96 protein-coding genes and 9 pseudogenes (2 of these 105 cut by a window edge) are annotated in these 113,222 nt (G+C 60.0%); 44 read left to right on the top strand and 61 right to left on the bottom strand.

The features are described from left to right. Positions 1-1,544 (top strand): annotated as a pseudogene (locus ACEPAJ_RS17605) (response regulator) (it extends 2,217 nt beyond the left edge of the window). A 71-nt stretch (positions 1,545-1,615) separates the two neighbouring features. Continuing rightward, positions 1,616-3,763 (top strand): putative bifunctional diguanylate cyclase/phosphodiesterase, encoded by a 2,148-nt coding sequence (locus tag ACEPAJ_RS17600; RefSeq protein WP_425916592.1) that lies wholly within the window; start codon positions 1,616-1,618, stop codon positions 3,761-3,763. Positions 3,764-3,792: 29 nt separating this feature from the next. Here the strand turns inward: ACEPAJ_RS17600 and ACEPAJ_RS17595 are convergent, their stop codons facing one another. From ACEPAJ_RS17595 to ACEPAJ_RS17575, 5 genes are all read right to left on the bottom strand, one after another. Continuing rightward, positions 3,793-5,637, bottom strand: coding sequence for a hypothetical protein (locus ACEPAJ_RS17595; RefSeq protein WP_223181899.1), 1,845 nt, complete (start codon positions 5,635-5,637; stop codon positions 3,793-3,795). Positions 5,638-5,757: 120 nt separating this feature from the next. Further along, positions 5,758-6,663: an acyltransferase gene (locus ACEPAJ_RS17590; RefSeq protein WP_425916590.1), complete on the bottom strand. Its 906-nt coding sequence runs from the start codon at positions 6,661-6,663 to the stop codon at positions 5,758-5,760. Positions 6,664-6,829: 166 nt separating this feature from the next. Further along, complete coding sequence (gene pta, locus ACEPAJ_RS17585) at positions 6,830-8,923, bottom strand: phosphate acetyltransferase (protein WP_425916588.1); 2,094 nt, start codon at positions 8,921-8,923, stop codon at positions 6,830-6,832. Between the two features lie 10 nt (positions 8,924-8,933). Continuing rightward, positions 8,934-10,121, bottom strand: coding sequence for an acetate kinase (locus tag ACEPAJ_RS17580; RefSeq protein WP_425916586.1), 1,188 nt, complete (start codon positions 10,119-10,121; stop codon positions 8,934-8,936). Further along, the gene (locus ACEPAJ_RS17575; protein ID WP_425916584.1) at positions 10,122-10,493 is read right to left on the bottom strand and encodes a DUF3565 domain-containing protein; all 372 of its coding nucleotides are present in this window, start codon (positions 10,491-10,493) and stop codon (positions 10,122-10,124) included. It abuts the gene before it with no gap. Between ACEPAJ_RS17575 and ACEPAJ_RS17570 the strand changes: the two genes are divergently transcribed. From ACEPAJ_RS17570 to ACEPAJ_RS17555, 4 genes are all read left to right on the top strand, one after another. Beyond that, positions 10,462-10,947 (top strand): FKBP-type peptidyl-prolyl cis-trans isomerase, encoded by a 486-nt coding sequence (locus ACEPAJ_RS17570; RefSeq protein WP_425916582.1) that lies wholly within the window; start codon positions 10,462-10,464, stop codon positions 10,945-10,947. The genes ACEPAJ_RS17575 and ACEPAJ_RS17570 overlap by 32 nt on opposite strands. Beyond that, positions 10,910-11,107 (top strand): hypothetical protein, encoded by a 198-nt coding sequence (locus tag ACEPAJ_RS17565; RefSeq protein ID WP_425918155.1) that lies wholly within the window; start codon positions 10,910-10,912, stop codon positions 11,105-11,107. Before ACEPAJ_RS17570 ends, ACEPAJ_RS17565 begins: the two co-directional genes overlap by 38 nt. A gap of 57 nt (positions 11,108-11,164) precedes the next feature. Beyond that, positions 11,165-11,647 (top strand): glutathione peroxidase, encoded by a 483-nt coding sequence (locus tag ACEPAJ_RS17560; RefSeq protein ID WP_274089620.1) that lies wholly within the window; start codon positions 11,165-11,167, stop codon positions 11,645-11,647. Between the two features lie 98 nt (positions 11,648-11,745). Beyond that, positions 11,746-12,483 carry a nitroreductase family protein gene (locus ACEPAJ_RS17555; protein ID WP_425916580.1) on the top strand — a complete coding sequence of 246 codons (738 nt, stop codon included), beginning with the start codon at positions 11,746-11,748 and terminating at the stop codon, positions 12,481-12,483. Between the two features lie 153 nt (positions 12,484-12,636). Here the strand turns inward: ACEPAJ_RS17555 and ACEPAJ_RS17550 are convergent, their stop codons facing one another. The 6 genes from ACEPAJ_RS17550 to ACEPAJ_RS17525 are packed head-to-tail and all read right to left on the bottom strand — an operon-like array spanning position 12,637 to position 19,568. Beyond that, positions 12,637-13,968, bottom strand: a complete 1,332-nt coding sequence (locus tag ACEPAJ_RS17550; protein WP_425916578.1) for a DUF58 domain-containing protein — start codon at positions 13,966-13,968, stop codon at positions 12,637-12,639. A 25-nt stretch (positions 13,969-13,993) separates the two neighbouring features. Further along, positions 13,994-15,088, bottom strand: coding sequence for an AAA family ATPase (locus tag ACEPAJ_RS17545; RefSeq protein ID WP_425916576.1), 1,095 nt, complete (start codon positions 15,086-15,088; stop codon positions 13,994-13,996). After that, positions 15,085-16,314, bottom strand: coding sequence for a DUF4350 domain-containing protein (locus ACEPAJ_RS17540; RefSeq protein WP_425916574.1), 1,230 nt, complete (start codon positions 16,312-16,314; stop codon positions 15,085-15,087). Before ACEPAJ_RS17540 ends, ACEPAJ_RS17545 begins: the two co-directional genes overlap by 4 nt. Beyond that, complete coding sequence (locus ACEPAJ_RS17535; RefSeq protein ID WP_425916572.1) at positions 16,311-17,882, bottom strand: DUF4129 domain-containing protein; 1,572 nt, start codon at positions 17,880-17,882, stop codon at positions 16,311-16,313. Before ACEPAJ_RS17535 ends, ACEPAJ_RS17540 begins: the two co-directional genes overlap by 4 nt. Beyond that, the gene (locus ACEPAJ_RS17530; protein WP_425916570.1) at positions 17,869-18,849 is read right to left on the bottom strand and encodes a stage II sporulation protein M; all 981 of its coding nucleotides are present in this window, start codon (positions 18,847-18,849) and stop codon (positions 17,869-17,871) included. Before ACEPAJ_RS17530 ends, ACEPAJ_RS17535 begins: the two co-directional genes overlap by 14 nt. Beyond that, complete coding sequence (locus ACEPAJ_RS17525; protein ID WP_425916568.1) at positions 18,846-19,568, bottom strand: RDD family protein; 723 nt, start codon at positions 19,566-19,568, stop codon at positions 18,846-18,848. Before ACEPAJ_RS17525 ends, ACEPAJ_RS17530 begins: the two co-directional genes overlap by 4 nt. Positions 19,569-19,798: 230 nt before the next feature. Between ACEPAJ_RS17525 and sbcB the strand changes: the two genes are divergently transcribed. After that, positions 19,799-21,229, top strand: a complete 1,431-nt coding sequence (gene sbcB, locus ACEPAJ_RS17520; RefSeq protein WP_425916566.1) for an exodeoxyribonuclease I — start codon at positions 19,799-19,801, stop codon at positions 21,227-21,229. Between the two features lie 86 nt (positions 21,230-21,315). Here the strand turns inward: sbcB and mvaT are convergent, their stop codons facing one another. Beyond that, positions 21,316-21,690: a histone-like nucleoid-structuring protein MvaT gene (mvaT, locus tag ACEPAJ_RS17515; protein WP_274089629.1), complete on the bottom strand. Its 375-nt coding sequence runs from the start codon at positions 21,688-21,690 to the stop codon at positions 21,316-21,318. 301 nt (positions 21,691-21,991) lie between these two features. On the opposite strand from mvaT, the gene purU reads away from it, so the two are divergent. The 3 genes from purU to ACEPAJ_RS17500 are packed head-to-tail and all read left to right on the top strand — an operon-like array spanning position 21,992 to position 23,534. Next, positions 21,992-22,843 carry a formyltetrahydrofolate deformylase gene (gene purU, locus ACEPAJ_RS17510; protein WP_425916563.1) on the top strand — a complete coding sequence of 284 codons (852 nt, stop codon included), beginning with the start codon at positions 21,992-21,994 and terminating at the stop codon, positions 22,841-22,843. A gap of 45 nt (positions 22,844-22,888) precedes the next feature. After that, positions 22,889-23,314, top strand: coding sequence for a CBS domain-containing protein (locus tag ACEPAJ_RS17505; RefSeq protein ID WP_425916561.1), 426 nt, complete (start codon positions 22,889-22,891; stop codon positions 23,312-23,314). 28 nt (positions 23,315-23,342) lie between these two features. Further along, complete coding sequence (locus tag ACEPAJ_RS17500) at positions 23,343-23,534, top strand: hypothetical protein (protein WP_425916559.1); 192 nt, start codon at positions 23,343-23,345, stop codon at positions 23,532-23,534. Positions 23,535-23,609: 75 nt separating this feature from the next. Here the strand turns inward: ACEPAJ_RS17500 and ACEPAJ_RS17495 are convergent, their stop codons facing one another. Further along, entirely contained in the window at positions 23,610-25,487 is a 1,878-nt protein-coding gene (locus ACEPAJ_RS17495; RefSeq protein WP_425916557.1) for a methyl-accepting chemotaxis protein, read from the bottom strand. 129 nt (positions 25,488-25,616) lie between these two features. On the opposite strand from ACEPAJ_RS17495, the gene ACEPAJ_RS17490 reads away from it, so the two are divergent. Next, positions 25,617-27,113 carry a helicase HerA-like domain-containing protein gene (locus ACEPAJ_RS17490; protein WP_425916555.1) on the top strand — a complete coding sequence of 499 codons (1,497 nt, stop codon included), beginning with the start codon at positions 25,617-25,619 and terminating at the stop codon, positions 27,111-27,113. Between the two features lie 55 nt (positions 27,114-27,168). Here the strand turns inward: ACEPAJ_RS17490 and ACEPAJ_RS17485 are convergent, their stop codons facing one another. Then, positions 27,169-27,381: a hypothetical protein gene (locus ACEPAJ_RS17485; RefSeq protein ID WP_090251216.1), complete on the bottom strand. Its 213-nt coding sequence runs from the start codon at positions 27,379-27,381 to the stop codon at positions 27,169-27,171. A 243-nt stretch (positions 27,382-27,624) separates the two neighbouring features. Beyond that, positions 27,625-28,380, bottom strand: a complete 756-nt coding sequence (locus tag ACEPAJ_RS17480) for a substrate-binding periplasmic protein (RefSeq protein ID WP_425916553.1) — start codon at positions 28,378-28,380, stop codon at positions 27,625-27,627. Positions 28,381-28,719: 339 nt separating this feature from the next. Here ACEPAJ_RS17480 and ACEPAJ_RS17475 point away from each other — a divergent pair, with 339 nt between their 5' ends. Continuing rightward, positions 28,720-29,004 carry a hypothetical protein gene (locus ACEPAJ_RS17475; RefSeq protein WP_090248931.1) on the top strand — a complete coding sequence of 95 codons (285 nt, stop codon included), beginning with the start codon at positions 28,720-28,722 and terminating at the stop codon, positions 29,002-29,004. A gap of 10 nt (positions 29,005-29,014) precedes the next feature. On the opposite strand, the gene ACEPAJ_RS17470 is transcribed toward ACEPAJ_RS17475, so the two are convergent. After that, a complete protein-coding gene (locus ACEPAJ_RS17470) occupies positions 29,015-29,560 on the bottom strand; it encodes a tetratricopeptide repeat protein (RefSeq protein ID WP_090248929.1) in 546 nt (181 codons plus the stop codon). Between the two features lie 230 nt (positions 29,561-29,790). Between ACEPAJ_RS17470 and ACEPAJ_RS17465 the strand changes: the two are divergent. Beyond that, a pseudogene (locus ACEPAJ_RS17465) lies at positions 29,791-30,923 on the top strand (M14 family metallopeptidase). Positions 30,924-31,015: 92 nt separating this feature from the next. Here ACEPAJ_RS17465 and gcvT read toward each other — a convergent pair. The 5 genes and pseudogenes from gcvT to gcvH form a co-directional block, all read right to left on the bottom strand. Beyond that, positions 31,016-32,140 (bottom strand): glycine cleavage system aminomethyltransferase GcvT, encoded by a 1,125-nt coding sequence (gene gcvT / locus ACEPAJ_RS17460; protein ID WP_425916551.1) that lies wholly within the window; start codon positions 32,138-32,140, stop codon positions 31,016-31,018. A gap of 72 nt (positions 32,141-32,212) precedes the next feature. Further along, positions 32,213-33,589, bottom strand: a complete 1,377-nt coding sequence (locus ACEPAJ_RS17455) for an L-serine ammonia-lyase (RefSeq protein ID WP_425916549.1) — start codon at positions 33,587-33,589, stop codon at positions 32,213-32,215. Between the two features lie 84 nt (positions 33,590-33,673). Beyond that, positions 33,674-34,927, bottom strand: coding sequence for a serine hydroxymethyltransferase (gene glyA, locus ACEPAJ_RS17450; RefSeq protein WP_425916547.1), 1,254 nt, complete (start codon positions 34,925-34,927; stop codon positions 33,674-33,676). Between the two features lie 231 nt (positions 34,928-35,158). Further along, positions 35,159-38,010: pseudogene (gene gcvP / locus ACEPAJ_RS17445) on the bottom strand (aminomethyl-transferring glycine dehydrogenase). Between the two features lie 9 nt (positions 38,011-38,019). Then, entirely contained in the window at positions 38,020-38,403 is a 384-nt protein-coding gene (gcvH, locus tag ACEPAJ_RS17440) for a glycine cleavage system protein GcvH (protein WP_090380831.1), read from the bottom strand. A 492-nt stretch (positions 38,404-38,895) separates the two neighbouring features. On the opposite strand from gcvH, the gene ACEPAJ_RS17435 reads away from it, so the two are divergent. From ACEPAJ_RS17435 to ACEPAJ_RS17415, 5 genes and pseudogenes are all read left to right on the top strand, one after another. Continuing rightward, positions 38,896-40,668 (top strand): DUF1302 domain-containing protein, encoded by a 1,773-nt coding sequence (locus ACEPAJ_RS17435; protein WP_425916544.1) that lies wholly within the window; start codon positions 38,896-38,898, stop codon positions 40,666-40,668. 29 nt (positions 40,669-40,697) lie between these two features. Then, the gene (locus ACEPAJ_RS17430) at positions 40,698-42,068 is read left to right on the top strand and encodes a DUF1329 domain-containing protein (RefSeq protein WP_425916542.1); all 1,371 of its coding nucleotides are present in this window, start codon (positions 40,698-40,700) and stop codon (positions 42,066-42,068) included. Positions 42,069-42,223: 155 nt separating this feature from the next. Continuing rightward, positions 42,224-43,090: a hypothetical protein gene (locus ACEPAJ_RS17425; protein ID WP_425916540.1), complete on the top strand. Its 867-nt coding sequence runs from the start codon at positions 42,224-42,226 to the stop codon at positions 43,088-43,090. Positions 43,091-43,140: 50 nt separating this feature from the next. After that, a pseudogene (locus tag ACEPAJ_RS17420) lies at positions 43,141-44,451 on the top strand (hypothetical protein); the annotation flags it as partial. A gap of 123 nt (positions 44,452-44,574) precedes the next feature. Then, positions 44,575-44,760: pseudogene (locus ACEPAJ_RS17415) on the top strand (response regulator transcription factor); the annotation flags it as partial. Position 44,761: 1 nt separating this feature from the next. On the opposite strand, the gene ACEPAJ_RS17410 reads toward ACEPAJ_RS17415, so the two are convergent. Next, positions 44,762-45,565 carry a SirB1 family protein gene (locus ACEPAJ_RS17410; protein ID WP_425916538.1) on the bottom strand — a complete coding sequence of 268 codons (804 nt, stop codon included), beginning with the start codon at positions 45,563-45,565 and terminating at the stop codon, positions 44,762-44,764. A gap of 165 nt (positions 45,566-45,730) precedes the next feature. Between ACEPAJ_RS17410 and ACEPAJ_RS17405 the strand changes: the two genes are divergently transcribed. Then, positions 45,731-46,750 (top strand): Leu/Phe/Val dehydrogenase, encoded by a 1,020-nt coding sequence (locus ACEPAJ_RS17405; RefSeq protein ID WP_425916536.1) that lies wholly within the window; start codon positions 45,731-45,733, stop codon positions 46,748-46,750. 108 nt (positions 46,751-46,858) lie between these two features. Here the strand turns inward: ACEPAJ_RS17405 and ACEPAJ_RS17400 are convergent, their stop codons facing one another. Together ACEPAJ_RS17400 and ACEPAJ_RS17395 are read right to left on the bottom strand one after the other, a co-directional pair. Further along, on the bottom strand, positions 46,859-47,119 hold the full coding sequence (locus ACEPAJ_RS17400; RefSeq protein WP_274088169.1) for a YebG family protein: 261 nt from the start codon (positions 47,117-47,119) through the stop codon (positions 46,859-46,861). 193 nt (positions 47,120-47,312) lie between these two features. Then, a complete protein-coding gene (locus ACEPAJ_RS17395) occupies positions 47,313-48,314 on the bottom strand; it encodes an MBL fold metallo-hydrolase (RefSeq protein WP_425916533.1) in 1,002 nt (333 codons plus the stop codon). 276 nt (positions 48,315-48,590) lie between these two features. On the opposite strand from ACEPAJ_RS17395, the gene ACEPAJ_RS17390 reads away from it, so the two are divergent. Next, positions 48,591-49,097 (top strand): phosphate-starvation-inducible protein PsiE, encoded by a 507-nt coding sequence (locus ACEPAJ_RS17390; RefSeq protein ID WP_425916531.1) that lies wholly within the window; start codon positions 48,591-48,593, stop codon positions 49,095-49,097. A gap of 10 nt (positions 49,098-49,107) precedes the next feature. Here the strand turns inward: ACEPAJ_RS17390 and ACEPAJ_RS17385 are convergent, their stop codons facing one another. The 6 genes from ACEPAJ_RS17385 to ACEPAJ_RS17360 all read right to left on the bottom strand — a co-directional run bounded on the left by ACEPAJ_RS17385 (position 49,108) and on the right by ACEPAJ_RS17360 (position 56,352). Then, positions 49,108-51,744 carry a DEAD/DEAH box helicase gene (locus tag ACEPAJ_RS17385; RefSeq protein WP_425916528.1) on the bottom strand — a complete coding sequence of 879 codons (2,637 nt, stop codon included), beginning with the start codon at positions 51,742-51,744 and terminating at the stop codon, positions 49,108-49,110. Positions 51,745-51,896: 152 nt separating this feature from the next. Then, a complete protein-coding gene (locus tag ACEPAJ_RS17380) occupies positions 51,897-52,790 on the bottom strand; it encodes a helix-turn-helix domain-containing protein (RefSeq protein WP_425916526.1) in 894 nt (297 codons plus the stop codon). A gap of 92 nt (positions 52,791-52,882) precedes the next feature. Further along, positions 52,883-53,116 (bottom strand): thioredoxin family protein, encoded by a 234-nt coding sequence (locus ACEPAJ_RS17375; RefSeq protein ID WP_425916524.1) that lies wholly within the window; start codon positions 53,114-53,116, stop codon positions 52,883-52,885. Between the two features lie 15 nt (positions 53,117-53,131). After that, on the bottom strand, positions 53,132-54,136 hold the full coding sequence (locus tag ACEPAJ_RS17370) for a permease (RefSeq protein ID WP_425916522.1): 1,005 nt from the start codon (positions 54,134-54,136) through the stop codon (positions 53,132-53,134). A gap of 23 nt (positions 54,137-54,159) precedes the next feature. Then, positions 54,160-55,227, bottom strand: a complete 1,068-nt coding sequence (gene arsB, locus ACEPAJ_RS17365; protein ID WP_425916520.1) for an ACR3 family arsenite efflux transporter — start codon at positions 55,225-55,227, stop codon at positions 54,160-54,162. A gap of 51 nt (positions 55,228-55,278) precedes the next feature. Next, positions 55,279-56,352 carry an ArsO family NAD(P)H-dependent flavin-containing monooxygenase gene (locus tag ACEPAJ_RS17360; protein WP_425916518.1) on the bottom strand — a complete coding sequence of 358 codons (1,074 nt, stop codon included), beginning with the start codon at positions 56,350-56,352 and terminating at the stop codon, positions 55,279-55,281. 115 nt (positions 56,353-56,467) lie between these two features. Between ACEPAJ_RS17360 and ACEPAJ_RS17355 the strand changes: the two genes are divergently transcribed. From ACEPAJ_RS17355 to ACEPAJ_RS17330, 6 genes and pseudogenes are all read left to right on the top strand, one after another. Further along, a complete protein-coding gene (locus tag ACEPAJ_RS17355; protein ID WP_425916516.1) occupies positions 56,468-57,241 on the top strand; it encodes a metalloregulator ArsR/SmtB family transcription factor in 774 nt (257 codons plus the stop codon). Positions 57,242-57,264: 23 nt separating this feature from the next. Next, positions 57,265-57,974: pseudogene (gene arsH / locus ACEPAJ_RS17350) on the top strand (arsenical resistance protein ArsH). Between the two features lie 68 nt (positions 57,975-58,042). Next, positions 58,043-58,375, top strand: coding sequence for a YnfA family protein (locus tag ACEPAJ_RS17345; protein WP_425916514.1), 333 nt, complete (start codon positions 58,043-58,045; stop codon positions 58,373-58,375). Between the two features lie 22 nt (positions 58,376-58,397). Continuing rightward, positions 58,398-59,402: an ArsJ-associated glyceraldehyde-3-phosphate dehydrogenase gene (locus tag ACEPAJ_RS17340; protein WP_425916512.1), complete on the top strand. Its 1,005-nt coding sequence runs from the start codon at positions 58,398-58,400 to the stop codon at positions 59,400-59,402. Positions 59,403-59,560: 158 nt separating this feature from the next. Beyond that, the gene (arsJ, locus tag ACEPAJ_RS17335; protein WP_425916510.1) at positions 59,561-60,799 is read left to right on the top strand and encodes an organoarsenical effux MFS transporter ArsJ; all 1,239 of its coding nucleotides are present in this window, start codon (positions 59,561-59,563) and stop codon (positions 60,797-60,799) included. Between the two features lie 263 nt (positions 60,800-61,062). Next, positions 61,063-61,962 carry a DMT family transporter gene (locus ACEPAJ_RS17330; protein WP_425916508.1) on the top strand — a complete coding sequence of 300 codons (900 nt, stop codon included), beginning with the start codon at positions 61,063-61,065 and terminating at the stop codon, positions 61,960-61,962. A gap of 115 nt (positions 61,963-62,077) precedes the next feature. Here the strand turns inward: ACEPAJ_RS17330 and ACEPAJ_RS17325 are convergent, their stop codons facing one another. Next, positions 62,078-64,441, bottom strand: a complete 2,364-nt coding sequence (locus ACEPAJ_RS17325; protein ID WP_425916506.1) for a DNA polymerase II — start codon at positions 64,439-64,441, stop codon at positions 62,078-62,080. Positions 64,442-64,595: 154 nt separating this feature from the next. Here ACEPAJ_RS17325 and ACEPAJ_RS17320 point away from each other — a divergent pair. Beyond that, positions 64,596-66,592 (top strand): annotated as a pseudogene (locus ACEPAJ_RS17320) (peptidase U32 family protein). 251 nt (positions 66,593-66,843) lie between these two features. Here ACEPAJ_RS17320 and ACEPAJ_RS17315 read toward each other — a convergent pair. From ACEPAJ_RS17315 to yaaA, 4 genes are read right to left on the bottom strand one after another with little or no spacing between them, the layout of a single operon-like run. Further along, entirely contained in the window at positions 66,844-67,230 is a 387-nt protein-coding gene (locus ACEPAJ_RS17315; protein WP_425916504.1) for a hypothetical protein, read from the bottom strand. 11 nt (positions 67,231-67,241) lie between these two features. Beyond that, complete coding sequence (locus ACEPAJ_RS17310) at positions 67,242-68,072, bottom strand: SDR family oxidoreductase (protein ID WP_425916502.1); 831 nt, start codon at positions 68,070-68,072, stop codon at positions 67,242-67,244. Between the two features lie 41 nt (positions 68,073-68,113). Continuing rightward, positions 68,114-68,578, bottom strand: a complete 465-nt coding sequence (locus tag ACEPAJ_RS17305; RefSeq protein WP_425916500.1) for a multidrug transporter — start codon at positions 68,576-68,578, stop codon at positions 68,114-68,116. 3 nt (positions 68,579-68,581) lie between these two features. Then, the gene (yaaA, locus tag ACEPAJ_RS17300; protein WP_425916498.1) at positions 68,582-69,361 is read right to left on the bottom strand and encodes a peroxide stress protein YaaA; all 780 of its coding nucleotides are present in this window, start codon (positions 69,359-69,361) and stop codon (positions 68,582-68,584) included. Positions 69,362-69,514: 153 nt separating this feature from the next. Between yaaA and dmeF the strand changes: the two genes are divergently transcribed. The 6 genes from dmeF (at position 69,515) to ACEPAJ_RS17270 (ending at position 74,582) form a co-directional block, all read left to right on the top strand. Further along, positions 69,515-70,516: a CDF family Co(II)/Ni(II) efflux transporter DmeF gene (gene dmeF / locus ACEPAJ_RS17295; RefSeq protein WP_425916496.1), complete on the top strand. Its 1,002-nt coding sequence runs from the start codon at positions 69,515-69,517 to the stop codon at positions 70,514-70,516. Positions 70,517-70,811: 295 nt separating this feature from the next. After that, positions 70,812-72,203: a PhoH family protein gene (locus ACEPAJ_RS17290; protein ID WP_425916494.1), complete on the top strand. Its 1,392-nt coding sequence runs from the start codon at positions 70,812-70,814 to the stop codon at positions 72,201-72,203. Between the two features lie 138 nt (positions 72,204-72,341). Further along, on the top strand, positions 72,342-72,830 hold the full coding sequence (gene moaC / locus ACEPAJ_RS17285) for a cyclic pyranopterin monophosphate synthase MoaC (RefSeq protein ID WP_425916493.1): 489 nt from the start codon (positions 72,342-72,344) through the stop codon (positions 72,828-72,830). Then, positions 72,827-73,069 carry a MoaD/ThiS family protein gene (locus ACEPAJ_RS17280; protein ID WP_425916492.1) on the top strand — a complete coding sequence of 81 codons (243 nt, stop codon included), beginning with the start codon at positions 72,827-72,829 and terminating at the stop codon, positions 73,067-73,069. Before moaC ends, ACEPAJ_RS17280 begins: the two co-directional genes overlap by 4 nt. A 2-nt stretch (positions 73,070-73,071) precedes the next feature. Further along, positions 73,072-73,530: a molybdopterin synthase catalytic subunit MoaE gene (gene moaE / locus ACEPAJ_RS17275; protein WP_425916490.1), complete on the top strand. Its 459-nt coding sequence runs from the start codon at positions 73,072-73,074 to the stop codon at positions 73,528-73,530. Positions 73,531-73,805: 275 nt separating this feature from the next. After that, the gene (locus ACEPAJ_RS17270; RefSeq protein WP_425916489.1) at positions 73,806-74,582 is read left to right on the top strand and encodes an ABC transporter substrate-binding protein; all 777 of its coding nucleotides are present in this window, start codon (positions 73,806-73,808) and stop codon (positions 74,580-74,582) included. A gap of 102 nt (positions 74,583-74,684) precedes the next feature. On the opposite strand, the gene ACEPAJ_RS17265 is transcribed toward ACEPAJ_RS17270, so the two are convergent. From ACEPAJ_RS17265 to ACEPAJ_RS17245, 5 genes are all read right to left on the bottom strand, one after another. After that, positions 74,685-75,104: a group II truncated hemoglobin gene (locus ACEPAJ_RS17265; protein ID WP_425916487.1), complete on the bottom strand. Its 420-nt coding sequence runs from the start codon at positions 75,102-75,104 to the stop codon at positions 74,685-74,687. A 125-nt stretch (positions 75,105-75,229) separates the two neighbouring features. Further along, entirely contained in the window at positions 75,230-76,399 is a 1,170-nt protein-coding gene (locus ACEPAJ_RS17260; RefSeq protein ID WP_425916486.1) for a GGDEF domain-containing protein, read from the bottom strand. 217 nt (positions 76,400-76,616) lie between these two features. Further along, positions 76,617-77,540 carry an FAD:protein FMN transferase gene (locus ACEPAJ_RS17255; protein ID WP_425918082.1) on the bottom strand — a complete coding sequence of 308 codons (924 nt, stop codon included), beginning with the start codon at positions 77,538-77,540 and terminating at the stop codon, positions 76,617-76,619. Then, entirely contained in the window at positions 77,530-79,707 is a 2,178-nt protein-coding gene (locus tag ACEPAJ_RS17250) for a PepSY domain-containing protein (protein WP_425916485.1), read from the bottom strand. The genes ACEPAJ_RS17255 and ACEPAJ_RS17250 overlap by 11 nt, the downstream gene beginning before the upstream one ends. Before the next feature lie 15 nt (positions 79,708-79,722). Beyond that, positions 79,723-80,190, bottom strand: coding sequence for a DUF2271 domain-containing protein (locus ACEPAJ_RS17245; RefSeq protein ID WP_425916484.1), 468 nt, complete (start codon positions 80,188-80,190; stop codon positions 79,723-79,725). Positions 80,191-80,694: 504 nt separating this feature from the next. Here ACEPAJ_RS17245 and ACEPAJ_RS17240 point away from each other — a divergent pair. From ACEPAJ_RS17240 to ACEPAJ_RS17230, 3 genes are all read left to right on the top strand, one after another. Further along, positions 80,695-81,633 carry a PDZ domain-containing protein gene (locus ACEPAJ_RS17240; protein ID WP_425916482.1) on the top strand — a complete coding sequence of 313 codons (939 nt, stop codon included), beginning with the start codon at positions 80,695-80,697 and terminating at the stop codon, positions 81,631-81,633. Continuing rightward, complete coding sequence (locus tag ACEPAJ_RS17235; RefSeq protein ID WP_425916480.1) at positions 81,626-83,083, top strand: S1C family serine protease; 1,458 nt, start codon at positions 81,626-81,628, stop codon at positions 83,081-83,083. Before ACEPAJ_RS17240 ends, ACEPAJ_RS17235 begins: the two co-directional genes overlap by 8 nt. Before the next feature lie 130 nt (positions 83,084-83,213). Continuing rightward, positions 83,214-83,711 carry a hypothetical protein gene (locus ACEPAJ_RS17230; protein ID WP_425916478.1) on the top strand — a complete coding sequence of 166 codons (498 nt, stop codon included), beginning with the start codon at positions 83,214-83,216 and terminating at the stop codon, positions 83,709-83,711. Between the two features lie 19 nt (positions 83,712-83,730). On the opposite strand, the gene ACEPAJ_RS17225 is transcribed toward ACEPAJ_RS17230, so the two are convergent. The 5 genes and pseudogenes from ACEPAJ_RS17225 to ACEPAJ_RS17205 form a co-directional block, all read right to left on the bottom strand. Then, complete coding sequence (locus ACEPAJ_RS17225; protein WP_425916476.1) at positions 83,731-84,183, bottom strand: hypothetical protein; 453 nt, start codon at positions 84,181-84,183, stop codon at positions 83,731-83,733. A 29-nt stretch (positions 84,184-84,212) separates the two neighbouring features. Then, positions 84,213-84,845 carry a helix-turn-helix transcriptional regulator gene (locus tag ACEPAJ_RS17220; protein WP_425916474.1) on the bottom strand — a complete coding sequence of 211 codons (633 nt, stop codon included), beginning with the start codon at positions 84,843-84,845 and terminating at the stop codon, positions 84,213-84,215. Positions 84,846-84,926: 81 nt separating this feature from the next. Further along, a complete protein-coding gene (locus tag ACEPAJ_RS17215) occupies positions 84,927-86,054 on the bottom strand; it encodes an NAD(P)/FAD-dependent oxidoreductase (protein ID WP_425918080.1) in 1,128 nt (375 codons plus the stop codon). Next, positions 86,054-87,006, bottom strand: a pseudogene (locus tag ACEPAJ_RS17210) (ornithine cyclodeaminase family protein). The gene ACEPAJ_RS17215 and the pseudogene ACEPAJ_RS17210 overlap by 1 nt, the downstream one beginning before the upstream one ends. Positions 87,007-87,105: 99 nt before the next feature. After that, positions 87,106-88,053 (bottom strand): GlxA family transcriptional regulator, encoded by a 948-nt coding sequence (locus ACEPAJ_RS17205; protein WP_425916472.1) that lies wholly within the window; start codon positions 88,051-88,053, stop codon positions 87,106-87,108. 118 nt (positions 88,054-88,171) lie between these two features. On the opposite strand from ACEPAJ_RS17205, the gene ACEPAJ_RS17200 reads away from it, so the two are divergent. From ACEPAJ_RS17200 to ACEPAJ_RS17190, 3 genes and pseudogenes are all read left to right on the top strand, one after another. Further along, positions 88,172-88,642, top strand: a complete 471-nt coding sequence (locus ACEPAJ_RS17200) for a nuclear transport factor 2 family protein (RefSeq protein ID WP_425916470.1) — start codon at positions 88,172-88,174, stop codon at positions 88,640-88,642. A gap of 37 nt (positions 88,643-88,679) precedes the next feature. Next, positions 88,680-89,000 (top strand): GIY-YIG nuclease family protein, encoded by a 321-nt coding sequence (locus ACEPAJ_RS17195; RefSeq protein ID WP_425916468.1) that lies wholly within the window; start codon positions 88,680-88,682, stop codon positions 88,998-89,000. 66 nt (positions 89,001-89,066) lie between these two features. Beyond that, positions 89,067-90,001, top strand: a pseudogene (locus ACEPAJ_RS17190) (glutathione S-transferase family protein). A gap of 42 nt (positions 90,002-90,043) precedes the next feature. Here the strand turns inward: ACEPAJ_RS17190 and ACEPAJ_RS17185 are convergent. From ACEPAJ_RS17185 to yjeH, 13 genes are all read right to left on the bottom strand, one after another. Continuing rightward, a complete protein-coding gene (locus ACEPAJ_RS17185; protein ID WP_425916466.1) occupies positions 90,044-90,361 on the bottom strand; it encodes a glutaredoxin family protein in 318 nt (105 codons plus the stop codon). A gap of 112 nt (positions 90,362-90,473) precedes the next feature. Beyond that, a complete protein-coding gene (locus ACEPAJ_RS17180; RefSeq protein ID WP_425916464.1) occupies positions 90,474-91,313 on the bottom strand; it encodes a DUF4344 domain-containing metallopeptidase in 840 nt (279 codons plus the stop codon). Continuing rightward, entirely contained in the window at positions 91,310-92,128 is an 819-nt protein-coding gene (locus tag ACEPAJ_RS17175; RefSeq protein ID WP_425916462.1) for a polyphosphate kinase 2 family protein, read from the bottom strand. The genes ACEPAJ_RS17180 and ACEPAJ_RS17175 overlap by 4 nt, the downstream gene beginning before the upstream one ends. 2 nt (positions 92,129-92,130) lie before the next feature. Further along, positions 92,131-93,138 (bottom strand): nucleoid-associated protein YejK, encoded by a 1,008-nt coding sequence (yejK, locus tag ACEPAJ_RS17170; protein WP_274088132.1) that lies wholly within the window; start codon positions 93,136-93,138, stop codon positions 92,131-92,133. Between the two features lie 50 nt (positions 93,139-93,188). Next, positions 93,189-93,884, bottom strand: a complete 696-nt coding sequence (locus ACEPAJ_RS17165) for a hypothetical protein (protein ID WP_425916460.1) — start codon at positions 93,882-93,884, stop codon at positions 93,189-93,191. An 8-nt stretch (positions 93,885-93,892) separates the two neighbouring features. Next, positions 93,893-94,483: a hypothetical protein gene (locus ACEPAJ_RS17160; protein ID WP_425916458.1), complete on the bottom strand. Its 591-nt coding sequence runs from the start codon at positions 94,481-94,483 to the stop codon at positions 93,893-93,895. 10 nt (positions 94,484-94,493) lie between these two features. Then, entirely contained in the window at positions 94,494-94,859 is a 366-nt protein-coding gene (locus tag ACEPAJ_RS17155) for a hypothetical protein (protein WP_425916456.1), read from the bottom strand. After that, positions 94,856-96,169, bottom strand: coding sequence for an AAA family ATPase (locus ACEPAJ_RS17150; RefSeq protein ID WP_425916454.1), 1,314 nt, complete (start codon positions 96,167-96,169; stop codon positions 94,856-94,858). The genes ACEPAJ_RS17155 and ACEPAJ_RS17150 overlap by 4 nt, the downstream gene beginning before the upstream one ends. 3 nt (positions 96,170-96,172) lie before the next feature. Continuing rightward, positions 96,173-97,201, bottom strand: coding sequence for a toll/interleukin-1 receptor domain-containing protein (locus tag ACEPAJ_RS17145; protein WP_425916452.1), 1,029 nt, complete (start codon positions 97,199-97,201; stop codon positions 96,173-96,175). Between the two features lie 11 nt (positions 97,202-97,212). After that, positions 97,213-98,871 (bottom strand): hypothetical protein, encoded by a 1,659-nt coding sequence (locus ACEPAJ_RS17140; protein ID WP_425916450.1) that lies wholly within the window; start codon positions 98,869-98,871, stop codon positions 97,213-97,215. Beyond that, positions 98,868-99,536: a hypothetical protein gene (locus tag ACEPAJ_RS17135; protein ID WP_425916448.1), complete on the bottom strand. Its 669-nt coding sequence runs from the start codon at positions 99,534-99,536 to the stop codon at positions 98,868-98,870. The genes ACEPAJ_RS17140 and ACEPAJ_RS17135 overlap by 4 nt, the downstream gene beginning before the upstream one ends. 73 nt (positions 99,537-99,609) lie before the next feature. Then, the gene (locus tag ACEPAJ_RS17130; RefSeq protein WP_425916446.1) at positions 99,610-100,956 is read right to left on the bottom strand and encodes a TAXI family TRAP transporter solute-binding subunit; all 1,347 of its coding nucleotides are present in this window, start codon (positions 100,954-100,956) and stop codon (positions 99,610-99,612) included. A 75-nt stretch (positions 100,957-101,031) separates the two neighbouring features. Next, positions 101,032-102,300, bottom strand: coding sequence for an L-methionine/branched-chain amino acid transporter (gene yjeH / locus ACEPAJ_RS17125; protein ID WP_425916444.1), 1,269 nt, complete (start codon positions 102,298-102,300; stop codon positions 101,032-101,034). 125 nt (positions 102,301-102,425) lie between these two features. Between yjeH and ACEPAJ_RS17120 the strand changes: the two genes are divergently transcribed. The 4 genes from ACEPAJ_RS17120 to ACEPAJ_RS17105 all read left to right on the top strand — a co-directional run bounded on the left by ACEPAJ_RS17120 (position 102,426) and on the right by ACEPAJ_RS17105 (position 108,926). Next, entirely contained in the window at positions 102,426-102,845 is a 420-nt protein-coding gene (locus tag ACEPAJ_RS17120) for an Lrp/AsnC family transcriptional regulator (protein WP_425916442.1), read from the top strand. A gap of 2 nt (positions 102,846-102,847) precedes the next feature. Then, positions 102,848-104,068: an exonuclease subunit SbcD gene (sbcD, locus tag ACEPAJ_RS17115; RefSeq protein WP_425916440.1), complete on the top strand. Its 1,221-nt coding sequence runs from the start codon at positions 102,848-102,850 to the stop codon at positions 104,066-104,068. Then, a complete protein-coding gene (locus ACEPAJ_RS17110; protein ID WP_425916438.1) occupies positions 104,065-107,499 on the top strand; it encodes an AAA family ATPase in 3,435 nt (1,144 codons plus the stop codon). The genes sbcD and ACEPAJ_RS17110 overlap by 4 nt, the downstream gene beginning before the upstream one ends. A gap of 140 nt (positions 107,500-107,639) precedes the next feature. Beyond that, positions 107,640-108,926 carry an ABC1 kinase family protein gene (locus ACEPAJ_RS17105; protein ID WP_425916436.1) on the top strand — a complete coding sequence of 429 codons (1,287 nt, stop codon included), beginning with the start codon at positions 107,640-107,642 and terminating at the stop codon, positions 108,924-108,926. Here the strand turns inward: ACEPAJ_RS17105 and ACEPAJ_RS17100 are convergent. Both ACEPAJ_RS17100 and ACEPAJ_RS17095 read right to left on the bottom strand, forming a co-directional pair. Further along, positions 108,923-110,065, bottom strand: coding sequence for an ABC transporter substrate-binding protein (locus ACEPAJ_RS17100; protein WP_425916434.1), 1,143 nt, complete (start codon positions 110,063-110,065; stop codon positions 108,923-108,925). The two genes, ACEPAJ_RS17105 and ACEPAJ_RS17100, sit on opposite strands and share 4 nt — an antisense overlap. 131 nt (positions 110,066-110,196) lie before the next feature. Beyond that, positions 110,197-110,997, bottom strand: coding sequence for a substrate-binding periplasmic protein (locus tag ACEPAJ_RS17095; protein WP_425916432.1), 801 nt, complete (start codon positions 110,995-110,997; stop codon positions 110,197-110,199). Between the two features lie 173 nt (positions 110,998-111,170). Here ACEPAJ_RS17095 and ACEPAJ_RS17090 point away from each other — a divergent pair, with 173 nt between their 5' ends. Beyond that, positions 111,171-112,538, top strand: a complete 1,368-nt coding sequence (locus ACEPAJ_RS17090) for a choice-of-anchor I domain-containing protein (RefSeq protein WP_425916430.1) — start codon at positions 111,171-111,173, stop codon at positions 112,536-112,538. 209 nt (positions 112,539-112,747) lie between these two features. Here ACEPAJ_RS17090 and rlmF read toward each other — a convergent pair whose 3' ends face one another. Beyond that, a protein-coding gene (gene rlmF / locus ACEPAJ_RS17085; protein WP_425916428.1) for a 23S rRNA (adenine(1618)-N(6))-methyltransferase RlmF crosses the window boundary here: on the bottom strand, positions 112,748-113,222 show its final stretch. 554 nt of this gene lie beyond the right edge of the window; 475 of the gene's 1,029 nt are visible here — the last part of the coding sequence; its start codon lies off the right edge, out of view; the stop codon is at positions 112,748-112,750.

Here is a 113,222-nt window from a genome sequence, read left to right as displayed (position 1 = left end):
TTACCGAGCACGGTGAAGTCAGCCTGACTGTGTCTTGTGCCGCCGGTGAGCCGGAGGAGGGGTATGAACTGCTGAATTTCAGTGTGCGCGACAGCGGCATGGGTATCGCCCCTGAGCAGCATGAACAGATATTCCAAGCCTTCCAGCAGATCGACGGTTCTACCAGTCGGCGCTTTGGTGGCACCGGGCTGGGGTTGGCGATCACGCGTCAGTTGGTGCTGGCCATGGACGGTGACATCACTCTGCAAAGTGCGCTGGGCGAGGGCTCCTGCTTTACCGTGCGCCTGCCGGTAAGGGTGATGGCGCAGGAGCAGGTGCAAACCGTGGCAGACGCGCCGCTACGCACTGGCGTGGGGCCGGCTGTGCTGATTGTTGAGGACGATGTAGATTTTGCCATGGTGCTGGCAGAGGAAGCGCACGCGCATGGCTTTGCCAGTGTGCATTGCCGCTCCGGCAAGCAGGCACTTGGCCTGCTGCAAGGTGAGCGCTTCAGTGCGGTCATTCTAGATATTCTGTTACCCGATATCAGCGGCTGGCAATTGTTTCGCAATCTACGCAGCCATGCCAGTTACAGGGATACGCCGGTGCATATCATCTCTTGCGTACCGCAACCGGCGGACTGGAGCGATGACAGCACACGCTATCTGGTCAAGCCGATCCAGCTTGCAGACCTGGAGAAGGTTTTTGACGATCTGCAGGTGCTCGGCCAGCAGCCGGCGCAGCACTTGCTGCTGGTGGAGGATGTCGAGGTTGAGCGCGAGCATTACCGTGAGCACCTGCAGCATATGGGCTTTACCGTGCAGGCCTGTGCGCGGGCCGATGAGGCACAGCAGGCTTACGCCACGGGCGCGTTCAGCGCGTTGGTGATTGATCTTGATCTACCCGATCAGGATGGTTTTGAACTGTTGGAAACACTTAATCGGCAACGCCCGCTCAATGATGCGCGGGTGGTGATCAACACCGGTATTGATGTCACCCGTCAGGCCTTGCAGCGCCTGCGCCGTTACAGTGCGGTAGTGGTGCACAAGCATGGCGAGGACATGCAGGCGCTGAGTGAGGCGGTGCAGGGTTTTCTCGGCGATGTGCGTAACCCTGCGCGATTAGGTGTGTCGAGGGTTGAAAACCCGCTAGAAGGTCGGCGGATTCTTTTGGTCGATGATGATGTACGCAATGTTTATGCCCTGACGGCCTTGCTCGACGAGGTGGGGTTGATCATCAGTTCGGCTAAGGACGGCCAGGAAGCGATTGAGTGTTATGAGCGTGAACCGTTCGACTTGATCCTGATGGACATGGCCATGCCGGTCATGGACGGCTATACCGCGACTCGATTGCTGAAAACCGAGCATGCCTGCCGTATTCCAATCATTGCGTTGACGGCCCATGCCATGAAAGGCGACCGGGAGAAGTGCATCACCGCCGGTGCCGACGACTATTTAGCCAAGCCGATAAGTCGTGAGGCCTTGTTGGAATTATTGAGGCGCTGGCTGGCAGCGACCGACACGCCCGGCGGTTCATCCGCTGCAGCGGATGAACCGCCTGAGTAGTTTTTCTGCAGCCTGCTAACCTGAATTGCAACAGGAGCCGAAAGGCACTCGCCAGGGACAAGGGGAACTGTATGGCCCATGCGCAACTCAAGGTCACAGCCGCTGCACAGGTTCTGCTGGTAGTGGATGACCGCCCGGAAAATCTGGAGGCCATGCAGGCCCTGTTGGAAGATGGCGACTGGGAGTTGCGTTGCGTCGACTCAGGCGAAGCCGCTTTGCAGTGCCTGCTTGAAGAGGATGTCGGTCTGGTCCTGCTGGATGTGCAGATGCCATTTATGGATGGCTTCGAAGTCGCCCGGCTGATGCGCGGTAATCCGCGTACTCGCTACACCCCCATCATCTTCGTCTCCGCCATCGCCCAGACTCAGGATTCAGTCCTAAAGGGGTATGCCACCGGTGCGGTGGATTTCATGCTCAAGCCGTTCGACTCCAGTGTCTTGCGCCATAAAATTCACGCCCTGCTCGAACATGAACGCAACCGCAGCGAACTGCTGCAGCTAACCCAGCAGCTGGATACGGCGCGGGCCTTCAATGCCTCAGTGTTGGACAACGCTGCCGAAGGCATCATGGTGGTGCGTGAGGACGGCCGCATCAGTTTTGCCAACCCGGCCATGGCCCGCATGCTTGACGGCACGGTCAGCGATTTGGAGGGCAGTGAAATGCTCTCTTATCTGCTGGCCCCGCAGGTGACGTGCGAGTGGCGCATGTCAGAGTTTTACCGGCGCTGGCGTCGAGGCGAAGTTTATCGCCAGCATGATGCCAATCTGCGCACGCTGAGAGGCGGTGAGGTGCCGGTTGCGTTGTCCTGTTCGCCGTTGCCGCGTTTGCAGCGTGCAATGGTGATCATGGCGTTGGATATGTCGGTGGAGCGTCATTTGCACCAGCAATTGGAGTCCCAGGCGATTACCGACAGTTTGACGGGCCTACTCAACCGGCGGGGTTTCTATCAGGCGCTGGAGTCGGCGTTATCGCGTATCGAGCGGAGCGGCCAGCGTATGGCTGTGCTCTACCTCGACCTTGACGGTTTCAAACGGATCAATGACTCGCTCGGACACGATGTCGGTGACTCGTTGTTGAAGCGGGTTGGCGAGCAGCTCAAGCTAAGCTTGCGCTCCTATGACTGCCTGGCACGGATTGGCGGTGATGAGTTCACAGCCTTACTCGACAGCCTGGACCACCCGGAAGATGCTGCACGCATTGCTGAGAAACTGATTGAGCAAGTCTCGGTACGGCATACGCTTGACGGTGTTGATGTAACCCTGGGCGCGAGCGTAGGCATTGCCTGCTTCCCTGAATGTGGGCAAAGCGTTGAAACCTTGTTACGTGCAGCAGACATGGCCATGTACGAGGCCAAGCGAGCGGGGCGCCAGCAATACCGCTTCTTCTCGCCGGAGATGAATGGCCGCGCGCGCTCAAGGTTGATGCTCGAGGAAAGCTTGCGCACAGCCATCGAGAACGATGATTTCGTACTGGTTTATCAGCCGCAGATCTACCTTGAAAGTGGGCGGCTGCGTGGTTTCGAAGCCTTGCTGCGCTGGCAGCATCGCGTCGCCGGTACAGTGGCCCCTGGGGTGTTTATCCCGCTGCTGGAGGAAACACGGCTGATCAACCGCTTGGGCAGCTGGATATTTAAAGCCGGGGTCGAACAGTGCCGGCAGATGAGTCAGCGCTATGGTTCCGAACTGGTGATCAGCTTGAATGTCAGCCCGGTGCAGTTCGGTATGCCGCAGTTGGTAAATGATTTACGTCGGGTGCTGGATGAGCATCAACTGGCACCGCAGCAGTTGGAGGTGGAGGTCACCGAGAGCGCGCTGATGCAGGACCTGGATACCAGTCGTGAACAACTGCGTCAGCTGCGTCAGCTGGGGGTGAAGATCGCGATTGACGACTTCGGTACCGGCTACTCGTCGCTGGCCTATTTGCGCCATTTCGAGCTGGATACGCTGAAGATCGACCGGCTGTTTATCAGCAGCATGCTCGGCTCGCCCCGTGATGCCGCAGTGGTCAGCACCATCATCGACCTAGGGCGGCATCTTGGGCTTGAGGTAATCGCCGAAGGGGTGGAAACCATGGCTCAGCGCGATTGGCTGGCGCAACACGACTGCGCGATCATGCAGGGCTTTCTGGTTGCACCGGGGCTGAGCGTCGAGCAGGCCAATGCGTTCCCTGCGCAAGTGGATTGGCACAACCTACCGCGCAATGAAAAGCCCGCCGGGTAGGCGAGCCGTTCGCTTAATCTGTTGAAAACCTAAGGCCCGGTGAAGTACAGGATATCCTCGTATTTCACTGGGCCTTTGGCTAATCCAAGGCGCATAGCCGGTGTTTTCTTGTCCTTACCGCCCTTCAGCACGTAGTTCTGTACCACTCGCAGGATATCGAGCAGCTTTTGAACCTGATTTGGGCTGTACGGCGCGTAACCACTCCAGACCCGTCCAGTATTCGATTGGGATGAAATGCCCCGTTCCAGGAGCGACTGACGCCGCCTAACTCGGTTGAAGTACGAATCGACACCGTGCAGGCTGGCTCTGTTGTAAAGCCAAGCTGCGTGATCAGGCTCAAGGTCACCTAGGTCGGTCAGATGGCATAAGGCCTTTTCAGGCTCGTTCATCGTTGCCAGCGGGTGAAACACCCAGCGATCCTTCCATTTTCCGATGAGCTTTGCCTCCTCGATACGCTGCTTGAGCAGCATCAAGACGGCCTCTCGCTTGTTCAAGCCGAGATTCTCTTTCATCACCTTGGCGATAGCCTTATTCGACTCATTGATCAGCCTGCGCTTCTGATCCACGGTCATCATCTTGTTGATCCTCACGTAAAAGGCATCGACTCGACGGGATTTGATTCCTTCTTGGAACGCTGCCAAGCATGCCGCCCGCATCCCCGAGTCCTGGTCGAGAAAGAACCTGAGCTTTTCGACACTGGCCAGCAGGTGACGCAAATACAGGAAGTGGCCGTACAGGGTGTACTCGGAATGAGTTTGCATGCCCCGATCCGGCAGCTTTTCGTCTTTGGTAGGCTCATCCGAGATTTCGACATCCTCTCGCTTCTCAGAGCTGGAGTAGGTCGCAGCGATATCACCTTCCAGGCTGCCAGATGCCTTGGATTTCTTCGATGCAGCCATGGAAGCTAAATAGTCAGAGGCCATCCAGAGCCTTGCATACTTACGGTGAGGAGTCGGCAGGTTGATGTCGGCGATCTGCTTGGCATCCTCCTCAATGGCCTCTGGATCAAGTCGAGGGTCGAAATTGAGATGCATGGCGAAAATGTACTGACTGGTGTTATCGGCTGACGCAACAGCCGAAACCACCGTGTTACGCCGATCATCACGCCGAGACCAGTTGATCACGTAATCCTGGCGATCCACGCTGATGTACAGGCGACGAATGGGCATATCAGGAAGTTTCGACTCCCGCTCACTGGCGAAGGCCAAACACTGCCGATGGATAAAGTCGATCTTGTCGTAGACCGTTTGCAGGGCGATTTCTTCAATTTCGGCAATCCTGCGCACTGGCACCTTGTTGACGATTAGCTTGAAGATGCTCTTGTTCTTGTGAGTCAGGCGCTGGCGGCTGGTTGATTTACTGGCAACGGAAAAGGTTTTGCCGCATGGCTTGCCATCTACCGTGCCTTTGCAGAGGTAACGTTGGCTGCCCGTACTGGTCACCCCAAATGCAGAGTAGAAGGCCTTACCGCTGGAGACTGGCATTGCATGATTGGAACAACCGTCAACCGGGCAGCAAGATTGCACCGTGGCTTCAACCAAGAAAGCCAACATCCGCTCTAGCTCTTCATGGATACCTTTGTTACTTTTCAGGGGAAAGCTTTCGTTGCAGCTATAGCAATAACCAACCGGCAAGCCTTTTCCTGAGGCTGCGATTCGGTATGGATTTTGGGAACGAGAAAGCTTGTCGCCTACTGGCGAACCAAAATTCGCGCAAATTGGATTTTTGCAGAAATTGACCTGAATGCCCTGATGGGCTGCGGGTGAGCGCTGCTTGCGAGCAGCTTGTGCACCATCTGCGTCAGCGAGGGGATTTTTCGCCTTGGCCGTATCCGCTGATTCGACTGCTTGGCCTTGGGAAGATTTCTTCCCCATGGCTGTCTCCTGAAAAGATGAGGTGCATAGCCTCATACAAGACCATGCACCTCAAAATTTCAACAGATTAAGCGAACGGCTCGCCGGGTAGGCGGGCTTTCGTTAACCTTACTTCACACTTCATTTAGCAGGAAAACGCTGCTTAAGCTCATCCAGTTGCGCGTCTTTGTCCAGCCAAAGCTGATTGACCCACTGCTGAAATTGCAGGCGATAAGCGTCGTCCTGGTCGTAGTTGCCGCCAATAAACGCCTTGGGTATTTGCACCTCTTCGAAGCGCACCACCACCTGATTAATCCTTCCACACAACAGGTCCCAGAACCCCGGCGCGCCTTGCGGGTAGTGGATGGTGACGTTGACCAGGCTATGCAGTTGCTCGCCCATAGCGTCCAGGACAAAGGCAATGCCGCCGGCCTTGGGTTTGAGCAGGTGCTTAAAAGGCGATTGCTGCTGGGCGTGCTTGGTTGGCGACAGGCGCGTGCCTTCAAGGAAGTTGAACACTGACACTGGGTTGGTCTTGTAGCGCTCGCAGGCCTTTCGGGTAGTGGCCAGGTCCTGACCGCGCTTCTCCGGATGTTTGGCCAGGTATTCCTTACTAAAACGCTTCATAAAGGGGAACTCCAGCGCCCACCAGCACAGGCCGATCACCGGCACCCAGATCAGCTCCTGTTTGAGGAAGAACTTCAGGAATGGGATACGACGGTTGAGCTGGTATTGCAGCACCAGGATATCGACCCAGCTCTGGTGGTTGCTGGTCACCAGGTAGGAGTGCTGCTTGTCGAAGCCCTTGAGCCCTTCGACATTCCACTCGATATTGCCAACCAGGTGCATCCAGAACTTGTTGGTGGAGATCCAGAACTCGGCAGTTGCATGCATGGCCGCACGCAGCACGCGATGGACCTGCGCGAAGGGCAGCAGAAACTTGAGCAGGGCCCCGATAAACAGCGGCCAGCAGCAAATCAGGGTGTTCAGGGCAAGCAGTAGGCCCGCAAGCAGGCCGCGCAGTGGCGCCGGGAGAAAATGCAGCATGGGGGCCGGTGTCTCCGAAAATAGGGCGTACGCCCGTGGTGTGTAAGTCGGTGGTTTTGCACCACCGATCGTTCGGCGCACAGGTTAACGTTTGTGCACCGAACTGCAAACCATGCGAAGAGCCGTTTATCCCCGCAGTTCGTGGCTTTTCAGGCCTATTAACCGGTCAGTGCGGCAAGTTGGCGGCCTGAATCACGGTCAGGGCAATGGTGTAGACGATGTCGTCAACCAGTGCGCCGCGCGATAGGTCGTTCACCGGTTTGCGCAGGCCCTGCAGCATGGGGCCGACACTGACGCAGTCGGCGCTGCGCTGGACTGCCTTATAGGTGGTGTTGCCGGTATTCAGGTCGGGGAAGATAAATACCGTGGCGCGCCCGGCCACCGGGCTGTTGGGGGCTTTTTGTCGGCCGACACTCTCGATCGCCGCCGCGTCATATTGCAACGGGCCGTCGAGTAGCAGGTCTGGGTTGATGGCACGTGCCAGGCGTGTGGCTTGGCGAACTTTCTCGACTTCTTCGCCGCTGCCAGAGTCGCCGGTGGAGTAGCTGAGCATCGCCACGCGCGGGGTGATGCCGAACGCGCTGGCCGAGGCGGCGCTTTGCAAGGCGATTTCTGCCAGTTCAGCGGCTGTCGGGTCGGGGTTTACCGCGCAGTCGCCGTACACCAGCACTTGGTCAGGCAACAACATAAAGAATACCGACGACACCAGCTGGTAACCCGGCGCGGTCTTGATCAGCTGCAGGGCCGGGCGAATGGTGTTGGCGGTGGTGTTGATCGCGCCAGAAACTAGGCCGTCGACCTCATCCAGGGCCAGCATCATGGTGCCCAGCACCACGGTGTCTTCCAGTTGCGCGGCGGCCATCGGCGCGTTCAGCCCCTTACCCTTGCGCAGCTCGACCATGGGCTCGACATAGCTTTCACGGATCAGGTCCGGGTCGAGAATTTCCAGCCCCTCAGGCAGTGCGATGCCATGGGCGCGGGCCACTGCGTGCACGTCTTCTGGCTTGGCCAGCAGCACGCAGCGTGCGATACCGCGCGCCTGGCAAATCGCGGCGGCTTGCACGGTGCGTGGCTCGCTACCTTCCGGCAGAACAATGCGTTTGTTCGCCGCTTTGGCGCGCTGCACCAACTGATAGCGGAACGCGGGCGGCGACAGGTGCAGCTCGCGCGGTGTGCCACAGCGGGTAAATAGCCATTCGTGGTCGATGTGGCTGGCGACGAAGTCGGCGACCGTATCGGCGCGCTCTTTGTCGTCGACTGGGATTTCCTTATTCAGGCGGTTGAGGTTGGTCGCGGTGTCGTAAGAGCCAGTGCTCACCGTCATTACCGGTAAGCCGCTCTGCAATGCACCGCGGCACAGTTCCATGATGCGTGGGTCAGGGGCAAAGTCGCTGCACAGCAACAAGCCGGCCAGGGGCGTGCCGTTCATCGCCGCGAGGCTGGCGGCGAGAATGATGTCGTCGCGATCACCCGGCGTCACCACCAGCGTGCCGGGCTTGAGCAGTTGCACGGTGTTGGCCACCGCGCGGGCGCAGAGCACGATCTTGAGCATGCGCCGCTGTTCGTAATCGCCGGCATTGAGCACCCGCGCGCCGAGCAGGTCGGCGATGTCACGGGTGCGCGGGGCGTTTAGCTCGTCCTGCCAGGGAATGCAGCCGAGCAGGCGGAAGTCATCACTCTTGAACAGCGGCGAGAGTTCTTTCAGGCGGCTGGTGAACGCCTCGATGCCATCCTCGTTGCGCACCTTGTTAAGGATTACCCCGAGTACTTTGGCGTCTTTCGGTCCGCCAAACAGCTGGGCTTGGATTTCCACGCGATCAATTAATTCACTGAGGTTTTCCTGCTCCGGGGCGGAGACCAAAATCACCTCGGCATCCACGCTCTTGGCCAGGTGGAAGTTGACGCGCGCGGCATAGCTGGCCTGGCGAGTCGGCACCATGCCTTCGACGATGACGACGTCCTTACCCTCAGCCGCTTGTTGGTAGAGGCTGATGATTTCTTCCAGCAGTTCATCCAGCTGGCCATCACCGAGCATGCGTTCAACATGCGCCAGGGCCAACGGTTTGGGTGAGTGCAGGCCGTGGGTGCGGGCGATCAACTCGCTGGAGCGTTCAGGGCCCATGTCGCCCTGATGTGGCTGGGCGATGGGTTTGAAGAAACCAACCTTGAGGCCGGCGCGTTCCAGAGCGCCCACTAGGCCGAGGCTGATTGAGGTCAGGCCGACACCGAAACCGGTGGGGGCAATAAAAAAGGTGTGCATAGGGGCTCCGTTAGGCGTCGAGTAGCGCCAGTGTATCGAGGGCAATCTGTCGTTCTTCATTGGTCGGCACGACCAGCACGCGTGGGTGGCTGTGAGCCTGGATCGGGCCGGCCGCGCCGCGCACGGTGCGGGCGTTGGCCTGGTCGTCGAGGGCCAAGTTGAGCAATTTCAGGTGGGCGACGGTCTTGCTGCGAATAAGCGCCGAGTTCTCACCAATGCCGCCGGTAAAAATCAGCCCGTCGAGTTGTGGCAGGGCGCAGCTCATGGCCGCCAGGGATTTGGCCAGGCGATAGCAGAACACCTCAATGGCCAGCGTCGCGCCGGTATGGCCTTGTTCGCGGGCTTGCTCCAGGGTGCGCATGTCGTTGGACAGGCCGGACAAACCCAGTAGCCCGCTCTCTTTATTAAGCAGGGTTTCGATCTGCTCCAGGCTCCAGCCCAGCGTTCGTGCCAGATGGCTGTGCAGGTTAGGGTCGACATCGCCGCTGCGCGTGCCCATTACCACGCCTTCCAATGGCGTCAGGCCCATGCTGGTGTCGCGGCTTTGGCCGTCGACAATGGCGCAGGTTGAACAACCGTTGCCCAGGTGTGCGACCAGCCAGCTGCTGGCATGGATCGGTAGCCCACTCATCTGCGCGGCGTGTTGACTGACAAAGCGGTGGCTGGTGCCGTGAAAGCCATACCGGCGCACACCGTGCTCACGGTACAGCGGCTCCGGTAGGGCATAGCGATAGGCGTGTTCGGGCAGGGTTTGGTGGAATGCAGTATCAAACACCGCCACTTGAGGCAGGTGTGGGAACAGCTTGATGGCCGCATCGATACCGAGCAGGTTGGCCGGGTTGTGCAGCGGCGCCAAGGCGGCGGTGGCGCGGATCGCGGCGATACTTGAGTCATCCAGCTTGCTGGCGGCGGTGAAGTGCTCACCGCCATGCACCACACGATGGCCAATCCCCTGCAGCTGGGCGCCCGCGGCCGCCTGGATCAGCGGTAACACTTCGACGAGGGCTGCGCGATGGTCCGCGTGCGGCAACAGCAAGCTCTGCTTGTTGCCATCCTGTTGCCAATGCACCTGCGCATCGGCGCTGCCCAGCCGTTCGGCGATACCGCTCAGGGCGAATGGCGCGTGCTCTTCGTGGACTAAAGCGAACTTGATCGACGAACTGCCGCAGTTAATCACCAGAATGTTGCGTGCGGGCATTTACCGCTCCTTGTTTAAATCATCCTGCGAGCGTTCGGTGCTCGCCTCGTTGGCGTCATGTTCGGTCGCACACCAGCCGCAGCGAAAGGGTTTACCCCGTTGCGCGTTGCGCTGTGTGGCATCCAGCACCCAGGCACGGTTTTGCCAGGGCGGCTGATGGCGCACGTGTTGGGTATGGCCGCAGGACAATACTGCCAGCCAATCGCCGTGCTCATCCTGACGAAAATCAAGCGCGCGCACTAATGCCATGCATGGCCGTCCGTCTGTGTCCGGTTCGCTTTCAGGCGCGCCCTTCGGTAAACTCGCCCGCTCTTTATTTTCAAGCAAAAGGTCCTGCCCCATGCTGATCGCCGCCAATAAGGCCGTCTCCATCGACTATACCCTGACTAACGATGCCGGTGAGGTGATCGACAGTTCCGCAGGCGGCGCGCCGCTGGTTTATCTGCACGGTGCTGGCAACATCATCGGCGGCCTGGAAAAAGCCCTGCTGGGTAAGCAGGTTGGTGATGAGCTGGACGTTATCGTCGAGCCGCAAGACGCCTATGGCGAATACAGCGCTGAGCTGGTTGCGACCCTCAACCGTTCGATGTTCGAAGGTGTGGATGAGCTGGAAGTCGGCATGCAGTTCCACGCTTCCGGCCCGGACGGCGGCATGCAGATCGTCACTATCCGTGACCTCGACGGCGATGACGTAATCGTTGACGGCAATCACCCACTGGCCGGTCAGCGCCTGCACTTCAAGGTCAAGATTGTTGAAGTGCGTGATGCCAGCGAAGAAGAAGTTGCCCATGGCCATGTCCATGGCGAAGGTGGTCACCAGCACTAAGTTTCAGCCTTATGTCGGCGCTGTAATTCGACTTATGGTCGTATCAATTACCGGCTCGACTGCTAAGCTGAAATACAACAAAGGCACCTTTGATAGGTGCCTTTTTTATGGCCTGCCATTCATGGCCGGCACCCTGCGGGCTTTTGCTGGGCGACGTTAAGATGGCTTCAGCGCATTTCGTCTCTCGCCCTAAACCTGTGTTTTTAAGGAGTTAACCATGAGTGCCTTTCACGACCTCAACCTGCGCGCGCTAGATGGCCAAGCGTTGCCGCTGGCACCCTTCAAGGGGCAGGTAGTGTTGGTGGTCAATGTGGCCTCCAAATGCGGCCTAACACCGCAATACGCAGGGCTAGAAAAGCTTTATCAGCAGTTCAAGGAGCAAGGCTTTAGCGTGCTGGGTTTGCCGTGCAACCAGTTTGCTGAGCAGGAGCCGGATGACGAAGAGGCGATCCGTGAGTTCTGCAGTCTCAACTACGGCGTCAGCTTTCCCATGGCCAGCAAGTTGGAGGTGAACGGCGCGGATCGCCATCCGTTGTATCGCCTGTTGGCGGGCGAGGGGGCCGAGTTTCCTGGCGATATCACCTGGAACTTCGAGAAGTTTCTGGTGGGGCATGACGGCCGCGTACTGGCACGCTTCTCCCCACGCACCACGCCGGATGATCCGAGCATCATTCAGGCGATCGAAAAGGCCTTGGGCTAACAGGCCATTTGCGCCAAGGCTGCGGACTAAGCCCGCACATGGGTTGTCCGTAGCCAATCAGCACGGCTTAATTGGTTTATCTGCTAAGGATGACCACGATGAGCCTGTTCCCCGTTGACCCTGCCACTGTCCCCGCCAGCCCTGCTGCGCTGCGCGAGCTGATCGAACGTCGCCGCGCGGTGCGCCGCTTTACCGCTGAGCCTGTGCCCGATGATGTCGTGCGCGACTGCTTGGAGCTGGCGGTGCTGGCGCCCAACTCCTGCAACCTGCAGCCCTGGAGTTTTCAGGTGATTCGCGATCCGGCGCTTTTGGCTCGCCTGCACCCTGTTTGCATGAGTCAGAATGCGGCCAAGGCGCCGCTGATCATCGCCGTGCTGGCGCGTCCAGACACCTGGAAGCAGGCCTGCCAACACATCATCGACTATTGGCCTGAGCCGCAGGTGCCAGCGCGGATTCGCAGCTTCTATAACAAGACCGCGCCCTTTCAGTACAACCAAGGGCCGTTTGGGCTGCTGGGCTTTTTCAAGCGCCAGCTACTGCGTATAGCCGCTTGGCGTAAGCCACTGATGCGTGCGCCCAACAGCCGTGCGCAGATGCGTATCTGGGCCGTTAAGTCCACGGCATTGGCGGCGCAGAACCTGATGCTGGCCTTCCAGAGTCATGGCTATGCCACTTGCCCTATGGAAGGCTTTGATGAAGTGCGCCTGCGCAAAACTCTGAGCATCCCGCGTGAGGCCATGCCGATTATGCTGCTGGCAGTGGGCAAGCAGGGTGAGAAGGGTGTGTACAACCCACGTCTGCGCTTTCCGCTGGAGCAGCACGTGACGTGGCTATAGGGTTAGCGCGCGCCAAACAGTTTCGGATCTCGCGAGCTAGAGCGAGACAAGGCAGAAATGGCCGAGGGCGCGGAGTTTACTGGTTGTAAATGAGCAACCCGAGGCCATTTCTAACGCCGTATCGCCGATGCGCAGCAGATCCTGGCCGGACTCTTACAGCACGCCGGCTTTTTTCCAGGCCAGATAGCTGCTTACCAGTTGCGGCCCCAGTTCACTCGGGCGCGCATCCAGCACGGGCACCTTATTGGCCAGCAAGCGTTCGTGCAGGCCGGCGCGGGCGTTCAGGTAGTCCAGGGTGCCGCAGTAGTCCAGGGCGCTGGACAGGTCCTCTACTGGGGTGTGGCGCAAGGTATCCAGCACTTCTTCGCGCAGGCTGGCGACCAGCACACGGTGTTGGCGGCTTAGGCGCTTAACCGCGCCGAGCAGCGCCTGATCATCCTCATCGCGCAGATTGGTCACCAGTACCACCAGAGCGCGACGGCGTTGGCGGCTGAGCAGGTTTTCCACTGCGGCGTTGAAGTCTGCTGGTTGCTGGGTGCTGCGCAGGTCGTACAGGGCGTTGAGCAGCACATTTAGCTGCGCCTGGCCTTTGACCGGCGCAAGGAAGCGGTTTTGTTCGCCGGCAAAGGTCGACAGGCCCACTGCATCGCCCTGGCGCAGCGCGACATAGCTGAGCAGCAGGCAGGCGTTGAGGGCGTGATCGAAGTGCGACAGTTCGCCGTCCTGGCTGCGCATGCGCCGCCCGCAGTCGAGCAGGAAGACGATCTGCTGGTCGCGCTCATCCTGGTATTCGCGGGCAATTGGCGTGCGTTTGCGCGCGGTGGCTTTCCAGTCGATCTGCCTCAGGGTGTCACCGTCGCGAAATTCGCGCAGTTGGTGAAACTCTTGACCGAGGCCGCGGCGCTGTTGCTGGCGCACGCCAAGTTGGCTGATCCAGTCATCCACTGCCATCAATTGCGCGCCGTACAGGCGGGCGAAATCTGGGTAGACGCGGGTCTCACCGACTACTGGTAGATAACGGCGGGCGCACCACAGGCCCATGGGGCTGGGCAGGCTGATTTCGCACTGCGGAAAATGAAAATGCCCACGCAGTAGCGGACGCACGCGGTAGCTGACCTGGGTCTGTTCGCCGGGGTGCAGTTCAACTTTGAGTGGCAGGTGCTCGAAGGCCATGTCGCCGGGCAGATGATCAAATACCTCCACCTGCAGCACACGGTTATAGCTGTGGTGCAGATTTAGCCGCACGTCGCTCCAGCGCCCGAGCGGTAGATTACCGGGTAGCTGGCGCTCGATGCGCGGCGAGAGCACTTGGCGCAGCAGCAGGGCGTCGGTCAGCGTCAGGCCGAGCAGTACCAGCAGCAAGCCCCAGTAAATCGGGCTAACGCTGCGCGGCACGGCAACGCCCAGGGCGCTGCAGATACCCAGCGCAATGCCGAGGACAAACAGGCCGGCCAGCAGCGTCAGTAGCGTGCGTGAGGGTTTCATGCCGTTGCGCCTTGCACTGCAGATTTCATAGGCGCGGTGCCGCAACCTGGTCGAGCAGTTGTTGCAGCACCTGATCCACCGACAGCCCTTCGATATCCAGCTCGGGCGAGAGGCGCACGCGGTGACGCAGCACAGCCAGGGCGCAGCCCTTGATATCATCCGGCAAAACGAAGTCGCCGCCGCGCAGCAGTGCGCGGGCCCGCCCGCACCGTACCAGGGCAATCGAAGCGCGTGGTCCGGCGCCGATCGCCAGGCCTGGCCAGCTGCGCGTTGCACGGGCGATGCGCACGGCGTAGTCGAGTACCTGCTCGTCAATTGGCAGGTCGCTGGCAATCTTCTGCAGCGCCTGCACATCGCGGGCTTGCAGCAAAGTGCGCAGCGGCGTGACTTCGAGCATGTCGGCTTTGCTTGAGCGCGCCACCTGACGAACCATGTTCAGCTCTTCGCTCTGCTCGGGGTAGTCCATGCGCAGCTTGAGCATAAAGCGGTCGAGCTCGGCTTCTGGCAGCGGGTAGGTGCCCTCCTGCTCGATCGGGTTTTGCGTGGCCAGCACCATAAAGGGCAGCGGTACGTTCAGGGCGCGACCTTCCAGGGTGACTTGGCGCTCCTGCATGACTTCCAGCAGCGCCGCCTGGGTTTTAGCCGGCGCACGGTTGATCTCATCCGCCAGCAGCAGGTTGGTGAACACCGGGCCTTTGCGCAGCTTGAATTGCTCGCTCTGCAGGTCGTACACGGCGTGGCCGGTGACGTCGCTGGGCATCAGGTCAGGGGTGAACTGGATGCGTGCAAACTCGCCGCCAAAGCAGCGCGCCAGGGCGCGAACCAATAGGGTTTTGCCGAGGCCAGGAACGCCCTCAATCAGCACATGGCCGCCGGCGATCAGCGCGCTGAGCACGTCGTCAATCACCGCCGTCTGACCGATCAGGGCTTTCTGTAGCTCAGCGTGCAGCGCCTGAGCCAACTGGCTGGCGCGTTGACGCTGAGCATTCGGATTGGCCGCAGTGGCTGCCGGGGCAGCTGGCGCGGGTGCCGCAGCCGGTATCTCGCTGACGGGCTCGGTGGCTACGGCCGCCGGTTCGATTGCGCTGTCCGGCAGTTCGGGTGTGTGTTCGCTCGTCATAGGGCATTCCTGAGGGTTTGCAGGTTGGCGACCTGGCGGGTGAAATCGGCGGCGGCCAGGCGTTGCTTGGGCGGCGGCCGCATGGCTTGGCTGATAACGCTAGAAGGCTGGCGTGTCAGGCGGCTGAGGGTTTGCCATTGCTCGGCCACTGCGAGGCGTTCGAAGCCGGGATGACGCTGCCGGGCGCGGCGCTGGATGTCTTGCTGCAAACCGTGCAGCAGGCTGTGCTGGCCGTTGTGGCGCAGCAGGAAATCGGCGCTGCCGCGCAGGTGTTCCTGCAGCTGTCGGCGATGTCTGCTGGCGGGTAGCTGCAGCGGACCCTGGCGCATGCCCAGGTGCCATAGGCCGAATGCCAGCAGCAGCGCCAGGGCGACCAGGGCGTGTGGAAAGTGCTCAAGCAGCAGGCTGATCAGGTCATCGCGGTCGGCGCGGTAGAGCAGAGTCACCTGGCTGTCTTGGGTCATGTACCACAGCAGCCAGGCGTTGTCGTATTCGCCGATGCTTTGGTTTTGCCAGATCCAACTGTCGCTGACCACGCTGATCAAACCATCGCCACGGTAGAGCTGCAGCAGGTGCGTGGCCGCATCGCTGTTGGCCCAGGCGTGGGCGCGGTTTTCGGCGTCGTAGAGGTGGAAGTCAGTGTCGAAGTTGAAATAAGCCGGTGCGTCTTCGTTTTCCAGGTAGAGCTGGGTCAGTTCCGGGTAGGCGTTGTCGTCGTCAGCGGCTGATTGGGCCTTTGCTTCGGCGTCATACGTATCTTCTGCACGGCCCTGCTCAGCTGTGGCGGCGCTATCCTGGTCGTCGAGGTCTTCACTCTGATACTGCTGAATGCCTAGGCTGTCGAGCAGCAGGTCGCCGCTTTTACCTTCGTCTTCATCCCACAAACGTTCGGCGACAAATAACAGGTGGCCACCTTTGGCGGCCCAGGCCAGCAGACGTTCGGCCTGCTTGGGCGTCATTCGGCTGCGGTCACCGAGCAGTAACAGGGTTTGCCCGGCGCTCGGCAGGTCTTTGAGGGCTTCCAGACCGTCGGCGCGTTGGACCTGCAGGCCCTGCTTGCGCAGGAACTGCTCGGCCGCCAGGTAAGGGTTGGCCTGCGCCTCGGGCGAGGGGCCGTGGTCGAGGGTTTCCTGATACGGCGTGAGCATGCCCAGCAGGTAGATGCCCAGCAAACCGAGGGCCAGCAGCAGGCCTGCGCCGATGAAAAATGGGATGCGCCGCTTCATGCCTGCGCCTCTTGCTCGAACAGTCGTCGCCAGGTGCTACACAGTTCTTGTTTGAGTGCTGCGGGCGGCAGTCGATGGCCATAGGCGAGGTTCTGCCAGTGAAGGGTTAGCGTCTGGCTGAAGTGGCTGAGTTCTTGTTGCCGCAGTGTTTGCACGCGTTGCAGTACTTCGGCTTCGGTGTGCGCGCTTTTCAGCGGCAGGCGCTGTTCATGCAGCATGCGGCTGAGTAGGGCGCGGTAGAGCAGACCAAGGGCTGCGCGTGGCTGTTTATCCCAGAGCCGTTCAACTTCGCCGGGAATATCGGCTGGCAGGCTCTGCGGCGACACTTCCAGGCCAAACAGTTGTTCCGGCGGCTGGTATTTGGGCGCGCGTGGCACGCGCAGGCGTCCGGCAAAGGCGTTCAGCCAGTCGCGGTAACGCCACAACAGCCAGGCGATCAGGCCAAATAGAGCGGCCCACAACAGCACCTCGAAGAACAGCGCTACAGCCTCGACGCTTTTCCATAATTGGGTGAGCGTGAGGAACCCTTTCAGCAGTTCGCCCAGCGCCTTAGCGTCTGTTTTGCTGGGCGCCTCAGGCTCTTCGCCGAAGCGCCAGCGGGTGACGGTTTCACGGTGTTCGAAGGGCGGTTTCTCGAGCAGTTGGCTGATGCTCTGCTGGGCCTCCAGGCTGGTCAGGGGTTGCTTGAGCAGGCGTTCGGCCGTTGGCCCCATGGGGTCTTCAATCGGCAATGGGCAGTTGCTGGCGGCCGCCATGGCACTGTTCGGCACCTGCAGCAACAGCAAGCTAAAACCCAGTAACAGGGCATAGGCCACGCCAGTCAGGCGTTGGCGTAACTGGCGGAACACCAGCTCAATGTCCCAGGCTTCAAGAGCGGTACGCCGGTTCAGGTAGAGGGTAAAACCGCAGGCGACGTAAATGGGCTCCCATAGAATCAGCAGCAGGACGTAGATCAGATTGGACAGGTGCTCCAGCCACAGCCATTCGCCGGCGGCAGCATTGATCAAGCTTTCCCAGCTCCAGTTCAGCTCAATCTGTGCCGGCAGAAGCATGTAGAACAGGCTGATCATGCCGAACCACAGCGCCATCTCCAGGTGCATGCCGACAATCGTCAGCCAGCTCGCGCCACCCGCATCACGCTGGCCAAGGGCAATTAAGCGTTGACTGCGTTCTTTGCCCGCCAGGCCCTCAAGCTGCATAACGGGCATGTCGAAGCTACGTGTGGGGCTTAACCTGCGCCATGTCAGGCTCGCCAGCAACTGCGGTTTGAGCAGGCCGGGTAGGGCTTTCAAGGCTTGCGTGAGGCTCGGTGTTGCACCAAACAGCGCATGCGAAAGGATATACAGCGGCAAGCGCTCATAGGCGGGTTTGAGCCACCAGAAAATCAACAGGGCAATGCTAGGGTAATCCCAGAGCAATACGCACAGCAGGGCGAAAATTGGCAGGGTGACCAAAGCCCAGCTGAGCATCAGCAGGCCAGCATGTTGCTTGGCCAGCAGTACGCCGAGGTCGATGGCTTCCCAGGCGCTGCGCGGACGAATCACCACGCTGGCATCAGTCAGGCGCATGCACACCTCGGCCAGCCAGCAGTAGGTAAGCCAGAACCAGCAGCCAGAGCGCGCCGCCGACTGTGTATTTAACGCTGTGGCTGGCCAGGCTCATGGATGACCAGTAGGCCTCGATAAAAGCAGCCAGCAGTAGAAACACAATCACTCCGCCGACCAGCCGTACGCTGCTGCCGGCGGCCACCCGCAAGGCTTCGCCGCGGGGCAGGCGGCCGGGTACCAGCAGCGCCCAGCCGAGTTTCAGGCCGGCGGCACCGGCCAGGGCAATGGCAGTCAGCTCGAAGGCGCCATGGCCGACGACGAAGGACCAGAAGGTTTCGCCATAGCCGATCTGCGTCAGGTGGCCGGCCACTGCGCCAATCATCAGGCCGTTGAACAGCAGGAAGAACAGGCTACCCAGGCCAAACAGCAGGCCGCTGGCAAAGGTCTGAAAGGCGATGCCAATGTTGTTCATGATGTAGTAGCCGAACATCATCCAGTCATCGCTGGAGTCGCGCTCACTAAAGCGGCCGATGCGCCGGGCATCGGGGTCGTACATCTTTTCCATCTCGGCGACTTGGTCGGGTGGCATCACGCCGTAAACCAGATCGGGGAAGTGGTACACCAGCGTGCCCATCAGCAGCAGGCTACCGAAGAACAGCAGGCTGGCGGCGACGACAAAGCGCCATTCAGCCCTGACCAAGCGTGGAAAGCCTGCGAGGATAAAGCCGAGCAACTGGCCACCCAGTGGGCTGCGGTGGCGATAGAACTGCTGGTGACCGCGCATGGCCAAACGCTGTAATTGCTCGATCAGGTGGCTGCTGTAACCCCGGCTCTGCGCCAGAGCGAGGTGTTGGCACAGGCGCCGATAAGCCGCGGCAAAGCCTTTGCACTGCTGGCTGTCCGCTTTGCCGCGTTCAAGCGCTGTGAGCAGTGCGTTAAATGCCTGCCACTCGGCCTGGTGCTGGTTTTCAAACAGGCTCTGCTTCATGTCGGGCCTAAAAGTCCACGGGCAATGCCGTGGATCTGTTGTTCAGCCTGCTCGGCGGGCACTTGCAATGGCTCGGCAAGCAGGCCCGCGAGTTCTTGGCGGCGCGCGCTGGAGAGGCCCTGTGCACGTTCTGTAAAGCTGAGCAGGGCGCGTTGTTCAGCCAGGCTCATGCTGAATGGCGCACGCAGCGGTTCGGCTTGCGGTCGTTGCGGGGTAGTAGGCGGCTCATCGCGATAAACCACCAGTGTGCCGGCAGCGATATCGCCCAAGCGTTTAAAGGCCGGATGATTGAGGCAGCTCAGAATGCCCAAGGTGTAGCCGAAGGGCAGAATGTCGACGAAGCGCAGTAGGTTACGGGTCAGCGAAGCGGCCCAGCCAACGGGCGTGCCATCATCATGAATCACCCGCAGGCCCATCAGTTGTTTGCCGGGTGAGCGGCCCTGGTTGAGCACTTCAAACAGCACCATGTACCACCAGGTCACGAGAAACAGCAGGATGGTACCCAGGCCCATACCGAATTGGCCGAGCAGCGCCAGGGCTGCAAATAACACGCCGAGCAGTGCGCCGCGAATCAGCAGGTCGATGCTGAACGCCAGCGCACGCGGTACCAAGCCCGCCGGCCGCAAAATCAGGTCGATGCCTTCCGGCGTTTCCACTTTATAGCGGGTATCCAGCAGCGGGCGGTCGGTAACTGAATCAGGGGTTGGCGTGAGCGACATCGGCAGACTGCATCGAGTAAAGCCCGATGCTAGCCAGCAGCAAGCAGCGGCGCAACCGGCGCGGTCACAAGAGTTGGCGGAGAAGGGCTATTTATTAGCAATAGCGGGGTTTTGCGCGACTTAAATGCAGCCCGTGCGCCTGCCACAGGTGGCTGGCGCAGGGGCTGCGCTTGTCTGCGCGTTAGCAGCAGGGTGCTAGACTGCCTGTGCCTCAGCATTAGGACGTTACTGTGACTTCTAGCCTCTTTTGGTACGACTACGAAACCACGGGCATTGACCCGCGCCGCGACCGGCCATTGCAGGTGGCGGGGATTCGTACCGATGAAAACCTGAATGAAATTGATCAGCCGCTGAATATCTACTGCCAGCCCAGTGACGACATTCTGCCGCACCCAGCCGCCTGCCTGGTCACCGGGATTACTCCGGGCAAGTTAGCCGAGCATGGCCTGGATGAAGCCGAGTTTATGAGCCGTGTGCATGCTGAGCTGTCGCAGCCCGGCACGTGCGGCGTGGGCTACAACAGCCTGCGCTTTGACGACGAGGTCACGCGCTACAGCCTGTATCGCAACTTCTATGACCCCTATGCCCGTGAATGGCAGGGTGGTAATAGCCGTTGGGACCTGATTGACCTGGTGCGTACCGCCTATGCATTGCGTCCGGAGGGTATCGTTTGGCCGCAAGAGGAGGGGCGGGTGACCCTCAAACTCGAGCGTCTGACGGCCGCAAACGGCATTGCGCATGGCCAGGCTCATGACGCGTTATCCGATGTGCGGGCGACTATCGCCCTGGCGCGGTTGCTGCGTAGCAAACAGCCGAAGTTGTATGACTATCTCTATCAATTGCGCATTAAACAACGGGTGCAGGATCAGATACGCCTATTGCAGCCGTTGGTACATATATCCGGCCGTTATGCCGGCGCGCGGCATTATCTGGCAGTGGTGCTGCCTTTGGCCTGGCATCCACGTAATCGCAATGCGCTGATCGTCTGTGATTTGCAGGCGGACATTGCGCCGCTACTCAATGAGAACGCTGAGACATTACGCACGCGTCTTTACACCCGCCGTGATCAATTGGCTGAGGGTGAGTTGCCGGTGCCGCTTAAGTTGCTGCATATCAACCGTTGCCCGGTTGTTGCGCCGATGAACGTATTACGTGCGCAGGATATTCAACGCCTGCAACTCGACATTCCGGCCTATCAGGCACAGGCCGAACAATTACAGGCTAAGTCTGCTCTTTGGCATGAAAAACTGCTGCAGGTGTATGCCGAAGAGCAATTCGCACCTAATCAAGACCCGGAACAACAGTTGTACGATGGTTTTATCGGTGACCGTGACCGGCGTTTGTGCGAGCAGGTACGCCGTGCTGATCCGCAACGTTTGGGGGAGGCTGTTTGGCCCTTTGATGATGCGCGGTTAACTGAGTTGCTGTTTCGTTACCGGGCGCGCAACTTTGCCGCGACCCTGAGCACTGAGGAGCAGCAGCGCTGGCGAACCTTCTGCCAGCAACGCCTGAGCCACCCTGAATACGGTGCGCCGAATACCCTTGAGCAGTTCGAGCAGGCCCTGGTGCAGGTGTTTGCAGGTGCTAATGCTGAGCAACAAGCGGTGTTACTGGAATGGCGCGCGTATGCCGAGCGGCTGCGCCAGCAATATGCCTTGTAATACGTTTGGCTGTTAAACATAGCGGCCACAAAAAACGCCAGCATTGCTGGCGTTTTTATTTAGCGCGGGGCTATTTGTGCGGTGGCTCAGTCCAGCAGGGTTACCCAGCTCTCAACAACGTCGCTGCCCCACTTAGCTTTCCACTCTTTCAGCGTTTTGTGGTTGCCACCTTTGGTTTCAATCACATCGCCAGTGTTCGGATTTTTATACTGCTTAACTTTGCGCGCGCGCTTGGTCGCAGTAGTTTTGGCTGGACGCAGGCTTTTGCTGCTTCTGGCTTCCGGGTCAAGCATGGCAATGATGTCACGCAGCGACTTTTGGTATTCACCCATCAGTGCGCGCAGTTTGCCTTCGAATTCCAATTCTTTTTGCAGCTTGTCGTCTTGCGACATGTTCTTCAGGCGGTCTTGCAGTTCTTTGATGGCTTCTTCGGTAGCGCGGTATTCGTTGATGAGCGACATGTGGGGCGTGCCTGTATAAGAAATTGACGATTAAGTGAAAGCAATAGTAGTCAGGCACTTTTCACAAGTAAACCGCTTTATGGGTATTTTTTATGAATTGTATTGCTAAGTAACTTATTGGCCATTTTCTTAATGGTCGCGTGGGCATATTCAGCAGGTAGTGCTTTTTGTTTTTTCCCTAATTGAGTTGCAGAGACAGTCTGCTTTGCCCCGACAGCAGCTCTCCAAGGCTGTTTGAGTACTGCAGTTTTCTCTTGCTGTGTCTAGAATGGCCGACTTTATTTGCGTGCTGGAGCCGTTAATGCGTACTTTTCGATTGGTTATTGCCTGCCCAGACCGGGTTGGAATCGTGGCCAAGGTCAGTAACTTTTTGGCCACCTATAACGGTTGGATTACCGAAGCGAGTCATCACTCGGATAACCAGAGCGGTTGGTTCTTTATGCGTCACGAGATCCGTGCCGACTCACTGCCGTTTGACCTGGACGGTTTCCGCCAGGCATTTGCGCCGATTGGCCGCGAGTTTTCTATGGAGTGGCGGGTCACCGATTCGGCGCAGAAGAAGCGTGTGGTGTTGATGGCCAGCCGTGAATCCCATTGCCTGGCTGATTTGTTGCACCGCTGGCACAGTAATGAACTGGATTGCGACATTCCTTGTGTGATTTCCAACCACAATGACTTGCGCAGCATGGTCGAGTGGCATGGCATTCCGTTCTTCCACGTACCGGTTAACCCTGAAGACAAACAACCCGCCTTTGATGAAGTCGAGCGTTTGGTAAAAGCCCATGACGCTGACGTGATTGTGCTGGCGCGCTATATGCAAATTCTCCCGGCAAAGCTGTGTGCGGAGTTCTCGCAGCGGGTAATCAATATCCATCACAGCTTCCTGCCGTCGTTTGTCGGGGCCAAGCCCTATCATCAGGCGTCGTTGCGTGGGGTTAAGTTGATTGGTGCGACCTCGCACTATGTCACCGAAGAGTTGGACGCCGGCCCGATCATCGAGCAGGACGTGGTGCGCGTCAGCCACCGTGACAGCATCGAAGAGATGGTGCGTCTGGGTAAAGATGTCGAGAAGATGGTGCTGTCGCGTGGTCTACGCTATCACTTAGAAGACCGAGTGCTGGTGCATGACAATAAGACGGTGGTATTCGACTGACGTGTAAGCAGTCCTTCGGTTCAGCGCAGGCAGAGGAGATTACTGATGCTCAAGTCAATCAAAGTACGTGATTACATGACCCGCAATCTGGTGACTTTTCGCCCTGAAATGAACCTGTTTACCGCTATCAATCGTTTGCTCGAACACCGCATATCCGGTGCGCCGGTGGTTGACGGGCAAGGTCACCTGGTGGGGTTGCTGTCGGAGGGTGACTGCTTGCGCGGTATTCTTTCCGGGGCTTATTACGAAGCCACGGGGGGAAATGTCAGCGCCTATATGACCACCGAGGTTGAAGTGATTTCGCCTGAGGCGGATATCATCGAAATCTCCGAGCGCTTCCTGCGCGGCCGACGTCGGCGCCTACCGGTTATCGAAGACGGGCGTCTGGTTGGTCAGGTTAGCCGCAGTGATGTGCTGCGTGCGGTCAAGGAGTTTGCCCAGCATGACGAAGGTCGTCTGGCGCTTAACTAGCGCCCAAGGCTGCGTGTAAGGAGGGGTTATGAACGATCCGCTCGCGCGTGCAACATCCAGCGCGCCTCCCGTGTTGGGAGAGGGCTGTACGCAACGTTATGACCCGCAGGCACTGACCCCTGAGAACGGCACTGAGTTTGCCGATGCAGCTGAGTTGTGGCGACAGTTGCAGCAAGACGAACAGTCGAAGTCGCCAACGGACAGCGATAAGCAGAAATAAAAACGGGGCGCTCATTGAGCGCCCCGTTTGTTTTAACGCCGCAGGGCCGGCGCTCAGCTGATCGCGTTAAGCCTGTTAAATGCGGAAACTGTCGACCAAGTGCTTGAGGCGGCTGGCCTGTTGCTCCAAGTCTCCGCAGGCGCGCAGGGTGGCGTTGAGGTTTTCTACGCCTTCCTGGTTAAGGGTGTTGATTTCGGTGATGTCGACGTTGAGCGATTCGATCACCGAGGTCTGCTCCTCGGTTGCGGTGGCCACCGACTGGTTCATGCCATCAATTTCACCGATACGTTCGGTGACGCTGCTTAGGCGGGCGCCGGCTTGGTTAGCGATCTCCACGCTTTCTTCGCTGTAGCGCTGGCTTTCAGTCATGGTGGTGACCGACTCGCGGGAGCCGACTTGCAGCTCTTCGATCATTTTCTCGATTTCCTGCGCCGACTCCTGAGTGCGATGGGCCAGGTTACGGACTTCATCGGCGACCACCGCAAAGCCACGCCCGGCTTCGCCTGCACGTGCAGCTTCAATGGCCGCGTTGAGGGCGAGCAAGTTGGTTTGCTGGGAGATACTTTTGATAACTTCAAGAATCTGCCCGATGTTCACTGTTTTGCTGTTGAGTGTTTCGATATTGCTGCAAGAGGCGCTGATCTTGCCCGACAGTTCATTCATCGCCTGGATGGTCTTCTCTACGACCTGGCGACCGTCTTCTGCCAGATGACGCGCGTCGGAGGCTTGGTTGGAGGCATCGGCCGCATTGCGCGCGATCTCCTGGGCGGCTGCGCCCAGTTCGTTGATTGCCGCGGCGACGCTGTTGGTGCGGCTGGCCTGTTCATCCGAGTTGATCATCGACGAGTTGGAGGCTCCGACCACCAGTTTGGCCACTTCATTGACCTGGCTGGTGGCGGATGACACTTCGCGGATCGAGCTGTGGATACGTTCGACGAAGCGGTTGAAGGCTGTGGCTAGGCGGCCGAACTCATCGTTGGACTGAATGCTCAGGCGCTTGGTCAGGTCGCCCTCGCCTTGGGCGATGTCCTCCATGGCTTTGCCCATGACATTCAGCGGCTGCATCAGCACGCTGATCAGCATACTCAGCAGCAGCATGATCAGCACCACAGCGATGATGGTGGCTACGATTGCCGAGGCGCGGAACTCGCTGAGCATCGAATAGGCTGCATCCTTGTCGATGGACAGGCCGACATGCCAGTTCACCGAGGGCAGCCCCTTGACCGGGGCAAAGGTGAGGATGCGTTCTTCGCCATTGAGCTCTGTCTCGCTGAAATCACTACTGATCCGTGGCGTGTTCTGCGGGTAGACCTCGCTGAGGTTCTTCATCACCAAGGACTTGTCCGGGTGCACCAGGATCTTGCCGTCAGCGCTGATCAGAAATGCATAGCCGATGCCATCGAGATCCAGCAAGTTGATGATCTCTACCAGAGTATTGAGGCTCAGATCGCCGGCGGCGACGCCTGCTGCTTTGGCGGGTGAGGCGATGGTGATAATCAACTCGCCGCTGGCAGCGTCAATATAGGGTTCGGTCAGGGTGCTACCGCCGGCGGCCATGGCATCCTTATACCAGGGACGCGTGCGCGGGTCGAAATCGGCTGGCATTTCGTCGTCCGGGCGCATGGTGAATTCGCCGTCGGCACTGCCGAGGTAGGTAAAGTCGAAGGTCGACGTCAGTACTTTCTGCTCCAGCAAGCCGGTCAGCACCTCACTGGAGGCGTCACGGGCAACCGACTGCGCGACGTTTTCCACCAGCAAGATACGTCCGGACAACCAGTTTGAGATGTTACTGGCGGTCACCTCACCCATTTCATGCAGATAACTTTCCAGATCCGCGCGAATGGCATTGCGTTGCAGATAATCGTTGTACAGGGTGAACAGCGAGAATGCAGCGATCACCACCAGTGAGGCGGCGAGCAGAATCTTGTGGCTGAACTTCAGGTTGTTGGTCATGGCTTCTTGCGTCCGTTAAGTTCTGGCATCAGTCTTGAGCTGATGTAAGGCAGTGGCTGTCGCAGGGTATGCGGCATGCTGACTATGTCGGCTTAGTTGCAGTAAAGCTTTAACCATGGAGATAACAAGATGGCGCAAACCGAGCAGTTTGTTGTAGGGGCCGATCTTCAAGGGATGCCGGTGGGGCAGGCGTTGCGTTTGGCCAATCGACACGGGCTGATTGCCGGCGCGACGGGCACTGGCAAAACGGTGACCCTGCAGCGCTTGATTGAAACCTTCAGCGATGCTGGCGTGGCGGTGTTTGCCGCTGATGTTAAAGGCGACCTCTGCGGTCTGGGCGCTGCCGGCACGCCGCAAGGCAAGGTGGCTGAGCGCATCGCCAGCATGCCCTGGCTCAATCACCAGCCGATGGCTTACCCGGTAACGCTATGGGATGTGCAGGGCAAGAGCGGCCATCCGCTGCGCACCACATTGAGTGAGATGGGGCCTTTGCTGCTCGGTGCGTTGTTGGAGCTGACAGACAGCCAGCAAGCCGCACTCTATGCCGCATTCAAGGTGGCGGACCGCGAAGGTTTGCTGCTGCTCGATCTGAAAGACCTCAAGGCGCTGTTGGCGCATCTGAAGAACCACCCCGAGGTGCTGGGCGAAGACAGCGCGTTGTTTACCAACACGTCATCGCAAGCCCTGCTGCGCAAATTGGCGGGCCTGGAACAGCAAGGTGCCGATGCGCTGTTTGGCGAGCCGGCGCTGCAACTGGAAGACATCCTGCATCCGGACCGCGATGGTCGCGGGCGCATTCATCTGCTCGACGCCAGCCGTCTGGTGCATGAGGCACCGAAGGTCTACGCGACCTTCCTGCTCTGGCTGTTGGCTGAACTGTTCGAGCAGCTGCCGGAGCGCGGAGATGCCGACAAGCCGCTGCTGGCGCTGTTCTTTGATGAGGCGCACCTGTTGTTTGCCGATACTCCCAAGGCCTTGCAGGAGCGTCTTGAGCAGGTGGTGCGACTGATTCGCTCAAAAGGTGTGGGGGTGTATTTCGTCACCCAGTCGCCAGGCGACTTGCCGGACGATGTGCTGGCGCAGCTTGGCCTGCGTATTCAACACGGCCTGCGCGCCTTTACCGCTAAAGAGCAGAAGTCACTGCGCGCGGTGGCCGATGGCTTCCGGCCGAATCCGGCTATCGACACGTTGACGGTACTCACCGAGCTGGGGATCGGTGAAGCCTTGGTTGGCACGCTGGAGGCCAAAGGCACGCCGGCCATGGTTCAGCGTGTTGCTGTGGCGCCGCCGCAGTCGCGTATTGGTCCGTTGAGTGAAAGCGAGCGAGCAGCGTTGATCCAGCAGTCCGCGTTGCGGGGACGTTATGACAAGCCAATCGATCGTGAGTCCGCCTATGAGTTGCTGACGGCGCGTGCAGAGCAAGCTGCGCAGCAGGCAGAGTCCAATAACCCGAGTTCAGCGAGCAAGAGCGAGGTCGGAGGCGGTATGGCCGGTGCTGCGGGCGAGCTGCTGGGCGGTTTGGCCAGCCAGGTGATGAAAACCGCTATGCGCCAGGCGGCTAATCAGATTGGTCGGCAGTTGGTACGTGGTTTGTTGGGGTCGCTGATGGGCGGTAAGCGGCGCTGAAGGCGTGGCCATCCAGTTAGGGATGGCCACGCTATCTGACTGATGCGGCGGGGCGTCAGCCAGCTGCTTCGTCGGCCTTGGATTGGAGCTCTTTTTCGATTTTTACCAGTTCTTTTTCAAACGCTTGGTCGAGAAGGTTAGCCTTCTTGCGCCACGGCTTGCGCTCGGGGTCCGGTTGAGCGGCGTAGGTAATCACTTCTCCGCCGTATACATCCTTGTAACGCTGCGCCTGGCGCTCGAGTTCGGCGCGCAGTTCGTCTTTCGTCACGTAGTTACCCATGGTCTTGAACAGAATAGTGGCTGGATGCCAGGCATAGGGCCTGGGCACTTGAGGCCGCCAAACAGGTTTAGTTCGCGCATTTAATAAGCGTGGCCAATAGTGTTGATGACTATTGCCGCGTCTGTTTGCCCTTTTATTGTGGATTACCTGAACGAGTTGTCAGGTTTGTTAAAGGGCTAATTAGGCTGCGCCCGGCAATTATGGCGAAGCCAAGTTAAATGTCCAGCGTGCTTAATTGGCAGGTTGTAGACCGTAACGCTGCACGATGGTTGCAAGCTGGCCGTTATTACGCAGTGTATTCAGCCCGCGATTAAATGCCTGGAACTTTACTGGGCTGACTCGCTTGCGGGAAAAACCAATGCCGTATGAAATTGACGTCAAATGTCCGGCGTTACGCAGCGCGTAGAGATATTCATGCTCGATCAAGTGACGAGCAACATCGCGATTAAGTAATACCAAACCCTTTTCACCAAAGCGCCCAGCATTAAGCATCAGGAGCAGACGATGGTTGTTGGTCACCAATTTAATGTCGACATCCGGGGTGTTTTTCAGGCTTTCCTGCAGGACGAATGAAGTTCCGGACGGTCCGTATACGCCGATCTGGCGCCCGCGCAAATCATCGGGTTGAGTGAATTGAAAGTGATTTGAACGCAGGGTGTAAAAGTCGTAGCCGGAGGTCACCACCATGGGGGTGATAAGAAATTCCTTACGTCGTGCAGGCGACTGAATCACAGTGAAAATACCATCAACTTCACCGTCTTCGGCTTGTTGCAGGGCGCGCCGCCAAGGCAATACTTCAATTTCGCAATGCCACTGCAAGAGGCCACAGGTTGCATTAACTATCTCGGGCAGCGCGCCGCTGGCAATACCGCCGCGCGAAAAACTGAGCGGTGGGAATTCCTCGGTTACAAAGTGCACCGTTTCGGCTGCAGCCGGGACGGCAGTTATCAAGGCCGTGACGAAGAAAAATGCATGGCGTAACAGCACGACTTAATCCTTTAGTTGCGATGAACGCTCGCGGGTCTGCATGACCTGGTGTTTCTGGTGTGTACAGGGAACATTATTAACCACGTCTGCGCGTAATTGCCTAGTGTCCTTTTGTGCCAGCGAAATGAACGATGCATTACGCCTAGCACCCTGCATTGCCAGTGCGCGCCTAGCGGACTGGTAACACCTTGCAAACTCTATGCAATTGAGTAAATCCGTGTGCCTCCCTACATTTGCGCCCGCACCAGTGAGTCCCTGTTTGTGCTAGATCAATCCGGGTCATGGTCACTGGATCGCGGTCGTCAATCAGACCGCTCACGGCTGCTTCTGGAGAACGTTATGCGTAAGTCGATGCAAATGGGTGTGCTGGGGTTGGTACTGATCGGCCTGGTCGGTTGTGAGGCGGCTGAGCAGTCTGCGCAAAAGCTGGCTGAAAAGGCCGAACAAGCCGTGGTGGATGTCGCCCGCGAAGCGGTTGATGAGACGGTGAAAGAGCTCAATAAGCAGGTGGACGAGGTGCAGCAGTCAACCAATGAGTGGTTGGGCGAGCCGGTTGATGAGGCTGAGCCGCAACAGCCTGAGCAGCCGGCAAGCGAGCTGGCGGAGCCCGCTACCGAGGCTTGATGCGAGGTTGTTAAGGGGCCTTGTTGAGGGCTTCACAGCTGGCGGCATAGCGTTGCTGGCAGGCGCTCTGGAACAACGCTTTGGCCTGGATCGGGTCGCGCGGCACGCCTTGTGCGCCCTTGAGGTAAAGGTTGCCAAGGATGTGTTGAGCCATCGGGTTGCCACCAGCGGCTGATTGGTTGAGGTACTTGAGCATCAGTTGGGGGTTGTTGAAGTCTGGATTGTCGCGGCCGGTGTACAGGTAGGCCAGGCTCACGGCAGCCATGGCGTGGCCTTTGTCGGCGGCGAGTTTCCACCAGTACTCAGCCTGTTTGAGGTCTTTGTGCGGTTTGCCGACGAAGTACAGGCTGGCGAGCTGGAACTGACTGTCTAGGTCACCCCGGTTGGCCTGGCTGCGCAGGTTGGCCTCGTCGACGCTATTTTCGCTGGCCGCAGCGGTTTTCTGTGGCGGCGGAGCGTTACGATTTTGCTCTGACTGGTTGGCGCAGCCGACCAGCAGCATTCCTGCGCAGAGCAGGATTACCAGTGAACGATGGCTTGGCAGCGGTTTGATCATGCGTATGGCTGCTCCCTTAAAGGTGGCGTTGGGGGTTAAGTAGAACCTGAGGCGGTTAAACACCAGACTGCAGGCTTACTGGTAAGTTGCGCGTTGTCCGAGGGTTGTTGCAGGCGCGAGTGTCGGTCGCAGTTGCAGAATCCATATCAGTTTGTCGCCTGCAGCGTTTCGCTGCTGCGCCAGAGCTGCGATTCTTGTTCACTCTTGCGCCCCAAGCCATCGAGGTCCCCATGCAGATCAGCTCCAACTTCGACAGCGGCAATATCGAGGTCATCGACGCCAGCAACCCACTGCAGGTGCAGCTGGCGATTCGTCCGGATCTCAACAGTGAACATTTCCAGTGGTTCCACTTCAAGGTCGAGGGCTTGCAGCCTGGTCAGCCTTACGGCTTTAGCCTGGGCAATGCCGGGCAGTCGTCTTACAAGAATGCCTGGAGCGGTTACCACGCTGTTGCCTCTTACGATCAGCGCGACTGGTTTCGGGTGCCCAGCCGCTTTGAAGAGGGCGCGCTGAAGTTCGACATCGAGCCGCAGCATGGACAGATCTGGTTCGCCTATTTCGAGCCCTACAGCCGCGAGCGCCATAGCCAGTTGATCGAGGATGCGCAGCGGTTGGCGGGCGCCGAGCTGTTTGCCACGGGTAAGAGCATCGAGGGGCGGCCAATCGAGTTGCTGCGCATCAGCCGCAATCCGCAGGCGCTGCGCAAGATCTGGCTGATTGCCCAGCAGCATCCGGGCGAGCATATGGCTGAGTGGTTTATGGAAGGGCTGCTGGAGCGTCTGCAACTGCGTGATGACGCCGAGATGAATGCCTTGCTGCAGCAGGCCGACCTTTACCTGGTGCCGAACATGAACCCGGATGGTGCCTTTCGTGGCCATTTGCGGACCAACGTCGCTGGTCGCGACCTCAACCGTGCCTGGCAATCAGCCACTGAGGCGGACAGCCCAGAGGTGTGCTTCGTCCAGCAGCAGATGCGCGCCGTGGGCGTTGATCTGTTCCTGGATATTCATGGTGATGAGGAAATACCGCATGTGTTTACCGCCGGCTGTGAAGGCAATCCGGGCTACAGCCCGCGCCTTGCACATTTGGAGCAGCAGTTTCGGCAGTTGTTGATTGATAACGGCGCCGAGTTTCAGACCACTTTCGGTTATACCCTGACCAGTTCGGTCAGGCCAATACCACCCTGGCCTGCAATGCGGTGGGGCTGGAGTTTGATTGCCTGGCGTTCACCATCGAAATGCCGTTCAAGGATCACGATGACCGGCCTAACCCGCAAACGGGCTGGAACGGCGAACGTTCCAAACAGTTGGGTAAGGATGTGTTGAGCGTTGCCGCGGCGATGGTCGGGCAGTTGCGCGAGTAGCGCTGCGGTTGATGGCCAGGGCTGCTGGCCCTGTCCGCCAGCGGCGGGTAGCGAGTAGCCCGGATGCAATCCGGGCTACGTTGGGGCAGGGGTTAGCCGCGGTAGTAGCGTTGAGGCACGAACGGCGTTTTGGCGACTTTCATCGCTACGCGCTTGCCACGCACGATGGCCCACAGCTCAGTGTCCAGGGCGATATGGCTGCTCTGCACATAACCCATGGCCACTGGCGCGCCCAGTGTCGGTCCGAAACCACCGCTGGTCACGGTACCAATTACCTTGCCGTCGGCATCGACGATTTCCGCGCCTTCACGCACCGGCACGCGCTCCTGCGGCAGCAGGCCAACACGCTTGCTGGCAACGCCAGCTTGTTGCTGGGCGAAAATGCGCTCGGCACCTGGGAAGCCGCCCGCGCGGGCACCGTCGGCGCGGCGCGGTTTGGAGATTGCCCACAGCAGGCTGGCTTCGATCGGCGTAACGCTTGTGCTCATGTCGTGGCCATACAGGCACAGGCCGGCTTCCAGGCGCAACGAGTCGCGCGCGCCGAGACCGATGGCCTCGACTTCTGTTTCGGCCAGCAGGCTGCGCGCCAGGGTTTCGGCGTGTTCGGCCGGCACCGAGATCTCGTAGCCGTCTTCACCGGTGTAGCCGGAGCGGCTGACGTAGCAGTCCACACCGAGTAAACGCACGGGGGCGAATTGCATAAAGGTCATCTGCGCCACTTCTGGGGCCAGGCGCGCCAGGACGTCGACAGCTTTCGGACCTTGCAACGCCAATAGTGCACGCGCTTCGAACAGGCTTTCGATCTCACACTGGCTGCCAATATGCTTCTGCAGGTGGGCCAGGTCTTGGTCTTTGCAACCCGCGTTGACCACCAGAAACAGGGTGTCATCGCCTAGGTTGGCAACCATCAGGTCATCGAGGATGCCGCCGTTTTCATCGGTGAACATGGCGTAGCGCTGCATGCCGACTGGCAGGTCGATGATGTCCACCGGCACCAGCGTTTCCAGTGCCTTGGTAGCATTCGCACCGCGCAGGACGATCTGACCCATGTGCGATACGTCGAACAGGCCTGCCTGATCGCGAGTATGTAGGTGCTCTTTCATCACGCCCAGCGGGTATTGCACTGGCATGTCATAACCGGCGAACGGCACCATGCGTGCGCCGAGTTCGAGATGCAGGGCGTGTAGTGGGGTTTTCGCCAGAGTTTCAGTGGTCATGCGCTTCTCCAGTTCTGTAAGCGTTACGTGTGTAGGCGCGTGGCGCCAACAGGGTTGTATGGGTTGCCGTGATCAGCACTCGACGATGTTCACGGCCAAGCCGCCACGGGCGGTTTCCTTGTATTTGTTGTTCATGTCAGCGCCGGTCTGGCGCATGGTGCGGATCACTTTATCCAGCGAGACAAAGTGCTGGCCGTCACCGCGCAAGGCCATGCGCGCCGCATTAATGGCTTTCACCGAGCCCATGGCATTGCGTTCGATGCAGGGTACCTGCACCAGACCGCCGATGGGGTCACAGGTCAGGCCGAGGTTGTGTTCCATGCCGATTTCGGCGGCGTTTTCCACCTGATTGACGTTGCCGCCGAGCACTTCGCAGAGCGCCCCAGCGGCCATCGAACAGGCCACGCCGACCTCGCCCTGGCAGCCGACTTCAGCACCGGAGATCGAGGCGTTTTCTTTATAGAGAATGCCGATAGCGGCGGCGGTCAGCAGAAAGCGCACGATGCCGTCATCGTTGGCGCTTGGAATAAAGCGGCTGTAGTAATGCAGCACCGCCGGCACGATCCCGGCCGCGCCATTGGTTGGCGCGGTGACCACGCGGCCGCCGCTGGCGTTTTCTTCGTTGACAGCCAAGGCGTAGAGGTTGACCCAGTCGAGCACGCTCAGCGCATCGCGCAGGCTGGCTTCCGGGTGCTTGCACAGTTGCCGGTGCAGGGCGGCGGCGCGGCGTTTGACCTTGAGGCCGCCGGGCATGATGCCTTCATTGCGGCACCCGGCTTCGACGCAATCCTGCATCACCTGCCAGATCTGCAGCAGGCGCTTACGCGTTTCCGCTTCCGGGCGCCAGGCTGCTTCATTGGCGAGCATTATCTGGCTGATCGACAGGTTGTGCTCAGCGCAATGCGCCATCAGCTGTTTTCCGGTGGTAAAGGGGTATTGCAGCGGCGTGGTGTCTTCGACGATGCGGTCGGCACCGGCGGCCTGTTCATCGACCACGAAACCGCCGCCTACCGAGTAGTACTCGCGTGAACGGATCTGTAAACCGGCGGCATCGAAGGCGCGAAAGATCATGCCGTTGGGGTGAAAGGGCAGCGGCTTGCGGATCATTGCCAGGTGCTGCTTCTCGACAAAATGGATGGTTTTTTCGCCGAGCAGCTTGAGTTCGCCACTGTCGCGAATGGCCGCCAGGCGAGCGTCGACGCTGTTGGTATCGACGGTGTCTGGTTGTTCGCCGGCTAGGCCGAGCAGCACCGCTTTGTCACTGCCGTGGCCTTTGCCGGTCGCGCCGAGGGAACCGTATAGCTCGACCTTGAGGCTCTCGGTGCTGCTCAGTAAATCATCGCGGCGCAGGCCTTCGGCAAAGCGCAGGGCGGCGCGCATCGGCCCGACCGTGTGTGAGCTGGATGGACCGATGCCGATCTTGAATAGGTCAAAAACGCTGAGTGACATGTTTTCTCCGGCGTTGAGCCAACCTCGTGGGTGGCGTGGATGCAGCGCGGCGGGTAACCGCGGCTGCATAGTTCAACGGCTTATTTAGTCAGCGTAGACCGGGAAGCTGGCGCATAGGTTCGCCACCTGATCACGGACGCGTTCGATCAGCGCCGGGTTTTCCAGGTCATCAAGAATGTCGCAGATCCAGCCGGCCAGTTCGCGGCATTCGGTTTGTTTGAAACCGCGCGTGGTCACGGCCGGGGTGCCAATGCGAATGCCGGAGGTGACGAACGGCGATTGCGGGTCATTCGGTACGGCGTTTTTATTCACCGTGATATGCGCCGCACCCAGGGCGGCATCGGCGGCTTTGCCGGTCAGGCCTTGCTTGACCAGGCTGATCAGCATCAGGTGGTTATCGGTACCGCCGGAGACCACGTCATAGCCACGGCCGACGAACACCTCGGCCATGGCCTGGGCGTTGTTGATGACCTGCTGCTGGTAAGCCTTGAAACTCGGCTCCAGCGCTTCCTTGAAGCAGACCGCTTTGGCGGCGATCACGTGCATCAGCGGCCCGCCCTGGCTGCCGGGGAATACCGCAGAGTTGAGTTTCTTCTCGATCTCGGCATTGGCGCGGGCCAGGATCAAACCACCACGCGGGCCGCGCAGGGTTTTGTGCGTGGTGGTGGTGACCACATCGGCAAACGCAATCGGGTTGGGGTACAGGCCAGCGGCGACCAAGCCCGCGACGTGGGCCATGTCGACAAACAGCAGCGCGCCGACCTTGTCGGCGATTTCGCGGAAACGGGCGAAATCCAGGGTGCGCGAATACGCAGAGAAACCGGCGACGATCATCTTCGGCTGGTGCTCGACGGCCAGGCGCTCGACCTCGGTGTAATCGATCAGGCCTTGCTCGTCGATGCCATATTGCACGGCGTTGTACAGCTTGCCGGAGGACGACACCTTGGCGCCGTGGGTCAGGTGACCGCCGTGGGCCAGGCTCATGCCGAGGATGGTATCGCCGGCATTGATCAGCGCCAGGTACACCGCGCTGTTGGCGGAGGAGCCGGAGTGCGGCTGCACGTTGGCATAGTCCGCACCGAACAGCTGCTTGGCACGCTCGATAGCGAGGGCTTCGACCTTGTCGACATGTTCGCAACCACCGTAGTAACGCTTGCCCGGATAGCCTTCGGCGTACTTGTTGGTCAGGCCGCTGCCTTGCGCCTGCATCACGCGCTGGCTGCAGTAGTTTTCCGAGGCAATCAGCTCAATGTGATCTTCCTGGCGCTGTTCTTCGGCGTTGATCGCGGCGAGCAGGGCGTCGTCATAACCTTGCAGTTGGTCGTGCTTGCTGAACATGGTGAGATCCCTCGCTTGTTGTTGTTTTGGGTGCAACTGACCCGCCCCGGGTAGGGGTGAGTCGAAATTCTTGGATAAACAAAACCGTAGGATGGGTTAGCGGCGCATTGCCCTGAACAGGCTGGCAACGCCGCTATTGAACGCCGCGTAACCCATCGTTGATGGGTGTGGCGTGATGGGTATCGCTGCGCTCAACCTGCGCGGCCCGCCCCATCCTACGTTTACATCGTCTTAAGCGTCCTGGTAGGCCTCGATGGACGGGCAGGCGCAGATCAGGTTGCGGTCGCCGAACACGTTGTCGACGCGGCCGACCGGTGGCCAGTACTTGCCTTCGATCAGCGTGGCGGTCGGGTACACCGCTTGCTCGCGGCTATAGCCGTGAGTCCACTCACCGACCAGTTCCAGTGCGGTGTGCGGGGCGTTTTTCAGCGGGTTGTCGTTGGCATCCAGTTCACCACGCTCCACCGCACGAATCTCTTCGCGGATGGCGATCATGGCGTCGCAGAAGCGGTCCAGTTCTTCCTTGGATTCGCTTTCGGTCGGTTCGATCATCAGCGTGCCGGCCACCGGGAAGGACATAGTCGGGGCGTGGAAGCCGAAGTCGATCAGGCGCTTGGCCACATCGTCAACGCTGATGCCGCTGCTGTCCTTGATCGGGCGGATGTCCAGAATGCACTCGTGCGCCACCAGGCCATTGCTGCCCGAATACAGCACGGGGTAGTGCTCCTCCAGGCGGCGGGCGATGTAGTTGGCGTTTAAAATGGCCATCTGCGAGGCTAGCTTGAGGCCTTCGCCGCCCATCATGCTGATGTACATCCAGGTGATCGGCAGGATGCTGGCGCTGCCGAACGGCGCGGCGCTGACGGCACCTTCCTTGCGGGCCATATGGCCGTGGCCAGGCAGGAACGGAATCAGGTGCGCTTTGACGCCAATCGGGCCAACACCTGGGCCGCCACCGCCGTGCGGTATGCAGAAGGTCTTGTGCAGGTTCAGGTGCGAGACGTCGCCGCCGAACTTGCCCGGGGCGCAGAGGCCGACCATGGCATTCATGTTGGCGCCGTCGATGTACACCTGGCCACCGTTGTCGTGAATGATCTGGCAGATTTCGCGGATGCCTTCCTCGAACACACCGTGGGTCGAGGGGTAGGTGATCATCAGTGCGGCGAGACGATCCTTGTGCTCTTCGGCCTTGGCCTTGAGGTCGGCGATATCGACGTTACCGCTGCTGTCGCACGCCGTTACCACCACGCGCATACCGGCCATGCTGGCGGTCGCCGGGTTGGTGCCGTGGGCCGATTGCGGGATCAGGCAGATGTCGCGCTGATCATCGCCGCGGCTCAGGTGGTAAGCACGGATGGCCAGCAGACCGGCGTACTCGCCCTGGGAGCCGGCGTTCGGCTGCAGGGAGATGCCGTCGTAGCCGGTGGCCGCGCAGAGCATGGCTTCCAGCTCAGTGGTCAGCTGAGCGTAACCCTGGCTCTGTTCGGCTGGAGCGAAAGGGTGCAGGTTGCCGAACTCGGCCCAGGTCACCGGGATCATTTCGCTGGCGGCGTTGAGCTTCATGGTGCAGGAACCCAGCGGGATCATGCTGCGGTCCAGTGCCAGGTCCTTGTCGGCCAGCTTGCGCAGGTAGCGCATCAGCTCGGTTTCGCTGTGGTAGCGATTGAATACTGGATGGCTGAGGATTTCCGATTCGCGCAGCAGGCCTTGCGGCAGTTGCGCTGCCACACCCGCAGCCAGTTCAGCGAAGGCTGGTACAGCTTTACCGCCGGCGAATACTGCCAACAGCGCTTCGACGGCTGCTTGGTCGCTGGTCTCATCCAGGGACAGGCCCAGGCGCTCACCATCGATTTCACGTAGGTTGATGCTGGCAGCACGCGCCGCTGCATGCAGAGCAGCGGTGTTGCTGCCGGTGGCCAGGCTCAGGGTGTCGAAGAAGAACGCCTGCTCAACGCTGTAACCCAGGGCGCGCAGGCCCTTGGCCAGGATTGCGGTGAACTGGTGAGTGCGCTGGGCGATCTGGGTCAGGCCTTTCGGGCCGTGGTACACGGCGTACATGCTGGCGATGTTGGCCAGCAGGACCTGGGCGGTACAGATGTTACTGGTGGCCTTCTCGCGGCGAATATGTTGCTCGCGCGTTTGCATGGCCAGGCGCAGGGCCGGCTTGCCGAAGCGGTCGATCGACATGCCGACCAGGCGGCCTGGCATATCGCGCTTAAATGCATCGCGGGTGGCGAAGTAGGCCGCGTGTGGGCCACCGAAGCCCAGCGGCACACCGAAACGCTGGGCGCTGCCCAAAGCGACGTCGGCACCGAACTCGCCCGGCGGGTGAGCAGGGTCAGGGCTAGCAGGTCAGCGGCGACAGCAACCAGCGCGTTGGCTGCGTGGAAGCGCTCAACCAGTTCGCGGTAGTCGAAGATATCGCCATTGCTCGCCGGGTACTGCAGCAGCGCGCCGAAGTAGGCGCTGGTATCAGTAATCGCGGCTTCGTCACCGATCACGACTTCAATGCCCAGCGGCTCGGCACGGGTGCGCAGCACGTCGAGGGTTTGCGGGTGGCAATGCTGGGAGGCGAAGAAGGCGTTGCTGGCCTTGTTCTTCGACAGGCGTTTGCAGAAGGTCATGGCTTCGGCAGCGGCGGTGGCTTCATCCAACAGCGAGGCGTTGGCGATCTGCATACCGGTGAGGTCGCTGATCAGCGTCTGAAAGTTCAGCAAAGACTCCAGGCGGCCCTGGGAAATCTCTGGCTGGTACGGGGTGTAAGCGGTATACCACGCTGGGTTTTCCAGCAGGTTGCGCAGGATTGGGCTTGGCGTGTGGGTGCCGTGGTAGCCCTGACCGATGTAGGTTTTGAATTGCTGGTTCTTGCCCGCGATGGCCTTGATCTTGGCCAGGGCGTCGGCTTCCGACAGGCCTGGCAGGGAACCCAGGACGCTGGAGCCCTTGATGCTCTCGGGGATGACGTTATCAGTCAGCGCGTCGATGCTGGTGTAGCCGAGCAGTTCGAGCATGGCAGCGGTATCGGCCTCACGTGGGCCGATATGCCGGGCGATAAATTCGTTCTGGGTGGTCAGCTTGGTCATTGCAATCTCTCAGGCGTCAGCATTGGCGTTGAGCAGGCGCTCGTAGGCGGCCTGATCGAGCAGGTCGGCTACCGCGCTGGCATTGGCCGGACGGAAACGGAAGAACCAACCTTTACCCAGGGGATCTTCGTTGACCAGCTCAGGGCTGGATTCTAGCTCGCCATTCACTTCAACCACCTCACCGTCCAGCGGCATGGCGATGTTGCTTGCAGCTTTTACCGATTCCAGCACAGCCACTTCTGCGCCTTCAGCGTAGCTCTGAGCTTCAGGCAGCTGGACGAATACCACATCACCCAAGGCTTCCTGGGCATAGGCGGTGATGCCCACGGTAACCAGGCCATCGGCATCCTGACGCAGCCATTCGTGCTCAACGGTAAAACGCAATTCGCTCATGTGAACTCCTCAAGGGTTGTGACTCGCCCTTTCTGTTGGGGGCGATGTGCTGGACGCGCGTGCTTAGCAACGGGCGGAAAGTGCAAAGACCCTAGCAAGGTAGGTGCCATTCTATTTTTTATCAATAAAAACAATGACTTGCGTTATTTTTCAGGGGCCGCTTTTATTGCGTGTGTAGTGATTTCAATACGGCTGGTTTGGGCGTGTAGGCAAAGTGCTCAGCAAGCGCCCTAGCGCCGTGGGGGGAGCGGTTTGTGTCGCTTTCATTACGCTGTACTTGTTTCGATACGGGTTCTGGGTGCGGCGGGGTATTCATCCAGGCTATGCAGCCCAATCGAAATGGTTCATGGCGGCTCTGTAAGTCGGCTTTTTAGAGCGTCATTCACTCTTTTGGCTGACAGGGCAAATACCTCTTTCGGGCGCTTATCCGGCTTCAGGCGGCTGGGTAGCGTGGGGGCCTCAACACGAAACCCCGCTTTCCAGGAGAGCCGCATGAGAACAACAACAAGACATGCCATCTTCCAGCCCAGCGTATTGGCTGTTGCCATCGCTATTGGCTGTGTCGCGCCTGTCCAGGCCGTAACGTTCAATATTGGTGAGGTCGAAGGGCAGTTCGACTCATCCCTTTCTGTGGGGGCCAGTTGGAGCGTACGCGGTGCCGACCCGGACTTTATCGGTACGCGTAATGGCGGCAAGGCATCCTCTCAAACGAACGATGATGGGCGTCTGAACTTCAAGAAGGGCGAAACCTTCTCGAAGATTTTCAAGGGTATTCACGACCTTGAACTCAAGTACGGCGATACCGGTGTGTTTATCCGCGGCAAGTATTGGTACGACTTCGAAACCAAGGATGAAAGCCGTCTGCTCTACGACATTGACGACAGCAACCGCAAGACAGCGGCGCAGGCCTCTGGCGCGGAAATTCTGGATGCCTTCATCTACCACAACTACAGCCTGGGCAGCATGCCGGGCAGTGTGCGGGTGGGTAAGCAAGTGGTCAGCTGGGGTGAAAGTACCTTTATTCAGAACTCGATCAACTCGATCAACCCGGTGGACGCGGCGGCTTTTCGCCGACCAGGGGCTGAGATCAAGGAGGGTTTGATTCCGGTCAACATGCTCTACGTGTCACAGAGCCTGACTGACAGCTTGAGCATGGAGGCGTTTTACCAACTGGAGTGGGATCAGACGGTTATCGATAACTGCGGCACGTTCTTCGCGCCCAGCGATACCGCGGCGGATGGCTGTAACGACCGCCTTGCGGTGTTTGGTGCTGATGCAGCGCCTGGCGTTTCAAACAATACCGGAGCCCCGGGTAACCCTATTTTTGTTCCACGCGGTGGCGACCGTGATGCGCGCGACAGTGGCCAGTTCGGCGTAGCTCTGCGCTGGTTCGCTGAGTCGCTGAATGACACCGAGTTCGGTCTGTATGCCATGAACTATCACAGCCGTACCCCGAGCGGCAGTTTTGTGCGCACCACCACGCCGTCGGCGGCCCTCATCCCCGGCGCGCCGAATGCCCGTTACTTTCTTGAATACCCCGAGGATATTCGCCTCTATGGCGTGAGCTTCCAGACCAACGTCAATGGAACTGCATTGTCCGGTGAACTGAGCTACCGGCCCAATATGCCGATCTCGATTAACTCCACTGACCTGACATTCGGCTCGCTCGGGCTGCCCAATTCGCCTGTATTCACCAGCGGCCATGCGCGCAATGTCGCCGGCGAAGAAATTCCCGGTTATGTCCGTAAGCCTGTAACCCAGGCACAGGTGACAGCTGTGCAATTCTTTGACCGAGTGCTCGGCGCGAGCCGCCTGACGGTGCTTGGCGAGGTGGGTTACAACCATGTCAGCGGCATCAGTGATGATGTGGGTGAGCTGCGCTTCGGCCGTGATCCGGTCTATGGCCTCGGTGAGCTAGCCGCGAATGCAACCTGTACTGGGGGGCTCAATACCGCCAATCCTGATCAGTGTAATGACGATGGCTTTTTCACCAGCAGTTCCTGGGGCTACCGCCTGCGCGCCAGCGCCGATTACAGCAACGTCTTCGCCGGGATCAACCTGACGCCGAGTATCGCCTGGTCGCATGACGTCGATGGTTACGGGCCGAACTTCAGTGAAGGCACTAAGGCGGTGAGCCTCGGCCTGAACGCCGACTACCAGAACACCTATAACGCCAGCCTCAGCTACACCGACTTCTTTGGTGGTGATTACAACACCAACGTCGACCGTGACTTTGTCGCCCTGAGTTTTGGTGTGAACTTCTGATCAACGCAGTGCAAAAGGATCCGTACACAATGAAAAACACAAGAATCCTGCAAGCTGGAGCGCTGGCGCTGACTTTGTTAGCCAGCAGTGTGATGGCCGCAGTCTCCGAGCAAGAAGCCGCCCAACTGGGCGCCAGCCTGACGCCACTGGGTGGGGAAATGGCCGGTAATGCCGATGGCAGTATTCCGGTCTGGGATGGCGGCCTTTCCACCAGCGCCGCCGCGGTCGATGGCAAAGGGTTTCTCGCGGACCCGTTTGCCAGCGAGCAACCCTTGTTCACCATTACCGCCGCCAATGCCGCGCAATACAAAGACAAACTGTCAGCCGGCCAACTGGCCATGCTTGAGCGCTACGCAGACAGCTACAAAATCCCGGTTTACCCCACGCATCGCACCACGGCGGTACCCGCCGCCATTGGTGCGGCAGCCAAAACCAGTGCGCTGAATACCACGCCGGTCGATGGGGGTAACGGTCTGCAGAACTTTAATGCCAGTCGTTATTACGCCTTCCCGATTCCCAAGACTGGCGTTGAGGTGGTCTGGAACCACATCACCCGTTACCGGGGCGGTAACACCCGCCGAGTGGTTACCCAGGCCACACCCCAGACCAATGGCTCTTACAGTTTGGTGAAGTTCGAGGATGAGGTGGCCTTTCCGGCAGACATGCCTGACCTTGATCCGGCCAAGGGCAGCAACGTGCTGCTGTATTTCAAGCAGCGGGTGACCGCGCCATCACGCCTGGCCGGTAACGTGTTGCTGGTTCACGAGACCATCGACCAAGTTAAAGAACCGCGCCTGGCGTGGATCTACAACGCAGGTCAGCGTCGCGTGCGCCGCGCGCCGCAGGTGGCCTACGACGGCCCGGGTACCGCCGCTGACGGTATGCGTACGGCAGACAACTTCGACCTATTCTCCGGGGCGCCGGATCGTTACGACTGGCAGCTGGTCGGCAAAAAGGAAATGTACATTCCCTACAACAGCTACAAGCTTGATTCGCCGGCGCTGAAATACGATGACGTTATCAAGGCCGGGCACATCAATCAGGACCTGACCCGTTATGAGCTGCACCGGGTTTGGGAAGTGGTGGCGACGCTGAAGAGCGGCGAGCGGCACATCTATGCCAAGCGCCATATGTATGTCGACGAAGACAGCTGGCAGATCGCCCTGGTTGATCATTACGACGGCCGTGGCCAGCTCTGGCGTGTTGCCGAAGGCCATGCGCAGCAGTACTTCAACCATCAGGTGCCGGGCTACACCCTTGAAGCGCTGTATGACTTGGTGGCCGGTCGTTATTTGGCCCTGGGCATGAAAAACGAAGAAAAGTCGTCTTATAACTTCGGCTTCAAAGCCTCGGCGGCTGACTACACACCGGCTGCCCTGCGCAGCTCCGGCGTGCGCTAAACCGTCAGGCAACAACAGCTACTCCGTGATTGAGCGGCCTGCGGGCCGCTTTTTTTATCGCCTGCTATCACGTGCTGTTATAGCGCTTTAAGCCTCGCAGCTTGAGGTTTAGCCTGCGATGACCCGGTTACGCTAGAACAATAAAACGAGCCGCCATGAACGCATTAGCGCCTTTCTCGCTGAGCGTCGCTGCGTCTTCCTGCGGCAGCGTCAAGCGCCCACCCCCAGGCCATATTCGCCGATTCGCCCTGCAGCAACGCTTACTCGCGCAAGACTGCCGGCTGCGATTGCTGATCGCCCCAGCAGGCTTCGGCAAGACCGTATTGCTCGCCGACTGCGCCCGCGAATGCCCGCAGGGCTTTCAGCTGATTTGGCTCAACTGCGGCGCTGATGGCATGCCGGTCGATCACCTCACTCAGCAACTGGGCAAGCTGCTTGATTACCCCGCGCCTCTGACCGCTGATGACATGCTTGCGGCGCTCGCGCAGGAGTCGCGGCCGCTGTGGATCATGCTCAATGATTACCCCGCACGGCCTGACAGCGCCCTGGATGACTTTCTCAATCAATTACTCACGGTGACGCCCGCTGGCGTCTGCTGGTGGCTGGGCAGTCGTCGTCGCCCGGCCTGTAACCTGTCGCGCTTGTTGTTGGAGGGCGAGCTGCTTGAACTGGGCGCGACGGATCTGTCGTTTACCGACGCCGAGGTAGCAGGTTGGCTGCAGCAACTAGACCCGGCCCGCAGCGCCTGGGTGCATGAACTGCACGGGCTGACCCAGGGCTGGCCGGCGGCCTTGCGTCTGCGTCTGTTGGCCGCTCAAGCCGAGCATGCCGAGGTGGATGCACCGCTGGATGCGGAGCATGATCACCTGCTGGCCGAGTACGTCGAGCGCGAGGTCCTGCATGATTTACCGCATGAGCTGCTGCAGATGCTCTACCAACTGGCCCAGCTGCCCTGTTTCAACCTAGCGCTGTGTGATCACCTCTTCGGTGTGGGCGAGGGGCGGACTGGCTGCGTCAGCTGATTGAGCGTGGCCTGTTTATTCAGGAGCTTGAGGCGGCCAAGGGGTGGTTTGTGCTGTTCACGCCCTTGGCCACGCTGTTGCAGCGGCAGACAGCGGGCGTGCCCTATGGCGCGCTACATGTGTATGCGAGTCAGTGGTTTGCCAGCCAGGGGGATATTCGTGCAGCGGTAGAGCATGCGCTGCTGGCCGGTCAGCCGGAGGTGGCCAGTAGTTTTCTTGAGCGTTTTACCGAAGAGCAGGTGCTGCAAGGTCAGGATTTGGCGCTGATTTTGCGCTGGCGCAGCGAGTTGCCGGAGAGTCTGTTGAGCAGCACGCCGCGACTTATTCTGCTGAATGCCTGGGTCTTGCTGCTGGTCGGGCGCCTGGATGAGGCGCAGGTCTGTATTGATCAACTGGCCAAGTTTCAGCCACGCAGCGACGGCCCGCGTACCCGTGAGTTGTTTGCCCACTGGCAGGCAATCCAGGGAATCATCGCCTACGGTCGGGTGTGTGCGGTGACTGCCCGCAGTCATCTGCTTGAGGCCTTGCAGGGGTTGCCGGAAAGCGCCTGGTCACAGTCGTTGCTGTGCCGCTCGGCATTGACCCTGGTGGCGATTGGCCGGGGCGATCTGGAGCTGGCGCAAAAGCTTAGTTTCGAGGCGTTGAAGCAGGCACGCTTGCACGACAATGCCGTGTTTGAGGCTTTGCTGGAGCTGGACCATGCCTTGTTGTTGGAAGCCCGCGGCGAGTTTGCCCGTGCGGAGACGCTGCTCCAGCGGGTGCTGACGGCAACCCAGCCAGCGGCACTGCAAAAGACTCCCGTACTGGCGCGGTTGCAGTTGCGTTTGGCTCGTGTGCAGTTACGCCAGGGGCGGCTGCGTGAGGCCGCTGCAGGGTTTGCCAGTGGCCTGGAGCAGGCGCTCAATTGCGGTGATCCAGGCGCGTTTCACGGTTATCTCGGCCTGGCTGAGTTAGCCATGGGGCAGGGTGATTTTGCCGGCGCTTTTGCGCATTTAGGCGAGGCTGAGCGCCTGATGCAACGCCAACATGTCAGTGAAACCCTCTACCGCGGCACCCTGCTGCTGGCCAGCAGCCATTTGTGGGTTGCTCAAGGTCACTATGAGCGGGCGCGTATGGCGGTGGGCAGGGTTCTGGCTTATGAGCAGAAGGTTAAGGCGATTCTGCCAACGCCCAACTTCCCTGAACTGATTCCGCGGTTGCAGCTGTTATTGCTGCATTTGGATCTGCAGCAGGGCAAGGATGTACGTGATGCGCTGCAACAGCTGTTGGCGCAAAGCCTGGGGCAGGGGCGGCAGGCACTCGCCAGTGAAGTTTGGCTGGGCTATGCCCAGGCCTGTGCACTTTTTGATGATAAAGCGGCGGCCGAGCAGGCGCGTGAAAGTGCACAGGCACTGCGCCGGCGCTTGGATTATCACTGCCTGTGGTTCACGGTCGCCCCGTCGCCAGGTGACACGCCTAACGCGCCGTCATCAGCGGCCAATGCTCTGAGCCAGCGTGAGTTGGCCGTGCTGCGCTTGATCGCGCAGGGCTGTTCGAATCAAGAGGTGGCCGAGCAACTGTTTATCTCACTGCACACGGTTAAGACCCATGCGCGGCGGATCAACGGCAAATTGGGCGTGTCGCGGCGCACGCAGGCGGTGGCCAAAGCCAAGGCGCTGGGTTACTTCTGATTCAGTGCAGCGCCGGGCTGGCGCTAAGCAAGCGTAAACGCTGGCTGAGCTGCAGGCGCTGTGCCGGTTCATCACAGAGCAGCAGCGCGTACTGCAGGTCGAAGCGCTCACCCTGCGGGCAATCCAACTGTTGATAAATATCCGCGCGGGCCAGGTGGTCATGCAGGTTGGCTGTACCCAGAAGCAGCACGCGCTCGGCATCGCGCAATGCAGCCAGCGGCTCATCGGCCTGTTGATGCAGGCGGCGTAGATTGCGCGACAGGCGCTGCAACATGCTGCGGGCGTCACAAGGCAGCAGGTGGCTGGCGCTCAACTCGGTGTGCGGGCCGTACTGGCGTTGCAGCAACTCGCGGCAATCGCGGGTATACAGGCGGCGACCGCTGCACGGGTCCAGCAGGTGATCGGCGCCCGGTACGCGCAGCAGAAAGTGCCCAGGGAAGTTCACCCCTTGCAGGGGAATCTCCAAACGTCTGGCCAGCTCCAGTGCGAGCAAGGCGAGGGTGAGCGGTTGGCCACGGCGACGCTGCAGTAGCAGATTAACCAAGGCTGCTTGTGGCCGAAGCGGCTGCTCGTCATCTTCGTGGAAGTTCAGCTCAGTCAGCCGGCGCAACAACGATTGCGCCAGCTCCTTGGCCGGCAGATTGGGCAAGCCTTGAGCGATGTGCTGTTGCAGGCTGTCGACCTGGCGCAGCAGGTCAGCCGGGTACAGGTGGGGCTGATGCTCCACGGCGATCCACAATGCCGCCTCGAACAGCGCAGGCGGTTGTTGCTCCAAGCAGGCAAGGCAGGCAGTGCGTGGGTCCATGACAATCTCCCGGTGTCTCTGGGTTTGTAGTCAAGTGCTGGCGCTTCGTCCAGCGGATTGTTGCAACCACAGGTGTAGCGAGCGTTCTGCGGCAACTGACCGCCGGGAGGGTGCCGGCAGCGCCGGTGCCTATACTGATTTGCAAATCAGTACGGGAGCACCAGCATGTTCGCCCTGATGGAAACCGCCCGGCTGGAGTCGTTGCACTTCGCCGTGGACCCGCTGACCGGTCTGCAGGCCATTATTGCCATTCACAACAGCCGCCTGGGCCCCGCGCTCGGTGGCTGCCGTTATCTACCCTACGCAGACACGCACAGTGCGATTGAAGATGTGCTGCGTCTGGCCAAGGGCATGAGCTACAAGGCGGCATTAGCCGGCCTGCAGCAGGGCGGCGGCAAGGCGGTGATCATTCGCCCTGCGCATGTCGAGAATCGCGGGGCACTGTTTGAAGCCTTCGGCCGGTTTATCGAAACCCTCAACGGCCGCTACATCACCGCCATGGACAGCGGTACCTCTAGTGTCGATATGGACTGCATTGCGCAACACACCCAGCACGTCACCAGCACCACGGCCGAGGGCGACCCTTCGCCGCACACCGCCATGGGCGTGTTTGCCGGTATTCGCGCCACTGCGTTGGCGCGCCTCGGCAGTGACAACTTGGAAGGTTTACGCGTGGCCATTCAGGGTTTGGGCAATGTGGGTTATGCCTTGGCTGAGCAACTGCACGCCGCCGGTGCCGAGTTGCTGGTCAGTGATCTCGACCCTGGGCGCGTGCTACTGGCGGTTGAGCAGCTGGGCGCGCGGCCGGTGGCCAGCGAAGCCTTGCTCGCAACCCCGTGCGACATCCTCGCGCCCTGTGGGCTTGGCGGTGTGCTGAACCACACAACAGTCAGCCAACTGCGCTGCTCGGCGGTGGCGGGGGCGGCGAACAACCAGCTGGCCAGTGCTGATATCTCCGACAGCTTGCAGGCACGGGGGATTCTCTATGCGCCGGATTATGTGATCAATGCAGGTGGCCTGATCTACGTGGCGCTGAAGCACCAAGGTGAAAGCCTGGTGGCGATCACCGCACACCTGACGCAAATCAGCCGGCGCCTGACGGAAATCTTCGGCCATGCCCAGGCCGATAAACGCTCACCGGCAAGAGTCGCCGATGCCATTGCCGAGCGGTTGCTGTACGGCTAAACCGGCGATTAAATCTCGCCACTAAAACGCCTTCCGCGCTGCAGTTAGTATTGGCTAGAAACACAAAACCCCAGTCATTGACTGGGGTTTTGCTGACCACCTTGCGCGCTACTCGGCAGCGGGCGCGTTCAGTTCACTCAAGGCGTCAGGCTGGTTTTTGAAAGCCTTGGCGAACACATCGCGGTTCTTCGCCATGTAAATTCCCAGCTCTTCGCCCTGGGCTTCATTCAGCGACGGCACGGCTTTTTGCAGCACCTCGGTGAGCAGCTCAGCCAGTTCGAGCATTTTGTCATGACGGTCGGCTTCGGCTTTATCCATGAATAAACGCTCCAAATCCCGGCTGCTGCGGTACACCACTTCGACGGCCATTCATCACCTCTACGCCTTCACGCTGATAAGTTGCAATAGACTGTTTATCTGTACAGTGGTTGCGAGCATAAAGAACTCGCTGGCATTTGAACAGCAGCAATTTCCTTGCCGATACCGGCTCACCCATGCGCCGCTGCTTGCTGACTCCCAGCTAGCCTGTCGAGTGGGCAGGCCGCTGGCTGGATGCGTTAGCTTAGCGATCGCTGCGAATTGGGCCAAACTCGACCGGTACCCAGGCATAAGCACTGCCTTCGCTGCGAACATGGCCAATCCCTGGGAAGGGCATGTGTGCTCCGGCTACCCAGAGCTTGTCGCGTGCGGCCTCAGCAAAGAGCTTCTTGCGGGTTTCCACGGCTTTGGCCTGGTCTGAGTCGAATTCGATAACCACTTCTGGTTTGGCGAACTGCACGGCATGGCTGTGCACAATATCGCCCCACACCAGCAGGCTCTGGTTCTTTGAACTGAGCAGGTAGGAACTGTGCCCCGGGGTGTGGCCATTGCTCGGTACCACGCTAAGCCCGTCGAACAGTTGGCTATCGGGGCTGTAGCGTTTCAGGCGCTGTTGGGCGGCGTAGGGGGCGACCGACTGCTGCGACATGGTGAACATCCCGCGTGAGGCTTCGGGCGCTTGGCTGGCGGTTTCAGCACTGAGCCAGTAGTCGGCTTCGGTTTGCGGTACATACACCGTGGCGTTGGGGTACGCCGCCTTACCGTCAGTGGTGAGCAGGCCGCACGCATGGTCAGGGTGCAGGTGCGTGAGCAGCACACTGTCGACCTGCTCCGGGCTGTAACCCGAAGCTTTTAGGTTGCTCTGCACCACGCCGAGTGTGGGGCCGAAGCATTGGGCGGCGCCTGTATCGATCAGCAGCAGCTGAGTGCCGGTGTTGATCAAATAGGCATTGACCGCGGTTTGTACGCCATTGCTGGAGTCGATAAACATTTTTGTCAGTAGGCTTTGTACGTCTTCTGCACTGGCGCCCTTGAGAAGTTTGTTATCGAGGTCGATGTAGCCGTCATAGAGTGCAGTGACTTCAAAGTCACCCAGGGCCATGCGGTAGTAACCCGGTACCTGAGTCTGCTGCTTGGCTACCGGAGCGGCACTGGCGCTTAGGGGGATCAGCGCGGTGAGGGCCGTGCAGCTGATGACGGCAGCGGCGCGCAGTGTCTGGCGAACGAGCGATAGCGGTAGAGCCATGGGTGATCTCCTGTAATGATCAGCGCGCGAGCGATTGAGTCGCCGGCGCGGGTTAAGCAGTGCTTATGGCCTGTCTGGCTCAGCTTGTCCAATAGCCAGATCGTGTCATGCCAGTATGCAAAAACTATTAATTCGGCATGCTGCGGCGGGCCGGCATAGCTGTTGCGCGTGCTTTTTAACCGGCATAAAGCTTCTTCTACTGCAGTTCCATGCGCGCGCGTCAGAGGCGGTGCGCATGGCTGGCCATTTATCGTTTGTTGGATTCAAGGGGGTTGTATGGGCAAGTCAAACTGGGCCGAGCAGATGCGCGAGCGCCTGCATGGGCAGGCGGAATCGCTGGGTAATCTGTTGATGGAGGCGTTCCATTACCTGGCGCTGTTTGCCATTGGTGCAGTGACTGCCTGGGCCGCGGTGATGGCCTTTCTCGGCATGCTGGACAAGGGCCACATCACCGTCGATGACATCCTGCTGCTGTTTATCTACCTGGAATTGGCGGCGATGGTGGGGATCTACTTCAAGACCAACCACATGCCGATTCGCTTCATGATCTACGTGGCGATTACCGCGCTGACCCGTCTGATGATTTCCGACATCTCGCACAACCACAAACCCGATATAGGCGTGGTCATGGTGTCCGGGGCGATTCTATTGCTGGCGCTGGCGATTTTTGTGGTGCGTTACGCCTCCTCACGCTTCCCTGCGGTGCAGGCTGGCGGGTCGCGCAAGCAATCCAACCCGGCCGATGATGCGGCGGAAAAGGACGACACCCAGAGTGACGACTGAGTGGTTTTACTCAGGGGCTTAGCGGGGCAAACAGCGCCTGCAGGTCATCTTCGCTGAGCTGCAGCTGAGTCTGGCTGCCGCCTGCCAGCACGCCGCGGGCCAGGTTTGCCTTGGCCTGTTGCAGGTGTTGGATCTTTTCTTCGACGCTGCCGCGGGCGATCAGCTTGTAAACGAACACCGGTTTGTCCTGGCCAATGCGGTAGGCGCGGTCACTGGCCTGGGCTTCGGCGGCCGGGTTCCACCAAGGGTCGAAGTGGATCACGGTGTCGGCGGCGGTCAGGTTCAGGCCCGCGCCGCCGGCTTTCAGGCTGATCAGGAAGATCGGCAGTTCGCCGGCCTGGAACTGTTGCACCGGGGTGCGCCGGTCCTGGGTGCTGCCAGTGAGCTTGGCGTAGGGGATGTTGCGGGTCTTTAGTTCGGCTTCGATCAGCGCCAGCATCGAGGTGAACTGCGAGAACAGCAGCACTCGCCGGCCCTCGGCGAACAGCTCGTCGAGCATTTCGAGCAGGCCGCTGAGTTTGCCTGAGTCGGCACTGGTCAGGTTGCTGTCACCTTCGTCACCGAGCAGGCGCAGGTCACAGCAGGCCTGGCGCAGGCGCAGCAGCGCTTCGAGAATTACGATCTGGCTACGTGCTAAGCCCTGACGGGCGATTTCGTCGCGCACCTTTTTATCCATGGCCAGGCGCAGGGTTTCGTAGCGGTCGCGCTGCGCCGCGCTGAGTTCGACCCACTGGGTGATCTCGGTTTTCGGCGGCAGCTCGCTGGCCACCTGCTCCTTGGTACGCCGCAGGATAAAGGGTTTGATACGCCCATTGAGGTGCGCCAGGCGCTGTTCGTTGGCGTTCTTCTCAATCGGCGTACGGTAGTCGCGGGTAAAACTTTTACTGTCGCCGAGCCAGCCGGGCATGAGGAAGTTGAACAGCGACCACAGTTCGCCGAGGTGATTTTCCAGCGGCGTACCGGTCAGACACAGGCGCTGCCCGGCTTGCAGTTGCCCGGCGGCAATGGCGGCTTTGCTACGCGGATTTTTGATGTTCTGCGCTTCATCGAGAATCAGCAGGCGATAGCTGTGTGCGCTCAGCGCCTTGAGGTCGCGCGGCAGCAGGGCGTAAGTGGTGAGAATGATGTGATGTTCGGCGATCTGCTTGAACAGCGCACGGCGCTTTGGCCCGTGCAATGCCAGCACCTTGAGCTGCGGGGTGAAGCGCGCGGCTTCATCCTGCCAGTTGGGGATCAGGCTGGTGGGCATGACGATCAGCGCCGGTTGCTGCATGCGCCCGGCGTTGTACTCGCAGAGGATATGCCCGAGGGTCTGCAGGGTTTTGCCTAGGCCCATGTCATCGGCCAGCAGGCCGCCCACACTCAGCTCGGCCAGCCCCTGCATCCAGGCCAGGCCTTGTAATTGGTAAGGCCGTAGCTCCGCCTGCAAACCTGCGGGTGGCTGCAGGGTGGCGCTGTCCAGCTGTTGCAGGCGTTGGGCGAAGTCGCGCACCTGGTCACCGCCTTGCCAGCTTAAAGCGGGGCCTTCTGTTAGGTGATTCAGCCGTGCGGCATCCAGGCGTGACAGGCGCAGGCGTTGGCTGGATTCACCGGGCTCGCGCACGAACAATTCGCCAAGGGTGGCCAGCAACGGCTTTAGCCGGGCCAGCGGCAAGGCCACGCGTTTGTGGTTATGCGGCAGGCTGACCAGCAGCATTTCATCGTCATCGCGCTTGTTCAGGGCTTCGCCATTGAGCAGCCAGGGCTTATGGCGGATGGCCTGCAGCAGAATCGGCAACAGGCTGATGCGCTGACCTTCGACCTCAATGCCCAGCTCCAGGTCAAACCAGGTTTGCTCGGGGTCTTCTTCGACCTCGGCGTACCAGTCATCGACCTGCGCCAGGTTGTATTGAAAGTCCGGCTGCATGCGGATCAGCCAGCCTTCCTCGCGCAGCAGCGGCAGTTGCTCACGGACAAACAGCAGCCAGGCGGCTTCATTGGCTTGCTCATAGGCTTCGCCGGCGCTTTCCGGCAGGGCTTCGCTTTGCCTGAGTGACACCTGCATGCCGGTCTGTTGCAGGCGTTTGCGCAGCTGCGCTTCAGCGTCGAGGTCACGCACGATGCGCAGGCTGTGGGTGGGACTTTGTTTGATCAACAGGTCTTTGCCGCTTTTGCCCGAGGCCAGGTAACCCTGGTAATCGAAGGCCAACGCGGCGCGGTGCTGGGTTTGTTCCTGCATGCGGCCCTTGCGCGCATCGAAATGCACGCGCACCAGGCTGCCAAGGCTCAGCACGGGGCTGGGTTGCAGGTGCTCCAGGCGCTCTTCGCGGGCCTCTGGGCTGCTGACGATCAGCGGCGAGAGGTCGACGCCTTGCTCCTGCTGGCTTTGCAGGGTGAGTAGGGCGCTGGCGACATGCTTGCAGTTGAAGCCCACCGGGCAGCTGCACTTGCCGCTGACAGCCCAGCCCTGACCGTAGTGATTTAGGGTGATGCGTTGCTGATAGGTTTGTGCGCCAGAGCCCCGGCAGCTCGCGAGCAGGGTACTGTCTTTGAGGCTGAGCAGACGGCTGCGGCCTTGCGCGGCATAGCCCTGGCCGCGCTGCAGGTCGCCCACGCCGAATTCCGCGCGCCAGTCTTCCAAGCGCAGATGCAGGATGTCGAGGGCCATCAGTGGCACTCAGTGTGCGAAAAGGTGAGGCGTGGCATGGGTAGCTTTCTCAGGGGCAGCCGATGATTCTTGCACAGCCAGCAAGGGATTAGCAGACGGTGTGCAGTTTCAGCGGGTGATCCATCGAGCGATCTGCTGGGCGCAGCGCTGCATTAACGTGTGTTGCCCGAGGGCTGTTGCAGGGCTGTGCGGTATTGCCCCGGTGTGGCGCTAAAGGCCTGGCGGAAGCGGTTGTTGAAGTGGCTGGGGCTGGCAAAGCCGCAGGCCAGAGCGACCTCAGCCAGTGGCAAGTGGCCGTGTTGCAACAATTGCTGAGCATGGCGCAAACGCTGCGCCAGCACATAACGATGGGGCGGTACGCCAAAGCTGAGCTGGAACATTCTGGCGAAGTGGTACTCGGAGAGGGCGCATAAGCTGGCCAGGGTCCCCAGGCTCAGTGGCTCACTGAGATTGGCCTGGATAAATTCGCGCACCCGCCGGCGCTGGCTGGGCGCTAGGCCACCTTTCAGGCGCAACCCTTCGCGACGACCGACCTGGGACAGCAGGGCATGGCTGATCAGGCCATGGGCCAGGCTGCTACTGAGCATGCGTTCGCCGGGTTCACTCCAATCCAGCTGGCTGAGCTGGCGAAAGCGCTGGGCCTGCTGCGCATCATCGAGAAAGGTGCCTTCGCGCAGTTGCAGTTCCCGTGGCTCACGATCCAGCAGATGGACGGCGGCGAGGGCGAACTGCTCCTGGCTGATATACAGATGCGCCAGTTGAATTTCACCGTTGATCACCCAGGCCGACTGGTGGCCGGCCGGTAGAACGCACAGCTTGTTCGGTGCGCCCTTGCTGTGCGGGCTTTCGCGGCGGAAGGTGCCAGTGCCGCCGGCCAGGTAGCAAGACAGCGTGTGGTGGCTGGGCGCCTCATAGTCGCGGGCATCGTGGCGGTTGCTCCACACAGCCGCCGCCAGCCCATCGCCCAACTCGGCGCTGCGATGCAGGCGAGTGTGCGGTGAGCTGTGCATGCTCTGGAAAACCTGTAAGTGCTCAAGTTGCGACATAACGCCTCCGTCGCAGCATGCTACGCCGAGCGTTTCGCGGTGCCAGCCCCTGAGCGCAGAAAAGCGCAAGATTGTGCAAGGCGGCGCACGACTCAGGCGCTCAGCAGTTTCTCCACATCGCTGGTGCTGAGCACTTTGCCGACGGACACCACTTTGTCGTCAATCACCAGCGCGGGTGTCGACATCACGCCGTGGGCGGCAATTTCGGCGATATCGGTCACCTTGAGTATCTGTGCCTCGCGGCCCAGGTTAGCCAGGGCAGCCTGGGTGTTCTCGCCCAGGGTGATGCATTTCTTGCAGCCGGAACCGAGGATTTTAATGATCATGCTGTGCTCCATTAGTCAGATAAATAGGTAGGCGAACGCGTTAAACAGGTAGCCAATCAACACAATGCCGACCGCCACGATGCCGAAGAACAACGCCAGCAGCGGTGCTTTGACCACTTTCTTGAGCATGATCAGCGAGGGCAGCGACAGCGCGGTGACGGCCATCATAAAAGCCAGCGCCGTACCCAGGCCGACGCCTTGGCCAACCAGCGCTTCGGCAATCGGCAGGGTGCCAAAAATATCGGCGTACATCGGGATGCCGAGCACAGTCGCCAACGGCACCGACCACCAGTTTTCCTGGCCTAGCAGCGCTTCGATCCAGCCGGCGGGAATCCAGTTGTGGATGGCCGCGCCAATGCCGACGCCGATCAAGACGTACAGCCACACGCGGGTGAAAATATCGCTGACCTGCGCCCAAGCGAATTGCGCGCGATCGCGGCGCGTCAGCTGTTCTTGCGGGATGTCGAGCACTGGGTTGTGCATGACAAAGGCTTCGACATAGCGCTCCATCTTCGCCCGGCCGATCAGCGTACCGCCGAGCACCGCCAACACCAGGCCGATCAGCACGTAGGCGATGGCAATCGACCAATTAAAAATGCTCGCCAGCAAAATCACCGAGGCCAGGTCCACCAGCGGCGAGGAGATCAGAAAGGCAAAAGTCACCCCCAGCGGTAAGCCGGAACTGGTAAAGCCAATAAACAGCGGGATCGACGAGCAGGAGCAAAAGGGCGTGATGGTGCCCAGCAGTGCGCCGGTGAGTTTGGCCTTGAAGCCGCTCATGCTGCCGAGAATGCGCCGGGTGCGCTCTGGCGGGAAATAACTCTGCACCCAGGAGATGCTGAAAATCAGAACGGCGAGCAGGATAAAAATCTTGATCACGTCGTAGATAAAGAAGTGCAGGCTGGCGCCGATGCGGCTGCTCATGTCCAGGCCGAAGCCGTCCTCCAGCAGCACACGCACCAGCCAGGCCAGCCAGTCCATGCGTAGCACTTGATCATTCAGCCATGTGAACCATTCCATCTGTTGTGTCCTTGGGTGTTCGGTTAAGTGCGTTCGTACCAGCCCTTGCTGTTATTAGCCATGCGCACCAGCCAGAGCATGACCGGCACCTCAATCAGCACGCCAACCACCGTGGCCAGCGCCGCGCCGGAGTTGAAGCCATACAGCGCGATGGCCACCGCCACCGCCAGTTCGAAGAAGTTCGACGCGCCGATCATCGCTGCTGGCCCGGCGATGTCGTGGCGCACCTTGAGCTGGCGGCACAGCCCGTAACCGAGGGCGGCGATAATTAGCGTTTGCAACAGTATTGGCACCGCCAGCAGGGCGATGATCAGCGGCTGCGCGACTATGGTTTGGCCCTGGAAGGAGAACAGCAGCACCAGCGTGGCCAGCAGCGCGAGGATGGAGAACGGGCTGATCTGCGCCAGCGCCGCTTGCAAGGCTGCATCGCCCCTGCGCAGCAAGCGTGCGCGGATAAACTGGGCGATGGCCAGGGGGATGACGATATACATCACCACCGACAGCAGCAGGGTGTCCCAGGGCACCGGGATCGATGACACGCCGAGCAGCAACGCGACGATAGGGGCGAAGGCGAACACCATCACCAGATCGTTGATCGCCACCTGAGTCAGGGTGAAGTTGGCGTTGCCCCGGCACAGGTTGCTCCAGACGAACACCATCGCGGTGCAGGGCGCGGCGCCCAGCAGAATCAGCCCGGCCACATAGCTGTCGATCTGCTCGGCCGGCAGCCAGTCGGCGAACACATGTCGCAGAAACAGCCAGGCCATAAAGGCCATGGTGAAGGGCTTGATCAGCCAGTTGACGGTCAGTGTGACGCCCAGGCCGGCGCGCTGCTGGTAGATCTCGCCAATGGCGCCAAAATCGATCTTGATCAGCATGGGGATGACCATCACCCAGATCAGTATGCCCACTGGGATATTCACCTGAGCGATTTCCAGTGCGCCCACTGCCTGCGAAGCGTTGGGGGCGAACAGGCCGAGCAAGGTGCCGCCGATAATGCAGAGAAACACCCAGAGCGTCAGGTAGCGCTCGAACACCCCTAGTGGGGCACCTGCGGCGTGCTTGCCGACCACTTCACACGGGCTGGACATTAGGATTTCCTTGTTACCGAGCACTGAGTCTAACGACGCTCGACGGGGCTTCTATTGATCTGTATCGCCCTGCAGGGCTGCGGCTATTTCACTGACCGTGCTGCGCGCGGTGCGGGTGACGCCGATCAGGGTGGCCGAGGCTGCACCGGTCCATTCGCCATAGCCGACCAGCCAGAGGCCGGGTTGTTTGCTGGAACGGGTGCCGTCGACGGCGATCTTGCCATCGGCTTCCAGCACGCCCAGGCTTTGCAGATGGTCCAGCGCCGGGCGAAAGCCGGTGCACCAGATCACTGCATCTACTGCTTCGTGGCGGCCATCGGCCCACTCCACGCCGTTCGCGGTAAAGCGCTGAAATGGCCGCTCGGCCACCAGCACGCCACGTGAGCGGGCTTCACGTACCGGCTCGACCATCACGATATCGCCGAGGCCACCGACGGGTTGGTCAATCACGCGGCCTTCCTGCTGGGCCTTCCAGCGTTCGGTGGCGCGCTCGAACAGCACCCGGCCATCGACCTCGTCGGGCAGAAAGGCCGGCGGTTCCGGAGTGATCCATAACGTGTCGGCGACTTTCGACACCTCGGCGAGAATTTGCGCCCCAGAGTTGCCGCCGCCCACCACCAGCACGCGTTTGCCGGCAAAGGTCTGCGGGTTGCGGTAATGCGCCGAGTGCAGTTGCTGGCCGGCAAAGGCTGCGCTGCCGGGGTAGGCCGGGATAAACGGCTTGCTCCAGGTGCCGGTGGCACTAACCAAGGCGCGGCAACGCCATTGCTGGCTACCGGCCTGCACCACAAGCAGCTCGCCGTCGCGGGTCACTGAATCGACATGCACGGGCCGCACAATCGGTAGTTGATAGCGCGCTTCGTACTGCGCGAGGTAGTCGATTACTGCATCGCGGTGCGGGTAGCCAGGCTCAGGGTTGGGCATCTGCCAGCCGGCGATGGAACTCCAGGTGGCCGGGGAGAACAGGCGCAGCGAATCCCAGCCATGCTGCCAAGCGCCGCCGGGCTGCGGCTGATCATCCAGCAGCAGAAACGACAGTTGGGTACGCCGCAGAAAGTAGGCGGTGGCCAACGCGGCCTGACCGCCGCCGATAATCAGAACATCCGCTGAGGCTTGCGGGGGCATGCTGTCGCTCCTGGGGTGCTCGCGTGAGGTGAGTGCCGGGTGGTGAAGATATGCGGTTTACAACATATATGGTTTTCAATATATTCGCCAAACCGAATTTGCAGGCACTGTTGTGATGACATTGAAAACCCGCGTGTTGTTCCTCTGCGTGGCCAACGCCGCTCGTTCGCAGATGGCCGAGGCGCTGTTGCGTCATACCGACCCCGATGGCTACGAGGTGTGCAGTGCCGGCATCCAGCCCAGTGAGGTTGACCCGCGTGCGCGCCTGGCGCTGGAGCAGTTAGGCGTCAGCACTGCAGGGTTGCACAGCAAAGCGCTGGAGCAGTTCAACGCTCAGCAGTTCGACTACGTGATCACCCTGTGCGACAAGTCCGCCTTCGAGTGCAGCACCTTGCCCGGTGCCGGTGAATACATCGCCTGGGATTTCGAGGACCCGGCCAGCAGCCCGCAGAAAAATGCCTACAAGCACTGCCTGCAGCAGATCCACGAGCGCATCAAAATGTTCGTGCTGGTCAAAAGCAAAGCCAGCGCTCCGGTGCAGGTGTTGGCCCCCGTCACCCTGTTCAAATGCCTGGCCGACGACACCCGCGCGCGCATGACCCAACTCATCGTGCAGGAGGGCGAACTGTGCGTTTGCGAGTTGACCGCCGCCCTGCAGGAAAGCCAGCCGAAAATCTCCCGCCACCTGGCGCAACTGCGCAGCAGCGGCTTGTTGCAGGATCGCCGCGCCGGGCAATGGGTTTACTACCGCCTGCATCCGCACCTGCCGGCTTGGGTTAAGCATACCCTGGCGCAGGTGCTCACCGCGGATGACCCGCAACTGGCCGAAGACCGTCTGCGCCTGCACAGCATGCGCGACCGCCCGGACCGCGCCGCCCTCTGCGGCTAAGCCATCCTTTTTAGAGAAAGACCATGACATCCGAACTGCCGAATATCGACCCCGAGCTGCTGGACATTCCCGCTCCAGACAAACTGGTACAGCCCGCTGTTAGCCATAAACCGCGCATCCTGCTGCTGTATGGCTCCAACCGCGCGCGCTCTTACAGTCGCCTGCTGACCGAGGAGGCCGCGCGGCTGCTTGAGATGTTCGGCGCGGACACACGGATCTTCAATCCCAGCGGCCTGCCGCTGCCGGACGACGCCTCTGAGGATCACCCCAAGGTGCAGGAGCTGCGCGAACTGGTGCTATGGAGTGAAGGCATGGTCTGGTGCTCGCCGGAACGCCACGGCGCGATGACCGGGTATTCAAATCGCAGATCGACTGGATCCCCCTGAGCATGGGCGCGGTGCGGCCGACCCAGGGTAAAACCTTGGCCTTGATGCAGGTCAGCGGCGGCTCGCAATCGTTCAATGCGCTGAACCAAATGCGCGTGCTCGGGCGTTGGATGCGCATGTTCACCATCCCCAACCAATCGTCGGTGGCTAAGGCCTTTCTTGAATTTGACGACGCCGGGCGGATGAAGCCCTCGGCTTATTACGACCGCGTAGTCGACGTGATGGAGGAGCTGGTCAAATTCACCCTGCTGTTGCGCGAGCAGACGGACTATCTGGTGGATCGCTACTCCGAGCGCAAAGAGTCGGCTGAGCAGCTGTCCAAGCGGGTCAACCAGGCCTCCATCTAGCAGGTAACCGCTATGTCGCAACCCTTCGATACTCTCAGCATTCCCACTAATTCAGCTTGGATATTGAGATGAGTATGCTCAACACCCTCGGGTTGTTCGCGCTCACGGCTGTGGCTGAAATCGTGGGCTGTTATCTGCCTTACCTGTGGCTGAAACAGGGTAAGAGTATCTGGTTGCTGCTGCCGGCAGCCGCTTCGCTGGCGCTGTTTGTTTGGCTGCTGAGCCTGCACCCGACGGCGACTGGGCGGGTGTATGCGGCGTATGGCGGCCTCTATGTGGCGACGGCGATTGTCTGGTTGTGGCTGGTGGAGGGTATTCGTCCGAGCCATTGGGATCTGCTAGGGGCTGCCGTGGCCCTGCTCGGCATGGCGATCATCATGTTTGCTCCGCGTTCGGTTTAATCATTTAGCGAGTACAACCTTCATGGCTATCAAAGTAGGTATCAACGGTTTTGGTCGTATCGGTCGTCTGGCGCTACGCGCCGCCTGGGGCTGGCCGGAATTCGAGTTTGTGCAGATCAACGATCCGGCCGGCGATGCGGCGACCCATGCGCATTTGCTGAATTTCGACTCGGTGCATGGCCGCTGGCAGCACGAGGCCGGTAGCGACGGCGATGCGGTGGTGATCGACGGCAAGCGCATTCAGGTCACGGCTAACAAATCCATCAACGAGACCGACTGGAACGGTTGCGATCTGGTGATCGAGGCCAGCGGCAAAATGAAAACTGTCGCGGTGCTGCAGGCCTATCTCGACCAAGGCGTAAAGCGCGTAGTGGTCTGTGCGCCGGTCAAAGAGCCGGGCGCGCTGAATATCGTCATGGGTGTTAACCAGCAGCTGTTCGACCCGGCGCAGCACCGCATCGTCACCGCAGCGTCGTGCACCACCAACTGCCTGGCCCCGGTGGTCAAGGTGATCCACGAAAACCTCGTCATCCGCCATGGCTCGATCACCACTATCCACGACCTGACTAACACCCAAAGCATCCTCGACCAGCCGCACAAGGATCTGCGCCGTGCGCGGGCTTCGGGCATGAGCTTGATCCCCACCAGCACCGGTTCAGCCACGGCGATTGCTGAGATCTTCCCCGAACTGCGCGGCAAGCTGAACGGCCATGCCGTGCGCGTACCGCTGGCCAATGCCTCGCTGACCGATTGTGTATTTGAAGTAGAACGGGCGACCACAGCGCAGGAGGTTAACGCGCTGTTTAAAGCCGCCGCTGCTGGCCCGCTGGCTGGCATTCTTGGCTATGAGGAGCGGCCGCTGGTGTCCATCGATTACCGCACCGATCCGCGTTCCTCGATTATCGATGCCTTGTCGACCATGGTGGTTAATGGCACTCAGGTGAAGCTCTACGCCTGGTACGACAACGAATGGGGCTACGCCAACCGCACTGTGGAGTTGGCACGGATGGTCGGGCTGGCCGATTGATTCGTAGGGTGGATGACGCCTTTTTCATCCACCGTCGCTGTCTGGTGGATGGGTAAAGCGCCATCCACCCTGCGGTCTGGTTTGTAGGATAGGTCGGGCCGCGCAGGTTGAGCGTAGCGATACCCATCAAATAACTCGCGTAACAACAGGACGCCTCGATGCACGCCTTATCCCGCCTCACGCCCGAGGTGCGCCAATACCTGCTGGTCACCGGCAATTACTGGGCTTTTACCCTGACTGACGGCGCGCTGCGCATGTTGGTGGTGCTGCATTTCCACAGCCTCGGTTACACACCGCTGCAGATCGCCGCGCTGTTTCTGTTCTATGAGGTTTTTGGCGTAGTCACCAACTTGCTCGGTGGTTATCTGGGGGCGCGGTTGGGGCTTAATCGCACCATGAATATCGGCTTGGGTCTGCAGGTGGCGGCCTTGCTGATGCTCACCGTGCCAGCCACTTGGCTGACCATCCCTTGGGTGATGGGTGCCCAGGCGTTATCCGGCATCGCCAAAGACCTGAACAAGATGAGCGCGAAAAGCTCGATCAAACTGCTGGTGCCGAACAGTCAGCAAGGCACGCTGTATAAGTGGGTGGCGATACTCACTGGCTCGAAGAATGCGCTGAAAGGCGTTGGCTTCTTTATGGGCGGTGCATTGTTGGCGCTGCTCGGCTTTGGTGGCGCGGTACTGGCCATGGCTGCCGTGCTGGCGCTGGTCTGGTTGGCCAGTTTACTGCTGTTAAAAAAGGATCTGGGCAAAGCGAAGGCCAAGCCGAAGTTTCGCGACATGCTGTCCAAGAGTCGGCCGATCAATATTCTCTCGGCCGCGCGGCTGTTTCTCTTCGGCGCCCGTGATGTGTGGTTTGTCGTTGCGCTGCCGGTGTATCTGTCCAGCGTGTTGGGTTGGGACTTTTGGCTGGTCGGCAGCTTTCTAGCCGTTTGGGTGATTGGCTATGGGCTTGTGCAGTCCTTCGCGCCGGCGCTTACCAGTAAGTTCAGCGGCAAAGCCAGCGGCCAGTTGCCGGATGGTCGCGCTGCCTTTGCTTGGGCGGCAGTGCTGGCCGGAGTACCAGCCGCTATCGCCCTGGGCCTGAGCAGCGGGTTGTCAGGGCAGTGGGTCTTGCTCGGCGGGCTGCTGGTATTCGGCGCGCTGTTTGCGGTGAACTCTTCGCTGCACAGCTACCTCATCGTCAGCTATGCCAAAGAGGACGGTGTGTCGCTGGATGTCGGCTTCTATTACATGTCCAACGCCCTCGGCCGGCTGATTGGCACGCTGCTCTCGGGCTGGGTGTATCAGGCCTATGGCCTGGAAGCATGCCTCTGGATTTCCTCAGCCTTTGTTCTGCTGGCGGCGCTGATTTCTATTGGCTTGCCACGGCATCGAATGGCTCAGCCCTTGTAGGAGCGGTGGGGACGCCTAGTCCTTACCCGCGAATCGACGGCAACCCAAAAACATCGCGGACAAGTCCGCTCCTACAGGTATGTGGGCAAGACTTTAACGGTTGTGGTCAGGCGCATGGGCGCGGGCAATGTGTTGATGCGTTGCTAATTGCGCCACTTATCCAACCTACAAAAGCGAGCTGGGTAGTTTAAAAGCGCAAGTTTGTGCAAGAGTTCCAGGGCTGATCAGGCGCAGACTCTTAAGCATCTATCGGGAGTCTGTTGATGAACCTGTCGCTCTATCTGTTGACCGTACTGATCTGGGGCACCACCTGGATCGCCCTCAAACTGCAACTGGGCGAAGTGGCGATTGCTGCGTCCATTGCCTATCGCTTTGCCTTGGCCTCGCTGGTGCTGTTTGTTGTCCTTTTGCTCAGCGGTCGTCTGCAGACGGTCGATAAACGCGGTCAGCTGATCTGTCTGGTGCAGGGGCTGTGTCTTTTCTGTCTGAATTTCATGTGTTTCTACACCGCCAGCCAGTGGATACCCAGCGGCTTGGTGGCGGTGATTTTCTCCACGGCCACGCTGTGGAATGCGATCAACGCGCGGCTGTTCTTCAAGCAAAAGATCGCCGCGAATGTGCTGGCCGGCGGCGCGTTGGGCTTGGGCGGTTTGGCTTTGCTGTTCTGGCCGGAGTTGGCCGGGCATGAGGCCAGTCATGAGACTCTGCTGGGCATTGGCCTGGCGGTCGTGGGTACGTTGCTGTTCTCCGCCGGCAATATGCTCTCTAGTCTGCAACAGAAGTCCGGCCTCAAACCGCTGACCACCAATGCCTGGGGCATGTTGTATGGCGCCTTGATGCTGGTGGCGATCTGTCTGGTCAGCGGTACGCCGTTCAGCTTCGAGTGGAACAGCCGCTATATAGGCAGCCTGCTGTACCTAGCGATTCCCGGCTCGGTGATTGGCTTTACCGCCTACCTAACCCTGGTTGGGCGCATGGGGCCGGAGCGCGCCGCCTACTGCACCGTGCTGTTCCCGGTGGTGGCGCTGAATATCTCGGTGTTTGTTGAAGGCTACCAGTGGACTGCGCCAGCGTTGTTCGGCTTGGTGCTGGTGATGCTCGGCAACGTGTTGGTGTTTCGTAAGCCCAAACTTATACCGCAGGCGGTGGTGCGTGAGGCCTAGGATTGCTATAGCGCATAACGCGTAGGGTGGATGACGCTCTTTTCATCCACCATGGAGGCAGCAGTTGGCGGATGGGTGAAGCGTCATCCACCCTACGAAAGCCGTGCGGTGATGGTTAGAACAACCCCAACTGCCCACCAATCAAGGTGGCGAAGTCGTCATCGACAAACGGCAGGATGGCATCGGCCACCGGCTGTAATTGCCGAGTCAGGTAGTGTTCGTAATCGATGGCGGCGCTTCGCGCTTCCAGCGGTTGTGGGCCGGCGGTGGTGATCACGTAGCTGATCCAGCCGCCGCGTTGGTATTGCAACGGTCGGCCGTGGGCAGCGTTGTATTCGTCGGCCAGGCGCGCGGCGCGCACATGCGGCGGTACGTTGCGCTCGTAGTCGGTGAGTGTGCGACGCAAGCGCTTGCGGTAGACCAGCAGCTCATCCAGCTCGCCATTCAGGGTGCGTTCGACATAGTCGCGGATATAACCCTGGTAGGGCTGGTTGAGGAAAATGCGCTCATACAGTTCGCGCTGAAACTGTTGAGCCAGCGGCGACCAGTCGCTGCGTACGGTTTCCAGGCCTTTGTAGACCATCTCGTGGCTGCAGTCGGCGCGGCTGATCATCCCGGCATAGCGTTTTTTGCTGCCTTCTTCGGCGCCGCGAATAGTCGGCATCAGAAAGCGGCTGTAGTGGGTTTCGTATTGCAGTTCCAGGGCGCTGCTCAGGCCGTATTCGCTGCGCAGATGTTCGCGCCACCAGGCATTCACTTTGGCCACCAAGGCGCGACCAATCTGCGCCGCTTCAGTATCGTCATGCAGGCGTTGCAGCCAGACGAAGGTGGAGTCGGTATCGCCGTAGATCACCGCGTAGCCTTCGGCCTCGATCAGCGCGCGGGTGCGGGCCATGATTTCGTGGCCGCGCAGGGTGATGGAGGAGGCCAGGCGCGTGTCGAAAAAGCGGCAGCCGCTGGAACCGAGCACGCCGTAGAAGGCGTTCATGATGATCTTCAACGCTTGTGACAGCGGCGCGTTGTGCTCGCGTTTGGCGGCTTCGCGGCCCTGCCATACGCGCTCGACAATCGCCGGCAGGCAATGCTCGCTGCGCGAGAAGCGCGCACCACGAAAGCCCGGTACAGAATGGACGTCATCCGGCTGGCGCAGGCCTTCGATCAGCCCTACTGGGTCGATCAGAAAGCTGCGGATAATCGACGGGTACAGGCTCTTGTAATCGAGCACCAGCACCGATTCGTAAAGCCCCGGCTGTGACTCCATGACAAAACCGCCGGGGCTGGCTTGCGGCGGGTTGTCACCGAGGTTTGGCGCAACAAAACCACGGCGGTGCATCAGCGGCATATACAGGTGCTCGAAGGCCGCCACCGAACCGCCGTTACGGTCGGCGGGCAGGCCGGTGACCGTGGCGCGTTCTAGCAGGAAGTCGAGGATCGCTGTTTTGCCGAATATACGCGTCACCAGCTCGCAGTCGCGCAGGTTGTAGCGCGCCAGGGCGGGTTTGTCCTCGCGGAACATACGGTCGATTTCGTCCATGCGCTGGTACGGCGTGGAGATGTCCTTGCCTTCGCCGAGCAGAGTTTGCGCGACGTTTTCCAGGCTGAACGAGGGGAAGCTCCAAGTTGCCGAACGCAGTGTTTCGATGCCATCAATAATCAGCCGGCCCGCTGCATCGGCGAAGAAGTGGCCGTTGCCGCTGCCATGCTCGCGCCACTGCATCTCACTGCCATCGCGACCGAGACGCAGCGGGATGGCCATACGGCGGGCGTGTTCGTGCAGCACGCGCAGGTCGAACTGCACCAGGTTCCAGCCGATGATCGCGTCCGGATCATGCTGCGCCATCCAGTGGTTGAGGCGTTCGAGCAACTGCTCGCGGCTGACGCAGTACTCCAGCTGAAAATCTACTTCTGGCGGCTGTTCGGGCGCGCGGCCGAGCATATACACGTTGCGCTGGCCGCAGCCTTCGATGGCGATGGAATACAGCTCGCCGAAGGCATTGGTTTCGATATCCAGCGAGGCCAGCTTGAGGGTGGGGCGATAGTCGCTACAGGGTTTGATTTGCGCGTCCAGCAGCAGGCCGTTCGCATCAGCCGTGCCGGCGAACAGCACCGGCGCGGTGATAAAGCGCTCCATCAGGTAGCGCTCTGGCGGGCGCACATCGGCCTCGTACACTGTTACGCCAGCGCGGCGCAGGCGTTTGTCGAGCTCGATCAACTGACGATGCTGCTGGCAATACAGGCCCAGCACCGGGCGCTGCTGAAAGTCCTTGAGCGCCAGCGGGCGCAGCTCAGCGCCGTTTTCATTGGCCAGTAGCGCCTCGGCCTGGGCGCGTTGCTCGGCCGGGATAAACGCCACCGAGGGTTGCAGCGGCAAGCGGATATGTCGCGGGCCGTGGTCGGTGGCCAGCCAGAACTCCACCTGCGTCCCGGCCGGCGTATCACGCCAGTGTCGGGTCAGCAGAAAGCCCTGTTGTAAGTCCACTGCGCCATTCTCGACTGAATTTGATCGGGCAATTCTACGCGGGCTTTTGTCTGTATGCCCATACAGTATGTGAGCGACTGCCAAGCGGGCAGTTACAAACCCGCCTTTAAGGGTAAAATGTCCGGCTTAATTGACTGCCCCCGATGCCCACGCCATGTCCTTGCCCAAGCACCACCTCGAACTGCTCAGCCCCGCGCGCGATACCACTATTGCCAAGGAGGCCATCCTGCATGGCGCCGACGCGGTGTATATCGGTGGCCCCGGCTTTGGCGCGCGGCACAACGCCAGCAACAGCGTGGCGGACATTGCCGAGCTGGTGCAGTTTGCCCATTTGTTCCATGCGCGGGTGTTTGTCACCCTCAACACCATCCTGCATGAGGATGAACTGGAGCCGGCGCGGCAGATGATCTGGCAGCTCTACGAGGCCGGCATCGATGCGCTGATCGTGCAGGACATGGGCGTGATGGAGATGGACCTGCCGCCGATCGAGATCCACGCCAGCACCCAGTGCGACATCCGCACCCTGGAGAAAGCGCGCTTCCTCGATGGCGCTGGTTTCTCCCAGCTGGTGCTGGCCCGCGAGCTGAACCTGGAAGAAATCAGCACCATCTGCAAGAACGTCGATTCGGCGGTCGAGTTCTTTATCCACGGCGCGCTGTGTGTGGCGTTCTCCGGGCAGTGCAACATCTCCCATGCGCAGAACGGGCGCAGCGCCAACCGTGGCGACTGCTCGCAGGCCTGCCGCCTGCCGTACACCTTGAAAGATGATCAGGGCCGCGTGGTGGCCTTCGATAAGCACCTGCTGTCTATGAAGGACAACAACCAGACCGACAACCTAATCTACCTGGTGGATGCCGGCGTGCGCTCGTTCAAGATTGAAGGGCGCTACAAAGACATGAGCTACGTGAAGAACATCACCGCGCACTACCGCCAGGAGCTCGACGCGATTCTTGAGCAGCGCCCGCATCTTGCCCGCGCCGCCAGCGGTCGTACCGAGCACTTCTTCACCCCGGACACCGACAAAACCTTCCACCGTGGCAGCACCGACTACTTCGTGACGGATCGCAAGGTAGACATCGGCGCGTTCGATTCGCCTACCTTCACCGGGCTTTCTGTGGGTTATGTCGAGAAGGTCGGCAAGCGTGACCTGATTGCCGTCACCGACACGCCGCTGTCCAACGGCGATGGCCTCAACGTGCTGATCAAGCGCGAAGTGGTAGGTTTTCGCAGCAACATCTGCGAGCTGAAGGGCGAGTTCGACGAAGACGGTGAGAAGCGCTATCGCTACCGCGTCGAGCCCAACGAAATGCCCGAGGCCATGCAGCGAGTGCGTCCACAGCACCCGCTCAATCGTAACCTCGACCATAACTGGCAACAGGCCCTGCTCAAGACATCCGCCGAGCGCCGCGTTGCGGTCAGCTGGCAGGTAGCGTTGCTGGGGGATCAGTTACAGCTGAGTGTGACTAGCGAAGAGGGCGTAGTCGCCAGCGTCAGCCTGAATGGGCCGTTCGCCACCGCCAAGGATGCCGAGCAGTCCCGCGAGCAACTGGCCGACACCCTGAGCAAGCTGGGCACCACGATGTACTACAGCACCGCTGTGCAGATCGACTGTGAAGCCGTGCCGTTTATCCCAGGCTCGCAACTCAAAGCCCTGCGCCGCGAGGCCATTGAAGCGCTGACTCAAGCCCGCGTCGCGGTTCATCCACGTGGCGGGCGCAAGCCGGTTAGCGTGCCTGCGCCGGTGTACCAGAGTCGCACCTGACCTTTCTGGCCAACGTCTACAACGACAAGGCCCGCACCTTCTACAAGCGCTACGGCGTGCAGCTGATCGACGCCGCCTACGAGGCCCATGAAGAAGCCGGCGACGTGCCTGTGATGATCACCAAACACTGCCTGCGCTTCTCCTTCAACCTCTGCCCCAAACAGGCCAAAGGCGTCACCGGCGTGCGCACCAAAGTCTCGGACATGCAGCTGATCCATCAGGACGAAGTGCTGACCCTCAAGTTCGACTGCAAGCCCTGCGAGATGCACATCATCGGCAAGATGAAGGGCCACATCCTCCATCAGCCGCAGCCGGGTAGTGCGGCTAGCAATGCCGGAATGGTCGGCTATATCTCGCCGGAAGATTTGCTGAAAACCATCAAGCGCTAAAGCTGATCAGTCACATGTAGGATGGGTTGAGCGCAGCGATACCCATCAAGTTCCTCAGCAGGACAGCTCACGTTGTTGAAGGCGCAATTGCCGATGGGTATCGCGTTGCTCAACCCATCCTACGGGCTACTAGGCGCTTTTCACTGACAGGTAGCCCGGATGTAATCCGGGGCGCTTTATCGATGCCTGCGCTGTTTCCCGGGTTTCATTGGGGCTACGGAGCACATGGACGGTGTTGGGGCGGTCGGTGCTTAAGGGGGGCTGCGGTAGAGCTTGGTGAGTGCAAGCCACGCCATCAGCGGATAACAAAAGTAATGCAGGCCAAAGATCATCAGCCCCATCGGGCCGGGTTCGTCTTTTAGCCACATCATGCCCAATAGGCCCAGGTAGAGCAGGGCGAGGATGCCGCCGTACAGGGCGACTAAGCGGCGACGTTCGCTGGGCTGGGGGCGGCGTTGGTGTTGCCAGTGGAACCACAGGGCCATGCCACCGGCGACCACAGCGGCCACCAGCAGGGTATTCACCACTCCGGGGAGTTTGGCGAAGGTGCGCACGAGTAGGTTGAGCACGATGACTGCCGCGACCCCGCCGAGGGCCAGGTGAGTGATCGGCGCGCGGTGAGAGCTGGCTTCGTGCATGGGTAGGCTTCCTATAGGCTGCGATTAAGTCCGAAGCGTTTTTTCAGTACGCTTTCCAACAGGCGTTTCGGTACTAGGGCCGCGAGCAGCGGCAGGGCGCGGCTGCCGTTGCCCAGGCGAATCAGATTCGACCGGGATTTACTTTGCACGGCGGCCAGCAGGTTGCGGGCGAAGTGGCTGGTGGGTGTGGGGTTGTCTTGCGAGGCGTTGGCGCGGGCGCGGATGCCCTCGCGGATTGGCCACCAGGGTGAGGCTTGGTCGATGAGCTGTTCGGCCTGCTGGCTTGCATTAGCGCCGAAGCTCGAGGCAATCGCGCCGGGCTGCACTTCCATCACCTCAATGGCGAAAGGTGCCAGCTCCAGGCGCAGGGCGTCGCTCAAGGCATGTACGGCGGCTTTGGAGGCGCAGTAAGCACCGGCGAATGGGGTGACCAGTACGCCGGAGACGCTGCCGATATTCACTACCAGGCCCTTGTTCTGCCGCAGCAGCGGGAACAGCGCGCGGGTGACGCCGACAAGTGAGAACACGTTGGTTTCGAACTGTTTGCGCATGGCCTCCACGCCGCCATCGAGCAGTGGTCCCATGGCGCCGTAGCCGGCGTTGTTGATCAGCACGTCGAGGCCGCCGATTTCACTTTTCAGGCGTTCGGCCAGCTGGCCCAGCGCCTGGCCATCGTTAACGTCCAGCGCCACGGCGTGAAAGCCGGCGTCGCTCAGTGCCTCGAGGTCTTGGGTTTTGCGCGCGGTGGCCCAGACCTGATAACCGGCTTGTTGAAACACCTCGGCCAGGGCCCGGCCAATACCGCTGGAGCATCCGGTGATCAGTACGCTGGGTTGGCTCATGCACAGCTCCTTATTGTTTTTATGCAGTCTTATAAGCGGTCTTAATAGACAAAGCTGCCTTGCAAGCGCTCGGCGCGAAACGCCAGGGTGCTGGCACGATAGCCGCTGCGCAGGGGCGGCAGCGGTAAGCAGGTTTGCCACTCGGCGCCCGGCTGCAAATCGCCAGGGCCGCTGTAGCGCGGCGTTTCAAAAAGACGTTCGGCCAGGTTGGTGCTGTCGCCCGGGCGGTAGGCGGCGATCTGCCATTGCAGTTCCACCAACACCGCTTCACTGGCATTTTTCAGGTTGAGGGCCAACGGTTGATCCGCCGGACAGCTGTCCGGTGCGTAGTCGAGGCGTAATTCGAGGTGCGCCAGGTGGCGGTTCTCACGGCTTTCTTCCCAGAGTACCCAGCTCGACACCAGGCCCAGGCCGATCAGCGCGGCGAGGGAAATCGGCAGCGCCTTGCTCGGGTAACGGATCAACAGGATCAGCCAGCTCAGTACGAGGATTGCGCCGAATAGCATTAATCAGGCCTCAGGGTGCTCACGTAGGAACACCAGACTATCAGGCTTGGAGTGCTCCGCCGAATAACGATAGCCCTCGTAGGTGAAGTCCTTGAGGCCGTCCGGGTGGGTGATGCGCTCTTTGATCACGTAGCGCGCCATCAGACCGCGGGCTTTCTTGGCGTAGAAGCTGATGATCTTGTACTGGCCGTTTTTCAGGTCCTTGAACTCGGTATCGATGATCCGTGCGTTCAATGCCTTGCGTTTCACCGCGCTGAAGTATTCATTGGAGGCCAGGTTGAGCAGCACCTCATCACCTTGGGCGGCCAGCGCGTCATTGAGCCAGCCACTGATGCGCTCGCCCCAGAAGTCGTAGAGGTTGTTGCCGCGCGGGTTGGCCAGTTTGGTGCCCATTTCCAGGCGATAGGGTTGCATCAGGTCGAGTGGGCGCAGCACGCCATATAGGCCGGAGAGCATGCGCAGGTGGCTTTGCGCGAAGTCGAAATCGGCTTCGTTGAAGTCCTCGGCATTCAGCCCGGTGTAAACATCACCTTTGAACGCCAGCAGCGCCTGTTTGGCGTTGGACGGCGTGAAGGGTTGCTCCCAACTGCCGAAGCGTGCGGCATTGAGGCCGGCGAGTTTGTCCGAGAGGTGCATTAATTCGGCGATTTGCGCCGGGCTGAATTCACGCAGCTGCTCGATCAATTCCTGGGCGTGATCGAGGTGTTCAGGCTGGGTAACGCGCGGGGTCGCTGGTGGCGTCTCGTAATCGAGGGTCTTGGCCGGGGAAATCACCATTAACATAGAAGCTGCTCCTGAAAGTCTGCGGCGATTCTAGAAGCTGACGGCGGCTGAGACTACCTATAAGGTCGATTAGCATTGTGGCTTGACCCCGGGGCCGCCACGGGGTTGTAGTTTGTTCAGGCTTGTTACCGCTTAATCCTTAAAGGAGTTGCCATGACCGCCTGCAACCATTCGCGCTGGGAGCCGTCCCACGACTATCGCCCGCTGGAGACCACCGCCGAACGCCAAGCTTGGCGCGTGGCGGCGCTGACCGGGGTGACCATGCTGGTGGAGATTGTCGCTGGCTATGCCTTCAACTCCATGGCGTTGCTGGCGGACGGCTGGCACATGGCTTCGCATATGCTGGCCATCGGCTTGGCGGCGCTGGCGTATCTGTTAGCGCGGCGTTACGCCAATGACCCACGGTTTGCCTTCGGCACCTGGAAGATTGAGGTGTTGGCGGGTTTTGCCAGTGCCTTGCTGCTGGTCGTGGTGGTGGCGATGCTGGCATTTGAGTCGCTATGGCGCCTATGGCAGCCGCAAACCATTAAGTTCGACATGGCTTTATGGGTGGCGGTGATTGGTTTGTTGGTCAATCTGGCCTCCGCCTGGTTGCTGCGCGACAACCATGATCACGCCCACGCCCACGCCCACGGGCATGCTCATAGCGATCACGATCACGATCACGATCACGATCACGATCACGATCACAATCAGGTCGCAGCGCCTGCGGGCAAAGACCTTAATCGCCACGCCGCGTTTGTCCATGTGCTGGCGGATGCCCTGACCTCAGTGGCCGCCATCCTCGCTCTGGCAGGCGGCATGTGGCTGGGGTGGGACTGGCTCGACCCGCTGATGGGGGTGATTGGTGCGGTGATTATTGCGGTGTGGGCCAAGGGGCTGTTGATTGAAACCGCCAAGGCGCTGCTCGACCGTGAAATGGACAACCCGGTTGTCGAGCGCGTGCGTAGTGCTTTGGCCCAAGAGGCCGATACCGAGTTGGCGGATTTGCACGTGTGGCGCGTTGGCCGGGCGCAGTTCGCTTGCCTGGCCAGCGTGGTGACCCATGGCGATCGCTCAGCGGATCGTTACAAAGCTCGTCTGGCGGGGATTGCAGAACTGGTGCATGTGACCGTGGAGGTCAATCGTTGCGCGGTTGCGCAGGGCGCCGATTAGAAAAATCGGCAGGTGTTAAGGCCTGTTGAACCAACGACTTTAACGGTGCATGCGCGGTGCGCCAAGCGCTATTTGCCACACGGAAAAATAAACCACTGAAGACGTAAATAAACGTTTTTCTGTCATCCAAATAGGAGTAATTAAAAGGCAAGACCGCCGAACCCTGCAGACAGGTGGCGGCCATTGGCCCTCACCTTTTTGCAGCCTGTTCAGCCTCGCCACTGAGCAGCCGGCGGCCCCTCTGCAGCGCAGTTTCACTGCTGCGTTGCTTGGCTACTACAGAAGGTGACCGAGTATGGATGACCACGGACGCGCCAAATCCAACGCCCCAACCCTGTACGCCCTCGACACTAATGTGCTGATCCATGATCCCAATGCGCTGCTGAATTTTCAGGAGCACCACGTCGCCATTCCGATGACCGTACTGGAGGAGTTGGACAAGCTTAAAACCGGCAAGCAGGGCGTCGCTGCCGAATGTCGCCAGGCCATTCGCCTGATCGACAAAATCCTCGGCAGTGCCAACCCCGAGGAGGTGGAGCACGGTGTCGCAATCCAGCGCGATAAGAGCGGGCCGCGCGGCTTTCTGTCGATCCTGATGAGCAAAAGCGCGGCACCCATCACCTGGCTGCCCGAAGACCTTAACGACAACAAAATCATCAACCAGCTGGTGGAGCTGAAGGCGCGTCGGCCGGGCCTCGACGTGGTGCTGGTGACCAAAGACATCAACATGCGCCTTAAAGCGCGGGCCTGCGGCATCGATTCAGAGGATTACCACACCGACCAACTGGTCGACGATATATCGCTGTTGCCCAAGGGTTACCACAACGTCAGTGGCTCCTTTTGGGACCGCGTGGAGAAAGTCGAGACGCGTCAGGGCCATGGCCGCACTTGGCACCAAGTGCAGCTGACCGAAGACCTGCCGGCGATGCACCTCAACGAGTTCATCATCGACGAGCAAGGCTTTGTCGGCTGGATCAAAGGCATCAAACCAGGTGAGTTGCTGATCCTCGACATGCACCAAGAACCGCTGATGCACCAGGAAGCGTGGGGCCTGCGGCCGCGCGATGTCTACCAGTCACTGGCGCTGTATGCGCTGCTTGATCCGGACATTCATCTGGTCAACCTGACGGGCGCTGCCGGCTCCGGTAAAACCATCCTGGCCCTGGCGGCGGCCATCGAACAAACCATGGTCAGCAAGCGCTATCGGCGCATTATTGCCACCCGCAGCGTGCAGGGGCTGGATCAGGAAATCGGCTTTCTACCCGGTACCGAGGCGGAGAAGATGGAGCCCTGGCTCGGCGCGATCACCGACAACCTTGAAGCCCTGCATATGGAGGATGAGAACACCCACGGCAGCGTCGACTACATCCTGCAAAAGGTGCCGCTGCAGTTTAAATCCCTCAACTACATCCGCGGGCGCAGCTTTCAGCAGAGCCTGATCCTCATCGACGAATGCCAGAACCTCACCCCGCACCAGATGAAAACCATCATCACCCGTGCCGGCAGCGGTTCAAAAGTGGTGTGTCTGGGCAACCTGGCGCAGATCGATACGCCCTACCTGTCGGCGCCCAGTTCGGGGCTGACTTACCTGACGGAGCGCTTCAAAGACTTCGAGCATGGCGTGCACATCACCCTGCAAGGGGTGCCGCGCTCGATCCTCGCCGAGTACGCCGAAAGCCATCTGTAGCTCACGTGCCGCGCTCGCCCTGTAGGCCATATGGCTGCAGGGCGAGTTGTCGTTTGATGCTGAATCCCGCGGCATTCATAGGTGCCGTAACCTGACCCCTGGGTTTACAATCGCCGGACACTTGTCTGGAGTCTGCCCGTGTTAACCCATCTCGATTCCCAAGGCCGCGCCAATATGGTCGATGTCAGTGATAAAGCCCTGACCGTCCGTGAAGCCGTGGCCGAAGCCTTGGTGCGCATGCGCCCCGAAACGCTGCAGATGATTAGCCAGGGCGAACACCCCAAGGGTGATGTATTCGCCGTGGCGCGGATTGCCGGCATTCAAGCGGCGAAGAAAACCAGCGATCTGATCCCGCTGTGCCACCCGCTGATGCTCACCAGCGTCAAGGTCGAGCTGTTGGCTGAGGGTGCGGATGCCGTGCGCATTACCGCGCGCTGCAAGCTAACCGGGCAAACCGGTGTGGAGATGGAGGCGCTCACCGCCGCCAGCGTCGCCGCGTTGACGATCTATGACATGTGTAAAGCTGTCGACCGCGGCATGGTCATCGAAGGCGTGCGCCTGCTGGAGAAGGTCGGCGGCAAGAGCGGCGCCTTCAAGGCAGAGCGTGTAGCGGGAGCAGACGCATGATTCGCGTGCAGTATTTCGCCCGTTACCGCGAGGCGCTGGGGCTGGATGGTGAGCAGCTGAGCGGCGAATTCGCCAGCCTTGATCAGTTACGCCAACACCTGCTGAGTCGCGGTGGGGTGTGGGAGGTGCTGGCCGAGCAGAACCTGATGTGCGCGCGCAATCAGGAACTCTGCAGCCTGGACGAGCCGCTGCAGGCCGGCGATGAAGTGGCGTTTTTCCCAACGGTCACCGGAGGCTGAGCATGGCTATCCGCGTCCAGCCGCAACCCTTCGACCCCGGCCATGAGCTAAACGCCTTGCATGCCGCCAATCTGGGCATTGGCGCGGTGGTCAGCTTTGTCGGCTATGTGCGCGACTTCAATGAGGGGCGCGAAGTCGGCGGCATGTTTCTCGAACACTTCCCCGGCATGACCGAAAAAGCTTTGGGCAAAATTGCCGAGGAAGCACTGCAGCGCTGGCCGCTGCTGGGGATTGAGATCATCCACCGCGTGGGTCGCCTGGAGCCGGGCGAGCCGATTGTGTTTGTCGGCACCAGCAGTGCCCATCGCCAGGCCGCGTTCGATGCTTGTAACTTTGTCATGGACTACCTGAAAACCCGCGCCCCGTTCTGGAAGAAGGAAGACACCGCCGAAGGCCCGCGCTGGGTCGAGGGGCGTTGCTCCGACCAGGCTGCTGCAGAGCGCTGGAAACAGCAGCCCTAAGCCAATTGCCATCATTATGTGCACGGCTTTATGCCGCTCAGCAGGCTGTTTTGCCCTGTTGACGATTTGTACCTATAAGTCCAGTATGGAATTTAAAGTATAAATCGAGACTGGCAAATGACCCGTCCACGCGTGCGCAACCGCTATCGCTTCCCGCTCAGGTGCGAACCTGATGCGCCTTTCTTCTGTCTTGCAGCAACCGTCGTTGCCCTGCCGACCTGTGCAGCAATGCCAGGTGGCGTGGGCCTGTCACTCTCCCAGCAGGAATCCGCACCATGAAGAAAATCGTCCTGGCGGGCGGCATCGCCCTGAGCCTGATCGCCTCTAGCCTATTCGCCGCAGACAAACCGCTGCGCCTGGGTATTGAGGCGGCGTATCCACCGTTTGCTTACAAGGAAGCCAGCGGCCAGATCGCCGGCTTTGACGTGGATATCGGCAACGCCCTGTGCGCCGAAATGAAGACCGAATGCCAATGGGTTGAACAGGAGTTCGATGGCCTGATCCCCTCGCTCAAGGTGAAGAAGGTCGATGCCATTCTGTCGTCTATGACCATTACCGATGATCGGCGTAAATCGGTGGATTTCACCGGTAAGTACTACTACAGCCCCGCACGCTTGGTTATGAAGACTGGCAGCGAAGTCGCCGCCGATTTCAGCGACCTCAAGGGCAAGCGCATTGGCGTGCAGCGCTCAACTACCACCGACCGTTTCGCCAGTGCAGTGTTGGCCGCGCAAGGGGTTGAAGTGGTGCGCTACAGCTCGCAGAACGAAATCTATCTGGACCTGATGTCCGCGCGCCTGGACGGCACCCTCGCCGATGCCATCCCGGTGGAGGAGGGCTTTCTGAAAACCGATAACGGCAAGGGCTTTGCCTTCGTTGGCCCTGCTTTTACCGACCCCCAGTATTTTGGTGAAGGCGCCGGTATTGCCGTGCGCAAGGGCGACAGTGAGCTGCTCGGTAAACTGAACGCGGCCATTCAGGCGATTCGCGCCAGCGGCGAATACCAGAAGATTCAGGATAAGTACTTCACCTTCGATATCTACGGCGACTGAGTGCTCGGCTGAATAGCCCGGACGGCATCCGGGCTATGGCTTGCGAGGCTGCTTGGCTGCAAGGGCCGCTCATTGCGCTTAGCCCTGCGTGGATTCGCCGGGCTAAGCCTGCCGATTACGGCTGGCCTGGACGATGCGCTGCGCCGGTACCCGCAGCTGGGTTAGCAGGTACTCGGCAAACGCTGGCGCGTAAGGCTGCAAAGCTATGGCCTGGGCCATGCAATTGAGCCAGCTCTGGCTGAGTTGCTCGTTGATCGGCCACTGAGCGTGAAAGGCCGGCAGGGCGATGGAGCCGTATTTTTCACTGAATAACCTGGGGCCGCCGAGCCAGCCGCTGAGAAAACAGGCCAGCTTGTCACTCGCCAGGTGTAGGCTTTCGCCGTGCAGGCTGCGCAGTTCTGCGGCCTCGGGCTGCTCATCCATCAATCGATAGAAATCTGCGCCCAGCTGGCGTAAGCCGTCAATGCCGCCCGCGGCCTGATAGGACGCATCACCTACACCATAAACCGCTGGCTGCTGCATCGACTGAACTCCTCGCTAAAGCGCGCATTGTACGGTTCTGCATGGGTGTTTGGGCCGCTGCTCTGTGCGGCGGGCATCAGCAGGGCGCCGCACGGGCGTTAATGGTCGGCAGCACAGCAGGATTTTTAGCTAGGTGCAGCCATTTTTACGCGGTTACGACCTTCTTGTTTGGCGCTGTAGAGCGCCCTGTCACTGGCCACGTAGAGGCTCTCATAGCTGCTCAACTGACCGGCATCCAGGTAGCTCATGCCAATGCTGACGGTTACCGCCACTGCTTTGCCGTCAACCACCTGCAATTGGCTTTCTATCAGTTGGCGCAATTTTTCGGCGATTTGCAGCCCTTGCTCGCGGTCGCAATCAGACAGCAGCAACATAAACTCTTCGCCGCCCAGGCGCGCCAGGCTATCGAGGCCACGTACCTGGCTGGAGAGCAGAGTTGCCATGCGCTTGATGACCGCATCGCCTAGGGGATGGCCGAAGCGGTCGTTGATCGCCTTAAAGTGGTCGAGATCAAGCAGCAGTAAACACAAGGGTTGTTGAGTGCGCTGGCAACGCAGCAATTCGCGTTCGACGATATGGTTGAACGCCCGACGATTGAGCAGGCCGCTCAGCGGGTCGTGTTCGGCCAGGTAGCTGAGCGTGTAGTTTTGTTCCTCCAGCAGCTTTGCCTGGGCTTGCAGCCGTTGTTTCTGGGTGTTGATCTGGATGAAGTTGCGCCATTGCAGCCATGCCAGTAACAGGCCGATGGCGCAGCTGGACAGGCCATTGACCTGATTGCTCAACAGCACATCCGGGACGCTCTGGGTCTGTTGTATGCCAAACAGAAACAGCGCCAGGGTCAGGCTAAATAGCCATAGCGCGGAGAGGGGGCGGTGTAAGAAAACCAGTGCCACCAGGGTGCAACCGATCAAGAGTGGGGTGATATTGCTGGTGACCAACTGATCGATAGCGCTGAGTAAGGCGGCGAAACCTAACGTGCCGATCACCGCCACACTGACGCTGAGCTGGCGCAGCCGAACTAACTCGGGGCGGCGCGCTAAATACCAGGCGACCAACGCCAGCACGGCGTAGAACACCAGCATCCCCGCGTGCGCGGCCAGCACGCCCTGACGCCACAGGGCTTCATTCACCGACTCGGGTTGGCGCAGCCAGAACAACCAGAGGTGCATCAGGTTGAGTGGCGGGATCCAGGGGGCGGCAAGCCGCAGGCGCCGGATGTTCTGTTCAAGCAACTGCGGTGCAAAGGCTCGGTTCTTTTCAATAAGGGCTCGCCAGTCAATACGCCAAGCAGGCAATGCTTGTAACTCCTTGGAGGCTATTAATGCGGGCCGAGTGGGCTCGATTTAGACGACAGACGTTACACACATTCAGCCGGCTGGGCGACAGGCTTATCCCTGGGCCAAGATTTGTCGCGTTGGTTGACGCGCGTTGGCAGTGGCTTGTGAGCATGCGTGAGGGCTTAGGTCGGTGGGCTGCTGCCTCAGTTGTAGCCATTAGGCGATGACGCCTGGCTTAGAGGCCAACCGTCACTTCGCGCAACTCATCGCTGTCGCGCAGGACAAAGATGGCGCTCAACCCTTTGGCTTTGGCCAACTGCGCGCCGCGTTCCACGCCGAGCACCATCAGTGCGGTTGCCCAGGCGTCGGCGTACATGCAACTGGTGCACAGCACCGACACCGAGGCGAGGTCGGAGAGCAGCGGGGCGCCGGTGTGCGGGTTCATGGTGTGGGAAAACACCTGGCCGTTATGCTCACGCCAGTGGCGGTAGTCGCCAGAGGTGGCGATGGCGGTGTTGCTCAGAGCCAGCGAGCCAAGCACTTCGCGTTGGCCTTTACTGGGTTTTTCCAGGGCGACCGACCATTCGCTGCCGTCGGCCTTTACGCCGCTGACGCGCATCTCGCCATCGATGCTCACCAGGTAGGACGTGATGCCGTGGCGCGCCAGGCAGCGCGCCATCTGGTCCACGGCAAAGCCTTTGGCGATGCCATTGAGATCTAGGGTCACGGGCGCATGTTTGCGTACCCGAGCGTTGTCCGGGTCGAGTTCCAGTACCTCGCGCGCGCTGGGTTGCTTGTCCGGCCAGGTGTTGAGCGGCGCGTGTGGGCCAAAGCCACACGCGCTGACCAGCGCGCCGACGCCAATCTCGAACGCGCCCTCAGACTCGGCACTGATGCGCAGTGCGCTGCTCAGCACCCACAGCAGCTCATCGGGCACGCTCAGCCATTGGCCGCAGTTGGCCGCGTTGAGTTGCATCAGGTCGGAGTCGGGCTTCCAGGTCGACATTTGCTGGTCAACCTGATCGACCGCCTGTTGCAGCTCGCTGCTGATCACGCTCAGGTCGAGTCCGGCCGGTGCATACAGCACCGCGCTCCAGCGGGTGCCCATGGTGGCACCACTCAAATTGTGGCGCTGCGCTGCGCTGGTCTCAGTAGACATCTTCACGGTAGCGTCCTTGTTGGCGGAGTTGTTCGATGTTCAAACCCAGTTGTTGCAGCAAGGGTTCCAGCACGTTGCGCACACCGGCTGCCATGTCGCGGGAGCCGCACACCAACACCTGCGCGCCCTGTTGCAACAGCGCCACCAGTTTGTGGGCGTCCTGCAGGAGGCGGTCCTGCACATACATCGGCTTAACCGCCTGGGAGAACGCCAGGCCCAGTTGGCTCAGGCGTCCGTCAGCCAGGTATTCATTCAGTTGCGTTTCATAGAGGAAGTCCGACTGCGCGCTGCGGCCACCCCAGTAAAGGTGAAGTGGACGCTGATGGGCATTCTTGCGGACAAAGCCAATCAACGGCGCCAGCCCAGTGCCGGCACCCACCAGAATCAGCGGGTGCTGGCCGGCAGTCGGGCGAAACTCGGGGTGCGCTTGGATAACCCCTTCAATACATTCACCCACCTGCAGCCTATGCAGCAGGCTTGAGCACAGGCCTTCAGGCTGTTTACGCACGCAGATTTCCAGCAGGCCATCTTCATCACCGCTGGCAATTGAGTAGAAGCGTGGCGGTAGATCAATACCCGGACGGACGGCCAGCAGGTCGCCGGGTGCAAAGCGGCTGTTGCTGGTGGGCGATACGGCAAAGCGCAAAACGGCGGCCGGTGACTCGCTGCCCTCGCCGTAAAGCTCGCGGCTCAGTAGCTGCAACTGTTGTGGGGTTTCGCGGCTGGCGTGCGCAGTGAAGTGCAGGGCAACGTCCAGTTCTTGGCCAAGCCGCTGTGCCCACTGGTTGAGCTCGCCCAAGGCGTTGCGGTCGATGCGGTGCAACGGCAGCAATGCCGCTAAACCTTGTTGCTTTAGGCATTGCTCAACGTGCTCGGCATAGCCGCAGAAGTGCTGAAACTGCGAATCACCAAAGCCCAGCACCGCGACTTGCAGCGCAGGGTTCAGCTCACTGCGCTGCAAACGCCCGAGAAACGCCTTGGCCGAGTCGGGAGCCTGGCCATCACCGTAGGTCGAGGTGAGTAGCAACAGTTGGCTGGCTTGGCGGTAGTGCGGTTGCAGTTGATTCATGCTGGCGCAGTGCACGCGCAGGCCCTGGCTCTGCAATTGTTCCTGCAGCTGCCGGGCATAGCCCCAAGTAGTGCCGCCCTGACTGCCAACCAGCAGAATGATCTGCGCCTGATCGGCCGGCGTGTTATCGGGCCGTGCGCCAGCCAGACGTTTGCGCCGCGCCCAAGAGAGCAGGCCGAAACCGCTGAGAAACAACACGGCCAGGCTGGAGCCGCTGAGGATCAGCGTCCACAGTGGCGAATGCGCGCCGGTGTGCAGTTCGTAGATGTTTTCGTACAGGCGCGTGGCAAAACCGTGCTGTTGATAGCTGATCCATTGGCCTGTACTGGCATTGACGAAGCCTTCACCCGCCGCCGTGCGTACGGTGTAGAAATTGGCGTCCGGGTCGCTGGGGAACTCCAGCTCGCGCAAGTCTTGCAGGTCTAGGTTGCGTAGAGCAGTAAGACTGCTCAATTCGGCAGCCGGGGCCGAGTAACTGGCTTCTGGGTAGGCCGGTGAGGCGTCTTGACCATCGTTGATCCAGCCCTGGCTGATGGCCGCCAGATACAGCCCACTCAGGGCGAGAGTCGCCAGGGCTGGCAGCGTCCAGCGGGCCACGACCATATGCCAGTGAATTAGCCCGCTGCTGGCCGGAATAGGCCGCATGAGGCGGCTCCAACCACCGAGTCGGCGTGCCAGCAGCCAAGCGCCCGTCACCACCAAGATCAGCAAGGCCAGCGCCGCCAGGCCACTGAGCCAGCGGCCCAGATCGCCGAGCAGCAACTCGCGGTGCAGGTTACGCGTCCAGGCCAGCAGGGCGGACGGCTGGTAGGGCGAGATAACCGAGCCGCTGAGCGGATCCGCCACCACGATAGCGCTGTCGTTCGCATTGCTAAACGCGACGCGTAACTCGCCGCTGGGTGCGCGCTCGATGCGTTCGATGCCGTGCACCTGGCTGGCAATACGCGCGGCCACGTCGGCGACATTCTGCCCGGCGGCGGGGGTCGCTTGCAGATGATCAACCAGGGTGCTGCTGGACAACACCAGGCCCGTGGCCGCCGAAACCATCAGCAAGACGCCAAGGACCAAGCTGAGTACCACATGGGTGCGTTGCAGCATGAGCGGGCTCCTGGATTAGAACTGGTAGCTGAAGGTGTTGACGTAGCCTGTTGTGCTACCGCTGGCCGACGAGGGCTGCTGTGTGAGCGGCACTTTGATCTCGGCGCGGTTGTCACGTTTGTCTTCGACGGCGCTGTCGATGCGGATTTCATAGCCGGCATCAATCAGCGCATCCTCGAGCTCGACGGCGACCTCCAGTGTTTGACCGCTGCCCACGCTGGCACCGGTGAGACCGTCATATTCGGCAGGCTTGTTACCGTCACGCACCCAGTCACGCAGGTGCTTGTAGTACTTGGCCTTCTTGCCGGAGACCCACAGCGTGCGTTGGTAATTACCCTGTGCATCGGTCACGTAGAACGCCAGGTAGGCCTCGTTGCCGCGGTACTCTTTCAAGGTGGTTTGCAGGGTGATTTCGCGGGCCTGGCCCAGCGCTGGCAGTGCCGCCAAACCGGCTAAAGCGAGGGTTAGGGTGGTCTTGTTCATCTGAACCTCCGTAGGGAATGGCGCAACCTTAGCCCCCAATTCTGAAGCCAAGCTGAAGGACAGAAACCTTGCACTTAATGAGGGCTTAAGACTGTTCTGGAACAGCGTTTTTGCCGGTATCAGCTTGTGCTTTTCTTAGTCAGGCATTAGCAATGCTGCGCCGGCCGCTAGCTAACGACTAAGCGCTGATGCGTGCCTCCGGAAGCCCCATCATTACTCGCCTTCGATATGTTTCGTTGGGCTGATATACAAGATCAGGGCAAATTGCCATGATGCCGAAATCTATAGCGAGCACCCATGCGTGCGTTGGAGTTTTCAATGGTTGGGTACCCTACAAAATCGGCCCGTTATCTGGTTCTCGTCCTCTCCATGCTGGGGATCAGTGGCTGCGCTTCCGATGGCGGGGTAGGCGACCTGGCCACGCTAGCTACAATTGGGGCGTCGATGGCACCAGGCGTGGATGCAAATACCGTGATGGCTTTAGGGACTGTTGCAGCCGGCTCTATGGTCGTTGCGCCACTTCTTTCTGCCGATACGCAAACGGGTGCTTCGCCATCCTCGTCGTCCGCCGCCATACCTACAGCAGCAGGCCAGCCATCTATTGCCTTACAGGCACTAGTAACCCGCGAAACGCCCGAGCGCTATCGCCCGCGCTCATGCGAGTACATCGAAATGGCGCTGGTTGAGGTGCCAGGCTATCTGGCTGCTACTGAGCCGGCGCTACAGCAGGCAGGTGAAGCACGTAAGGTCGCTGCCAACCAGGTCTGGTACGAGAAAGGCTGCACCCAGGCGAACCTGCCGCGCGGCGTTATTGGCGTGTACATGGAGACTGTTAATGCCGTCAGTGCTGCACGTATTTCGGCACCGACCTCTGGCGTGGTGATTGGGCGCACGGGACCAGGCAGTGGTGCACAAAATGCCGGAATTCTGAGTGGCGACATTATCGTGGCGGTCAACGATCAGCCGATTGCAGACTCCATCGACTTCCGCGTAGCTGTTGCCAAAGTGCCGCTCGGTACTAGCGCCCAGTTCAAATACTGGCGTGCACAAAACTTCTACAGCGTTCCCGTGCTCGTGGCCGCGTCGGGCAATCCGCCACCTTTGCTACCACTGGCAGCACGCGGCAGTGCTACGACGCTGAAAGCCCCTTCTGCCGCGTTGCAGGGTATGAGTTTGGACGTAGTGACGCCGTCTTACGCCAAAGCGGTGGGGCTCGCCTCGGCGCAAGGTGCCTGGGTGACAGACACCGTCAAGGGCAGTGCGGCGGATCAGGCAGGCATCAAACCGCTTGATGTGATTCTCGAAGTCAGCGGTCAGGAAGTGGCTACCGCTCAGGATGTTGCGGATATTTCCTCGCGCATGCGTGTCGGCTACAAGGCCACCGTCAGCGTCTGGCGCAACCAGGCTAAACGTGACGTACAGATGGTGTTGCGCAATGAATAAACCTACGCGGATTTTTTTACGTGTCTCGGCGCTCGCACTTGCCTCGGCGTGGCTTTCCGGCTGTGCCACGGTGCTTGCGCCAGCTTTGCATACGGCAATGGAGGCCTCGCTGACGCCAGAGGCGGTTGGCATAACCACGTCCACCTGGCGCGGTAAAAGCTGCAGCAGTCTGGAGGAGAGCCACGCCTATATGCTCGACGCGCAGCAGAAAGCCGCTGCCATGGGTGACACGACCATGGTCAAGACCCATGGCTGGCAATTAGACGCGATCAACCAGGTGCGCCGCGAGCAGGGCTGCTTTGGCGGCCCGGCCACGGTGCCTGCCTCTGGGCAGGTCACGGCCTATGGCTACTGCTTTTCAAGTACGGATACAGTCAACTACCTGACCCCGGTGTTTACCTATCGCGATTTTTACTCCGACGGCGGCGCGGCTGAGACTGCTGCGTTTAACGCGATGCTGCGCTCGACCTACGGGGTTACGGACGGCCGGGGTGGTTGCCTGATGGAAGACAGCCCAGCCAATGCCTCTGCCGCAATCGAGCGCTTTGCAAACATCACCAGACTACAGCTGAACTGGGACACAGTGCGCGTGCCCTGGACCCCTCCGTCGATTGAAAAGGCCGCCAAGGTGGCCGCGCCCGTGTCAGCAGCGCCAGTAGTGGCACCGACCAGCGCGTCGCCTGCTGCGGCTAACATCGCCAGCAGCAGTGTCGAGGTTATGGACCTCGGCTTGACCCTGGAAAGCCCGAGCCCGGAATTGGTCAGTGCCCTTGGCCTGAAAAGCCCCACTGGTGCCTGGGTGGTCAGCGTCACCCCTGACAGCCCCGCAGCAAAAGCCGGCCTCAAGTCGATGGACGTAATCCTCGATGTGTCTTGCCAGGAAGTGCGTGGGCCGGATGATGTGCAGTCAATCACCAGCCGCCTGCGCAGTGGCTACCGCTCGCCACTGGCGGTATGGCGCAATCGAGCGCAGCAGGAACTCGCCCTTACCATTCCGATGCGCGCTACGCCGGCTGCGGTTGCTGCCGTTGTTCAGCCGCCGTTAGTGGCAGTGGCGACTCCGGTAATTGCAGCGCCTGCTTCTGCGCCGCAGGGCAACACCTTCTGCCATGCCTATATCTATGTGGTGAAGAAGCCCGGCGGTTGGCAATCAGCGATCTTCCAGAGTGCCAGCCCGCAGATAACCTCGGCTGGAATGATGGCTACGCTGTCTGCGTTTGTTAGCACCGTCAGGCAGCAGCAACCTCAGGCTTGGCGGCCGTTCAGTTTCCCTGACGTACAGTGCAGCCCCCCATCCGGATACTGCTTCGCCAATGCGCAAAAGGCGTTGTTCAAGCCTGATCAGATGGCGGGCCAGTTCTGCTTCGCTACTCGGGCCGAGGCGCAGAAGCATTACGAGGAGTTCAATTCGGTGAAGCCGGTTTATGAAACTGTGGAGTGGACGCCTTAGGCGCTTTCCTTTAGCCACTGCGCCAGGCGCATCAGCATCTGACCGGCGAACCTAGCCAAGAGTGAATACACTATGCGCCCGATAATCCCGGGCCATTACTATGGCTGCCACGAACAAGGAACGCGCCTTTATGGCTTCCCCAGATAAACAGCAAAAACGTGCCCAGCGGTCCAAAGCCAAGGCCAAGCAAAACCGTTCGGGCAAGGCCAAAGCCACTGTCGTACATCCGCTGCTGGCCAATCCGCTGATCAACGAGCCGTTCGATGATGTCGAAATCGACCTGAGCACCTTCGACTTCAAGGATATCGAAGAGAACGGTTTCGACCCGGCGCACTTCGATGATCTGTTCCAGACGATGAAAATCGGCGAAGGCATCAGCCTGCTGGCGATGTGTCTGGTGTTCCTGCAATACCCGGTGTTGGAGCTGGTGGTCGCGGAGGAAGCGGAAGACGCGGCCACCGACTTTATGATGGGGCTGCTGATCGTCTATCGCGGGATCTTTCACAATGAAGATGAAGACACGGCCGTGGAGTGGATAGGCAGCGAGGCCTTCCAGCATGCCTACAACGAAGCCTCGATGATCCTGCAGAAGAAAAACGCGCGCGGCATTCCTGGCGCCCGCACTTAGTTGCAAAGGCGTGATCTGCTCAAGCCTGCGGCAGGCGTCCGCGTATGAACGTGCCGAGTAAATCAATAAACCACCACAGCAGCAGACCGGGTAGCAGAGCGATTGCAAGTAGGTGCCGGTGCGCGAGAAACAGCTCGAAGAAAATCTCTGACGGCGCCCAGGTATTACCAAAGGCCTGGGCAAAGACCTCGCAGCTGAAGTAGGCCGCAAGCACAGCGAGCAGAACAAAGCTGGCAGCTCGCCGTATGGGCTTTTTCAGCACTCTAACTGAGGCTGCATAGAGCAACATACTGGGTATCGAGAGCAGCAGGGTTTCCAGCAGCGGGGAATTGACATCAATTAAAAATGGCCATTCCAGCGTGAGACGCTGGTTGTTCAACTCACCTGTGACAGCGCAGATAAACAGCCCTGCCACCAGGGGAATGCCCAGCGTCTGAATAGTTACGAGGATAAAACTGATAAAGCGTTGCATGCCTGGCACTCCTTGCCGGATAAGCGCGCTCAAGCCTCGCCCTTGATCTCTTTCAAATGCTTGTACACCGTCGCGCGGCCCATATTTAACACGTTGGCAATGTAGTTGGCGGCGCTTTTGCCTTTGAAGGCGCCCTCGGCGTGCAGAGCTTCGACCAGCTCGCGTTTGTGCTCGCGGGTCAGCAGGTTGAGGCCGAGTTGGCGCTGACGCAGCCAGCTGTGCAGGAAGGTGTTGATGCGCTCCTGCCAGTCGTCGCGGAACAGTGCGTCGGGCTGCGGCACCAGTTTGCTGGAAGAGAGAAACAGATCCAGCGCCTGCTTGGCGGTTTCAAACATCGAGATATTCAGGTTGATGCACAGCACGGCGATGGGCGTGCCGCTGGCGTCACGCAATACGCTGCTGACCGAGCGGATCTTCTGGCCGTCCCAGTTGAGCTTTTCGTAGGGGCCGATGTTGCGTTCATCCACTTCGCCGCTGAGCATGTCTTCCAGCGCAGCGTCATCACCGATCACGCGTTTGGAAATGTTGTTGGCGATGTAGTCGACCTTCTGCGTGCGCAGGTTGTGCAGCACCACTTCGGCGTGGGGGAAGAACAGCGTGGCGATGGCGTCGGCGATGGTGCGGTAGTTGTCCAGCTCGGGGGCAGGGCGGGGCGGCGTCATGCGGCTAACTCTTCGGGCTTGGGAGGCGTTGCGAGTGTGCCGCAAAGCGCCCGAGGCGTCATCCTCGGGCGCTGCGAGCGGCTATCGGCTCAGACGAGCCGGCGAAAGCATGGCCTCGGTTAAACCAAACTGGCGCAGGTGCTCGGGCAGTGGCTCACCACGGGCCAGGGCGGCGCAGGCCATGCCCATGGCGGCGGAGGTCTGGATGCCGTAACCGCCTTGCGCGGCGACCCAGAAGAAACCTGCCACCTGCGGGTCGAAACCACCGACCAGATCGCCATCCGCGACAAAGGAGCGTAGGCCGGCCCAGGTGTGCGTCGGGCGGCGAATGCTCAGGCTGGTGTGTTCTTCGATCTGGTAGATGCCCAGGGCGATATCCAATTCTTCCGGCTGTACGTCGTGGGGCTCGACCGGGTCAGCATTGGCCGGTGAGCCGAGCAGCAGGCCGGCGTCGGGTTTGAAGTAGAAGGATTCGTCCAGGCTGACCACGCAGGGCCAGGCATGGCAGTCGATCCCTTCTGGCCCGTCAAAGGTAAACGCCGCGCGGCGTTTGGGCGTCAGGCCAATAGGCGCGACACCCGCCAGCGCGGCGATCTGGTCGCACCAGCCGCCAGCCGCGTTGATCAACACGTTGGCGCGGTATTGCGCGGTGCCACACTCAACTAGCCAGGCGTCGCCGTCGCGCTGGATGCTCAGCACCTCACGGTGGGTGTGGATTTCGCCACCCTGCTGGCGAATGCCGCGCAGGTAGCCCTGGTGCAAGGCGTCGGTGTCGATATCGGCGGCGCTGGGGTCGAGCATGGCGGCCTGCACCTTGTCGCGGCGCAGCACCGGCACCAGCGCGCAGGCTTCATCGGCAGTCAGCATACACATCTGCGGCACGCTGGCGCGGCCACTGTCGAACTGGCGCTGCAGTTCTTCGGCGTCACCTGTGAAGTCCACCACCAGTTCGCCGCGCGGCGTCAGTAGCGGGTGCTCGGCAAAACCGGCGGGCGGTGCGTCATAAAAAGCGCGGCTGGCCGCTGTCAGGGCGCGCACCTGAGGTGTGCCGTAGGCCACGGTGTAGAGCGCAGCGGAGCGGCCGGTGGAGTGATAGCCGGGCAGTTGCTCGCGCTCCAGCACAATGGTTTTGCCATGCGCCGCAAGAAAGTAACCGGTGGAAGCGCCAGCGATCCCCGCGCCGATGATCAGGTAGTCCGCCTGCTGCATCAGCATGCCTCCTGCTTGAGTTGGTACAAGGCGTGGGCCAGGGCGACATCTTCCAGGCCCAGGCCGATGGAGCGGAAGAATACCGAGCGTCTGTAGTCCGGGCGAGGGCTTTGGTGCTGACCAGTTCGGCCAGGTCGCCTTGGATGTCGGCGCTGCTCCAGCCGAGCGGACCTGCCAGCAGCATTTCTCCCGCGCTGCTTGGCGTGGTGGCGCGGTAGTCACAGTAAACATCCATGGTCAGCAAACTGGCCGGCGTCACCTCATGGGCGCGCGGTGCGTTGGTGCTGATCGAGGTGATCAGTGCCGGCTTATCGAGATCGGCAGGGTCCAGCAACGGCTTGGCTGACGAGGTGCAGAGCATGACCACGTCGGCGTCGCGCAGGGCATCTGCCTGGCTGGCACAGAGTTCAATACGTGGGTCGAGCTGTTGCAATTGCAGCCGTTGTGCGGCGGTTTTGCTGGCCAGGCCAGGGGAATGCACGCGAATGCTCTGCCATGGGCGCAGTTGCTTGGCGTAATGCACATGAGCCTGGGCCACGTTGCCGCTGCCGATCACCGCCAGGCGGCTGGCTTGAGGCGCAGCCAGCGCATCCACGGCGACGGCGGTGGTCGCGGCGGTACGCGCAGTGGTCAGGCTACCCGCGTCACACAGCAGTAACGGCTGGCCGGTCTGCATGGACATCAGCAAGGTCCAGGCAGTGACCAGCGGGCCTTGCTCGCGGACGATATAGGGCGAGGTTTTCACCCCGTAAACGCCGGCCCCGGCCAGCACGCCGAGGTAGTTGATAAAGTCGCCGCCACCATTGGGGAACTCTACCAACTGCTGCGCGGGTTGCAGCGCATTGCCGGCGGCCAGCTCGCGGAACATGGCGACCATGGCCTGGTGCACATCGACCTGGGCAAGCAGCTGCTCTGCTGCGGTTTTATCCAGCACATAGGGGGTGGTCGACATGGGTGGCTCCGTTATGGATTAAACAATTAAATCCATTTTGGACTTTTAGGTATTGATCGACAAGCGCTGACGCGGCAAGTTGATACGCCGCCGCGACGTTCAGCGGGCTTGCCGCAGGCGCTTACGAAACGCCCCTGGGCTCTCGCCGCAGAGTTGCTTGAACAGCTTGGCGAAGGTGGCGCGGTCGGTATAACCGACGCGTTCGGCGACCTGTTCGAGTGACGCGCAGCTGTGCAGTGCGCGCTGTGCGGCGCTGATGCGCACACGTTGCAGGTAGTCGTTGGGCGTCAGCCCGGTGCGGGTCTTGAAGCGCCGTAGCAGGGTGCGCGATGAGCAGTTGGCCTGGGCGGCCAGGCGCTTGAGGTCGATGCGCTCAGCATGATGCTGATGCATCCATTGCAGCAGTGGAGCGAGCGGACAATCGCTGTTGGCGGGCGGCAACAGCGGGGCGAAGCGCGACTGCTGACCGCGCTGAGTATCGAAGACCAGCGCATTGGCCACCTGTTGCGTCAACCAATCGCCGCCATGCTGGGCGATCAGGTGTAGGCACAGATCGAGCCCGGCATGTGCGCCACCGGAGCTGAGCAGGTGACCGTCCTCGCAGACCAGTTGCTCTATCTGCAGATTGACCTGCGGATAACGCTGCCGAAACTGGCCGGCCAGCGCCCAATGGGTGGTGGCGCGGCGACCCTCGAGTACACCGGCGGCGGCCAGCAGGAAGGCGCTGCTGCACAGGCTGGCCAGTTGTTGATTGGGCGTTCGTTGTGCCAGCCAGGGCAACAGGGCAGCGTTGTCAGCCAGTGTGGTGTCGATGGCGCTGCCGGTGGCGGGCAGCAGAATCAGGTCGGCGCTTTCGGCCAGACGTAAATCACCATCGACTTGGATCTGCGCAAAACCGAGGTCGACCGCTTGCCCGTCTAGGCTAACGCGCTGCAACTGGAACAGCCGCTGCTCGGCCAAGCGGTTGGCCAGGGTGAAGGCATCCATCGCCATACTCAAACTGGAGCAGACGGTTTGCGGGCAAACGTAGAGGGCTATTTTCAGCATGACGGGCTCATGGCTGACAAGGTTGGCGATTATTGACACAAGACTGTCTTCTGCGCCAATCGCGACTCCGAGTTTTTAGGGCAATACTGCCTGCAGTCGCCTTACGGAGTTCTGCCCAATGAGTCATGCCAACGCCGAACTGATCGGCCGCTTCTACCAGGCCTTTCAGCAGCTGGATGCCGAGACCATGGCCAGCTGTTATACCGAGGACGTGCGGTTTAGCGACCCCGTGTTTACCGACCTGCGTGGTGCGGATGCTGGCGATATGTGGCGCATGCTGTGCGCCAAAGCGCAGGGTTTTACCCTGACGTTCGAGGGCGTGACGGCGGATGATCACAGCGGTCGAGCGCGCTGGGTGGCGACTTACACCTTTAGCCAGACGGGCCGCACCGTGGTCAACCTTATCGAGGCCAGTTTCAGCTTTCGCGACGGCAAGATCTGCGAGCACCGCGATCATTTCGACCTGTGGCGCTGGGCCCGTCAGGCGTTGGGGAGTAAAGGCTTGTTGCTGGGCTGGACGCCTTTTGTACAGCACGCCATTCGCCAGCAGGCGGGTAAAGGGTTGGCGGCGTTCCAGAGGAATCGCTAAGCTCGGCGACCGTGTTAATTGCCTGCCGATCCGACTGATGCCCGACTCCTCTACTGCGCCTGAGACATCTGCCGCCAAGCCCTGGTTTGTCTACCTGGTGCGGGCCGCCAACGGCGCGCTGTATTGTGGCATCAGTGACGATCCCCACAAGCGTTTTGCCAAGCATCAGAGCGGTAAGGGCGCGCGCTTCTTCCATTCCAGCCCGGCGCAGGCCCTGGTGTATATCGAGGCCTGCGTAGCCAAAGGCGACGCACTGCGCCGCGAGCGAGCGATCAAGGGGCTGGCCAAAGCCGCCAAGGAAACCTTGGTATTGGCCTACGCCGCTATCGGTGCGGCTGATAACCCAACATCAGGCTAAGCGGGTAGGCCGCTCACGCTTGCACGGGTAAGCTGCTGCTCTACCTGAATCCTTGCGGAGCCTGCCATGCACGAGTTGATCCTGCACCATTACCCGACCTCGCCCTTCGCCGAAAAGGCGCGGTTGATGCTCGGCTTCAAGCAGTTGTCATGGCGTTCGGTGATGATCCCGCCGGTGATGCCCAAGCCGGATCTGACCGCGCTGACCGGCGGTTATCGCAAGACCCCCGTGCTGCAGGTGGGGGCCGATATTTATTGCGACACGGCGTTGATCGCCCGTCGCCTAGAAGCGGAAAAGAACACCCCGCGCTGTTTCCCGAAGGCCAGGAATTTAACGTCGCCTGCTTCGCCCAATGGGCCGATACCCAGGTGTTTCTGCATGCCGTGAGCCTGGTGTTTCAGCCGGAATCCATCGCTGCGCGGTTTGGCAAATTGCCGCCGGAGTTTCTCAAGAGCTTTATTGCTGACCGCTCGGCGCTGTTCACTGGCGGCCTGGCGACGCGGGTGCCGCTGGAAGTCGCCAAACACCAATGGCCGACGCTGATGGCGCGCTTGCAGCAGCAGTTGGAGCGCGAGTCGGGTGACTTCCTGTTCGGTGAGGCCTCGCTGGCGGATATCGCCATGGCCCACCCGCTGTGGTTCCTGCGCGGTACGCCAGTGACTGCGCCGCTGGTCGACGCTTATCCAGCAGTGGCCACGTGGCTGGCGCGGGTACTGGATTTCGGGCATGGCTCATTCAGCGACATGACTGCAGAAGAAGCCGTTGGCATCGCCCGCGAGGCAACCCCAGCCGCGCTGCCGGATGACGCCCTGGCTGACCCGAATGGCTTTGCCATTGGCCAGCAGGTGGCTATTTCTGCAGTCGATTATGGTGTGGACGCGGTAGAAGGTGAGCTGGTCTTCAGTGGCACGGAAGCGCTGATTCTGCGCCGCGAAGACCCGCGCGCTGGCACTGTGCATGTGCACTTCCCACGCATCGGTTTTGCCATCAAGGCGCTCTAGCGCCTTAAAGCTCGGCGCGCTAAGGGATGTGGGTGCCGGCGCTTAGTACGCGGCCCGCATCGCGCGTGGGTTATAGCCGTGAATCAGGGTGCCGTTGATGTCTATCAGCGGTACGCCGCGCCCGCCTAACGCCTTGAAGGTGGCATTGCCATTGGCATCCTTCTCGATATCCACTTCCCGATACGCCACGCCGTCGTTCGCCAGTTGTTCGCGGGTTTTGGCGCAATATCCGCACCATTGCGTGGCGTATAACACCACTTCACTTGGCCGCGCCGCCTGCTCGGGCTGCAGCCAGACGTTGATGTTGTCCCAGTATTGATAGAGCGCCAGTGCGCTTAAGAGCAGGATGATTTTCTTCATGGGGCGTTCCTTTGCCTCGTTAATGGGGAGGGCTGGGTCACGTTATCAGCATATTTGCAGCGCACCCATATGGTCCTTGTCAGCAGCGCCTGCCTGGCGTGCTGTGTGATCACTACTTGGAGCGGCTGTCTTGCAAGAAGGGTTGCCGCAGCCTGGGCAGTTCACGCGCCAATTCGCGAAAGTACAAAATGCGTTCGTAACACAGCGTCAGTTCACCGCTGATGCGGTTGTACCAAGCGTCGGCTTCGCCGCAGGCGGCAACGATCAGTTTCAGGTCACGTGGCAGGGCAAACGTGCTGCTGGTGCGTGCGGCGATGGCTTCAAGCTCGCCGGAGGCGCGAACTTTTTCCAGTAATTCGCTGGCGCCCGGTAAATGCTGTGGCGGCGGCTGGTACTCCACCCGCAGGTGGTGAAGGATCGGCTGATCGGGGCTGCGGGCGAAGTGCTGGCGAATCCAGTTCACTGCGTATTCAGCCTGTTGGTATTCCTCGGGGCAGTAAAAAGCCCGCTCATCCGGCAGCCCAGTCATCTGGATCACCCACTCCAGCTGACGTGGGTCGCTGCCATACGCCAGGCAGGCCAGGTTGAAAAAGCGCTGTGCGTCCAGAGCGTGGCTGTCCCACTCGTGAATTTCTGGGGCGTCGGGGCGCTGGCGCTGCCACTCCAGCCGCCAGTAATCAGCAACGTCCAGCAGCTTGGCGTAAAAGTCGGCGTCGCGGTGACGCCCGTGCAGGAGAAAAAGGCCCATAAAACCAAGTTGGTCGGCGGCATCTTCTTCACGGCCCAGCACCGGCAATTGCAGTTCGCTGATCAGCAGATGGCCCATCTCATGCAGCAGGGTGAACTCTGCATTGGCCGTGACAAAGCGCACTTCGTTCGGGTGCAGCACCTGCTCGGGCACCGCCTGGGCGAAGCTGTTGAAGCTCAGTAGCAGGAGCACAAGCCGCTTCATGCGTGCTCCAGATCGTCCACGCTGAACGGGGCGGGTGCGCTTGGCCAGTCCAGCTGCAACTGTTCCAGCGCGCGGGCCAGCAGGCTGGCCACGAACCAGTCCCGTAACCAGCGGTGATCGGCTGGGATTACATACCAGGGTGCTGCGTCGGTATGGCTGGCGCTCAGTTGCTCGGCCCAGCGCTGCTGGCGCAGGTCGAATTCGCGGTAGGACTGCAGATCGCTGCTGTGTAGCTTCCAGCGCTTATGGGGTTGCTCCAGGCGCTCCTGCAAACGTTGCTTTTGTTCGTCTTTGGAAATCTGCAGAAAGCACTTGAGTGGCTGAATCGACTGGCTGAGCAATTGCGCTTCGAAGGCCTCAATCGCCTGCTGGCGTGCCGGCAGTTCGGCGGTGCTGCACAGGCCGTCCAGCGGGTCGCTGATCAGCCCTTCGTAGTAACTGCGGTTGAACACCCCGAGCAGGCCCGGCGCCGGCAGGCGGCGTTGGTAGCGCCAGAGAAAGTCGTGGCGCTGTTCGCAGGCATCGGGCTTTTGAAAGCCTTGAATACTTAGCCCTTGCGGGTCGAAGCTGCTGATCACCCGGCGAATCACGCCGTCTTTGCCGGAGCAGTCAGTACCCTGCAGGATCAGCAGCAAGGCATTGCGGCGATTGGCCCAGAGCATGCGCTGCTGTTGGTTGAGCCAGGGGCGCAGCTCTGCCATGGCTTGGTGCGCCGTGTGTTTATCCAGGCCGAATGTACGCGCCGGGTCCTGGCCAAAGGGGGCGGCGGGGTCACACCGACAGCTATCCAATAGGTGGTCAGGCAGGCGCGTCATGGCTAGTTTTTACGGCGCTTGAGTTGATCGGTCAGCTGCGTTGGCAGGTTACGGATCACCAGGGTATCGCTGCTTTCATCGTACTCAACCTTCGAACCGAGCAGGTGCGCTTCGAAACTGATCGATAGGCCTTCGGCACGCCCGGTAAATCGCTGGAACTGGCTGATCGTGCGCTTATCGGCCGGGATTTCCGGCGACAGACCGTAATCCTTGTTACGGATATGGTCGTAAAAGGCCTTGGGATGTTCTTCGTCGATCAACCCTGAGAGCTCAGTCAGGGTCATGGGCTCGCCCATCTTGGCTTGGCTGCTGGCGTAGCTAACCAGGGTCTTGGTTTTTTCACGGGCTTGCTCTTCGGGCAGGTCTTCGCTTTCGACGAAGTCGCTAAACGCTTTCAGCAGGGTGCGGGTTTCCCCGGGGCCGTCGACGCCCTCCTGGCAACCGATAAAGTCGCGGAAGTATTCCGAGACCTTCTTGCCGTTCTTGCCTTTGATAAACGAGATGTACTGCTTGGAGTTGGCGTTGTTACGCCACTCGGAGATGTTGATTCGCGCCGCCAGGTGCAACTGGCTGAGGTCCAGGTGTTTGGCGGCGGTCACGTCTAGCGTGTCGGTAACGGCCACGCCATCACTGTGGTGCAGCAAGGCAATGGCCAGGTAGTCGGTCATACCTTGTTGGTAATGGGCGAACAGCACATGGCCGCCGGTGGACAGATTGGACTCTTCCATCAGCTTCTGCAGCTGTTCCACGGCCTGACGGCTGAACGCGGCAAAGTCCTGACCTTCGTCCAGGTAATGCTTGAGCCAGCCGCTGAACGGGTAGGCACCGGACTCCTCATGGAAAAAGCCCCAGGCCTTGCCCTGTTTGGCGTTATAGCTCTCGTTCAGGTCCGCGAGCATATTCTCGATGGCCTGCGAGGCCGCCAATTCAGTGTCCCGGGCGTGCAATACGGCGGGTGTGCCATCAGGCTTCTTGTCGATCAGGTGGACGATGCAGTGGCGGATCGGCATGAGACTTCTCGGGGCAAGTAAACAGGCTGACAGTTTACCTGAGCAGGAGCTCAGTTTGGCTCCAGTTGCGTGGCGTAATGGCTGTAGATAAGACGGCTATAAAGCCAGTAGGCTGCTGCGCCAGCGCAAGTGGCGACAATACTGGCTAGCGCCATTGCGCCATAAACCGGCAGTGAAACGCTCGGCAGGTAGCCCTGTAACCAGTCGAGGGTCAGGCCATGCATATAAATTACCGAGGCGGGCTTGAACAGCAAGGCGTAAGCGCTGCAGCTGATATAGATTGCCACTGCCCAGCGCAAAGCAAGCAAGCGGCTCAGTGGTGCGGCCCAATCACTTAGGCGCTCGCCAGGGAGTGTCTGTAGCTCATGGCAAATCGCTTGACTATCGCTCAAGTCGTGCAGTAGCTGGCTGATTTCCGCGTTGAGTTTCGAACCCTGAGCGCTCCCCGCGTGGAACAGGCCATCTTTGCGGCGCCGCAGGTCACTGCCTTCGTTTTCAATCTGAGTCAGACGCGCTTCTATCTGCTGTATATGCGTTTCGGTTTGCGTGAGTTCATGGGTCTCGTCTTCTTGCAGAAGAATATCGGCTTCATTTGGGCTTCTGGGATAGCGAGCATATAACTGCTCACAGATGATCCAGCCAACCCATATGAGTAGGGTGGCGAGAACTGTAAAAATGATCAGCAGTAGGCCCATGAGCCAGATGATCAATAAGCCAGCGGGGTTTTGCTTCTTATTTCTGCTCATGGCGACCGTCAATAAGGGAAGGCGATATTTGGATCGCGGGAGGGCGCGCGCCCGTTGATGCGTTGCATTGTTTGGTTGATCAGAGTGCGGCACTCGTCGCGTTTTTGTTTGTGGCTAAACATCAGCTGGTAGGAGCCAAAGTCGCCTGACAGATTAAGGGCGAAGCGACGCCTGCGTAGCTGGCCTCGACCAGTGCTGGAGGTGTCGTTATCCAAGCGCTCAATGTCATGCAAGGCAATGCTGATGCGCCTGGCGTGGTCGAATAAGCGGCGCAGGCTGAGTACGTCATGCAGGCTGTTTTCCAGGTCGTCGGCGCTGAAGGACAGGGTGGCCTGCTGCGGGTCTATCTGGATGCCTGGTGACTGGGCATGCCATACCTTGAGCGCAAAGGGAGTGGCCGACAGCAAGCTGGCGAGCAGCAAAAAAACTGGCCAGGATGAAGGCATGCGCTCACCCGCCAGTAGCAGCAAAACCATTCCTGCTGATATGGCGACAGCTGCGGCAAGGCTCAACCAGCATTTGCCGGTGGTCATTATGGCGTGCCAGATATCAACTACCTGAAAGGCCTTGCCGTGAAATGAACGGCGGCTTTTGTTCATGGAAGCCTCTTTAGCGAGCCAGAATAAACAGCAGAGCAGTTGTGGACATAGCGGCGATAAGGGGCATCTGGTAATGCCAGGCCGGAAGCTCAAACAACTCTACAGTTGCGGGTGCTGCCGCATTGGTGGTCTTGGTCGGTTTGGCTGTATGCATCGGCTGAGGCGTCGGCTGCGGTTCTGGTGGTGGCGCTGGTACTGCCTGCTCCTTTGCCGTGGCATTCTCGCCTTCGCCTTCGCCTTCGCCTTCGCCTTCGTCGTTGCAGTTGCTCAAAGCCTCTTTAAACGACGCCTCTATTGCGCGTAGTAACTCAACGTCATAAGCCTCTATGTAGACCAGGGTTTGCCTGATGCTGGCTTTCAGAACGTGATCGCTCATTGCGGTATGTCCTCGATAGTCAGCATCGAAAGCGCTGCTCGGTCGGGGTTCTCGACCTGGGACAAACGATTCGCATGCAGTTGCATTACGCGCTCGAAGAGCGTGCGCACTTCGCGAGCGTTACCAAAGTTTTCGCCGCGCTGCTGCCATAGTTGTTCGATGGCTTGCTGGCTGGTTGCTTGGGCTTCAGTAGACAGATTGAACTCATGCTTTTCGCAGAGACGCTGAAAAATCTGTTGCAGGTCTGCGGCGTTGTAATCGTCAAAATGGATGTAGCGGGTGAAGCGTGATTTCAGGCCGGGGTTGGCCTGGATAAACTGCTGCATCTCGTCAGTGTAACCAGCCACTATCACCACTAGATCGTCACGGTGATCCTCCATCAGTTTGAGCAAGGTATCCACCGCCTCGAAGCCGTAGTCTTCCGAGTCGCGATTGACCACCAACGAGTAAGCCTCGTCGATAAACAGCACACCACCGAGCGCGCTTTCAACCACTTCGGCCACCTGAATGGGTGTTTGCCCGAGGTACTGAGCGACCAGCTTCGAACGGTCTGCTTCCACCAGATGGCCTTTGCGCAGCAGGCCGATATCCCGGTAAATATCGGCGATCAGTCGCGCCACAGTGGTTTTGCCCGTACCGGGGTTACCGGTAAACACCATATGCAGGGAGGTGGCGGCGACGGGCAGGTCATTGTTACGACGGTTAAGCAGGTAGCGGGCGAGGTTAACGCCGTTGCGCACCTCCTCCTTGACGCTGTGCAGACCGATCAGACTTTCCAACTCTTGCAAGCCATTGCCGCTCACCACAGTTTTAGCTGCAGGCGGCGCAGGTGCTACCTCGGGCAAGCGGAAGTGCTTACGAATCGGGCGCAGCACCTCTTCTGCGCGAGCGATATCGTTCGGGGTTCTCTCGCCGTCCCAGGCAATCGCTGCCTCGATCAGGCTATCCAGGCAGCGATAGATGCTCAGGCAGAAACCCGGTTGCAAGCGTTCGGCAATCAGCAGAAAAGCCGGTGGCAGCTTGGGGTCAAACGCAGCTCCGCTGGCGCGCAAGGCTTTATCTGCATCATTCAGCTCGCGCACCGTCAGGCCGTTGGCCAGTACCTCATTGAGGAACTTTTTATGCACTCGACCCACTCGCTCGTCCCCGGTCATTACATAGTCGAGCATGGGGAACAACCAGCCCAGAGTCAGCAGGGTCAGCGAGTGGGGGAACTTGGGGTTGCCTTTGGCGAAGCGTGCATCCAGGCCGTTGCTGAGCAGCTGGTCGAGCAGATGCATTAGGGCGATTTTGGCGTTGTCGAGATGCATTTATCAGCTATCCATATCATTGCGTCCGCGTTCATAAGCAGCAGTCAGTAACTCGATGAGTTCTTTCTTTTTGCAGCCCTGGACTTTATCGGTACCTAAGGCTTCACAAGCGATGTCTTTCAGGGCGTCAATGGAAAGATCGGAAAAGTCCAGTTCAAGATCGAGTCTATGGTACAGGGCGCTGCGCATTTTATGAGGTGAGCGCTTGTCAACTCTCAGGTCGAGCTGGCTGCACAGAGTTGTCATTCGCCACGGTACGTTGTGGATATAGCGTTCCAGAATATTCTTGCTGATCGCTCTGTCAGGAGCCTCGTGCTGATCGCCCATTAACCAGTTTTCTATTCGGGTCAATAGTGTCTCGTGACCACCATCTTGGTTGAGATTCAAACGCTTGCTTAACTGTCTGAGAAACGACTCGGTGTAGTTACCTAGCAGATCCCCTATTTCCCCCTTCCAGTGCATTTTTATACTGCTTTTCAGGGAGTTCATCTGCTCTTCTGGGGAGAGGCACCCCTTGAATGCCTGATGCAAGATTTCCAAGTCTTCGGAGTCATCATCTGCGTGTTCATCGAGAAAATAGTTTGCCAATAGATCGCGTTTTTCATGATGGATTCTTTCTAGTAAACGCGAGAAGTTGGCTTCGAAGTCTTTATGGTTGAGCTCCACGGCGTTTTGCTCGGCAATGGCGCAAATATCGTCTGGTAAATCCGCGTGAAAGCCGGTTACGCCATTGGTAAAGACTGGGATGATTCTCTTTATTTGCCCTGATTTGTAGAGGTTTAGGGCCAGAGCAATTTCCTGGCGAACCCAGTCATCCGGTGAGTGACAGCGATCAAGAGCGCCGGGAGTGAGAATGAGTATGAAATTTCGGCAATTGTTCAGGTTGTCTTTGATACTGTCCGCGAAGCTACCGAAGCTCAGAGACTCGCTATCAAAGAAACATCTGAAGTTCTCGTCTTCCAACGCTTTGCAAATTAGTCTTGCAGTAGTTGCTCCGCCTTCGCGGCGATAGCTGATAAAAATATCATTCATTTAGCCATTCCTTAAGCTGGTATTTCAAACTTACGCTGGCGATGCAGCAGCAACCACTCGCCATTCTCTGCGAGTGCTTCTTTGCCTATCGCAAGCAATATATTTCTAGAAGATGCGGTGTCGGTGTTTAGCTGGTGTTGCTCCAGCACCTGAATAGCGCGCTCAAACAGACTGCCCATTTTCTGGTAGCGGTTGGCATCTTCTTCGTAGGCCATCAAATTCGCATGGTTGCGGCAGACGGCTGCCAGTACGAACAGGATGGCGGCTACAAGCGAGAGCCAGGGGAGAGCGGCGGCGGTCAAATTGATAAATGGCCCAAGCAACAAGGCTGCCGTAGTCATAGCGCCTGCGCCAAAAAGGCTGCGGCTGATGAGCTTCAAGCTACGCAGCTTCTGCTGTTTTTTTGCGACGCTGCTACCGCCGCTTAGGAAGAACTTGCGCTGATCAGTTAGCCAGCGTTGCTTGACCCAGTCGATGTTGGCTTCGTTAGTTGAGGCTGCAGTATTAACCGTGATGTTACGAATGGCATGGCGAATCCAGTCCAGCTCGTCGCGTTGGTTGTTCAGGTAGTAGTTACTGGCGCACTCGTCTATTCCAGCTGCCTGCCAGAAGGTCTGAACGCGTAACCCCTCGGCCAATGCACGCCAGTCCATATATTGCGCTTCGCTGTTGTGGGCACCACTGAAAAAGAAGCGGTAGGCAAAAAAGGCTGTAAAACCTAGGCCGATATGCGAGGCCAGCCAGTACCATTGCATATCCGGGCCCAAGTGCAGTTGCTGGAAGAGCACGGACAGGAAAACCAGCAGACTAAGTAGCCAGAGTATGGTTTGACGTTGTTCCTGCCTTGCGCGGGCCAATGCGTCGGCAATGGCAAAGGTCTGGACGCTGGACTCAATGTTAGGTGGATAGTTGGCCTCGCCAACCAGCCACTGGCGGCTCTTGGCTACTTCGCCAGCGGGGTCGTTATCAATTTTACTGGCGGCTTGGTTGAAGTCGTTTATCGAGTGAAATATCTCTTCCCAATACTTGTATGTCGCACCGACCTTGTCGCCAGCCTCCGGGCTCCATTGGTTAACTTCCTGAGCAGTGTAGGCCTGTGGGTTCTTCTTTCTGTTGCAGCGCAGATGCTGCACTTGACAGGTTTCCGGTTGTGCCAGTGGATTGTCTTCGCTGGGAATACCCTCGCGGCAGAGCCGCACTACATCAGCTGTTCCGCCCGGAAGTGGTTTCTCGGCGTTACCGTCCCATAGCGCATATAGGCGTTGGGCGTGCTGCGCGAGATAAATTCCCAGTGCCTGGTAGCTGGAGTCACGAGATGCGCTGTCTGCAAGCGCATCGTTTAAGGGGGCGATCCGTACTTGCGAGGCTTTGCTCAGCAGCAAGTGAAAGTGTGCAAGGGTTTCTGGTGTCGCGAAATCCAGTTCATAGTCTGCTTGGCGCATGGGTAGTACGGCGATCAACTCCAGTCCGCACTCCAGCGCTACCTCGGCGGCGAGCCAGTCTGCGCCCTCAGCTAGGCCATTGAGAAGTTGCAGTCGGCTATGTGGATAGCGTTTGCGCAATGCTGCGAGCTCTGTGTGCAGTGTTTGGCGAATAGCGGGGATATCTGTTGCCAATAGGTCGCGGTGGCCGCTGATAGCCAAGACTATGGGGATGGGGCCGAATGTCATTGTTCGCTCCAGGCTCGTGTAATCAATGCAGTGGTCAGGTTTTCCGGGTTGCGTTTGTACTTGGCGCGTTGCATCAGGTAGATACAGTCCATCAGCGGCTCTCCGTCGCTGCCTAGAGGCAGTAGAGGATTGAATTTAGCGAGTGCGTTGGCGAAAGTTTGCAGTAAGGCGTCGCGATCATCGGCGTAGCCTTCTTCCGCGAGCGCGAGGGCTTCCAGCAACGCTAGCTCGATCAGCAGTGAGTCGAGCCAGTTGACTGAGTGGCGGTAGGCGAAAACCCAGCGAGTTTTGTTGATCAAGACGGGTGACCACAGATTGGATTCACGTGCACCTACCAGGCAGCTGCTGACTATTACTCCTTCGATCTTGCTGCCATGCAGAGCAACCTTTTCCAGAATAGTGCTGGCCCGGCCATTGGCTATCCGGCTTTCTGTGCCGTGGGCACCGATATAAAGAATTTGGCGTTTTTCGTGGGTATGGATCAGGTCTTGTGCCAGAGCGCTTTCAAAACCCTGGGTGTCGTAAAAGGTCGAGTAGTAGATATTGAAGTGGTCATGCAATCGTTCCAAACCCTGGAAAAACGGCAGGGACGAAGCGCGGGTTGGGTTACTCCTAGGCGTCCACCAGGGAGACTCCAACAGCAGAAGGGCGAAATCTTCAGACATGGCAATCCTAGCCTTACGTCATTTATGGCGGATTGATATCACATTGTCTTTTTGACGTCATGTATTTGTTGGTTTAGTTCTTGGGCACTGCAGCATCGCCAGTTGCTAACTGGCGATGCTGCAGTGCAAGCAGGCGTTCGATCATATAGCGCAGGTGCATGTGCAGCTCATACAGCTCGTTGGAGTAGGACAGCGGCACCTCCACACGCGCCAGTTCGTCCTCGAGTTTTTCTAAGCGCTCAATCTCGGCCCCGATGTCGCTGTTCAGATTGCCCTTGTACAGCTGCTGGTCGATCTCGCGCAGGTGCTTGTACCAGCGGTAAATGCGTGCACGGATGCGCCATTGGTAGATCGGGCCGATGGCCTTGAACAGCGGGAACAGCAAGATCACCAACGGAATGGCGAGGATGATGTAGCGGTCGGCCAGTGAGGCAATGCGGAACGGCAGGTAGCGCTGCAGGATGGGCAGGCCCTTGGCGTAGTAATACTCGGCCTGATCGAGAATCGGCAGCGACAGCGGCGGCCGAGCCGGGTAGCTGCCGGCCGGGTCGAGCAGGCTGCCGTTTTTCAGTACGGTCTTGGCGGCTTCGAGGATCAGTGGGGTGATTGAGGGGTGAAAGTTTTCGCCGGCGGCCAGGGTGGCGACCGGGCCGAGGGTGGCAATATCCTGATTTGGTGTGTTGTGCGCCAGGTCGAGCATGCCTTCTCCGACCTCTAGGCGACTCAGGTACGGCAGACGCGCGAGGTAGGCGTCGATGCGGTGCAGGCCAACCAGACGGATTTTTTCTTCTGCGGCCAGGCGCTGGATCAGCGCGTTTTCCGCCGGCCCAACGAAGAAGGCCGCGTCTAGCTGGTCGGCGATCAGGGCGTCGGCGGCGCGACGGCCGCCCAGTTCCTGCCATTGCGGCGGATAGTTCTCGGCTTCTATGCGGTTGGCACTTAGAAGCGCGGCGGTCACTACTTGCGTGCCGCTGCCTGCTGAGCCAATCGCCAGCCGCAGTTTCATCAGGTCGGCCAAACGCTCGAACTTGACCTTGTTGCCAACGAACAGCCATAGCGGTTCGCGGTACATCACGCCCAGGCCTGAAATCTTGGCGCGCTGTTCATCGTCCAGGGTCAGCTCTTGGCCGCTCTGCACCAGGGCCAGCTCCACTTCGCCAGCGGCGAGTTTGCTCAGGTTGTCTTGCGAGCCTGCACTGGGCACCAGTTCCAGGCTAAAACCCTGCAGCGCCAGCTCGCTTTGCAGGCGCTCGCCAAACGCGTGGTAGCCACCGCCCTCGGCCCCCGTGGCCATGCGCGCATGCATGGGCGGTGGTGGTGCAGCGAAATAAAACAGCGCGCCCACCAACCCGGCCAGTACAGGGACGAGCCAGAGATTGGTGAGAATGAGGATTTTCAGGTCACGGAGAATGCGGCGCATGGTCGGTCCTTGTCATTACCTAGCTGGGGTGAGGGTAGCTGGAATGACTGACCAAGTTAAAGGTTAGCGCCAGGTTCAGTGTGGCCCGGTTACCAGTCGGATGCTGCGCTGCTCGTTCCAACGATCCAGCAGGCCGAGCACTGCCAATAAAGCCAGGGCATAGCCTGCATCCACGCCGAGCATCAGCAGCACCAGCCCGCACAGGAGTGCGCTGAATGCCGCCAACCAGCGCCAGATGCCGCGCAGCAACAGCGTGCCGGCGGCCATACTGAGCAGGTAGACCAGCACAAAGTTACCGTTGGCGTAGCGGATCAAATCATCGACTGTCAGCTCAAGCACGTTCGCCAGGATGGCGCACAGGGCGCAGCTCAGGATCACTAGTAGCAGGGCGCGGGCTGGCACTCCATGATGGTTGCGCTGGGCCAGGCTGACCGGCAGCTTGCCTTCGTCAGCCAGGCTCCAGATCAACCGGGCAAAGCCCTGCATATAAACATTCATCGAGGCAAAGCAGGCCAGGTAGCCGACCGTGGCGGCCAGCCAGCGGGCTTTCTCGCCCAGCAGCACATCGAGCAGGCGCGGCAGCGAGGCGGCATCGGTGGTCACATCGCCATAGGCATGGAAGCTCAATACGGCCACCGAGCAAGCCCAGTACACCAAGCCGGCGAGTAGCACGCCAAACAGCAACGCGAGGGGGAAGTCGCGTTCGGGGTTCTTGAATTCTTCGCCCATATGGGTGAACGCCTCGATGCCGACAAAACACCAGAACATCACCCCCAGTGCCGCGGGCAGCAGGTGCCAGGAACCGCTGATTGGCGGTAGCAATGGCTGGCTGCTGATGGGCAGGTCGCCGACCCACCAGATCAGTGCGATGGTGCTGATAATGGCCACGGCAATCGCGCCCTGAATCAGCCCGGACGCTTTCGCCGGTCGCTGCCCAAGCCAGAGCATGGCCGCCAGGGTGGCCAGTTGGATGATCAGTGCCTGGTTACGGTTGAGGTCAAACAGCGCCTGCCAGAAACCGCTGGCGATGTTTAGCGCGGCCGGCAAACCCACCGGCAGCACGGCGAGAAATAGCCAGGCGCTGAGGCGCTCCATGCGCGGGCCAAAGGCGCGGCCAATCAGGTGGGGTGCACCGCCGGCATGGGGGAAGCGGCGGCCCAGTTGGGCAAAGGTAAAGGCCACTGGCAACACCAGGGCGATGAGGATCATCCAGGCCCATAACGACGCCTCACCGGCGGCCGTGGCCGCCAGGGCAGGAATCACGAAAATCCCGGTGCCAAGCAGCGAGGTGCTCAGCAGGCCAATCCCTTGTAGCAGGCCCAATTCCTGATTCAGACGACTCATGTTGTATGCTCTGCGGTTTCGTTCGCCATGTTAAATCGCCCGCCTGATTCAGGCAGCTGGCGAAACGTCGGCTTTGCCCGACGAATCGGCGGCATTCTCCAGCAAATTGCTTTTGAGAGCACCCCGTGGACAAGTTCGATCAGCAGATACTCGCCCTGTTGCGCGCCGATGCGCGCTTACCCGTCAGCCAGATCGCCCGCGAGGTCAACCTGTCGCGTTCGGCGGTGAGTGAGCGGATACGTCAGTTGGAGCACAGTGGCGTCATCAGCGGTTACCACGCTCACGTGGTGGTGCCGGGCGAGGCGGCAATCAAGGTCTATCTGGAGCTGTTCTACAGCGGTGGCCGTTGTGAGCACTATGTCGAGCTGATGCGCGTGTTTCCCGAAGTGCGCCGCTGCAGCGGCATCAGTGGCGAGACCGATATGTTGGTGTACATCGAAGCACCGTCGATGCTGCGTTTCAGTGAGGTGCGCGGCGAGATCGAAAACTTCCCCGGTATGCAGAAAGTGAAGACTCATATGATGGTTAAGGATTGGGTGTTTTAAACATGCGCATCCTGCACACCTCCGACTGGCACCTCGGCCAGCACTTTATGGGCAAGACCCGCCAAGCTGAGCATCAGGCCTTCTGTGCCTGGCTGATTGAGCAGGTGCGCGAGCAGGCGGTGGATGCCGTGCTGATTGCCGGCGATATCTTCGACACCGGCGCGCCACCCAGTTATGCCCGCGAACAGTACAACCGCTTTATCGTCGAGCTGCGTGCAACCGGTTGCGAGTTGGTGGTGTTGGGCGGTAACCATGATTCGGTGGCCATGCTCGGTGAGAGTAAAACCCTGCTGGCGCAGCTCGGCACGCGGGTGATTCCCGGTGTATGTGAGCCGATTGAAGAGCAGCTGCTGGTGCTGCATCGGCGTGACGGCTCGCCTGGCGCGTTGCTCTGCGGCATTCCCTTTATTCGCCCGCGCGATGTGTTGCTCAGCCAGGTCGGGCAGAGCGCCCAGGATAAACAGCAGTCCTTGCAGCAGGCGATCCAGCAGCACTATCAGGACTTGTATGCCTTGGCCGAAAGCAAACGCGCCGAGCTGGGCGGCAACCTGCCGATTATTGCCAGCGGCCACCTGACCACTGTCGGCGCCAGTGCCAGCGATTCGGTGCGTGAAATTTATGTCGGCAGTTTGGAGGCTTTTCCCACCAGCGCCTTCCCGCCTGCCGCCTATATCGCCCTGGGGCATATCCACCGGCCGCAGAAGGTCGGCGGCCTGGAGCATATCCGCTACTGCGGCTCGCCGATTGCCCTGAGCTTCGATGAAGCCAAGCAGCAGAAGGAAGTGTTGTTGGTCGAGCTTGATAGCAGCGGCCTGTGCCAGATCACCGCGCTGCCGGTTCCACGTTTTCAGCCGCTGCTGTCCTTGCGTGGCTCACTTAAAGAGCTTGAGGTGGCGATTAAAGAAGCGGCCAAGCAGGGCAGCGCCGAGCAGCCGGTGTGGCTGGAAGTGCTGGTTGGTACCGACGATTATTTGAGCGATCTGCAGCTGCGGATTGCCGCTCTGTGCGAGGGGCTGCCGGTCGAAGTGCTGCGTATCCGTCGCGAGCGCGGTAATGCCAGTGCCAGCCTGCAAGGCCAGGCCAAGGAAACCCTGGATGAGCTAAGCGTGGAAGATGTATTCGCCCAACGGCTAAGTAGCGAAACCCTCGACGAAGCCGAGCAAGCCAAGCTGCTGGGCCTCTATCAACAAGTGGTCAGTGAGCTGCGCGAGGGCGGGGTATGAAGATCCTTAGCCTGCGTCTCAAGAATCTCAATTCGCTCAAGGGCGAGTGGAAGATTGACTTCACCGCCGAGCCCTTCAAAGACAACGGCCTGTTCGCCATCACCGGGCCGACCGGTGCGGGCAAGACCACGCTGCTGGATGCCATCTGCCTGGCCCTGTATCACCGCACCCCGCGCATGAGCACGGTGTCGGCCAGCGCCAACGAGCTGATGAGCCGGCACACCGCCGATTGCCTGGCCGAGGTCGAATTCGAGGTCAAAGGCGTCGGTTACCGCGCCTTCTGGAGCCAGCGCCGCGCCCGTGACAAAGCCGACGGCGCGTTGCAGGCGCCCAAGGTCGAACTGGCCGCCGCCGACGGGCAGATCCTCACCGACAAAATCAACGAGAAGCTGCGCGAAACCGAGCGCCTCACGGGCCTCGATTTCGAGCGCTTTACCAAATCCATGCTGCTGGCTCAGGGCGGGTTTGCCGCCTTTCTCGAAGCCAACGCCAACCAGCGCGCGGAGCTGCTGGAAGAACTGACTGGCACCGACATCTACGGGCAGATTTCACAGCGCGTATTTGAGCAGACCCGCGAGGCCAAGGTCGGCCTCGACCAGTTGCGCGCCCGTGCCGAGGGTGTCGAGCTGCTAAGTGAAGAACAACGCACGGAGTTGCAGGCGCAGGCCGAGCAATTGGCTGTTGAAGAAGCCAGCCTGGGCACAGAGCAAACTGAGCTGCAGCGCCAGCGCCGCTGGTGTGAGGACCTGAGCAAGACCCAGGCGCAGTTGCATGCCAACAAGCAGGCCGAGCAGGCCGCGCAGGATGCGTTACAACTGGCCCAGCCGCAGCTGGCGCAATTAGCCGCCAGCGAGCCGGCACTGCGTTTGCAGCCGCTGCACCACGATTGGCAGCAGGCCCGCCAGAGCCTGACGCAAACCGAGCAGGGCCTGCAGCAGAATGCCGCCGAACAGCGCCAGGTTGAACAGACTATCGCCGAGCAGACGTGGCAGGCCCGCGAACTTAGCGCGCTGCTATTGGCCGATTGCCAAGCGCAACGTGAGCAGTTGGCCGAGCGTCTGCAGCAGTTGCAGCAACAACTGGCTGCGCAGCCGCAGCATGGCCGTTTGGGCGAGCAGCTGGGCAGTTGGGGCGAACAGTTGAAGGCACGCCACCAACTGACTGGAGAAATCGCCCAGCTGCAACTCAGTCAGCAGCAACTGCAAGACAGCATCGCCAGCCTACAGACACAGCTCGGCCAGCAAACTGAGCAGCTAGGCGCCGAACAGAACCGCCTGCAGCAGGCGCGCGAGCAGGAAGATGCCGCTCAGCAGCAACACACTGCATTGCTGGCCGGGCGCAGTGAAGCGGCTTTGCGTGAGCGCTGGCAGCAGCTGCATATTCAGGGCGGTTTGCTGACTCAGTTGGCTGACTTGGCCGAGGGCCAGCAGCGCCTGACGGCCGAACAAACGCAACTGGCCAGCGCCCTGACGCTGCTGCGCGAGCAGCATCAGGCCAAGGGTGCTGAGGTGGCGCAGTTGCGCCTGAGCTACAAGGACCTGCAGCAACAGGTACAGACCCAGGAAAAACTGCTGGAGCAGGAGCAACGCATCCAGGCCCTGGAAGCTCATCGCGCCCAGCTGCAGCCTGGCGAGGCCTGCCCACTGTGCGGCTCCGAGGCGCATCCGGCGATCAGCGCCTATCAGGCACTGGATGTTTCGGCGACCAAGGCGCTGCTCACCAGCAAGCGTGGCGAGCTGGAGGCCCTGACTGAACAAGGCCGGCAATTGGCTGGCGAGCTGGAGAAACTCGCCGCGCGCCTTGAGCAACAGCAACAGCAGTTTGAGCGTGGCCAGCAGACCCAGGTCGAGCAAAGCGAGCGTTGGCAGACGCTTAGCGCGCAACTGGAAATTCCGTTAGCCGATGCCGTTGCCTTGGCTGAGCAGCAGGCGCAACAGGACGTCGAGCTGCAGCAACTGCAACAGCAACTTGAGCAGTTACAACAGCTGGGTAGCAGTCTTGAGCAACGTCAGCAGGCGCGGCTGGGTCTGCAACAGCAGTGCACTGAGTTGGAGCAGCAGCAGGCGCTTAACCGCTTTCAACTGCAGCAACGTCAGGAGCAGTGCGAGCAGGGCCAGTTGCGTTTGCAGCAGTTGCTAGACCTTGCCCATGAGCGCAGTGAAAGTTTGAGTCAGGCCCTGGCCAGCTTTGGCTATCAGTTGCCGGATGACGCCAGTGCCTGGCTGTCTGAGCGCCAAGCCGAGTGGCAGCGTTGGCAGCGCAATCAGCAGCAAAGCCTGGATCTACAGCGCGAGCTAGGTGAGCTGGATCATGACCTACAGGCTGCTGTGCAGCTGGCTCAACACTGGCAGCAACGCTGGGTTGTACTGGACCTGGCCGATCAACCTGCCTTGGCCAAGCCCGCCGATATGCAGGCGGGCTTGCAGCATGTGCAGGTTCAGCTGGAGGAACTGCAGCGCCGGCAGCAGCAGCTGGCCGGTAGCCGGCAGGCCCTGGCCAGCAGGCATCAGGAGGAACAGCTGCGCCTGCAGCAGGCTGAACAGCAGTGGGCTGCTGCGTTAAGCGCAAGCCCGTTTAATGATGAGGCGGGTTACCTGGCCGCCATGCTGGATGAGGCGCAGCGCGTCGCCCTGCAAAACTTGCGTCAGCGCCTGGATAAAGCCCTAAGCGATGCCCAGGCGCTGGCCAGTGCCGCCGCACAGCAGCTGGCGACTCTGCAAGCCAGCCCAGCCACCTCGCTTGGTCTTGCGCAACTGGATGAACAACTGCTCGCCCTTAACGCCCAGCTAAAAGCCCTGAGCGAACGTCAGGGCGAAATCCGCGCGCAGCTGCAGGGTGACGATGCGCGCAGGCTCGGCCAGCAAAGCCTGTTTGCCGCGATCAGCGCCAAGCAGGGCGAGTACGACCTGTGGCAGCAGCTCAATAGCCTGATTGGCTCGGCTGACGGTGCCAAATACCGCAAGTTCGCCCAGGGGCTGACCCTGGATCATCTGGTCTACCTGGCCAACCAGCAGCTGGAGCGTCTGCACGGTCGTTATCAGTTGGCGCGGCGCAGCAGTGGCGAGCTGGAGCTGGAAGTGATCGATACGTGGCAGGCCGATGCGGCGCGTGACACCAAGACTTTGTCCGGCGGCGAGAGCTTTCTGGTCAGTCTGGCGTTGGCCCTGGCGCTGTCCGATCTGGTCAGCCACAAGACCAGCATCGACTCGCTGTTTCTCGATGAAGGCTTCGGCACCCTCGACGGCGAAACTCTTGAGGTGGCCCTGGATGCGTTGGATAACCTCAACGCCAGCGGCAAGATGATTGGCGTGATCAGCCATGTCGAGGCGCTTAAGGAACGCATTCCTGTGCAGTTGAAAGTGCACAAGGGCGTGGGAATGGGCTACAGCGGCCTGGATAAGCGTTTTGCGGTTGGCCCGCGGGGCAATTGAACGATCCAGGCGGGGCATTTGCCTCGCCTGCCCAAGGTGCGCGCTTGCGCGGCGCGGCTCTCGTCCATCGAACACCTTAATGCTTGGTACGTGCCAGGCAGCGGTGCATGATCGTGCTTCGTTCTGCTGAGTAGTCGCCCATGGCCAAGCCTCCTGTTGCTCCCCCGTCACCCTCTGCGCTCGGGCGTTTTCTGACCTTGGCAGGCACTGCCACGCGTATCGGCAGCCGTGTGCTGGGGCAAAAACTGATTTCTGGGCGCAGTGGTATTGACTGGCAGCCGGTGGCTGAGTTGCTGACGGATGTGTTGGGCGAGATGAAAGGCCCGGTGCTCAAGCTGGGGCAAATGGCGTCGCAGTGGCAGGGCGTGCTGCCGGAACCGGTGGCGCTTGCCCTGAGTTCGCTGCAGAACCGCGTCCCGGCCTTGCCCTTTAGCGCCCTGCGCGAGCATTTGCAGCAGGTGTATGGCGCGGACCTTGGTCAGTTCTTTCAGCAGATCGACGAGCAACCCTTCGCCGCGGCTTCGCTGGGCCAGGTGCACCGTGCCGTGGCGGCGGACGGCCGAGCGCTGGTGCTTAAGGTGCAATACCCGGGCATCGCCGAGATCTGCCAGGCGGATCTGCGTCAGTTGCGCCGCTTGCTGCCGCTGGGACGTTTGTTTCGCGCCCCAGCCGCGCAGCTGGAAGGCCTGCATAAAGAACTGGCGGCGGTCATTGCGGCCGAGCTGGATTACCCGGCAGAGATGCGCCGCTTGCAACACTTCCGCGCGCATTTTGCCGATTGGCCGGGCTTGCGCTTGCCGCAACCCTATGAGGACCTCTGTCGTCCCGGGGTTCTGGCGCTCAGCGAGGAAGCGGGGTTGTCGTTTGCCGAGGTCGGCCAGGCCAGTGCTGAAGTCCGCGAGCGCCTGGCCCTGACCCTGGTGCGCTGGCTGAGTGCTCAAGCGTTTGAATTAGGGCTGCTGCATGCCGACCCGCATCCGGGCAACTTTGCCTACACTGCGGCCGGTGAGTTAGTGGTGTATGACTTCGGCTGTGTACAGGCGTTGTCAGCGCCTTTGTTGGCGGCCTATGTGCAAGCCTACAAGGCCTTGCAGGCTCGCGATGGCGAGCAGCTGGAGCAAGCTTTTCAGGCGCTGGGCACACGCCAGCCGAAGTCGACCATCCCTTATGGCTTTTACCGCCAGCTGCATGGCTTGCTGGGGCCGTTGCTGCAGCCTGGTGTGCACTGGGATTTTGCCGCCATACCGCTGCATGAGCAGGTGCAGCGCCTGCTGCCGGATGTGCTGGGTGCGCTCGGCAGTTTGCAACCGTCACCAGCCACCTTGCTGGTCAACCGCACGCTGGAAGGCCATTACTGGAATCTCAGCCGCCTCGGCGTGGCGCTGCCGGTGGCGGACCTGCTGCAGGGGGCGCTGGCCGAACGCTAGCGCATTGTTGTCACGGTGACGGCTTTACCTTGCTCGATGCGTGTCAGGTAGACCGCATCGGAGCCCTGATGGCGGTTACGTGAAAACGCCACCGTGAAGCCACCGAGGTCCATATCAAGGTGCTCCAATGCGTCGATAAAGGTCTCGTGGGTGGGCTCTGCGCCGGCCTTGTGAAGCGCCTCAATAAACACCTGCGCGCCGATGTAACCCTCAAACGAGGCATGATCAAGGCTGTTGGCCTGCATGTCAGCCTGGTAGGCCTGGACCAACTGGCGTGAAGTGTCATGCGGCGAGGGTACAACTTGGGAGATGTAGACCCCATCCGCATCACGCCCCGCCACGGCGATAAGCCGCTCAGAGCCGATAAACGACACGCTGATAAAGCGCGTCTTGAAGTTCAGCGCTTTCGCCTGTTTGATCGCGGCCGCCAGTTGCTTGTAAGTGCCTACAAAGAACACCGCTTCTGGCTGAGTGCGCTGCAGCGCCTTGATGGCCTCCGCCACCTCCAGCGAGTTGCGCTGAATGCGCGCCTGCGCATAAATCTTCAGGTCGCGCTTGAGCAGGGCACCGTTAAGGCCGCTTTTGACGGATTCACCGAACGAGTCGTCCTGCATCAGGATGGCAATCTTGCTCAGCTTGAGGTCCTCGGTGATCCGCTCGACCAGCTGCTCGGTCTCCTCGATATAGGACGCCCGAATATTGAACACTTCGGGTTTTACCGGGGTGCGCAGGAATTCAGCCCCGCTAAACGGGAACAGGTAAGGCACCTGCGCCCGCTGGGCGATTGGCACGGCCGCGCGTGAGGTGGGTGTGCCGACATAGCCGAGCAGCGCAAACACTTGCCGCGTCTTGAGCAGGCTAAGGGTATGCGCCGCTGTGCGGCTGGGTTCATAGCCATCGTCGAGGCTGAGCAGGCTGATACGCCGGCCGTGAATGCCGCCTTCGGCGTTGATGCGCTGGAAGTAGGCCTGCACGCCGTTGCGCATGCTCAGGCCGAGCGCGGCGGCGGGGCCGCTTTGCGCATTGACCATGCCGACGCGGATCTCGTCGGGGCTTAACCCCGGTTCTGCGGCGGCGGATAACCCAGGCAGCAGTAGGCAGCTGATAAAAAGGCTTACCAGCCGCTGTCGAAACGTCATTGTTTGATTCCTGGCCATGGTCACTGGTCGCACTCGTGCCGAGTGTTGCATGGTTGCTTATGGTGGGCAGGCATGTGCTGCATGTAATCCTCTAAAACACTCTAGCCAGTTGTGTGCAACGCCCCAGACAATCACTCGCTTGCGGGGGCGGCAGCGGCGGGCGGCTCCAGCTGGTACTTGCCTTGTTGAAGGTCATCGAAATAGCGCTGGTAGCGCCCGCTTTCGCGGTACAGCTGCAGGCGTTTATTGAAGCGCTCAAGCAATGCCGGGCTGCTTTTCAGGCTTTTCGGCAGCATCAGGTAACTGCGATTAATCAGCAGCGGTTTGCTGTGATGGGTAATACGCGCCTGCTCCGCCGGGCTGAAGTGGCTGCGCAGTGAGGCATAACCCACGTTCATTTCCTGCGGATAGAGCACCACACGCTCCTTGAGCAGCTTTTCAAAGTTCTGCGTGTCGCTGGACACGCGCTCCATCTTGACCTTGCCGGTGGCGAGGAAATGATCGAAATCCGGCCCGTAGCTGTATTCCAAGCCGCCACCGAGGGTCATGCCGGTCAAGTCGTCAAAGCGACGCCAGTCAAAGGGCAGGCTTTTCAGGTGAAAGAACACAAACTGCTCATCCAGTAGCGGCTCGCTGAAGAGAAAATCAGCCTCGCGTTCATTCTTGTGCATCCACACGGCTGTAGCGTCAAAGCGGCCGGCAGCAGCAGAGGAATAGGCGCGCGGCCAAGGCAGGAACTGGAAGTTTACGCGGTAGCCCTCAGCGGCGAACAGGTCACTGATCAGGTGAGCGATGACGCCATTATGTTTTAAGTCGCTGGACAGGTAGGGCGGCCAGTCCCCGACGCTGATGTTCAACTCTGGCTGTTCGCTGGCTTGTGTGGGCAGCCCTAGGAGCAAGCACACAACGACGAACAGGTTTTTCCACTTCATTGATGCCCCTTACTGCAACCGATACTGCAGGTGCGTGTTTGCTCTCAGTACAGTAATACCATCGCCGTGCTGTGGATGAAACGCCATTAATGCGTCATTAAAACGTCATCTCGTGGGTTAAGACTGCTGCGGATTTGTTCAATTCCCCCTGTTTTTGCCTAAGGATAGTTACCGTGCTGCGAATCCCAACGTTGTGTGCGCTGTTTGCCCTGGCCCCATTGGCGTCGGCCCTGGAGCTGAAATCGCTGGGGCAGTATCAAAGCGGTTTTGCTGAAGGCACTGAAATTGTCAGCGTGCAGGCATCAAGCCTGCGCGTGGCTGTGTCCAATAGCGCCGAAGGCCTGGTGGATATTCTGCAGCTGGACCCGGTCAAGGGTCTTGATCGCCTGGCGCGCTATAACCTGGTGGCCGAGGCGGCTGGGGAGATCACATCGGTGGCCTTCCACCCCAACGACGACCTTTTTGCCGTGTGCATCCGCGACCGCGATGGCCTGACAAACGGTCGTATAGAGTTTCGCAGTGCGGCTGATGGCAAGCTGCTGAATACCCTGGAGGTTGGTGTTTGGCCAGACAGCGTAGGGTTTTCGCCCAAGGGTGATTTTGTTGTAGTGGCTAACGAGGGTGAGGGTTATGTGCGTGACGGTGCAGGCTTTCGCAGCGGTGAAGGTTCGATCAGCCTGATCGACCTGCGCGGTGGCGTGGTCGCGGCCAAACACAGCCTGATCAGCCTGCCGGACCTGGCCGGTGTCGAGGGCGCGACGCAGGCCGAGCACAAGCGGCTGCTGGAGCGGGAAATCGACGGTGAAGAGCTGAAAATTCCGTTCGGCACCAGCCCCGAGCATATTGAGCCGGAATACGTGGCCTTCAGCCCGGACGGAGCGCGCGCTTATATCAGCCTGCAGGAAAACAACGCGGTTGCCGTGATTGATGTCATGCAGGGCAAGTTGGACAAGGTGTTTGGCCTGGGCACGGTGCGTCATGCGGCGGATATTGTGGATGACGGCAAGTACGACCCGAGTGCTGAGCTGTTCGCCCTGCGCGAGCCGGATGCTGTGGCCGTAAGCGCCGATGGCAGCTACCTGATTACGGCTGATGAAGGCGACAGCGACCCTAAAATCGCCAAAACCAAGGTCGGCTTGCCCAGCGGTGGTGGCCGTACGGTTAGCGTATTTGATGCCATGAGCGGCAAATTACTTGGCGATACCGGCAGCCAGCTTGACGACAAGGCCGCCGCCGCCGGCGTTTATCCGGATGCGCGCAGCCCCAACAAAGGCAGCGAGCCGGAAGGCGTGGTGAGTTTCGATGCCTTCGGCAAACGTCTGGCGGTGGCTACCCTGGAGCGTGCGGATTCTTTGGCCCTGATCGATCTCGACCAGCCGGATCAACCGCAGGTGCTGCAAGTGATTGGAGCGGCTGAGGGCGCGGGTTCTGGCAAGCTTGCGCCTGAAGGGCTGGCGCATGTTGAGCACGATGGCCGACATTTCCTGGTTACTGGGCTGGAGAAGAGCGGCAACGTCGCGCTATTCGAACTGGTCAAATAACGCCTTGAAGCAAGCGTAGGATGGGTTAGCCGCAGCATATAACCGGCGCGATGTTGCTATAGCGTTGCGGCGAAACCCATCATGCGGCAGTGGGTAGCATGGCTATCACGAGGGACATCTATGTCCCTTGCCCTGCGGGCAGCTAAAGCTGTGCAATACGCCATCCTGCCGATTTGTCGCCGCGCTCAAAGTCCGCGCCCCGTACCATCCTACGACCAGCGTTCTTTACGCCATGCCTGTTGCTGCTCAGGCGTCTGGAACGTCCAGGCGACAAAGCGGCTCTGCTTTTGGCCCTGGGCCATTTCAACGGTCTGTACTTGTAGCGCACCAGCCTTCTTTAGTGCGCTATAAACCCCTGTCAGGTTGCCGGCCTTAGAGATCAGGCTGCTAAACCACAGCACCTGCTGGCCGACTTCGGCACTTTCTTTAATCAAACGGCTGACAAACGCCGCCTCGCCACCCTTGCACCACAACTCCGCCGCCTGGCCGCCGAAATTCAGCACCGGCAGTTTACGTTTGGGGTCGAGCTTGCCGAGGTTGCGCCACTTACGTTTGCTGCCGCTGCTGGCCTCTTCGGCACTGGCATGGAAGGGCGGGTTGCACAGCGTCAGGTCGAAACGTTCATCGCGGTTCAGCAGGCCCTGAAAAATATGCGTGCTGTCGCGTTGCTGGCGCAGTTCGATG

It is taken from the genome of Pseudomonas sp. GWSMS-1 (assembly GCF_049847425.1).
Taxonomy (GTDB): domain Bacteria; phylum Pseudomonadota; class Gammaproteobacteria; order Pseudomonadales; family Pseudomonadaceae; genus Aquipseudomonas.
This window is presented reverse-complemented; position numbering and strand designations above follow the sequence as displayed.

Bases quoted from the DNA above. Each gene is read 5' to 3' on its own strand.
- ACEPAJ_RS17245 (WP_425916484.1), bottom strand. From the start codon at position 80,190: ATGAACAAGACCACCCTAACCCTCGCTTTAGCCGGTTTGGCGGCACTG.
- ACEPAJ_RS17135 (WP_425916448.1), bottom strand. From the start codon at position 99,536: ATGTCTGAAGATTTCGCCCTTCTGCTGTTGGAGTCTCCCTGGTGGACG.
- ACEPAJ_RS17315 (WP_425916504.1), bottom strand. From the start codon at position 67,230: ATGCACGAAGCCAGCTCTCACCGCGCGCCGATCACTCACCTGGCCCTC.
- ACEPAJ_RS17385 (WP_425916528.1), bottom strand. From the start codon at position 51,744: ATGGCCCTCGACATCCTGCATCTGCGCTTGGAAGACTGGCGCGCGGAA.
- arsJ (WP_425916510.1), top strand. From the start codon at position 59,561: ATGCACGCCTTATCCCGCCTCACGCCCGAGGTGCGCCAATACCTGCTG.
- ACEPAJ_RS17495 (WP_425916557.1), bottom strand. From the start codon at position 25,487: ATGACCAACAACCTGAAGTTCAGCCACAAGATTCTGCTCGCCGCCTCA.
- ACEPAJ_RS17435 (WP_425916544.1), top strand. From the start codon at position 38,896: ATGAGAACAACAACAAGACATGCCATCTTCCAGCCCAGCGTATTGGCT.
- ACEPAJ_RS17290 (WP_425916494.1), top strand. From the start codon at position 70,812: ATGGATGACCACGGACGCGCCAAATCCAACGCCCCAACCCTGTACGCC.
- ACEPAJ_RS17205 (WP_425916472.1), bottom strand. From the start codon at position 88,053: ATGCTGAAAATAGCCCTCTACGTTTGCCCGCAAACCGTCTGCTCCAGT.
- ACEPAJ_RS17535 (WP_425916572.1), bottom strand. From the start codon at position 17,882: ATGCGCCTGACTGATGCCAGCGTGGTGATTCGTCCGCGCAGCGCCTGG.
- ACEPAJ_RS17370 (WP_425916522.1), bottom strand. From the start codon at position 54,136: ATGGAATGGTTCACATGGCTGAATGATCAAGTGCTACGCATGGACTGG.
- ACEPAJ_RS17255 (WP_425918082.1), bottom strand. From the start codon at position 77,540: ATGTCTACTGAGACCAGCGCAGCGCAGCGCCACAATTTGAGTGGTGCC.
- ACEPAJ_RS17570 (WP_425916582.1), top strand. From the start codon at position 10,462: ATGCTGATCGCCGCCAATAAGGCCGTCTCCATCGACTATACCCTGACT.
- yejK (WP_274088132.1), bottom strand. From the start codon at position 93,138: ATGCCGATCCGCCACTGCATCGTCCACCTGATCGACAAGAAGCCTGAT.
- pta (WP_425916588.1), bottom strand. From the start codon at position 8,923: ATGCACACCTTTTTTATTGCCCCCACCGGTTTCGGTGTCGGCCTGACC.
- ACEPAJ_RS17220 (WP_425916474.1), bottom strand. From the start codon at position 84,845: ATGACGCCGCCCCGCCCTGCCCCCGAGCTGGACAACTACCGCACCATC.
- dmeF (WP_425916496.1), top strand. From the start codon at position 69,515: ATGACCGCCTGCAACCATTCGCGCTGGGAGCCGTCCCACGACTATCGC.
- yaaA (WP_425916498.1), bottom strand. From the start codon at position 69,361: ATGTTAATGGTGATTTCCCCGGCCAAGACCCTCGATTACGAGACGCCA.
- sbcD (WP_425916440.1), top strand. From the start codon at position 102,848: ATGCGCATCCTGCACACCTCCGACTGGCACCTCGGCCAGCACTTTATG.
- mvaT (WP_274089629.1), bottom strand. From the start codon at position 21,690: ATGTCGCTCATCAACGAATACCGCGCTACCGAAGAAGCCATCAAAGAA.
- ACEPAJ_RS17160 (WP_425916458.1), bottom strand. From the start codon at position 94,483: ATGAACAAAAGCCGCCGTTCATTTCACGGCAAGGCCTTTCAGGTAGTT.
- ACEPAJ_RS17530 (WP_425916570.1), bottom strand. From the start codon at position 18,849: ATGAAGCAGAGCCTGTTTGAAAACCAGCACCAGGCCGAGTGGCAGGCA.
- ACEPAJ_RS17230 (WP_425916478.1), top strand. From the start codon at position 83,214: ATGGCTTCCCCAGATAAACAGCAAAAACGTGCCCAGCGGTCCAAAGCC.
- ACEPAJ_RS17475 (WP_090248931.1), top strand. From the start codon at position 28,720: ATGCGTAAGTCGATGCAAATGGGTGTGCTGGGGTTGGTACTGATCGGC.
- ACEPAJ_RS17575 (WP_425916584.1), bottom strand. From the start codon at position 10,493: ATGGAGACGGCCTTATTGGCGGCGATCAGCATGGGGCAGGACCTTTTG.
- ACEPAJ_RS17395 (WP_425916533.1), bottom strand. From the start codon at position 48,314: ATGGCTCTACCGCTATCGCTCGTTCGCCAGACACTGCGCGCCGCTGCC.
- ACEPAJ_RS17195 (WP_425916468.1), top strand. From the start codon at position 88,680: ATGCCCGACTCCTCTACTGCGCCTGAGACATCTGCCGCCAAGCCCTGG.
- ACEPAJ_RS17270 (WP_425916489.1), top strand. From the start codon at position 73,806: ATGAAGAAAATCGTCCTGGCGGGCGGCATCGCCCTGAGCCTGATCGCC.
- ACEPAJ_RS17555 (WP_425916580.1), top strand. From the start codon at position 11,746: ATGAGCCTGTTCCCCGTTGACCCTGCCACTGTCCCCGCCAGCCCTGCT.
- ACEPAJ_RS17240 (WP_425916482.1), top strand. From the start codon at position 80,695: ATGGTCGTTGCGCCACTTCTTTCTGCCGATACGCAAACGGGTGCTTCG.
- yjeH (WP_425916444.1), bottom strand. From the start codon at position 102,300: ATGAGTCGTCTGAATCAGGAATTGGGCCTGCTACAAGGGATTGGCCTG.
- ACEPAJ_RS17100 (WP_425916434.1), bottom strand. From the start codon at position 110,065: ATGACGTTTCGACAGCGGCTGGTAAGCCTTTTTATCAGCTGCCTACTG.
- ACEPAJ_RS17250 (WP_425916485.1), bottom strand. From the start codon at position 79,707: ATGCTGCAACGCACCCATGTGGTACTCAGCTTGGTCCTTGGCGTCTTG.
- ACEPAJ_RS17505 (WP_425916561.1), top strand. From the start codon at position 22,889: ATGCTCAAGTCAATCAAAGTACGTGATTACATGACCCGCAATCTGGTG.
- gcvH (WP_090380831.1), bottom strand. From the start codon at position 38,403: ATGAGCGAATTGCGTTTTACCGTTGAGCACGAATGGCTGCGTCAGGAT.
- ACEPAJ_RS17280 (WP_425916492.1), top strand. From the start codon at position 72,827: ATGATTCGCGTGCAGTATTTCGCCCGTTACCGCGAGGCGCTGGGGCTG.
- ACEPAJ_RS17175 (WP_425916462.1), bottom strand. From the start codon at position 92,128: ATGACGCGCCTGCCTGACCACCTATTGGATAGCTGTCGGTGTGACCCC.
- ACEPAJ_RS17500 (WP_425916559.1), top strand. From the start codon at position 23,343: ATGAACGATCCGCTCGCGCGTGCAACATCCAGCGCGCCTCCCGTGTTG.
- ACEPAJ_RS17150 (WP_425916454.1), bottom strand. From the start codon at position 96,169: ATGCATCTCGACAACGCCAAAATCGCCCTAATGCATCTGCTCGACCAG.
- ACEPAJ_RS17155 (WP_425916456.1), bottom strand. From the start codon at position 94,859: ATGAGCGATCACGTTCTGAAAGCCAGCATCAGGCAAACCCTGGTCTAC.
- ACEPAJ_RS17215 (WP_425918080.1), bottom strand. From the start codon at position 86,054: ATGCAGCAGGCGGACTACCTGATCATCGGCGCGGGGATCGCTGGCGCT.
- ACEPAJ_RS17590 (WP_425916590.1), bottom strand. From the start codon at position 6,663: ATGCTGCATTTTCTCCCGGCGCCACTGCGCGGCCTGCTTGCGGGCCTA.
- ACEPAJ_RS17600 (WP_425916592.1), top strand. From the start codon at position 1,616: ATGGCCCATGCGCAACTCAAGGTCACAGCCGCTGCACAGGTTCTGCTG.
- ACEPAJ_RS17390 (WP_425916531.1), top strand. From the start codon at position 48,591: ATGGGCAAGTCAAACTGGGCCGAGCAGATGCGCGAGCGCCTGCATGGG.
- ACEPAJ_RS17185 (WP_425916466.1), bottom strand. From the start codon at position 90,361: ATGAAGAAAATCATCCTGCTCTTAAGCGCACTGGCGCTCTATCAATAC.
- ACEPAJ_RS17340 (WP_425916512.1), top strand. From the start codon at position 58,398: ATGGCTATCAAAGTAGGTATCAACGGTTTTGGTCGTATCGGTCGTCTG.
- ACEPAJ_RS17550 (WP_425916578.1), bottom strand. From the start codon at position 13,968: ATGAAACCCTCACGCACGCTACTGACGCTGCTGGCCGGCCTGTTTGTC.
- ACEPAJ_RS17380 (WP_425916526.1), bottom strand. From the start codon at position 52,790: ATGTCGCAACTTGAGCACTTACAGGTTTTCCAGAGCATGCACAGCTCA.
- ACEPAJ_RS17470 (WP_090248929.1), bottom strand. From the start codon at position 29,560: ATGATCAAACCGCTGCCAAGCCATCGTTCACTGGTAATCCTGCTCTGC.
- ACEPAJ_RS17455 (WP_425916549.1), bottom strand. From the start codon at position 33,589: ATGTCACTCAGCGTTTTTGACCTATTCAAGATCGGCATCGGTCCATCC.
- ACEPAJ_RS17345 (WP_425916514.1), top strand. From the start codon at position 58,043: ATGAGTATGCTCAACACCCTCGGGTTGTTCGCGCTCACGGCTGTGGCT.
- ACEPAJ_RS17560 (WP_274089620.1), top strand. From the start codon at position 11,165: ATGAGTGCCTTTCACGACCTCAACCTGCGCGCGCTAGATGGCCAAGCG.
- ACEPAJ_RS17580 (WP_425916586.1), bottom strand. From the start codon at position 10,121: ATGCCCGCACGCAACATTCTGGTGATTAACTGCGGCAGTTCGTCGATC.
- ACEPAJ_RS17235 (WP_425916480.1), top strand. From the start codon at position 81,626: ATGAATAAACCTACGCGGATTTTTTTACGTGTCTCGGCGCTCGCACTT.
- ACEPAJ_RS17200 (WP_425916470.1), top strand. From the start codon at position 88,172: ATGAGTCATGCCAACGCCGAACTGATCGGCCGCTTCTACCAGGCCTTT.
- ACEPAJ_RS17400 (WP_274088169.1), bottom strand. From the start codon at position 47,119: ATGGCCGTCGAAGTGGTGTACCGCAGCAGCCGGGATTTGGAGCGTTTA.
- ACEPAJ_RS17360 (WP_425916518.1), bottom strand. From the start codon at position 56,352: ATGCCCCCGCAAGCCTCAGCGGATGTTCTGATTATCGGCGGCGGTCAG.
- ACEPAJ_RS17310 (WP_425916502.1), bottom strand. From the start codon at position 68,072: ATGAGCCAACCCAGCGTACTGATCACCGGATGCTCCAGCGGTATTGGC.
- ACEPAJ_RS17095 (WP_425916432.1), bottom strand. From the start codon at position 110,997: ATGAAGTGGAAAAACCTGTTCGTCGTTGTGTGCTTGCTCCTAGGGCTG.
- ACEPAJ_RS17265 (WP_425916487.1), bottom strand. From the start codon at position 75,104: ATGCAGCAGCCAGCGGTTTATGGTGTAGGTGATGCGTCCTATCAGGCC.
- arsB (WP_425916520.1), bottom strand. From the start codon at position 55,227: ATGTCCAGCCCGTGTGAAGTGGTCGGCAAGCACGCCGCAGGTGCCCCA.
- ACEPAJ_RS17545 (WP_425916576.1), bottom strand. From the start codon at position 15,088: ATGACGAGCGAACACACACCCGAACTGCCGGACAGCGCAATCGAACCG.
- glyA (WP_425916547.1), bottom strand. From the start codon at position 34,927: ATGTTCAGCAAGCACGACCAACTGCAAGGTTATGACGACGCCCTGCTC.
- ACEPAJ_RS17355 (WP_425916516.1), top strand. From the start codon at position 56,468: ATGACATTGAAAACCCGCGTGTTGTTCCTCTGCGTGGCCAACGCCGCT.
- ACEPAJ_RS17410 (WP_425916538.1), bottom strand. From the start codon at position 45,565: ATGGACCCACGCACTGCCTGCCTTGCCTGCTTGGAGCAACAACCGCCT.
- ACEPAJ_RS17425 (WP_425916540.1), top strand. From the start codon at position 42,224: ATGAACGCATTAGCGCCTTTCTCGCTGAGCGTCGCTGCGTCTTCCTGC.
- ACEPAJ_RS17110 (WP_425916438.1), top strand. From the start codon at position 104,065: ATGAAGATCCTTAGCCTGCGTCTCAAGAATCTCAATTCGCTCAAGGGC.
- ACEPAJ_RS17330 (WP_425916508.1), top strand. From the start codon at position 61,063: ATGAACCTGTCGCTCTATCTGTTGACCGTACTGATCTGGGGCACCACC.
- moaE (WP_425916490.1), top strand. From the start codon at position 73,072: ATGGCTATCCGCGTCCAGCCGCAACCCTTCGACCCCGGCCATGAGCTA.
- purU (WP_425916563.1), top strand. From the start codon at position 21,992: ATGCGTACTTTTCGATTGGTTATTGCCTGCCCAGACCGGGTTGGAATC.
- ACEPAJ_RS17305 (WP_425916500.1), bottom strand. From the start codon at position 68,578: ATGCTATTCGGCGCAATCCTCGTACTGAGCTGGCTGATCCTGTTGATC.
- ACEPAJ_RS17225 (WP_425916476.1), bottom strand. From the start codon at position 84,183: ATGCAACGCTTTATCAGTTTTATCCTCGTAACTATTCAGACGCTGGGC.
- gcvT (WP_425916551.1), bottom strand. From the start codon at position 32,140: ATGACCACTGAAACTCTGGCGAAAACCCCACTACACGCCCTGCATCTC.
- ACEPAJ_RS17430 (WP_425916542.1), top strand. From the start codon at position 40,698: ATGAAAAACACAAGAATCCTGCAAGCTGGAGCGCTGGCGCTGACTTTG.
- ACEPAJ_RS17405 (WP_425916536.1), top strand. From the start codon at position 45,731: ATGTTCGCCCTGATGGAAACCGCCCGGCTGGAGTCGTTGCACTTCGCC.
- ACEPAJ_RS17595 (WP_223181899.1), bottom strand. From the start codon at position 5,637: ATGGGGAAGAAATCTTCCCAAGGCCAAGCAGTCGAATCAGCGGATACG.
- ACEPAJ_RS17105 (WP_425916436.1), top strand. From the start codon at position 107,640: ATGGCCAAGCCTCCTGTTGCTCCCCCGTCACCCTCTGCGCTCGGGCGT.
- ACEPAJ_RS17565 (WP_425918155.1), top strand. From the start codon at position 10,910: ATGGCCATGTCCATGGCGAAGGTGGTCACCAGCACTAAGTTTCAGCCT.
- ACEPAJ_RS17165 (WP_425916460.1), bottom strand. From the start codon at position 93,884: ATGAGCAGAAATAAGAAGCAAAACCCCGCTGGCTTATTGATCATCTGG.
- ACEPAJ_RS17145 (WP_425916452.1), bottom strand. From the start codon at position 97,201: ATGAATGATATTTTTATCAGCTATCGCCGCGAAGGCGGAGCAACTACT.
- ACEPAJ_RS17130 (WP_425916446.1), bottom strand. From the start codon at position 100,956: ATGCGCCGCATTCTCCGTGACCTGAAAATCCTCATTCTCACCAATCTC.
- ACEPAJ_RS17540 (WP_425916574.1), bottom strand. From the start codon at position 16,314: ATGAAGCGGCGCATCCCATTTTTCATCGGCGCAGGCCTGCTGCTGGCC.
- ACEPAJ_RS17180 (WP_425916464.1), bottom strand. From the start codon at position 91,313: ATGAAGCGGCTTGTGCTCCTGCTACTGAGCTTCAACAGCTTCGCCCAG.
- ACEPAJ_RS17375 (WP_425916524.1), bottom strand. From the start codon at position 53,116: ATGATCATTAAAATCCTCGGTTCCGGCTGCAAGAAATGCATCACCCTG.
- ACEPAJ_RS17140 (WP_425916450.1), bottom strand. From the start codon at position 98,871: ATGACATTCGGCCCCATCCCCATAGTCTTGGCTATCAGCGGCCACCGC.
- ACEPAJ_RS17490 (WP_425916555.1), top strand. From the start codon at position 25,617: ATGGCGCAAACCGAGCAGTTTGTTGTAGGGGCCGATCTTCAAGGGATG.
- ACEPAJ_RS17525 (WP_425916568.1), bottom strand. From the start codon at position 19,568: ATGTCGCTCACGCCAACCCCTGATTCAGTTACCGACCGCCCGCTGCTG.